The 113,057-nt window shown below is 60.3% G+C and carries 114 protein-coding genes and 2 pseudogenes (2 of these 116 only partly in view); 57 read left to right on the top strand and 59 right to left on the bottom strand.

Translation table 11 applies throughout. From position 1 onward, the window contains the following. A protein-coding gene (hrpB, locus tag MJP36_RS06075; RefSeq protein ID WP_244385037.1) for an ATP-dependent helicase HrpB crosses the window boundary here: on the bottom strand, positions 1-1,843 show its 5' portion. 665 nt of this gene lie to the left of the window's left edge; the window shows 1,843 of its 2,508 coding nt (coding positions 1-1,843); it begins with the start codon at positions 1,841-1,843; its stop codon lies beyond the left edge, outside the window. Positions 1,844-2,096: 253 nt separating this feature from the next. Between hrpB and MJP36_RS06070 the strand changes: the two genes are divergently transcribed. Both MJP36_RS06070 and MJP36_RS06065 read left to right on the top strand, forming a co-directional pair. After that, the gene (locus MJP36_RS06070; protein ID WP_060754700.1) at positions 2,097-2,516 is read left to right on the top strand and encodes a hypothetical protein; all 420 of its coding nucleotides are present in this window, start codon (positions 2,097-2,099) and stop codon (positions 2,514-2,516) included. A 9-nt stretch (positions 2,517-2,525) separates the two neighbouring features. After that, positions 2,526-3,419 (top strand): cation diffusion facilitator family transporter, encoded by an 894-nt coding sequence (locus MJP36_RS06065; RefSeq protein ID WP_244385036.1) that lies wholly within the window; start codon positions 2,526-2,528, stop codon positions 3,417-3,419. On the opposite strand, the gene MJP36_RS06060 is transcribed toward MJP36_RS06065, so the two are convergent. Next, complete coding sequence (locus MJP36_RS06060) at positions 3,416-4,465, bottom strand: DUF6515 family protein (RefSeq protein WP_244385035.1); 1,050 nt, start codon at positions 4,463-4,465, stop codon at positions 3,416-3,418. The two genes, MJP36_RS06065 and MJP36_RS06060, sit on opposite strands and share 4 nt — an antisense overlap. Before the next feature lie 431 nt (positions 4,466-4,896). Here MJP36_RS06060 and MJP36_RS06055 point away from each other — a divergent pair, with 431 nt between their 5' ends. Both MJP36_RS06055 and MJP36_RS06050 read left to right on the top strand, forming a co-directional pair. Further along, the gene (locus MJP36_RS06055) at positions 4,897-5,376 is read left to right on the top strand and encodes an Lrp/AsnC family transcriptional regulator (RefSeq protein ID WP_003194418.1); all 480 of its coding nucleotides are present in this window, start codon (positions 4,897-4,899) and stop codon (positions 5,374-5,376) included. Between the two features lie 205 nt (positions 5,377-5,581). Next, positions 5,582-5,791 carry a DUF2788 domain-containing protein gene (locus MJP36_RS06050; protein WP_032884769.1) on the top strand — a complete coding sequence of 70 codons (210 nt, stop codon included), beginning with the start codon at positions 5,582-5,584 and terminating at the stop codon, positions 5,789-5,791. Here the strand turns inward: MJP36_RS06050 and MJP36_RS06045 are convergent. The 4 genes from MJP36_RS06045 to MJP36_RS06030 all read right to left on the bottom strand — a co-directional run bounded on the left by MJP36_RS06045 (position 5,786) and on the right by MJP36_RS06030 (position 12,244). Next, on the bottom strand, positions 5,786-6,421 hold the full coding sequence (locus tag MJP36_RS06045) for a pseudouridine synthase (protein WP_090365671.1): 636 nt from the start codon (positions 6,419-6,421) through the stop codon (positions 5,786-5,788). The genes MJP36_RS06050 and MJP36_RS06045 overlap by 6 nt on opposite strands. Positions 6,422-6,493: 72 nt before the next feature. Beyond that, complete coding sequence (gene amn, locus MJP36_RS06040) at positions 6,494-7,966, bottom strand: AMP nucleosidase (RefSeq protein WP_161548420.1); 1,473 nt, start codon at positions 7,964-7,966, stop codon at positions 6,494-6,496. A gap of 100 nt (positions 7,967-8,066) precedes the next feature. Continuing rightward, positions 8,067-9,716: an acyl-CoA dehydrogenase family protein gene (locus tag MJP36_RS06035; RefSeq protein WP_104996055.1), complete on the bottom strand. Its 1,650-nt coding sequence runs from the start codon at positions 9,714-9,716 to the stop codon at positions 8,067-8,069. Between the two features lie 110 nt (positions 9,717-9,826). Next, positions 9,827-12,244 (bottom strand): hybrid sensor histidine kinase/response regulator, encoded by a 2,418-nt coding sequence (locus MJP36_RS06030; RefSeq protein ID WP_244385034.1) that lies wholly within the window; start codon positions 12,242-12,244, stop codon positions 9,827-9,829. Positions 12,245-12,531: 287 nt separating this feature from the next. On the opposite strand from MJP36_RS06030, the gene MJP36_RS06025 reads away from it, so the two are divergent. From MJP36_RS06025 to MJP36_RS06010, 4 genes are all read left to right on the top strand, one after another. Next, positions 12,532-13,329 carry a hydroxymethylpyrimidine/phosphomethylpyrimidine kinase gene (locus tag MJP36_RS06025; protein WP_198762408.1) on the top strand — a complete coding sequence of 266 codons (798 nt, stop codon included), beginning with the start codon at positions 12,532-12,534 and terminating at the stop codon, positions 13,327-13,329. Between the two features lie 32 nt (positions 13,330-13,361). Further along, on the top strand, positions 13,362-13,988 hold the full coding sequence (thiE, locus tag MJP36_RS06020; RefSeq protein ID WP_060754708.1) for a thiamine phosphate synthase: 627 nt from the start codon (positions 13,362-13,364) through the stop codon (positions 13,986-13,988). Between the two features lie 30 nt (positions 13,989-14,018). Then, the gene (gene hemL / locus MJP36_RS06015) at positions 14,019-15,302 is read left to right on the top strand and encodes a glutamate-1-semialdehyde 2,1-aminomutase (protein ID WP_161548422.1); all 1,284 of its coding nucleotides are present in this window, start codon (positions 14,019-14,021) and stop codon (positions 15,300-15,302) included. Positions 15,303-15,528: 226 nt separating this feature from the next. After that, a complete protein-coding gene (locus MJP36_RS06010; RefSeq protein WP_244385033.1) occupies positions 15,529-16,083 on the top strand; it encodes a tetratricopeptide repeat protein in 555 nt (184 codons plus the stop codon). Positions 16,084-16,227: 144 nt separating this feature from the next. Here the strand turns inward: MJP36_RS06010 and MJP36_RS06005 are convergent, their stop codons facing one another. Further along, positions 16,228-16,554 (bottom strand): DUF1820 family protein, encoded by a 327-nt coding sequence (locus MJP36_RS06005; RefSeq protein WP_040071161.1) that lies wholly within the window; start codon positions 16,552-16,554, stop codon positions 16,228-16,230. 133 nt (positions 16,555-16,687) lie between these two features. Here MJP36_RS06005 and miaB point away from each other — a divergent pair, with 133 nt between their 5' ends. The 5 genes from miaB (at position 16,688) to lnt (ending at position 22,095) form a co-directional block, all read left to right on the top strand. Next, complete coding sequence (gene miaB / locus MJP36_RS06000) at positions 16,688-18,016, top strand: tRNA (N6-isopentenyl adenosine(37)-C2)-methylthiotransferase MiaB (protein WP_104996058.1); 1,329 nt, start codon at positions 16,688-16,690, stop codon at positions 18,014-18,016. A 215-nt stretch (positions 18,017-18,231) separates the two neighbouring features. After that, positions 18,232-19,230, top strand: coding sequence for a PhoH family protein (locus tag MJP36_RS05995; RefSeq protein WP_060754711.1), 999 nt, complete (start codon positions 18,232-18,234; stop codon positions 19,228-19,230). Beyond that, complete coding sequence (ybeY, locus tag MJP36_RS05990; protein WP_060754712.1) at positions 19,223-19,681, top strand: rRNA maturation RNase YbeY; 459 nt, start codon at positions 19,223-19,225, stop codon at positions 19,679-19,681. The genes MJP36_RS05995 and ybeY overlap by 8 nt, the downstream gene beginning before the upstream one ends. Positions 19,682-19,723: 42 nt before the next feature. Beyond that, positions 19,724-20,563: an HlyC/CorC family transporter gene (locus tag MJP36_RS05985; protein ID WP_017735641.1), complete on the top strand. Its 840-nt coding sequence runs from the start codon at positions 19,724-19,726 to the stop codon at positions 20,561-20,563. An 8-nt stretch (positions 20,564-20,571) separates the two neighbouring features. Continuing rightward, positions 20,572-22,095 carry an apolipoprotein N-acyltransferase gene (lnt, locus tag MJP36_RS05980; protein ID WP_244385032.1) on the top strand — a complete coding sequence of 508 codons (1,524 nt, stop codon included), beginning with the start codon at positions 20,572-20,574 and terminating at the stop codon, positions 22,093-22,095. Positions 22,096-22,143: 48 nt separating this feature from the next. Here the strand turns inward: lnt and MJP36_RS05975 are convergent, their stop codons facing one another. Continuing rightward, positions 22,144-22,905, bottom strand: a complete 762-nt coding sequence (locus MJP36_RS05975) for a YdcF family protein (RefSeq protein WP_244385031.1) — start codon at positions 22,903-22,905, stop codon at positions 22,144-22,146. A 102-nt stretch (positions 22,906-23,007) separates the two neighbouring features. Beyond that, entirely contained in the window at positions 23,008-23,331 is a 324-nt protein-coding gene (locus MJP36_RS05970) for a hypothetical protein (RefSeq protein WP_244385030.1), read from the bottom strand. A 260-nt stretch (positions 23,332-23,591) separates the two neighbouring features. Here MJP36_RS05970 and leuS point away from each other — a divergent pair, with 260 nt between their 5' ends. The 5 genes from leuS to MJP36_RS05945 all read left to right on the top strand — a co-directional run bounded on the left by leuS (position 23,592) and on the right by MJP36_RS05945 (position 29,636). Continuing rightward, complete coding sequence (gene leuS, locus MJP36_RS05965) at positions 23,592-26,198, top strand: leucine--tRNA ligase (RefSeq protein ID WP_244385029.1); 2,607 nt, start codon at positions 23,592-23,594, stop codon at positions 26,196-26,198. An 88-nt stretch (positions 26,199-26,286) separates the two neighbouring features. Continuing rightward, a complete protein-coding gene (locus tag MJP36_RS05960) occupies positions 26,287-26,892 on the top strand; it encodes an LPS-assembly lipoprotein LptE (RefSeq protein ID WP_060754718.1) in 606 nt (201 codons plus the stop codon). A gap of 39 nt (positions 26,893-26,931) precedes the next feature. Then, positions 26,932-27,969 (top strand): DNA polymerase III subunit delta, encoded by a 1,038-nt coding sequence (holA, locus tag MJP36_RS05955; RefSeq protein WP_090365653.1) that lies wholly within the window; start codon positions 26,932-26,934, stop codon positions 27,967-27,969. Positions 27,970-28,084: 115 nt separating this feature from the next. After that, on the top strand, positions 28,085-28,249 hold the full coding sequence (gene arfA, locus MJP36_RS05950) for an alternative ribosome rescue factor ArfA (protein WP_003176285.1): 165 nt from the start codon (positions 28,085-28,087) through the stop codon (positions 28,247-28,249). Between the two features lie 61 nt (positions 28,250-28,310). After that, positions 28,311-29,636, top strand: a complete 1,326-nt coding sequence (locus tag MJP36_RS05945) for a lytic murein transglycosylase (RefSeq protein ID WP_244385028.1) — start codon at positions 28,311-28,313, stop codon at positions 29,634-29,636. Between the two features lie 118 nt (positions 29,637-29,754). On the opposite strand, the gene MJP36_RS05940 is transcribed toward MJP36_RS05945, so the two are convergent. The 13 genes from MJP36_RS05940 to MJP36_RS05880 form a co-directional block, all read right to left on the bottom strand. Beyond that, positions 29,755-30,675: a S66 peptidase family protein gene (locus tag MJP36_RS05940; RefSeq protein ID WP_198762228.1), complete on the bottom strand. Its 921-nt coding sequence runs from the start codon at positions 30,673-30,675 to the stop codon at positions 29,755-29,757. 138 nt (positions 30,676-30,813) lie between these two features. Beyond that, positions 30,814-31,815, bottom strand: a complete 1,002-nt coding sequence (gene lipA / locus MJP36_RS05935; protein WP_161548486.1) for a lipoyl synthase — start codon at positions 31,813-31,815, stop codon at positions 30,814-30,816. 26 nt (positions 31,816-31,841) lie between these two features. After that, a complete protein-coding gene (gene lipB, locus MJP36_RS05930) occupies positions 31,842-32,489 on the bottom strand; it encodes a lipoyl(octanoyl) transferase LipB (protein WP_104996062.1) in 648 nt (215 codons plus the stop codon). Next, positions 32,489-32,764, bottom strand: coding sequence for a DUF493 domain-containing protein (locus MJP36_RS05925; RefSeq protein ID WP_090365645.1), 276 nt, complete (start codon positions 32,762-32,764; stop codon positions 32,489-32,491). Before MJP36_RS05925 ends, lipB begins: the two co-directional genes overlap by 1 nt. A gap of 84 nt (positions 32,765-32,848) precedes the next feature. After that, on the bottom strand, positions 32,849-34,006 hold the full coding sequence (locus MJP36_RS05920) for a D-alanyl-D-alanine carboxypeptidase family protein (protein WP_060754725.1): 1,158 nt from the start codon (positions 34,004-34,006) through the stop codon (positions 32,849-32,851). Between the two features lie 182 nt (positions 34,007-34,188). Next, positions 34,189-35,190 (bottom strand): septal ring lytic transglycosylase RlpA family protein, encoded by a 1,002-nt coding sequence (locus MJP36_RS05915; protein ID WP_244385027.1) that lies wholly within the window; start codon positions 35,188-35,190, stop codon positions 34,189-34,191. Then, entirely contained in the window at positions 35,190-36,200 is a 1,011-nt protein-coding gene (gene mltB, locus MJP36_RS05910) for a lytic murein transglycosylase B (protein ID WP_198762230.1), read from the bottom strand. Before mltB ends, MJP36_RS05915 begins: the two co-directional genes overlap by 1 nt. Before the next feature lie 17 nt (positions 36,201-36,217). Beyond that, complete coding sequence (gene rodA, locus MJP36_RS05905) at positions 36,218-37,321, bottom strand: rod shape-determining protein RodA (RefSeq protein ID WP_057703348.1); 1,104 nt, start codon at positions 37,319-37,321, stop codon at positions 36,218-36,220. A 31-nt stretch (positions 37,322-37,352) separates the two neighbouring features. Then, positions 37,353-39,251 (bottom strand): penicillin-binding protein 2, encoded by a 1,899-nt coding sequence (gene mrdA, locus MJP36_RS05900; protein WP_060754728.1) that lies wholly within the window; start codon positions 39,249-39,251, stop codon positions 37,353-37,355. A gap of 15 nt (positions 39,252-39,266) precedes the next feature. Next, on the bottom strand, positions 39,267-39,734 hold the full coding sequence (gene rlmH, locus MJP36_RS05895) for a 23S rRNA (pseudouridine(1915)-N(3))-methyltransferase RlmH (RefSeq protein ID WP_003176297.1): 468 nt from the start codon (positions 39,732-39,734) through the stop codon (positions 39,267-39,269). A 9-nt stretch (positions 39,735-39,743) separates the two neighbouring features. After that, positions 39,744-40,238, bottom strand: coding sequence for a ribosome silencing factor (rsfS, locus tag MJP36_RS05890; protein WP_003176298.1), 495 nt, complete (start codon positions 40,236-40,238; stop codon positions 39,744-39,746). Between the two features lie 69 nt (positions 40,239-40,307). Then, on the bottom strand, positions 40,308-40,952 hold the full coding sequence (gene nadD / locus MJP36_RS05885; protein WP_060754729.1) for a nicotinate-nucleotide adenylyltransferase: 645 nt from the start codon (positions 40,950-40,952) through the stop codon (positions 40,308-40,310). Next, positions 40,952-42,217 (bottom strand): glutamate-5-semialdehyde dehydrogenase, encoded by a 1,266-nt coding sequence (locus MJP36_RS05880; protein ID WP_104996065.1) that lies wholly within the window; start codon positions 42,215-42,217, stop codon positions 40,952-40,954. Before MJP36_RS05880 ends, nadD begins: the two co-directional genes overlap by 1 nt. A gap of 174 nt (positions 42,218-42,391) precedes the next feature. On the opposite strand from MJP36_RS05880, the gene MJP36_RS05875 reads away from it, so the two are divergent. Both MJP36_RS05875 and MJP36_RS05870 read left to right on the top strand, forming a co-directional pair. Next, positions 42,392-43,075, top strand: a complete 684-nt coding sequence (locus MJP36_RS05875) for a DNA-3-methyladenine glycosylase (protein WP_244385606.1) — start codon at positions 42,392-42,394, stop codon at positions 43,073-43,075. Positions 43,076-43,100: 25 nt separating this feature from the next. Continuing rightward, positions 43,101-44,417, top strand: a complete 1,317-nt coding sequence (locus tag MJP36_RS05870; RefSeq protein ID WP_244385026.1) for a bifunctional DedA family/phosphatase PAP2 family protein — start codon at positions 43,101-43,103, stop codon at positions 44,415-44,417. Here MJP36_RS05870 and MJP36_RS05865 read toward each other — a convergent pair. From MJP36_RS05865 to MJP36_RS05855, 3 genes are read right to left on the bottom strand one after another with little or no spacing between them, the layout of a single operon-like run. Continuing rightward, positions 44,411-45,004 (bottom strand): LON peptidase substrate-binding domain-containing protein, encoded by a 594-nt coding sequence (locus tag MJP36_RS05865; RefSeq protein ID WP_060754733.1) that lies wholly within the window; start codon positions 45,002-45,004, stop codon positions 44,411-44,413. The genes MJP36_RS05870 and MJP36_RS05865 overlap by 7 nt on opposite strands. A gap of 21 nt (positions 45,005-45,025) precedes the next feature. Beyond that, complete coding sequence (locus MJP36_RS05860; RefSeq protein ID WP_244385025.1) at positions 45,026-45,742, bottom strand: LrgB family protein; 717 nt, start codon at positions 45,740-45,742, stop codon at positions 45,026-45,028. Continuing rightward, a complete protein-coding gene (locus tag MJP36_RS05855) occupies positions 45,739-46,092 on the bottom strand; it encodes a CidA/LrgA family protein (protein WP_060754735.1) in 354 nt (117 codons plus the stop codon). Before MJP36_RS05855 ends, MJP36_RS05860 begins: the two co-directional genes overlap by 4 nt. A gap of 160 nt (positions 46,093-46,252) precedes the next feature. Here MJP36_RS05855 and MJP36_RS05850 point away from each other — a divergent pair, with 160 nt between their 5' ends. The 3 genes from MJP36_RS05850 to MJP36_RS05840 all read left to right on the top strand — a co-directional run bounded on the left by MJP36_RS05850 (position 46,253) and on the right by MJP36_RS05840 (position 49,204). Beyond that, entirely contained in the window at positions 46,253-46,708 is a 456-nt protein-coding gene (locus MJP36_RS05850) for a MaoC family dehydratase (protein WP_003194496.1), read from the top strand. A gap of 105 nt (positions 46,709-46,813) precedes the next feature. Beyond that, complete coding sequence (locus MJP36_RS05845; RefSeq protein ID WP_060754737.1) at positions 46,814-48,532, top strand: C13 family peptidase; 1,719 nt, start codon at positions 46,814-46,816, stop codon at positions 48,530-48,532. A gap of 30 nt (positions 48,533-48,562) precedes the next feature. Continuing rightward, on the top strand, positions 48,563-49,204 hold the full coding sequence (locus MJP36_RS05840) for an oxidoreductase (RefSeq protein WP_060754738.1): 642 nt from the start codon (positions 48,563-48,565) through the stop codon (positions 49,202-49,204). A 67-nt stretch (positions 49,205-49,271) separates the two neighbouring features. Here the strand turns inward: MJP36_RS05840 and MJP36_RS28040 are convergent, their stop codons facing one another. The 9 genes from MJP36_RS28040 to MJP36_RS05815 all read right to left on the bottom strand — a co-directional run bounded on the left by MJP36_RS28040 (position 49,272) and on the right by MJP36_RS05815 (position 55,715). After that, positions 49,272-49,400 (bottom strand): YceK/YidQ family lipoprotein, encoded by a 129-nt coding sequence (locus MJP36_RS28040; protein WP_145977743.1) that lies wholly within the window; start codon positions 49,398-49,400, stop codon positions 49,272-49,274. 120 nt (positions 49,401-49,520) lie between these two features. Continuing rightward, positions 49,521-49,649: a YceK/YidQ family lipoprotein gene (locus tag MJP36_RS28035; RefSeq protein WP_372241666.1), complete on the bottom strand. Its 129-nt coding sequence runs from the start codon at positions 49,647-49,649 to the stop codon at positions 49,521-49,523. Between the two features lie 124 nt (positions 49,650-49,773). After that, positions 49,774-49,902, bottom strand: coding sequence for a YceK/YidQ family lipoprotein (locus tag MJP36_RS28030; RefSeq protein ID WP_161548434.1), 129 nt, complete (start codon positions 49,900-49,902; stop codon positions 49,774-49,776). 120 nt (positions 49,903-50,022) lie between these two features. Next, on the bottom strand, positions 50,023-50,127 hold the full coding sequence (locus MJP36_RS28025; protein WP_425226331.1) for a hypothetical protein: 105 nt from the start codon (positions 50,125-50,127) through the stop codon (positions 50,023-50,025). Positions 50,128-50,355: 228 nt separating this feature from the next. Next, positions 50,356-50,640: a YceK/YidQ family lipoprotein gene (locus MJP36_RS05835; protein ID WP_060754739.1), complete on the bottom strand. Its 285-nt coding sequence runs from the start codon at positions 50,638-50,640 to the stop codon at positions 50,356-50,358. Next, positions 50,633-51,262 carry a flavin prenyltransferase UbiX gene (gene ubiX / locus MJP36_RS05830; protein WP_060754740.1) on the bottom strand — a complete coding sequence of 210 codons (630 nt, stop codon included), beginning with the start codon at positions 51,260-51,262 and terminating at the stop codon, positions 50,633-50,635. The genes MJP36_RS05835 and ubiX overlap by 8 nt, the downstream gene beginning before the upstream one ends. After that, positions 51,259-52,608 carry a UDP-N-acetylmuramate:L-alanyl-gamma-D-glutamyl-meso-diaminopimelate ligase gene (mpl, locus tag MJP36_RS05825; RefSeq protein WP_090365629.1) on the bottom strand — a complete coding sequence of 450 codons (1,350 nt, stop codon included), beginning with the start codon at positions 52,606-52,608 and terminating at the stop codon, positions 51,259-51,261. Before mpl ends, ubiX begins: the two co-directional genes overlap by 4 nt. 153 nt (positions 52,609-52,761) lie before the next feature. Next, entirely contained in the window at positions 52,762-53,685 is a 924-nt protein-coding gene (locus MJP36_RS05820) for a hypothetical protein (protein WP_060754742.1), read from the bottom strand. A gap of 98 nt (positions 53,686-53,783) precedes the next feature. After that, entirely contained in the window at positions 53,784-55,715 is a 1,932-nt protein-coding gene (locus MJP36_RS05815; protein ID WP_244385024.1) for a sigma-54-dependent Fis family transcriptional regulator, read from the bottom strand. A gap of 271 nt (positions 55,716-55,986) precedes the next feature. Here MJP36_RS05815 and exaC point away from each other — a divergent pair, with 271 nt between their 5' ends. The 12 genes and pseudogenes from exaC to MJP36_RS05755 all read left to right on the top strand — a co-directional run. Beyond that, positions 55,987-57,507, top strand: coding sequence for an acetaldehyde dehydrogenase ExaC (gene exaC / locus MJP36_RS05810; protein WP_104996070.1), 1,521 nt, complete (start codon positions 55,987-55,989; stop codon positions 57,505-57,507). Between the two features lie 31 nt (positions 57,508-57,538). After that, positions 57,539-57,628 (top strand): annotated as a pseudogene (locus MJP36_RS05805) (outer membrane lipoprotein carrier protein LolA); the annotation flags it as partial. Positions 57,629-57,680: 52 nt separating this feature from the next. Continuing rightward, entirely contained in the window at positions 57,681-59,114 is a 1,434-nt protein-coding gene (eat, locus tag MJP36_RS05800; protein WP_244385023.1) for an ethanolamine permease, read from the top strand. Between the two features lie 53 nt (positions 59,115-59,167). Beyond that, positions 59,168-60,562: an ethanolamine ammonia-lyase subunit EutB gene (locus MJP36_RS05795; RefSeq protein ID WP_161548436.1), complete on the top strand. Its 1,395-nt coding sequence runs from the start codon at positions 59,168-59,170 to the stop codon at positions 60,560-60,562. After that, the gene (eutC, locus tag MJP36_RS05790) at positions 60,559-61,398 is read left to right on the top strand and encodes an ethanolamine ammonia-lyase subunit EutC (RefSeq protein WP_104996073.1); all 840 of its coding nucleotides are present in this window, start codon (positions 60,559-60,561) and stop codon (positions 61,396-61,398) included. The genes MJP36_RS05795 and eutC overlap by 4 nt, the downstream gene beginning before the upstream one ends. Before the next feature lie 89 nt (positions 61,399-61,487). Next, positions 61,488-61,946 carry a GNAT family N-acetyltransferase gene (locus tag MJP36_RS05785; RefSeq protein WP_060754748.1) on the top strand — a complete coding sequence of 153 codons (459 nt, stop codon included), beginning with the start codon at positions 61,488-61,490 and terminating at the stop codon, positions 61,944-61,946. A 325-nt stretch (positions 61,947-62,271) separates the two neighbouring features. Beyond that, on the top strand, positions 62,272-62,925 hold the full coding sequence (locus MJP36_RS05780) for a DedA family protein (RefSeq protein ID WP_060754749.1): 654 nt from the start codon (positions 62,272-62,274) through the stop codon (positions 62,923-62,925). 6 nt (positions 62,926-62,931) lie between these two features. After that, a complete protein-coding gene (locus MJP36_RS05775; protein WP_060754750.1) occupies positions 62,932-63,747 on the top strand; it encodes a M90 family metallopeptidase in 816 nt (271 codons plus the stop codon). 109 nt (positions 63,748-63,856) lie between these two features. After that, positions 63,857-64,384: an inorganic diphosphatase gene (gene ppa / locus MJP36_RS05770; protein ID WP_003176323.1), complete on the top strand. Its 528-nt coding sequence runs from the start codon at positions 63,857-63,859 to the stop codon at positions 64,382-64,384. 213 nt (positions 64,385-64,597) lie between these two features. Then, on the top strand, positions 64,598-65,368 hold the full coding sequence (locus MJP36_RS05765; protein WP_244385022.1) for a LexA family transcriptional regulator: 771 nt from the start codon (positions 64,598-64,600) through the stop codon (positions 65,366-65,368). Between the two features lie 358 nt (positions 65,369-65,726). After that, on the top strand, positions 65,727-66,968 hold the full coding sequence (locus MJP36_RS05760) for a tyrosine-type recombinase/integrase (protein ID WP_110969120.1): 1,242 nt from the start codon (positions 65,727-65,729) through the stop codon (positions 66,966-66,968). A 995-nt stretch (positions 66,969-67,963) separates the two neighbouring features. Continuing rightward, positions 67,964-68,811: pseudogene (locus MJP36_RS05755) on the top strand (integrase domain-containing protein); the annotation flags it as partial. A gap of 31 nt (positions 68,812-68,842) precedes the next feature. Here the strand turns inward: MJP36_RS05755 and MJP36_RS05750 are convergent. Both MJP36_RS05750 and MJP36_RS05745 read right to left on the bottom strand, forming a co-directional pair. After that, the gene (locus tag MJP36_RS05750) at positions 68,843-69,688 is read right to left on the bottom strand and encodes a DUF4062 domain-containing protein (RefSeq protein WP_244385021.1); all 846 of its coding nucleotides are present in this window, start codon (positions 69,686-69,688) and stop codon (positions 68,843-68,845) included. 99 nt (positions 69,689-69,787) lie between these two features. Then, complete coding sequence (locus tag MJP36_RS05745) at positions 69,788-72,871, bottom strand: DEAD/DEAH box helicase (RefSeq protein WP_244385020.1); 3,084 nt, start codon at positions 72,869-72,871, stop codon at positions 69,788-69,790. A gap of 524 nt (positions 72,872-73,395) precedes the next feature. On the opposite strand from MJP36_RS05745, the gene MJP36_RS05740 reads away from it, so the two are divergent. Continuing rightward, positions 73,396-73,779: a nucleotide pyrophosphohydrolase gene (locus tag MJP36_RS05740; RefSeq protein ID WP_110969066.1), complete on the top strand. Its 384-nt coding sequence runs from the start codon at positions 73,396-73,398 to the stop codon at positions 73,777-73,779. A gap of 24 nt (positions 73,780-73,803) precedes the next feature. After that, positions 73,804-75,675 (top strand): DUF2075 domain-containing protein, encoded by a 1,872-nt coding sequence (locus MJP36_RS05735; protein ID WP_244385019.1) that lies wholly within the window; start codon positions 73,804-73,806, stop codon positions 75,673-75,675. Between the two features lie 307 nt (positions 75,676-75,982). On the opposite strand, the gene MJP36_RS05730 is transcribed toward MJP36_RS05735, so the two are convergent. Further along, positions 75,983-76,219: a DUF6124 family protein gene (locus MJP36_RS05730; protein WP_244385018.1), complete on the bottom strand. Its 237-nt coding sequence runs from the start codon at positions 76,217-76,219 to the stop codon at positions 75,983-75,985. A 580-nt stretch (positions 76,220-76,799) separates the two neighbouring features. Here MJP36_RS05730 and MJP36_RS05725 point away from each other — a divergent pair. The 3 genes from MJP36_RS05725 to MJP36_RS05715 all read left to right on the top strand — a co-directional run bounded on the left by MJP36_RS05725 (position 76,800) and on the right by MJP36_RS05715 (position 80,260). Next, a complete protein-coding gene (locus MJP36_RS05725; protein WP_244385017.1) occupies positions 76,800-78,200 on the top strand; it encodes an amino acid permease in 1,401 nt (466 codons plus the stop codon). Further along, complete coding sequence (locus tag MJP36_RS05720) at positions 78,184-79,455, top strand: aspartate aminotransferase family protein (RefSeq protein ID WP_244385016.1); 1,272 nt, start codon at positions 78,184-78,186, stop codon at positions 79,453-79,455. Before MJP36_RS05725 ends, MJP36_RS05720 begins: the two co-directional genes overlap by 17 nt. Before the next feature lie 76 nt (positions 79,456-79,531). Next, positions 79,532-80,260 (top strand): TetR/AcrR family transcriptional regulator C-terminal domain-containing protein, encoded by a 729-nt coding sequence (locus tag MJP36_RS05715; RefSeq protein WP_244385015.1) that lies wholly within the window; start codon positions 79,532-79,534, stop codon positions 80,258-80,260. A 24-nt stretch (positions 80,261-80,284) separates the two neighbouring features. Here the strand turns inward: MJP36_RS05715 and MJP36_RS05710 are convergent, their stop codons facing one another. The 8 genes from MJP36_RS05710 to MJP36_RS05675 form a co-directional block, all read right to left on the bottom strand. Further along, positions 80,285-81,442 (bottom strand): glutathionylspermidine synthase family protein, encoded by a 1,158-nt coding sequence (locus MJP36_RS05710; RefSeq protein ID WP_244385014.1) that lies wholly within the window; start codon positions 81,440-81,442, stop codon positions 80,285-80,287. Positions 81,443-81,454: 12 nt separating this feature from the next. Beyond that, positions 81,455-82,168: a DUF1190 domain-containing protein gene (locus tag MJP36_RS05705; protein WP_060755234.1), complete on the bottom strand. Its 714-nt coding sequence runs from the start codon at positions 82,166-82,168 to the stop codon at positions 81,455-81,457. Between the two features lie 18 nt (positions 82,169-82,186). Continuing rightward, positions 82,187-82,615: a DUF350 domain-containing protein gene (locus MJP36_RS05700; RefSeq protein ID WP_090365620.1), complete on the bottom strand. Its 429-nt coding sequence runs from the start codon at positions 82,613-82,615 to the stop codon at positions 82,187-82,189. Between the two features lie 15 nt (positions 82,616-82,630). Continuing rightward, on the bottom strand, positions 82,631-83,305 hold the full coding sequence (locus MJP36_RS05695) for a DUF2491 family protein (RefSeq protein WP_090365618.1): 675 nt from the start codon (positions 83,303-83,305) through the stop codon (positions 82,631-82,633). Then, the gene (locus MJP36_RS05690) at positions 83,292-84,326 is read right to left on the bottom strand and encodes an ion channel (RefSeq protein WP_090365617.1); all 1,035 of its coding nucleotides are present in this window, start codon (positions 84,324-84,326) and stop codon (positions 83,292-83,294) included. Before MJP36_RS05690 ends, MJP36_RS05695 begins: the two co-directional genes overlap by 14 nt. 69 nt (positions 84,327-84,395) lie before the next feature. Continuing rightward, entirely contained in the window at positions 84,396-84,956 is a 561-nt protein-coding gene (locus MJP36_RS05685) for a rhomboid family intramembrane serine protease (protein WP_161548458.1), read from the bottom strand. A gap of 54 nt (positions 84,957-85,010) precedes the next feature. Continuing rightward, positions 85,011-85,709 carry a PspA/IM30 family protein gene (locus tag MJP36_RS05680; protein WP_060755239.1) on the bottom strand — a complete coding sequence of 233 codons (699 nt, stop codon included), beginning with the start codon at positions 85,707-85,709 and terminating at the stop codon, positions 85,011-85,013. A 17-nt stretch (positions 85,710-85,726) separates the two neighbouring features. After that, positions 85,727-86,308 (bottom strand): YjfI family protein, encoded by a 582-nt coding sequence (locus tag MJP36_RS05675; protein ID WP_244385013.1) that lies wholly within the window; start codon positions 86,306-86,308, stop codon positions 85,727-85,729. Between the two features lie 328 nt (positions 86,309-86,636). Between MJP36_RS05675 and ycaC the strand changes: the two genes are divergently transcribed. Then, on the top strand, positions 86,637-87,269 hold the full coding sequence (gene ycaC, locus MJP36_RS05670; protein ID WP_060755241.1) for an isochorismate family cysteine hydrolase YcaC: 633 nt from the start codon (positions 86,637-86,639) through the stop codon (positions 87,267-87,269). A gap of 69 nt (positions 87,270-87,338) precedes the next feature. Here the strand turns inward: ycaC and MJP36_RS05665 are convergent, their stop codons facing one another. After that, entirely contained in the window at positions 87,339-88,370 is a 1,032-nt protein-coding gene (locus MJP36_RS05665; RefSeq protein ID WP_104996078.1) for a PDDEXK nuclease domain-containing protein, read from the bottom strand. 204 nt (positions 88,371-88,574) lie between these two features. Between MJP36_RS05665 and MJP36_RS05660 the strand changes: the two genes are divergently transcribed. From MJP36_RS05660 to MJP36_RS05630, 7 genes are all read left to right on the top strand, one after another. Further along, positions 88,575-89,219 (top strand): NAD(P)H-dependent oxidoreductase, encoded by a 645-nt coding sequence (locus tag MJP36_RS05660; RefSeq protein WP_244385012.1) that lies wholly within the window; start codon positions 88,575-88,577, stop codon positions 89,217-89,219. Then, a complete protein-coding gene (locus tag MJP36_RS05655) occupies positions 89,158-89,538 on the top strand; it encodes a MerR family transcriptional regulator (protein ID WP_244385011.1) in 381 nt (126 codons plus the stop codon). Before MJP36_RS05660 ends, MJP36_RS05655 begins: the two co-directional genes overlap by 62 nt. A 90-nt stretch (positions 89,539-89,628) precedes the next feature. Continuing rightward, complete coding sequence (locus MJP36_RS05650; RefSeq protein WP_244385010.1) at positions 89,629-90,768, top strand: Fic family protein; 1,140 nt, start codon at positions 89,629-89,631, stop codon at positions 90,766-90,768. 78 nt (positions 90,769-90,846) lie between these two features. Further along, the gene (locus MJP36_RS05645) at positions 90,847-91,089 is read left to right on the top strand and encodes an exodeoxyribonuclease VII small subunit (RefSeq protein ID WP_003194556.1); all 243 of its coding nucleotides are present in this window, start codon (positions 90,847-90,849) and stop codon (positions 91,087-91,089) included. Next, complete coding sequence (gene ispA, locus MJP36_RS05640) at positions 91,086-91,973, top strand: (2E,6E)-farnesyl diphosphate synthase (protein WP_060755246.1); 888 nt, start codon at positions 91,086-91,088, stop codon at positions 91,971-91,973. Before MJP36_RS05645 ends, ispA begins: the two co-directional genes overlap by 4 nt. Before the next feature lie 123 nt (positions 91,974-92,096). Beyond that, positions 92,097-93,995, top strand: a complete 1,899-nt coding sequence (gene dxs, locus MJP36_RS05635; RefSeq protein WP_060755247.1) for a 1-deoxy-D-xylulose-5-phosphate synthase — start codon at positions 92,097-92,099, stop codon at positions 93,993-93,995. Between the two features lie 137 nt (positions 93,996-94,132). Then, positions 94,133-96,016, top strand: a complete 1,884-nt coding sequence (locus MJP36_RS05630) for a TonB-dependent receptor domain-containing protein (RefSeq protein WP_104996082.1) — start codon at positions 94,133-94,135, stop codon at positions 96,014-96,016. Here the strand turns inward: MJP36_RS05630 and MJP36_RS05625 are convergent. The 11 genes from MJP36_RS05625 to nrdR all read right to left on the bottom strand — a co-directional run bounded on the left by MJP36_RS05625 (position 96,013) and on the right by nrdR (position 104,210). Then, positions 96,013-96,807, bottom strand: coding sequence for a cobalamin-binding protein (locus MJP36_RS05625; RefSeq protein ID WP_104996083.1), 795 nt, complete (start codon positions 96,805-96,807; stop codon positions 96,013-96,015). The two genes, MJP36_RS05630 and MJP36_RS05625, sit on opposite strands and share 4 nt — an antisense overlap. Then, a complete protein-coding gene (locus tag MJP36_RS05620) occupies positions 96,804-97,223 on the bottom strand; it encodes a hypothetical protein (RefSeq protein WP_060755250.1) in 420 nt (139 codons plus the stop codon). Before MJP36_RS05620 ends, MJP36_RS05625 begins: the two co-directional genes overlap by 4 nt. Continuing rightward, positions 97,220-97,837 carry a GTP cyclohydrolase II gene (gene ribA / locus MJP36_RS05615; RefSeq protein ID WP_060755251.1) on the bottom strand — a complete coding sequence of 206 codons (618 nt, stop codon included), beginning with the start codon at positions 97,835-97,837 and terminating at the stop codon, positions 97,220-97,222. Before ribA ends, MJP36_RS05620 begins: the two co-directional genes overlap by 4 nt. A gap of 130 nt (positions 97,838-97,967) precedes the next feature. Then, positions 97,968-98,693, bottom strand: coding sequence for a substrate-binding periplasmic protein (locus MJP36_RS05610; protein ID WP_244385009.1), 726 nt, complete (start codon positions 98,691-98,693; stop codon positions 97,968-97,970). 55 nt (positions 98,694-98,748) lie between these two features. Then, positions 98,749-99,714 (bottom strand): thiamine-phosphate kinase, encoded by a 966-nt coding sequence (gene thiL / locus MJP36_RS05605; RefSeq protein ID WP_244385008.1) that lies wholly within the window; start codon positions 99,712-99,714, stop codon positions 98,749-98,751. Positions 99,715-99,732: 18 nt separating this feature from the next. After that, positions 99,733-100,233 (bottom strand): transcription antitermination factor NusB, encoded by a 501-nt coding sequence (nusB, locus tag MJP36_RS05600; protein ID WP_090365597.1) that lies wholly within the window; start codon positions 100,231-100,233, stop codon positions 99,733-99,735. Next, a complete protein-coding gene (ribH, locus tag MJP36_RS05595; protein ID WP_003194576.1) occupies positions 100,230-100,706 on the bottom strand; it encodes a 6,7-dimethyl-8-ribityllumazine synthase in 477 nt (158 codons plus the stop codon). Before ribH ends, nusB begins: the two co-directional genes overlap by 4 nt. 88 nt (positions 100,707-100,794) lie before the next feature. Beyond that, complete coding sequence (gene ribBA / locus MJP36_RS05590) at positions 100,795-101,886, bottom strand: bifunctional 3,4-dihydroxy-2-butanone-4-phosphate synthase/GTP cyclohydrolase II (protein WP_060755255.1); 1,092 nt, start codon at positions 101,884-101,886, stop codon at positions 100,795-100,797. Positions 101,887-101,901: 15 nt separating this feature from the next. Continuing rightward, entirely contained in the window at positions 101,902-102,564 is a 663-nt protein-coding gene (locus MJP36_RS05585; RefSeq protein ID WP_104996087.1) for a riboflavin synthase, read from the bottom strand. Between the two features lie 45 nt (positions 102,565-102,609). Next, positions 102,610-103,749 carry a bifunctional diaminohydroxyphosphoribosylaminopyrimidine deaminase/5-amino-6-(5-phosphoribosylamino)uracil reductase RibD gene (gene ribD / locus MJP36_RS05580; protein WP_060755257.1) on the bottom strand — a complete coding sequence of 380 codons (1,140 nt, stop codon included), beginning with the start codon at positions 103,747-103,749 and terminating at the stop codon, positions 102,610-102,612. Next, entirely contained in the window at positions 103,746-104,210 is a 465-nt protein-coding gene (gene nrdR / locus MJP36_RS05575; protein ID WP_029299433.1) for a transcriptional regulator NrdR, read from the bottom strand. Before nrdR ends, ribD begins: the two co-directional genes overlap by 4 nt. A 139-nt stretch (positions 104,211-104,349) precedes the next feature. Here nrdR and MJP36_RS05570 point away from each other — a divergent pair, with 139 nt between their 5' ends. Genes MJP36_RS05570 through trxA form a run of 3 tightly spaced genes read left to right on the top strand, consistent with a single transcriptional unit; the run spans position 104,350 to position 106,369 of the window. Beyond that, positions 104,350-104,805 carry a YbaY family lipoprotein gene (locus MJP36_RS05570; protein WP_060755258.1) on the top strand — a complete coding sequence of 152 codons (456 nt, stop codon included), beginning with the start codon at positions 104,350-104,352 and terminating at the stop codon, positions 104,803-104,805. Further along, positions 104,802-105,464, top strand: a complete 663-nt coding sequence (locus MJP36_RS05565; RefSeq protein ID WP_244385007.1) for a class I SAM-dependent methyltransferase — start codon at positions 104,802-104,804, stop codon at positions 105,462-105,464. Before MJP36_RS05570 ends, MJP36_RS05565 begins: the two co-directional genes overlap by 4 nt. Before the next feature lie 32 nt (positions 105,465-105,496). Beyond that, complete coding sequence (gene trxA / locus MJP36_RS05560; protein WP_060755262.1) at positions 105,497-106,369, top strand: thioredoxin; 873 nt, start codon at positions 105,497-105,499, stop codon at positions 106,367-106,369. Here trxA and MJP36_RS05555 read toward each other — a convergent pair. Further along, positions 106,366-106,707, bottom strand: coding sequence for a hypothetical protein (locus MJP36_RS05555; protein ID WP_244385006.1), 342 nt, complete (start codon positions 106,705-106,707; stop codon positions 106,366-106,368). The genes trxA and MJP36_RS05555 overlap by 4 nt on opposite strands. A 130-nt stretch (positions 106,708-106,837) precedes the next feature. On the opposite strand from MJP36_RS05555, the gene MJP36_RS05550 reads away from it, so the two are divergent. The 5 genes from MJP36_RS05550 (at position 106,838) to MJP36_RS05530 (ending at position 110,752) form a co-directional block, all read left to right on the top strand. Continuing rightward, positions 106,838-107,443: a DUF2796 domain-containing protein gene (locus tag MJP36_RS05550; RefSeq protein WP_104996091.1), complete on the top strand. Its 606-nt coding sequence runs from the start codon at positions 106,838-106,840 to the stop codon at positions 107,441-107,443. Positions 107,444-107,447: 4 nt separating this feature from the next. Continuing rightward, complete coding sequence (locus MJP36_RS05545) at positions 107,448-108,158, top strand: ABC transporter ATP-binding protein (RefSeq protein ID WP_060755265.1); 711 nt, start codon at positions 107,448-107,450, stop codon at positions 108,156-108,158. Position 108,159: 1 nt separating this feature from the next. Further along, positions 108,160-109,425 carry an ABC transporter permease gene (locus tag MJP36_RS05540; protein ID WP_090365588.1) on the top strand — a complete coding sequence of 422 codons (1,266 nt, stop codon included), beginning with the start codon at positions 108,160-108,162 and terminating at the stop codon, positions 109,423-109,425. Positions 109,426-109,436: 11 nt separating this feature from the next. Beyond that, positions 109,437-109,958, top strand: a complete 522-nt coding sequence (locus MJP36_RS05535) for a DUF3299 domain-containing protein (RefSeq protein WP_060755267.1) — start codon at positions 109,437-109,439, stop codon at positions 109,956-109,958. Between the two features lie 95 nt (positions 109,959-110,053). Continuing rightward, on the top strand, positions 110,054-110,752 hold the full coding sequence (locus tag MJP36_RS05530; RefSeq protein ID WP_060755268.1) for an OmpW/AlkL family protein: 699 nt from the start codon (positions 110,054-110,056) through the stop codon (positions 110,750-110,752). Positions 110,753-110,905: 153 nt separating this feature from the next. On the opposite strand, the gene MJP36_RS05525 is transcribed toward MJP36_RS05530, so the two are convergent. Next, positions 110,906-111,790: a sugar nucleotide-binding protein gene (locus MJP36_RS05525; protein ID WP_090365586.1), complete on the bottom strand. Its 885-nt coding sequence runs from the start codon at positions 111,788-111,790 to the stop codon at positions 110,906-110,908. Positions 111,791-111,932: 142 nt separating this feature from the next. Here MJP36_RS05525 and MJP36_RS05520 point away from each other — a divergent pair, with 142 nt between their 5' ends. After that, on the top strand, positions 111,933-113,057 hold the 5' portion of the coding sequence (locus tag MJP36_RS05520) for an Lhr family helicase (RefSeq protein ID WP_244385005.1). It continues 3,123 nt past the right edge of the window; only the first 1,125 of its 4,248 coding nucleotides appear in the window; its start codon is at positions 111,933-111,935; its stop codon lies beyond the right edge, outside the window.

Below are 113,057 nucleotides of genomic sequence, written 5' to 3'. Positions count from 1 at the left end.
CTTTGCGTTGGCGCTCGGCGCGCAGCACGCCTTCGCGCTCGTCCCAATCCAACTGGTCGACGTTGCGCACCTGTTCGGCCAATACCGTATCGAATAGCGCCGGGTCGAAATCCGCCGCGAGGTAGATGCGTTCTTCCCGCTGGCCCTGGCGGCTGCCGAGGTCGGCGATCACCAGCCAAGGTTGTTTCATCAGGCTGTCAGCCTCGGCGAACAGCGCGGCGCGCCCATTGGCCAGGCGGTATTCGGCGCCACCCGGGCGACGTTGTTGCGCGACGCGGTCCGGGTAGGCCAGGGCCAGCAAGGCGCCGAGCCAGCGCGGGTGGTCGGGATCAGCCACCGCCTGAGTCGCCTTGCCGCGCAGATAACCACGGTACTGCCGGGCCAATTGCCTGGCTCTTTGCACACCACCCTGGGTGCCACGTGCGCGCTCTTCGCCGGACAGCAAGGCCAACCGACTGTGCAAATCGGCACCGCCACCGCGCAGGATATCGCGCTCGCCCAACAGGGCGGCCACCTCACAGGCCGTGGCCGCCAAACCCAGGTCCTGCCCACGCAGCAATAAATGAGCGATACGCGGATGCGCCGGCAACTCGGCCATTTTCTGACCGTGCGGGGTCAGCTTGTCGTCCTCCAGCGCGCCCAGGCGTACCAGCAAATCCTGAGCCTGGGCATAGGCGGCGGTCGGCGGCACATCCAGCCACACCAGTTGCGTCGGGGCCACGCCCCAACGCGCCAGCTGCAAGGCCAGGCCTGCGAGGTCCGCCGCGAGGATTTCCGCGCTGCCATACGCCGCCAGACCTTCATGCTGATCCTCGGACCACAACCGATAACACACCCCCGGCTCCAGACGCCCCGCCCGGCCGGCGCGCTGCGTGGCACTGGCGCGGGAGATGCGCTGGGTATCGAGACGGGTCATGCCGCTGCCGGGGTCGAAACGCGGCACCCGCGCCAACCCGGCGTCGATCACTACGCGCACGCCGTCAATCGTCAAGCTGGTCTCAGCGATGTTGGTAGCCAGTACCACTTTGCGTTTACCGGCAGGCGCCGGGTCGATGGCGGCACGTTGGGCGTTGAGGTCCAGTTCGCCATGCAGCGGGCAGAGCAGCACATCATTGCGCTCGCCCAGGGCGTCCGCCAGTTGCTGGTTGACCCGACGAATTTCCGCCTGCCCCGGCAGGAACACCAGCACACTGCCGGCTTCGTCCTGCAAGGCCTCAAGGATGGTCTGCAGCACACGCGGCTCGATAAATTCACCGGCCTGATACGGCCGCCCCCAACGCACCTGCACCGGGAACATGCGCCCTTCGCTGCGCAGGATCGGCGCATCCTCCAGCAGGCTCGCCAGGCGTTCACCTTCGAGGGTGGCCGACATCAACAGGATCTTCAGCGGCTGTTCATCACGAAACAGCTCGCGGCCGTTGAGGCTCAGGGCCAGCGCCAGGTCGGCATCGAGGCTGCGCTCGTGGAATTCGTCGAAGATCAGCAAGCCCACGCCCTCCAGTGCCGGATCGTCCTGCAGGCGACGGGTGAGAATGCCTTCGGTGACGACCTCGATACGGGTGTTCGGGCCGACCTTGCTGTCCAGGCGAATGCGATAACCGACGGTTTCACCGACTTTTTCCCCCAACTCGCTGGCCAGGCGTTCGGCCGCGGCGCGGGCCGCCAGGCGCCGGGGTTCGAGCATCAGGATGGTTTGCCCGGCCAGCCACGGCTCGTTCAACAAGGCCAAGGGCACGCGGGTGGTTTTACCGGCGCCGGGCGGCGCTTCCAGCACGGCTTCATGGCGAATCGCCAAGGCGTCACGCAGGGCGGGTAAAACTTCATCAATCGGCAACGAATTCATACTGGCTCCAGAACAGAGCGGCGAGTATAACGGCGAACTGCCGGATGCCGATGATGGTCTCAACAACACCACGGTTCTGGGCTGTCGACGCGGTCAACTGTGGGAGGGGGCTTGCTCCCGATAGCGGTGGGTCAGTAGCCAAGCAGTTGCCTGACACATTGCCATCGGGAGCAAGCCCCCTCCCACACTTGATCATCGTCGCCTGACAAAACTGGCTTATATTCACCCTTAAAACGTGTTCAGGAGAGTTTCCATGCGTATCGCTTCCCGCATCATCGGCGGTGTCCTCGCCGTCACCCTGTTGAGCCAGCTGACCGCCTGCGGTTCGATCTTCTACCCGGACCGCCGTGGCCAGATCGACGGCAAGATCGACCCGGCGATTGCCGTGCTCGACGCCGTGGGCCTGCTGTTCTATGTGATCCCCGGCCTGATCGCGTTCGGCGTGGACTTCGCCACCGGCGCCATCTACTTCGAACCGGGCAAGACCGCCCAGGTTGACCCGGCAAAACTCCACGAAGCCATTGGCGCAGACGGCAAAGTCGACAACGCCAAGCTGCAAACCATCATCCAGAAAGAAACCGGGCGCAGCCTGCCACTCGATGACCCGCGCCTGATCCAGTTCAAGGGCAGCGTGCAACAACTGGCCGCCCTGGGCCTGCAACCCGCTGCCTAAGGATCGTCCATGACCAGCAGTCCTGAACACGCCAGGCTCCTGCGCCTGGCCACCCGCGCTTCAGTGGGCGTGGCCTCTGCGCTGATTATCACCAAGGCCATCGCCTGGTGGTTCAGCGGCTCGGTGAGCATGCTCGCCGGGTTGACCGACTCGCTGCTCGATGGCGTGACCTCGCTGCTGAATTTGCTCGCCGTGCATTACGCACTGCGCCCGGCCGATGACGACCACCGTTATGGGCACGGCAAGGCGGAATCGCTGTCGGGCATGGCCCAGGCGCTGTTTATCGCCGGCAGCGCGGTGTTGATCGCGTTCCAGGCGTACCAGCGCTTGCAGCATCCGGAACCCGTCGGCGCGCCGTGGTTGAGTATCGGGGTGATCGTCTTTTCGCTGTTGATGACGGTGGCGCTGCTGATGCTGCAACACCGGGTCATCCGTGAAACCGGCTCCAACGCGGTGCGCGCCGACTCACTGCACTACCGCTCGGACTTGATGCTCAACGGCAGCATCCTGGTGGCGCTGGTGTTGGCGGGTTTTGGTTACCATCAGGTCGACGCCTGGTTCGGCCTCGGCATTGCCGCCTACATCTTGTGGAGCGCCATCCAGATCGCCCGGGAGAGCTTTGCTGTATTGATGGACGAGGAACTGCCAGCGGACGTGAGCCAGCACATGCTGGAACTGGCCCGTGGCGTCCCCGGTGTATTGGGCGCCCATGATTTACGCACGCGAATCTCCGGCAGCCACTGGTTCGTGCAGTTGCATCTGGAATTGCCAGGGGAATTGACGCTGTCAGTCGCCCATGGCATCAGCGATCGAGCCGCCGACGCCATTCACCAAGCCTACCCGCGTGCCGAAGTGCTGGTGCACGCCGACCCGCGGGAAGTGGTCACGGGCAATAAAACCTAATACTGCACCTGATAACCGCGACTGCTCAGGCAGTTGCCCTGGGCCTGACGGTAGGTTTGCACCACCGCAGGCGCCGGGGCGTAGGTCACCGCCTGCGGATCAAAACCACTTTGCTGCACCGCCCAGCGATAGCAGTCATAGCCGTCCTGTTGCACCTGGGCTGGTGACTGGCCGTTGGCCGGGTAGGCCACCACGTCGTAACCATTGCCCTGTGGCGCCGGCGGCGGCGTCGGCACTTGGGTCGGCGGTTGCACCACCACGTACTGCTGGGTGCTGCTTTCGTAGGTGTAATAGGCGCCGGCCGCGAGGAAGAACAGCGCACTGCCCACCCACACTTCCCGTGCGTAATCCGGCAGGTATTGCACGCGGATACCGTACGGCGGCGTTACCACCACATAACGCGGGCCTTGCGGGCGATACCAGTAGCCACCGGAGAAGAAATAGTCCTGGCCACGGTAGGGCACGCGGTAATTACGCTCGGGGAAACGGTCGACGACATATCCCGGTCGATATTGCGGGCCTGGGCCCCAGCCATTGCCGTGCCCATCGGGGCGGCCGGGCCAACGGTGATCATCGGGCCGGCCATTGTTGAAACCGCCGCCGGGACGCGGCCCGGGGCCATTACCGGGCTGCCAATGCGGATTGCCGTCATTACGCCGCGGGATGTCCTGGTAGTAACCCTGACGCGGCTCCTGGGTTTGCCGAACGGTGTCCGGGCGCCCCTGGATCGGCAGGTTATTCGCAGGCTGCGGCGCCGGCCGAGGTGGTTCGGCGCCTTGCGGCCGACCTTGCCACTGCCCGTGCCCCTGCTGCTCGCCCCGCTCGAAATGTTCGTTTTGCGGGCGCGGCGCATTGTTCTCGAAATGTTGATTCTGTGGACGGGGCTGGTTGTTTTGCGGGCGGGGCGGTTCGTTGCCCTGCCGCCCACCCTCCGGCCCTCTTTCATGTTGGCCGCCGCCTTCAGAACGGGGGTCATCAGCCATCACTTGCGCGCTGACGGTGACCATCAGCAAACCTACACCTGCCAAACGCCAGATGCGTTTCATGCTATTCCTCACTGCGGATTAGGGCCTGGATACCCGGCCTCATACATGAGACTGGAAAAGCCTCACCCGGTTCTGAGACAGGTTATCAGTCACGAGAACAATTTTCTCAAGGCAAAGAAAAAGGGGCGACCCGTCGGCCACCCCTTGAGAATTTTGTCCTGGCTCAACGCTTTTGACGTTGGCTCACCTCACGCCGTCTGGTAGACAGTGTGCAGCCTGGAGGCCGGCTCAACCCTGCTGGGGCGGCGGCCGCAACGTGCCTGATTGGGCTCGCTGGAAGTGGACTGTTGTCCAGGCGGTGATTCTGTTGATAACGATACCCGCGTGTGCCCGACAGATGATTGCGAAGATTGCGTCAATAAACAGTGCTTGCGCAATTTTTAACCCTTCATAGATAATTCACCGCAATAGTTACGACAAAGGCCAACCCAATGAGCAAGCTTGACCGATACGACCTGAGTATTTTGGCGGAATTGCAGCGCGACGCGAGGATCTCCAATCAGGAGTTGGCCGAGCGCATCGGCCTGTCACCGTCGCCCTGCTCTCGCCGGGTCAAGCAATTGGAAGACGACGGCTACATTGCGCGCCAGGTCGCCTTGCTCGACCGCAAGATGCTGGGCCTGAGCCTCACAGCCTATGTATTGATCGGCATGGACCGTCACACGCCAGAGCGTTTCGAGAACTTCGAAGCGGCCATCCGCACCCTGCCCCAGGTGCTGGAATGCAGCCTGGTGACCGGGATGGATGCGGACTATCAGTTGAAAGTCGTGGTGCCGGATATGGACCACTATCAAAAATTGCTGCTGGGCCACCTGACCCGCATCGAAGGCGTGACCAGCGTGCGGTCGAGCTTTGTGCTGAACCAGGTGTTGAACAGCACCGAACTGCCCCTGACCCACCTGCGCACCTGACCCCAGGACCAATCGCGATCCAATGTGGGAGGGGGCTTGCTCCCGATGGCAGTGTGTCAGTTGATGCATCCAGTGAATGACACTCCGCTATCGGGAGCAAGCCCCCTCCCACAGTTGGAACGGACTTCGATCCAGGTCAATATTGCGTCAGTAGCGCTGCCGTATACTCGCCGCCTTCACTGTCGGAAAAATCCCCATGAACAACATCGACCCCGCCCTGTTTGAAGAATGGATGATGACCGGCCTGGTCACTGTCCTGATTATTTTCATGGGCTTTATCGTCTGGGACCTCGCGAAGAAGTCCAAAGCCGGTCGCTTTGGCTCGTTCATCCTGTTTTTCGTACTGGGGCTGGGCGTGGCAGCGTTCATCATCAAAAGCGTGGTGATCGGCCTGATCGAATCCGGCGCCCTATAAACGCGCCGGCACTTCCTTCCACTGGCCTTGATCCAGGCCATCGATCGACCAGCCGCCAATGCGTACCCGCACCAGGCGCAAGGTCGGCAACCCAACCGCCGCCGTCATGCGCCGCACCTGGCGATTGCGGCCTTCGCGAATCACCAACTCCAGCCATGACGTCGGCACACTTTTGCGAAAGCGTACCGGTGGGTTGCGTGGCCACAACTGGGGCTCATCCAATTGGCGCGCTTCGGCGGGCAGGGTCATGCCGTCGTTAAGCTCCACGCCGTCACGCAGGCGTTGCAGCTGCTCTGGCGTCGGCTCACCTTCGACTTGCACCCAGTAGGTTTTCGCCAGCTTATGCTTGGGGTCGGCAATCCGCGCCTGCAGTTGCCCATCATTGGTCAGCAGCAACAACCCCTCGCTGTCACGGTCCAGGCGACCGGCCGGGTAGATACCGGGGATGTCGATAAAGTCCTTGAGGGTCGCACGCCCACCTTCGTCGCTGAACTGGGTCAGTACATCGAACGGCTTGTTGAACAGGATCAGCTTCGGCTCGGCCGGGGGCGCCTTGGCGACACGCCGCGCAGCGGAATACGGAGGTTTCACGCCTGGGCGGCGCGAGTCGGGGCGAGTGGGACGGGACATGGCAAAAAGAACATCTAACGGTCAGGACCGACAATGCTAGTGGCCTGACCGCTAAATGACCATCCCAACCGCTTAGCGGAACGGTGGTTCGTCGAAGCTGCGCAGCTTGCGCGAGTGCAGCGAGTTGAGCTCGGTGCGCAACAGGTCGACCGCCTCGATGCCGATCTTCAAGTGCTGGCTGACCGCACGCTCGTAGAACGCGTTGGCCGAACCTGGCAGCTTGATCTCACTGTGCAACGGTTTGTCCGACACACACAGCAAGGTGCCGTAAGGCACACGCAAGCGGTAGCCCTGGGCGGCAATGGTGCCGCTTTCCATGTCCACCGCCACGGCGCGGGACAGGTTGATCAGCGGCCGTTCCTGGGCCCAACGCAGTTCCCAGTTGCGGTCGTCGTAGGTCAGCACGGTGCCGGTGCGCAGGCGCTTTTTCAGCTCTTCGCCCTTCTCGCCGGTGACATTCGCCGCGGCCTGCTGCAGCGCCAGTTGCACTTCGGCCAAGGCCGGGATCGGAATGTTCGGCGGTACGACGCGGTCGAGAATCCCGTCGCGGCGCATATAGGCGTGGGCCAGTACGTAGTCGCCGATGGTCTGGGATTGGCGCAGGCCGCCGCAGTGGCCGATCATCAGCCAGCAATGGGGGCGCAGCACAGCCAGGTGGTCGGTGATGTTCTTGGCGTTGGACGGGCCGACGCCAATGTTCACCAGGGTCACGCCGTGGCCGTCAGCGGCCTGCAAGTGGTAGGCCGGCATCTGATAGCGGTGCCAGACCACACCGGCGGCAATCGCCGAGGCTTCGCCGTGATCCATGCTCTTGTCGATCACCACGTTGCCCGGCAGCACCATGCGGATAAAGCGCGGATCGCTGCGCAGTTGCTCCAGGCCATGCACGATGAACTGGTCAACATAGCGATGGTAGTTGGTCAGCAGAATCCACGGCTGCACATGGCGCCAGTCGCTACCGGTGTAGTGCACCAGGCGACGCAGGGAAAAGTCCACGCGGGCCGCATCGAACAGTGCCAGAGGCAGCGGGTCGGTGTTTTCCCAATCGTAGAGGCCATCGGCAATGCCGTCGGTGGCGGCGGACAGGTCGGTGCTGGGGAATACGCGAGCCAGGGTCGCGGCGGTAACGCCGGAGCCGGCCAGTTCGTCGCCCTGCTCCACCACGTACGGGTAAGGGATGTTCTGCTGGCTGACGCCCACTTCTACCGTCACGGTGAAGTCGTGCATCAGCGGCACCAGTTGCTCCAGCAGATACTTACGGAACGCCGCAGGATGGGTGACGGTAACGCTGTAGGTTCCCGGCAGTTGAACCTTGGCATATGCCCGGGTGGTCTGTGGGACTTCACCGTGGCAGTGATAGGTCAGGCGCAGTTCCGGGTAGCGAAACAGTGCGCGCTGTTCGGCGTCGGGTTCGACGCGGTTCTTGAGGTATTGCTTGAGAGCCTGATTGAGCGCGCCGGTAGCACGCTCATGCAGAGCCGCCAGCCGGTCCACGGCTTCTTCAGCGGTTTGAACGACAACAAAAGCTTCGGTCACGGTAAGCATCCTGTGTTCTGACTTGCAGGCCTTTATCTTGCCTGTATCCCTGCTGGACGGAAACCAAGGATTGAAATGCGTGCAAAATGGGTGGGCTTGACCGAGCGCATCAAAGGGCTGGCGTGGAACGCGCAACAATCGCCTCGACCTCCACCCCTCGCGGCAAGGTGCCATACACGCGGCCGGACGATGCCCCCAGCCGGCTGGCGATAAACCCGTCACTGACCGCCGCATTCCCCGCTTCCAGCAACAGCTTTGCCTGTAAGGCCAGGGCGATATCCTCGGTCAGTTGCCGTGCGCGGTACTGGATATCCTGGGTGTCCATGAACGCCGTCTTCAACTGTTCGATATGCCGCGCCAGTTGTTTATCGCCGTGACCGCTGCCCAGTTCGACGAACAGTGCCTCCAGCACGCCCGGCTCTTTGGACAACGCCCGCAGCACGTCCAGGCACTGCACATTACCCGAACCTTCCCACGTCGAGTTCACCGGTGCCTCACGGTACAGGCGCGGCAGGATGCTGTCCTCCACATAACCGGCGCCGCCCATGCACTCGGCCGCTTCGTTGATCATCGCCGGCGCACGCTTGCAGATCCAATATTTGCCCACCGCCGTGACCAGCCGGGCGAACTTGGCTTCCTGCTCGTCAGCGAGATGGTCCAATGCCCGCCCCATGCGCAGGCTCAATGCCAGGGAGGCTTCGCTCTCCAGGGCCAGGTCGGCCAGTACGTTTTGCATCAGCGGTTGCTCGCTGAGCACGCGGCCGCCGACCGAGCGATGGGCGCAATGATGGCTGGCCTGGGTCAGCGCCTGGCGCATCAGGGCACTGGAGCCGACCATGCAATCGAAGCGAGTCATGGCGACCATCTCGATGATGGTCGGCACGCCACGCCCCTCCTCGCCGATCATCCAGGCCAGGGCGCCGCGAAACTCCACTTCGCTGGACGCATTGGAGCAGTTGCCGAGCTTGTTTTTCAGGCGCTGGATGTAGAACTCGTTGCGCGTGTCATCCGGGCGGTGCCTGGGCAGCAGGAAACAGGTGAGCCCCTTGTCGGTCTGGGCCAGGGTCAGGAACGCGTCGCACATCGGTGCCGAGCAGAACCACTTGTGCCCCACCAGTTCATAGGCTTGCCCGGGGCCGCCCGCGCCCACCGGGTAGGCACGGGTGGTGTTGGCGCGCACATCGGTGCCACCCTGTTTCTCGGTCATGGCCATGCCGATGGTGGCACCGCCCTTGTGCGCGATGCCGACGTTGCGCGGGTCGTATTGGGTATTGAGGACCTTGGGCAGCCAGGTCTGCGCCAGGTCCGGTTGCAGGCGCAGCGCCGGCACGCAGGCGAAGGTCATGGTCAGCGGGCAACCGGTACCGGCTTCGGCCTGGCTGTGCAGGTAGGTCATCGCAGCGCGGGCCACATGGGCACCGGGCTGCGGATGGGCCCAGGGCAGCGACGGCAGGCCATGTTCGACGGCGGTGCGCATCAGTTCATGATAAGCCGGGTGAAATTCAACCAGGTCGATGCGATGACCATAACGGTCATGGCTGTTGAACACCGGCTTGTTCTGGTTCGCCAGGAACCCGGCTTCCATCAACGGGCCACCGGCCAGCGCACCGTAAGCATCGATACGTGTCTGCGCCCAGCCGGCGCCGAAACGCCGCGACCATTCTTGCAGGGGCAAGTCGACGCGGTAGAGGTTGGTACCGTCGAGGGAGGGCGGTTGGTTGGTGACGTCGTGGGTTTCGGCGAACGAGTGCAGGTTCATGGCGGGCCTCCTGAAATAAAGGCCACGTCGATCAAGGCGGTTTACAGGAGCGAGCTTGCTCGCTGCTGCACGCTGCCTACCGGTAGGGCCGAAGTTTCAGTTAAGCACCGTCATCGGCCTTTAAAAAGTGGCATAAACGCCGAATGTCCGGCGCTTTCGCCCTCTACCGAGCACAGCACACGCCGCTCCAGCACCGCCTGCAAAGCGTCGAAGCGCACGGGTTTTGACAGGCGGTCGCTGACGCCGACACCGTGGCAACGCTCACGCTCCGGCACCTGCAAAGAGGTACTCAAGGCAATCACCGGCAACTCACCGCACCCCGGCAAGGCACGGATCTGACAGCACAATGAGAAACCACCTTCGGGCACATCCAGCAACACGGCATCGAAGGTTTCGTCTTGCAGGAGCGCCAGGGCTGACGCGCCACTGTCTACGGTTTTCACCCGGTAACCGAGCTTGAGCAACATCCCGCGTACCGCCAGTTGGCCCACGCTGTTGTCGTCCACCAACAGCACCGCGCAATCCTGAGGAGCACGCTGCCTGTCGAGGGCGACTTTCGGTTCAGACGGCACTTTCAGTTCAGACGGCGCCGCGCCGACTTCCATCTCCAACTGGAACCGGCTGCCTTTACGCGGCTCGGAATGATGGGTCAGACGCCCGCCCAGCAACTCGATCAACTGCCGGCAAATCGCCAAGCCAATACCCAGGCCGCCGTATTCGCGAGTGGTCGAACCATCGAGTTGGAAGAAGCGTTGGTACAGCGTGGCCTCGTCCAGAAAGGCGAAGCCCACGCCGGTGTCGGTTACGATAAAGCTCAAACGCAACCCGCCATCCGCATGTGGCACGCCCACCACGCGCAAGCGCACACTGCCCTCGTGGGTGAACTTGAAGGCATTGTCCAGCAGGCAATCCAGGCACTGAGTGAGTTTGCCCGCGTCACCGATCATGCGGTCCGGCAGTTCATCGGCGATATCGATGGAAAACGCCAGCCCCTTGCTCTGGGCGCTGGCGCTGAACTGCTGGCGCAAGGTATCCAGGGTGCCACGCAGGCTGAATACCTGGGGCTGAGCGGTGAGGCGCCCGGCTTGCAGTTCGGTCAAGGTGAGGATGCCGTTGACCATGCGCATCATGTCCCGCGCCGAGCCGGCAGCCGTTTGCTGGTACTGCGCCAAGTCATCGTCCAGCGGCACGGTGTGCATCAGCTCCAGGGAACCGATCACGCCATTCATCGGCGTGCGCAACTCGTGAGTCAGCGTGGCGAGGAATTCGTCCTTGAGACGGTTGCTGCGGGCCAATTGCTGGTTGAGCACTTCGAGCTTCTGGCTGGCGTCGAAGAGGATTTGCGCCTGTTGCTCACGCATGCCGTTGATGCGATCGGCCAGGGCCAGGGACAGCAACGCCACCTCAATGGCCGAGCCGAGTTGGCTGGCATACATGGTCAGGAACACATTAGGCAGGTAGCCCAGCACCATCATCGTGTTGACCACCCCGCCCAGCAGGAACGCCGACCAGGCAATGATGAAATAACGCGCCATGCGCTGGCCACAGAACCAGGCCTTGATGGCCGTGAAAAAGATGGTCACGGTAAACACCAGCGCCAGGCCGGTCGCCAGGCGTAAGGCCAGTGCATAGCTGGTCAGCAGCGCCAGCACCATCACCACCGCGCCGCAGGCCGCTAACGCCAGCAACAGACGATCAAGCCAGCGGCTGTGCTGCGCCGTGTGCAGGAAGCTGCGTGCGAACAGGCTGCCAAACAGCGCCGCCGAGCCGATCAGGAACGGCACCGCCGCATTCGCCCACCACGGGCTGTTCGGCCAGAAATACTCCATGGCCACGCCATTGACCGCCAGTTGATAGAGGCCGAACGAGGCAATGTAGAGGATGTAATAGAGGTAGCTGGTGTCGCGCACGCTCAAGTAGATGAACAGGTTGTAGACCAGCATCCCCAGCAATACGCCATAGATGGCCCCGAGCACGTAGAGGCGCAGTGGTTGCTGTTCCAGGTAGGCGGTACCGGACCACAGTGTCAGCGGCACCTGGATCGAACCTTCACTTTGCAGGCGCAGATAGACGGTTTCCTGCTGGTCGGGCACGAAGTTGAGCTTGAACAGGTAGTTGCTCTGGCGAACCTCACGGCTGGAAAACGGCAGGGCGCTGCCCGTGCGCGTCGTCAGGCGGTAGTGACCGGTGCCGTCCTTCTGGTACAGGTCCACATGGTTGAGCGGCGGATAGGCCAGTTCCAGAAACCAGCCACGCGGGGCGCGAGGGTCTTGGGCGAGGTAATGCAGGTCGACCTTGAGCCAGAACACCGAGCGCGAATAGCCGGCATTGAGGGTGGCTTTGTCATGGGTCTTGAACTGGGCAGCGTAAGCCGGGGAACTGACTTCGGCGATGGTGAGGGCATCCGTGGGGTCTTCGAGCACTTGCATGACCCGGCCCAGCGGCAGGCTTCGAGTCTGCTGATCGAAGTCGACGGCGTTGGCGAGCAGCGGCAACCCGCACAACAATAAGATCAGCAAATAGCGCATAGAGCCCCAGCGTGGACTGTCCGGTTATGTCAAAAGCCCCCCATTCCTTTTGAGTAGACGTACACCGGCGATACCGTGAGTTGTTTGAATCCACTCTAGCATAGCCAGTAAAGGCCATTAGACACTATTGAAATAATTTTTTGAAAGCCTCTATCACGAGGCTTTCAGCGCTTTTTCATGGGCTCAGCCAGATCATTGGCGGGGAATATCCAGGTGGTTTTCAAGCCATTAATTCCCCCCACGCCCGACAGCCACGCCAAAAGCGTTTGGTGGTAAGCTCGCGCACCATGAATATCTACAGCTCTCGTCCCGTTGTCCTCTGTCTCTCCGGCCACGACCCCAGTGGTGGTGCCGGCTTGCAGGCAGATATCGAAGCCCTGCTCGCCCAGGGCTGCCATGCGGCCCCGGCCGTCACCGCGTTGACCGTGCAGAACACGGTCAACGTCAGTGATTTCCGCGTGCTCGACCGCGAATGGGTGCTGGCCCAGGCCAATGCCGTGCTCAGCGACTCCGAAGTGGCGGCGGTCAAACTGGGCATGCTGGGTTCCATCGCAATGGTCGACACCGTGGTCGAACTGCTACAGGCGCATCCGCACCTGCCAGTGGTGTGCGACCCGGTGCTGCGCGCCGGCGGTGGTGGCAGCCTGGGCAAGGACGAAGTGGGCTATGCGATGCGTGAGCGCTTGTTGCCGCTGTCGCTGATCGCCACGCCGAACCTGCCTGAAGCGCGCATCCTCGCCGAGCTGCCTGAGGGGACGGCGGATGAATGCGCCGAGAAGCTGTTGCCCTATATCAAGCACCTGCTGATCACCGGCGGCCATGGCGACGAGCACGAAGTGCACAACCGCCTGTACAGCCGTGACGGCAGCCGCCAGACCTTTACCTGCCAGCGCTTGCCCGGCAGTTACCACGGCTCGGGTTGCACGCTGGCCAGTGCGCTGGCCGGCCGCATCGCCCAGGGCGAAGGCTTGGCCAGCGCCGTGCAATCGGCGCTCAACTACACTTGGCGGACCCTGCGCGACGCCGAACAACTTGGCCAGGGCCAGTTCGTGCCGCGCCGGCTGCCGCTGGATTTCTGCTCGTAACTTTTCGTCCTTAAAAGCAAGAGGCCTGCCCGATGAAACTACGTGGCCTGTATGCCATAACCGACAGCCAACTGTTGGCCGGCAAATTCCTCGCCTACGTCGAAGCGGCGTTGGAAGGCGGTGTGAGCCTGTTGCAATACCGCGACAAAAGCAGCGACGAAGCACGGCGCCTGCGCGAAGCCGAGAAGTTGCGAGAGCTGTGCTCGCGCTACAAGACCCAGCTGATTATCAATGATGACGCCGAATTGGCCGCACGCCTGGGCGTCGGCGTGCATCTGGGCCAGACCGACGGCCCACTGACCCCTGCCCGCGCCCTGCTGGGCTCCAAGGCGATTATCGGCGCCACCTGCCACAGCCAGATCGAACTGGCGGAGCAGGCCGCCAGGGAAGGCGCAAGCTACGTCGCTTTCGGCCGTTTCTTCAATTCCAATACCAAGCCTGGCGCCCCCGCTGCCACCGTCGAAATGCTCGCCCAGGCCCGCACCCGGTTGCAGTTGCCGATCTGCGTGATCGGCGGCATCACCCTGGAAAACGCCGAACCACTGGTGGCCCACGGTGCCGACCTGCTGGCCGTGGTGCATGGCCTGTTCGGTGCCGACAGCACCCAGGAAGTCACGCGCCGCGCCCGCGCATTCAACGACCTTCTGCGCCTTAAATAGACAACACACCTGAATTCAGAGAGCCCCGACATGTCCCGTTCCGAAACGCTGTTTGCCAATGCCCAGAAACACATCCCCGGCGGTGTGAACTCCCCCGTGCGTGCGTTCAAGAGCGTGGGCGGCACGCCACTGTTCTTCAAGCATGCCGAAGGCGCCTACGTCACCGACGAAGATGACAAACGCTATGTGGATTACGTGGGTTCCTGGGGCCCGATGATCCTCGGCCACAGCCACCCGGACGTACTCGACGCCGTGCGCAAGCAACTGGAACATGGCCTGTCCTATGGCGCGCCGACCGCCATGGAAACCGAGATGGCCGACCTGGTGTGTGCCATCGTGCCATCCATGGAGATGGTGCGCATGGTCAGCTCGGGCACCGAAGCCACCATGAGCGCGATCCGCCTGGCCCGTGGCTTTACCGGCCGCGACAGCATCATCAAGTTCGAAGGCTGCTACCACGGCCACTCCGACAGCCTGCTGGTGAAAGCCGGTTCCGGCCTGCTGACCCAAGGTGTGCCAAGCTCGGCCGGCGTACCGGCGGCGTTCGCCAAACACACCCTGACCCTGCCGTTCAACGACATCGCCGCCGTCGAGCAGATGCTCAATGAAGTCGGCCAAGACGTGGCGTGCATCATCGTCGAACCAGTGGCCGGCAACATGAACTGCGTACCACCGGCGCCAGGCTTCCTCGAAGGCTTGCGCGAACAGTGCGACAAACATGGTGTGGTGCTGATCTTTGATGAAGTGATGACCGGTTTCCGAGTCGCGCTCGGCGGCGCCCAGGCCTACTACGGCGTTACGCCGGACTTGAGCACCTTCGGCAAGATCATTGGTGGCGGCATGCCAGTAGGCTGCTTCGGCGGCAAACGCGAAATCATGCAACACATCGCACCGTTGGGCCCGGTGTACCAGGCCGGCACCTTGTCGGGTAACCCGTTGGCGATGGCGGCCGGCCTGACCACCCTGCGCCTGATCAGCCGCCCAGGCTTCCACGCCGAGCTGACCGACTACACCACGCGCCTGCTGGACGGCCTGCAACTGCGCGCCGATGCCGCGGGCATCCCGTTTGTCACCACCCAGGCGGGCGGCATGTTCGGCCTGTACTTCAGCGGTGCCGACGACATCGTCACCTTCGATGACGTCATGGGCAGCGATGCCGACCTGTTCAAACGCTTCTTCCACCTGATGCTGGAAGGCGGTGTGTATCTGGCACCAAGCGCCTTTGAAGCCGGCTTCACTTCGATCGCCCATGGCGAAGCCGAGCTGAAACTGACCCTGGATGCTGCCGAGCGTGCCTTCGCCGCGTTGAAATAACAGTGACAACACGTCAGGCGTTGCCTTGGGCGACGCCTGATTTACTACTTTGCCTACAGACTTTTCCTAGTTTTTTCGAGAATCTCCCTGCAATCCGGCAGATAACTTGCCCTCGCAGCAGAAAATCGAGTAAAGACTTTGTAAGCAGGGGCCTGCTTATTTCATAATGCGCGCTCATTGGACTCCCCGAGGGTCCGCGCGCCCCGTCAGAGGTAAGTCGATTCCCATGAAACGCACCGGCCGCACCCTGGTACTGGGCTGCCTGTTGCTCCTTCAGCCGCTGCTGGCATATGCACAAGCAGGCGGCAACTCGTTGTTAATCCCAGCGATGGGTCGTTGCACCCTCAATACACAGCCAGACAGCCAGGCCGAAGCCTTGAGCGCGTGCCAGAAACAGGCCGACGGCGGTGATGCGCAGGCGCAATACGAGTTGGGTGAGTATTACCACGACAGTAAAAACCCGGCCCGCGACCTCAACAAAGCCTTGAGTTACTTCGAGAAAGCCTCGTTGCAGGGCCACGCCCAGGCGCAGTTCCAGCTGGGCACCATGTTCTTCAAGGGCGAAGGCGTACCGGCCAATAACGTCCAGGCGTATATCGTGCTGAAAATGGCCGCGGTCAACGGCGCCGAAGACGCGCTGGACACCGCCGACGAAGTCGCCGAACACATGCAGCGTGATGAGTTGGAAGTAGCCACCCAAGTACTGGGCCAGATCTTCCGCAATTACCTGCAGGAATTGCAGAGTGCCGATGGGCGCTCGCCCTTCTCCCCCCTCCCCTGATCAGAACCTGTAGTGAGCGGGCTTGCCCCGCGCTGGGTGGCAAAGCCGCCCCAACAAGTACGCCACGGTGCTTCAGAAAAACCGAGGTGGCCGGTTTTGGGGCGGCTTCGCCACCCAGCGCGGGGCAAGCCCGCTCACTACGCTTTATTTTTCGGGCATCGGCATCGGAAACGGCATGACATTGCCCACGCCCCGGGCCTCGCTGATCTTCGGCGTGCCCAGGCGCTCCACCTCGTCGATGCGCACAATCGAATGCATCGGCACAAAGCTGCGCACCACGCCTTCAAACTGCGCCTTGAGCTTTTCCTCGCCCGGGTCGACGACCAACTGGGTGCGCTCGCCAAAGACGAACTCTTCCACTTCCAGGAAGCCCCACAGATCACTTTGATAGATCTGCTTGGCGTACATTTCAAACACCTGGCCCTGGTTGAGGAAAATCACCTTGTAGATTGGAGCTTCACGTTTGGTCATGGCGGGCAAACAACACATCGGGGGATATAAAAGGGGGCGCGAACTATAGCATGCCACCCGATGCACAACGCTAGGAACCCATGGGCATGCCCCCTATAATGCGCGGTTCTTTACCACCAGTTGACGATCCCCCATGGCCAAGAAGCTTTACATCGAAACCCACGGTTGCCAGATGAACGAGTACGACAGCTCGCGCATGGTCGATCTGCTGGGCGAACACCAGGCCCTGGAAGTCACCGCCCGCGCCGAAGATGCCGACGTGATCCTGCTCAACACCTGCTCGATCCGCGAACGAGCCCAGGACCGTGTGTACTCCCAGTTGGGCCGTTGGCGCGAATTGAAGCTGGCGAACCCGGAGATGGTAATCGCCGTCGGCGGCTGCGTGGCCAGCCAGGAAGGTGCTGCGATCCGCGACCGCGCGCCCTATGTCGATGTGGTCTTCGGCCCACAGACCCTGCACCGCCTGCCGGAAATGATCGACGCCGCCCGCGTGACCAAGTTGCCGCAGGTCGATGTCTCGTTCCCGGAAATCGAAAAATTCGACCACTTGCCCGAGCCGCGCATCGACGGGCCGAGCGCCTACGTGTCGGTGATGGAAGGCTGCAGCAAGTACTGCACCTTCTGCGTAGTGCCTTACACACGCGGTGAAGAAGTCAGCCGGCCGTTTGACGATGTGCTGTCGGAAATCATCCACCTGGCCGAAAACGGCGTGCGCGAAGTGACCCTGCTGGGCCAGAACGTCAATGGCTACCGCGGCCAGACCCATGATGGACGAATGGCCGACCTGGCGGAACTGATCCGCGTGGTGGCCGCGGTCGACGGCATCGAACGCATTCGCTACACCACCTCCCATCCGCTGGAGTTCTCCGACAGCCTGATCCAGGCCCACGCCGAAGTACCGGAACTGGTCAAGCACCTGCACTTGCCGGTGCAGTCGGGCTCGGACCGCATTCTGGCGGCCATGAAGCGCAACCATACCGCCCTGGAATACAAATCCAAACTGCGCAAACTGCGGGCGGCGGTGCCGGGCATCTGCATCAGCTCGGACTTCATCGTCGGCTTCCCGGGCGAGACCGAAAAAGACTTCGAGCAGACCATGAAGCTGATCGAAGATGTTGGTTTCGACTTTTCCTACTCGTTCGTCTACAGCCCGCGCCCGGGCACCCCGGCCGCCGATCTGGCGGACGACACCCCCGAAGCGCTGAAAAAAGAACGCCTGAACGCACTGCAGCATCGCCTGAACCAGCAAGGTTTCGAGATCAGCCGACAAATGGTCGGCTCGATCCAACGCATCCTGGTCACCGACTATTCGAAAAAAGACCCGGGCGAACTGCAAGGCCGCACCGAGAACAACCGAATCGTCAACTTCCGCTGCGACAATCCGACCCTGATCGGCCAATTCGCCGACGTGCACATCGACGCGGCACAACCGCACTCGTTGCGTGGGTCTTTATTGCCGTGACCTTGTGAACGACACAGATCAAATGTGGGAGGGGGCTTGCTCCCGATGAGGGAGTGTCAGCCCCAGATGCTTTATCTGGACCACTGCTATCGGGAGCAAGCCCCCTCCCACACTGGGATTACGCCGAATTCGGGTTATATAAGTGCTTTCGCACACCGGCGGCTGGCGTTATCCTCTCTTTCACCTCAACAGCCAAAGGGCGGCTAAAAGCGACCTTGAACGCACCCATAGAACCTCATCGTTTTCTCCTCGAGCCCTTTGAGGCTCGCCGTTTCGCCAACCTGTGCGGACAGTTCGACGAGCACCTGCGCCTGATCGAACAACGTCTGAGCATCGAGATCCGCAACCGCGGCAATCAGTTCGAGCTGATTGGCGAACCCCAGCACACCACGTCGGCAGAAAACCTGCTGCGTCGCCTCTACCGCGAAACCAAAGGTAGTGAGCTGTCGCCGGAGACCGTGCACCTGTACCTGCAGGAATCCGCCGTGCAAGACCTGGCCAACAACCCGGTGGCCGAAGCCAGCGTGGCCCTGCGCACCAAGAAAGGCATGATTCGCCCACGCGGCTTGAATCAGCAGCGCTACGTCAAGGAAATCCTCGGCAACGACATCAACTTCGGCATCGGCCCCGCCGGTACCGGCAAGACCTACCTGGCCGTAGCCTGCGCGGTGGATGCCCTGGAGCGCGAGCAAGTACGCCGCATCCTGCTGGTGCGCCCAGCGGTCGAAGCCGGCGAGAAACTCGGCTTCCTGCCCGGCGACTTGGCGCAGAAGATCGACCCGTACCTGCGCCCGCTCTACGACGCACTTTACGAGATGCTCGGCTTTGAATACGTGGCCAAACTGATCGAGCGCCAGGTGATCGAGATCGCCCCGCTCGCCTATATGCGCGGTCGCACCTTGAACAACAGCTTCATCATCCTCGACGAGAGCCAGAACACCACCGTCGAGCAGATGAAAATGTTCCTGACCCGTATCGGTTTCGGCTCCACCGCCGTGATTACCGGTGACATCACCCAGGTCGACCTGCCCAAGGGCACCAAATCGGGTCTGGGCCAGGTGATCGAGGTACTCAAGGATGTGCCGGGCATCAGCTTCACGCATTTCATGCCCAAGGACGTCGTGCGCCACCCGCTGGTGCAGCGCATCGTCGAAGCCTACGAGCGCTTCGAACACCAGGGCGACGCCCCGAAGGACGCACGCCACGATGCTTGAGCTAGACCTGCAACTGGCGACCGACGCGCCCGCGCCCAGTGAAGAACAGTTTCGCCGCTGGTGCGCCCTGGCCCTGCGCCAGCGCACCGCCGACTCTGAGCTGACCATCCGCCTGGTGGACGAGCCTGAGGGCCGTGAGCTGAATCACACCTGGCGGCAAAAGGATTACGCCACCAACGTGCTGTCCTTCCCCGCCGACGTACCGGATGAGTTACTGGATATTCCCCTGCTGGGCGATCTGGTCATCTGCGTGCCGGTGGTGGAGCGCGAGGCGCGTGAACAAGGCAAGGAACTTGAAGCCCACTGGGCCCATCTAGTCATCCACGGCTGCTTGCATCTCTTGGGTTACGACCATATAGACGATGACGAAGCCGAGGAAATGGAAACACTGGAACAAACGTTGCTTGCAGAACTGGGTCACCCTGACCCTTATGCAGATGACGAAAACTGATCAACACTTAACCTATACAACAAAGGATTCAGAGTAATCGCTATGAGCGAAGACCGATCGAGCAACGGGCAGAAGTCATGGCTGGGCAAATTGACCCAGGCTTTTGCCCACGAGCCGAAAAACCGCCAGGAGCTGCTGGAGCTGCTGCGCGAAGCCCATCAGAACAAGTTGCTGGACAGCGAAGCGCTGGCCATCGTCGAGGGCGCCATCCAGGTCGCTGACCTGCAAGTACGGGACATCATGGTCCCGCGCTCGCAGATGATCAGCATCAAGGCGACCCAGACCCCACGGGAATTCCTCCCGGCCGTGATCGACTCGGCGCACTCGCGCTACCCGGTGATCGGTGAAAGCCATGACGACGTCATGGGTGTCCTGCTGGCCAAGGACCTGTTGCCGCTGATCCTCAAGGAGAACGGTGACAACTTCAACATCAAGGACCTGCTGCGTCCGGCCACCTTCGTGCCTGAATCCAAGCGCCTGAATGTGTTGCTGCGCGAGTTCCGCGCCAACCACAATCACATGGCCATTGTGATCGACGAATACGGTGGCGTGGCTGGCCTGGTAACGATCGAAGACGTACTGGAGCAGATCGTCGGCGACATCGAAGACGAACACGACGTCGAAGAAGACAGCTACATCAAGCCCCTGCCCAGCGGTGACTTCCTGATCAAGGCGCTGACGCCGATCGAGAACTTCAACGAGTTCTTCGACAGCGAATTCTCCGACGATGAGTTCGACACAGTAGGCGGCCTGGTAATGAATGCGTTCGGGCACCTGCCAAAGCGTAACGAAACCACCGAAATCGGTGCGTATCGCTTTCGCATCCTGAATGCGGACAGCCGTCGCATCCACTTGATCCGCCTGACACCTATTGCCCGCTAAGGACTGATATGCGCCGCTTTATAGCCCCCGGCTGGCCCGGTAACTTGCTGGCCGTGGTGGCTGGCGCCATCACCACCCTGGCCCTGGCACCGTTCGACCTGTGGCCGTTTGCCCTGGTGGCCGTCGGATTGTTCTATGTCGGGCTCCGGGAACTGACGCCACGCCAGGCCCTGGGCCGTGGCTGGTGTTTCGGTTTCGGCCTGTTTGGCGCCGGCACCAGCTGGATCTACTACAGCATCCACCACTTTGGCGGCGCTTCGGCGCTGCTGGCCGGCTTCCTGATGCTGCTGTTCACCGCCGCCATCGCCTGGTTCTTCGCCCTGCCCGCGTGGCTATGGGCACGCTGGCTGCGCCGTAATGAGGCGCCGCTGGCGGACGCGCTGGCCTTTGCTGCGTTGTGGGTCGGCCAGGAAGCGTTCCGCGGTTGGTTCCTCACTGGCTTCCCGTGGCTGTACTCCGGCTACAGCCAGCTCGACGGCCCGCTCAGCGGACTCGCGCCGCTGGGCGGCATGTGGCTGATTTCCTTTGCCCTGGCACTCACGGCGGCCCTGCTGTGCAACCTGCCCCGCCTGTTGGCGGGCAAGCGCAACGCTTTTATCGGTGCGGGCCTGGTGCTGCTGGTTGGGCCATGGGCCGTCGGCTTTGCACTTAAACACCATGCCTGGACCAGCCCTGCCGGCGCGCCACTGAGCGTGGCCGCGATCCAGGGCAACGTCGAACAAAGCATGAAGTGGGACCCTGAGCAACTCAATGCGCAGCTGGCGCTGTACCGCGACATGAGCTTCAGCGCCAAGCGCACCGACCTGCTGATATGGCCGGAAACCGCTGTACCGGTGCTCAAGGAGTCCGTCGAGGGTTACCTGGGCATGATGGGCAAGTTCGCCGCCGAGCGGAACTCCGCGCTGATCACCGGCGTACCGATTCGCCAGGAAGTCCATCACGAGAAGCGCTACTTCAACGGCATCACGGTTGTGGGCGAAGGCGACGGCACCTACCTCAAGCAAAAGCTGGTGCCTTTCGGTGAGTACGTGCCGCTGCAAGACCTGTTGCGCGGGCTGATCGCCTTCTTCGACCTGCCCATGTCGGACTTCGCCCGAGGCCCTTCTGACCAGGCCATGCTCCAGGCCAAGGGCTATCACGTTGCGCCGTTCATTTGCTACGAAGTGGTGTACCCGGAGTTTGCCGCAGGCCTGGCGGCCCAGAGCGACCTGCTGCTGACCATCAGCAACGACACGTGGTTCGGCCGCTCCATCGGCCCATTGCAACACCTGCAAATGGCGCAGATGCGGGCTTTGGAAGCCGGTCGCTGGATGATCCGCGCCACCAACAACGGCGTGACCGGCCTGATCAACCCATTCGGGCAGATCACTGCGCAGATCCCACAGTTCGAACGCGGGATTCTCTACGGAGAGGTCGTGCCGATGCACAACCTGACGCCGTACCTGCAATGGCGTTCGTGGCCGCTGATCATCGTGTGCGTGCTGCTGTTTGGCTGGGCGCTGCTGGCCGGCCGGATGTCCAAGGCGCTCTAACCGAATGTGGGAGGGGACTTGCTCCCTCCCACATTTTGATCTGCGGTGTTATCGGTAGAACAACCGATACCCAACCTGCCCCACGGCCTCGTTGAGCAACTGCCCGCTCTGCCACACCGACTTGAACTCGGGCATCCAGCCTCCTAGCGGTCGCGCATTGTCTATGCCAAGGAACCCCACCGGCCCCGGCACCACCGTGAAACCGGCCTTCTCGAAGCTCCACACCGAACGCGGCATATGCCAGGCCTGGGTCACCACGACGACGCGCTTGATTCCCTGGGGCAACAGGATTTCGGCACTCATCTGTGCGTTTTCCCAGGTGGTACGGCTACGCTCTTCCTTCCAGCGTACGGTGACGCCAAAGTCATCCTGCATCGACACAGCCATCAGCTCGGCCTCACTGGGCGGCGTGCCGTAATGCAAGCCGCCGCTGGTCAACACCGGCAAGCCGGATGCCTTGGCCAGACGTGCGGCATAACGCTCGCGCTCCAACCCGATCCCGGTCGGCTGGTCAGTTCCCCATGCGGAGTCACCGCGCTCGCGTCCCGACCCCAGTACCACAATCGCATCGGCCCGTTGCGCCAGGCTCGCCCACTCTTCACGGGCCAGGGGTGGTTCGGTCTCCAGCGCATGCGCTCCCCATTGCACCATCACCGGCAGGCTCATCAGCCACATGCCCCCCAAACCCAGGGCAAAGCAAAACCCTGCCAGGCGCGGGCGGCTGCGACGAACCCACCAGGCGAACGCCAGCAACAGCAAGAAGATGCCGGGCGGCAGCAATAGTTGTTTGATGAAATAACGAAAAGGCATCGGGCATCTCCTAAGATGCCCGAAGCCTAGATGCAACGGGGTTCAGCGACAATCCTTACCAGCACATTCCGAGAAAAACCAACGACAGACACGCGGTTTATTTCACTTGCACCTCACCGCCTTGAGTTTGTCGCCTGCCCGCCCGGCGGACAGGTCCTTCAGCCAGATCACCTTGGCTGAACGCGTCGGCTCTTGAAACTGGGACGGCGGGGAAGCCTGCCCAGAAGAGGCGCGATGTTGATTCAATTCCAGGTAGCGCTTGATCAGCTCAAGTTCAGCCTGGCTCAAGCCTCGCAACTCCAGTTCCAGAGGCCGCTCATCACGCAATCGGCCTGCGGTTTTTGCAGCATCCAATGCCCGACCCAAACGGTCGATCAGCCCTTCATACAATTGCGGTTTCGTTAAGGTTCGCTGCGATTCACCCATCCCCTCACCTCATTGAAGAAATACTTGCTCCCCAATAAACAGCGTAGTCTGCGTGACTGTGCCTGCCCGGCGCCGCGACAGACGGCCTCGACCGCGCAATCAGGGTTTCCCTCGATAGAGTGGGGTCATGTATGCTACGGCGCTTCCTGTAACTCCACTTCCCGCAGGGTTTGGGCACAGACGCGCCGCTTTTTGGCGTCGATCACCTGAATGTTGTACCGAAGAGGATTAGGCCACCCCTATTCAGTTCAAAAGTAGCCATGCACGAACAATATCAGCCCCGTGAAATAGAAAATGCCGCCCAAACCTTCTGGGACGAGCAAAAGTCCTTTGAAGTCAGTGAACAGCCAGGCAAGGAGACTTACTACTGCCTATCGATGTTCCCTTACCCCAGCGGCAAGCTACACATGGGGCACGTGCGCAACTACACCATCGGCGACGTCATTTCCCGCTACCAGCGCATGCTCGGCAAGAACGTCCTGCAACCCATGGGTTGGGACGCCTTCGGCATGCCGGCGGAAAACGCCGCGATGAAAAACAACGTGGCGCCCGCCAAGTGGACCTACGAAAACATCGCCTACATGAAGACCCAGCTGCGCAGCCTGGGCCTGGCGGTGGACTGGTCCCGCGAAGTGACCACCTGCAAGCCGGACTACTACCGCTGGGAACAATGGCTGTTCACGCGCCTGTTCGAAAAAGGCGTGATCTACCGCAAGAACGGCACCGTGAACTGGGACCCGATCGACCAGACCGTACTGGCCAACGAGCAGGTCATCGACGGTCGCGGCTGGCGTTCCGGCGCGCTGATCGAAAAGCGCGAAATCCCGATGTACTACTTCAAGATCACCGCCTACGCGGATGAACTGCTGTCGAGCCTCGACGACCTGCCGGGCTGGCCGGAACAGGTCAAGACCATGCAGCGCAACTGGATCGGCAAATCCAAGGGCATGGAAGTGCAGTTCCCGTACAACGTCGATTCGATCGGCGAAGCGGGCGCACTGAAAGTCTTCACCACCCGTCCGGACACCCTGATGGGCGCAACCTACGTTGCCGTCGCCGCCGAACACCCGCTGGCCACCCAGGCCGCGCAGAACAACCCTGAGCTGCAGGCATTCATCGCCGAATGCAAAGGCGGCAGCGTGGCCGAAGCCGACGTCGCCACCCAGGAAAAGAAAGGCCTGCCAACCGGCCTGTTCGTCGAACACCCGCTGACCGGCGAGAAGCTGCCGGTGTGGGTCGCCAACTACGTATTGATGCACTACGGTGACGGCGCGGTAATGGCTGTGCCGGCGCACGATGAACGCGATTTCGAGTTCGCCACCAAGTACAGCCTGCCGATCAAATCCGTGGTGCGCACCAGTTCCGGCGACACCAACCCGGCCCCGTGGCAAGACGCCTACGGCGAGCACGGTACGCTGATCAACTCCGGTGAGTTCGATGGCCTGGATTTCCAGGGCGCTTTCGACGCCATCGAAGTCGCCCTGATCAAGAAAAACCTCGGCGCCTCGCGCACCCAGTTCCGCCTGCGCGACTGGGGTATCAGCCGCCAGCGCTACTGGGGCTGCCCGATCCCGATCATCCACTGCGAAAGCTGCGGTGACGTGCCGGTGCCGCAAGACCAATTGCCGGTGGTACTGCCAGAAGACGTGGTGCCGGATGGCGCCGGTTCGCCGCTGGCGCGCATGCCCGAGTTCTACGAGTGCAACTGCCCGAAATGCGGACAGCCGGCCAAGCGTGAAACCGACACCATGGACACCTTCGTCGAGTCCTCGTGGTACTACGCCCGCTACGCCTCGCCGCACTATGAGGGCGGCCTGGTGGAAAAAGCCGCGGCCGACCACTGGCTGCCGGTGGATCAGTACATCGGCGGTATCGAACACGCCATTCTTCACCTGCTGTACGCGCGTTTCTTCCACAAGCTGATGCGCGATGAAGGCCTGGTAAGCTCCGATGAACCGTTCAAGAACCTGCTGACCCAGGGCATGGTGATCGCCGAGACTTACTATCGCCGCGAAGCCAATGGCGCCTACACCTGGTTCAACCCGGCGGACGTGGAGCTTGAGCGCGACAGCAAAGCCAAGGTGATCAGCGCCAAGCTGAAAGCCGACGGCCTGCCGGTGGAAATCGGCGGCACCGAGAAGATGGCCAAGTCGAAGAACAATGGCGTCGACCCACAGTCGATGATCGACCAGTTCGGCGCCGACACCTGCCGCCTGTTCATGATGTTCGCCTCGCCGCCCGACATGAGCGCCGAATGGTCCGACTCGGGCGTCGAAGGTTCACACCGCTTCCTCAAGCGCGTCTGGCGCCTGGCGCACGCCCATGTCAGCCAGGGCCTGCCGGGCAAGCTGGACGTTGCAGCCTTGAACGATGAGCAGAAAGCCGTTCGCCGCAGCACTCACCTGGCTATCCGCCAAGCCAGCCAGGACGTGGGCCAGAACCACAAATTCAACACCGCCATCGCCCAGGTGATGACGCTGATGAACGTGCTGGAAAAAGCACCGCAAGCCACCGAACAGGACCGTGCGTTGATCCAGGAAGGCCTGGAAACCGTCACCCTGTTGCTGGCACCGATCACGCCGCACATCAGCCACGAACTGTGGAGCCGCCTGGGCCACAGCGACGCGGTCATCGATGCGCGCTGGCCAGTGCAGGACGACAGCGCCCTGGTACAGGACACGCTGCAACTGGTGATCCAGGTCAACGGTAAATTGCGCGGCCAGATCGACATGCCGGCCAGCGCCTCTCGCGAGGAAGTTGAAGCGGCGGCGCGTTGCAACGAAAACGTGCTGCGCTTTACCGAAGGCCTGACGATCCGCAAAGTGATCGTGGTGCCGGGCAAACTGGTCAATATCGTCGCTAGCTAATCGGATCGGGCGCAGGGCTTGGGCCCTGCGCCGAACAAAGCCTTCAGGGCCTCGATAGGGCCCACATGGTTTCAAGGGGAGCAACAAAATGATCAAACGCAACCTGCTGGTAATGGGCCTTGCCGTGCTGCTGAGCGCTTGCGGCTTCCAGCTGCGCGGTACCGGCACCAACGAGCTGTCACTCAAGGAACTCGACGTCAGCGCCCGCAACGCCTACGGTGAGACCGTCAAGCAACTGCGCCAGACCCTGGAAAACAGCGGCGTGCACGTCTACGAAGGTGCGACTTACAAGCTGAACCTGATCGACGAGCAGGAAACCCAGCGTAACCTCAGCTACGCCAGCGCCGGCCGTGCGTCTGACATCGAACTGAATACCAAAGTCGTGTATGAACTGCGTGGCCGTGATCAACTGCCATTGATGGGCGACAAGGTGGAAGTGCAGAAGGTCGTCAGCCACGACGGCAACAACCTGGTGGGCTCGGACTCGGAAATTATCCAGGTGCGCAAGGAAATGCGTCGTGAGCTGATCCAGCGTCTGATGGTCCGCCTGCAACAGCTGACCCCGGAAAAACTGGCAGCCCTGCAACAGACGGCTGACAACAAGGCCAAGGCTGACGCCGATGCCCTGAAAGCCGCGCAGGAGTATGAAGACAACACGCCGAAACAATCGCCTGTTGAAGTCCCTGCCGAGTAAGCCATACGGGGCGCCCCAAGCGCCCCGTTCGCCCTGCCTATGAAACTCGCTCCCGCTCAACTCGCCAAACACCTGCAAAGTGGCCTCGCGCCTGTCTACATCGTCAGTGGGGATGACCCGCTGCTGTGCCAGGAAGCCGCCGACGCTATCCGCGTGGCTGCGCGCCAGCAGGGCTTCGATGAACGCCAGGTGTTCAGCGCCGATGCCAGTTTCGACTGGGGGACGTTGCTGCAAGCCGGCGCGAGCATGTCGCTGTTCGCCGAAAAACGCCTGCTGGAACTGCGCCTGCCTTCGGGCAAACCCGGTGACAAGGGCGCAGCCGCCTTGATGGAATACTGCTCACGCCCCGCCGAAGACACGGTCTTGCTGATCAGCTTGCCCAAGCTCGATGGCAGTGCGCAGAAGACCAAGTGGGGCAAGGCGCTGGTTGAGGGTGCGCAGACTCAGTTCATCCAGATCTGGCCGGTGGACAGCAACCAGTTACCCCAGTGGATTCGTCAACGGCTGTCCCAATCGGGGCTGTCGGCGACGCAAGACGCGGTCGAGCTGATCGCGGCGCGGGTCGAAGGCAACCTGCTTGCCGCCGCCCAGGAAATCGAAAAGCTCAAGCTGATGGCCGAGGACGGGCAGATCACCGTCGAAACCGTGCAAGGCGCAGTGGCTGACAGCGCGCGCTTCGACGTATTCGGGCTGGTGGATGCGATCCTCAACGGTGAGCCCGCCCACGCCCTGCGCATGCTCGAAGGGTTGCGCGGTGAAGGCGTCGAACCGCCGGTGATTCTCTGGGCCCTGGCCCGGGAGCTACGGGTGCTGGCCAATATTGCCCTGCAATACAGCCAGGGCACGCCCCTGGACAGAGCCTTCAGCCAGGCCAAGCCACCCGTCTGGGACAAACGCAAACCCCTGATGAGCAAAGCGCTGCAACGGCACTCGGCGCAACGCTGGGCGCAGTTATTGCTGGAGGCACAACGCATTGACGCGCAGATCAAGGGCCAGGCGGCAGGTTCGCCGTGGATGAGCCTGAGTCGCTTGTCGCTGTTGATGGCGGGTCAGCGGCTCAGCCTTCCCGCCGAATAACCTTCCTTCGCAGATTTTGACTGCGCTTACATTCCAAGAAACTTGTCAGGCTTTACAGCCGCACAACTTCGGCAGATTATTTGCACCGCTGCTTCCCCCAACGAGAGTACCCACCATGAGCAAAAAGCCATCCAAGCATGGCCCCAACAAGGCCAAATCCATCATCGCCCAGCCACTGTTCCGCAGCCGTCAGGAACGCGCCGGCAAGGGCAAAGGCAGTTACCGCCGCGAAGCCTTCCAGTCTAATAGCTGGGAGGCTTCTTACTTTCTGGCTGCCTGAAGGCAAGCGCCCCTCCGGCATGATAAGGTCTGCACCTGATCTGTAATTCCTGGACCTGTGCATGCCCTCTAGTCTTTCCCGTCGTTGGCACCTTCGCCAATTGATCGCTGCCTCCAGCCTCATTCTGCTTGTCGCCTGCGCGGAAAAACCCACCGCCGCAGATGCCCAGCCCCTGCCTAAACTCCAGACCGCGCCGGCCGTAGCGCCCGCAGTGGTGGCCCCGTTGGCGGTGGACAATCTCGATATCCAGCCGACCCAAACCTTTGCCGAGTGGATGGCCGGGTTTCGCGCCGAAGCCCTGAAGGCCGGCATCACGCCGGCGGTGTTCGATAACGCCTTTGCCGGGGTCACGCCCGATATGGCGGTTATCCGCGCCGACCGCAGCCAACCGGAATTTTCCCGCCCGGTATGGGAATACCTCGACGGCGCACTGTCGCCGCTGCGTGTGCGTAATGGCCAGGCCTTGCTGATCAAATACGCCGACATCCTGCAACGCATCGAGGAGCGTTACGGCGTTGATCGCCAAGCACTGGTCTCCGTCTGGGGCATGGAAAGCAACTTCGGCCAGTTCCAGGGCAACAATTCGGTGATTCGCTCCCTGGCGACCCTGGCCTATGAAGGCCGTCGCCCGGCGTTTGCCCAGGCCCAACTGCTGGCGGCGCTGCAAATCATCCAGCATGGCGATATCGCTGCCGACCAGATGAAAGGCTCCTGGGCCGGCGCCATGGGCCAGACCCAGTTCATCCCGACCACCTATAACACCCACGCGGTCGACTTCGACGGCGACGGTCGCCGCGACATCTGGAACAGCCCGGCCGACGCCCTCGCCTCCACCGCCCATTACCTGCAGAGCTCCGGCTGGCAGCGCGGCCAGCCGTGGGGCTTTGAAGTACGGCAATTGCCAGCCAACTTCGACTACAGCCTGGCCGACGGCGGCATCCGCAAGACCGTCACCGAATGGATGCGGCTGGGAATCCAGCTGCCGGCCGGCAGCAGTATGCCGCCGAATGTCGAGCAACTCTCCGCCGCCCTGCTGCTGCCGGCCGGTTATCGAGGCCCGGCATTCCTGGTGCTGGATAACTTCCGGGCGATCCTCAAGTACAACAACTCTTCATCCTATGCGCTGGCGGTGGGCTTGTTGTCGCAGCGGTTCAGCGGAGCAGGTGTGATCCTTGGCAGTTGGCCGAAGGACGAACTGCCGCTGAGCCGCTCCCAGCGTATAGATTTGCAGACAGTGCTCAGCGCCAAGGGTTATGACGCGGGCAACGCAGACGGGATCATCGGCGCGAATACGCGCAAGGCCATTCGCGCGGCGCAGCAGTCATTGGGCTGGCCGGCGGATGGGTATCCGACAGTGAAGCTGCTGGAGTCGTTGCAGAGCCGGTAGATCAGCTTATGGCGACTGACGCCATCGGGAGCAAGCCCCCTCCCACACTGGCTGTATTCACATATCTGAATTTGTGAACACCGTCATTGTGGGAGGGGGCTTGCTCCCGATGGCGGTTTCAGGGTTTAAACACCACATCCTGTTCCAACACCACCCGCTGCTCCCCCGCATCCAACCGCACCAACGCGCCCATCGGCAGTGTCAGGTTCGGATCGCAATGCCCACTGCGCCAGCCGGACAGCACCGGAATGCACAGCGGCTCGAAGGTCTGCTTCAGCAGACGCTCCAACGCGGCTGGATCCACCCCGGCGACATCCCCCACCAGCACACCGGCGACCTGGGCCAACTTGCCTGCCAGGCGCAAATGGGTCAGCAACCGGTCAATCCGGTAAAGGGGTTCGTTGACGTCTTCGATCAGCAGGATGATGCCCTCAGCCTCGATCTCGTACGGCGTGCCCATCACTGCCGCGATCATCGACAGGTTGCCGCCCAGCAAGCGCCCGCAGGCAATGCCCGGCGAGACGGTGCTCAACGGGTAGGCCACCGGGTGCGCCAGCACGCTGCCGGTGCCCAGTTGGCCGCGCAGCATGGCGAACAATGAAGACTCGGTAGGTGGCAGCTTGTCGCCCAACAGGTCGGCATTGAGCATGGGGCCATGGAAGGTCACGAAACCCGCATAACGGCTGATGGCCAGGTGCAGCGCGGTAATGTCGCTATAGCCCACGAAAGGCTTGGGGTGGGTGCGTAGCAGGTCGAAATCGATGCTATCGAGCAGCCGGGGCGTGCCGTAGCCGCCGCGCAGGCAGAAGATCGCGTCGATGTCAGGGTCGGCAAACGCCTTGTGAAGATCGTTGAGGCGGGTTTTATCGCTGCCGGCAAGGTAGCCGTCGCGCTCATAGACCCCAGGGAAGATTCGCAGTTGGTAGCCGCGGGCACGCATCCATTGGCCGGCTTTTTCGACATCCAGCGCGGCGGGGCCGGCGGGTGCGATCAGGGCAATAGTGCCTTCGGAACGCAGGGCTGGAACGGCTACGGTCATACACAACTCTCCCTAACTGACACGCAACGAAATGTGGGAGGGGGCTTGCTCCCGATAGCGGTACATCTGCAGCACATAAGCTGCCTGATACTCCGTTATCGGGAGCAAGCCCCCTCCCACATTGGGTCTGAATCCCTATCAGGAAACCAGGCTTGCCTTGACCAGCTTGGCCTGCTCATCGGCATGGTACGAGGAGCGTACCAACGGGCCGGAAGCCACGTTCTTGAAGCCCATCTTGTAACCTTCTTCGGCGAACCAGGCGAAGGTGTCCGGATGCACGAAACGCTGCACCGGCAGGTGGCTGCGCGACGGTTGCAAGTACTGGCCCAGGGTCAGCATGTCGATGTCGTGCTCGCGCATGCGCTTCATGACTTCGATCACTTCTTCGTCCGTCTCGCCCAGGCCGAGCATCAGGCCGGACTTGGTCGGAATGTGCGGCATCATCTGCTTGAATTTCTGCAGCAGGGTCAGCGACCACTGGTAGTCCGAACCAGGACGTGCAGCCTTGTACAAGCGTGGCACGGTTTCCAGGTTGTGGTTGAACACATCCGGCGGCTCGGCAGCGGTGATTTCAAGCGCTACGTCCATACGGCCGCGGTAGTCCGGCACCAGGGTTTCCAGCATCACGTTCGGCGACAGCTTGCGGATTTCACGAATGCAGTCGGCAAAGTGCTGGGCACCGCCGTCGCGCAGGTCGTCACGGTCTACCGAAGTGATCACTACGTACTTGAGACGCAGGTCGGCGATGGCGATGGCCAGGCTTTCCGGCTCGTTGACGTCCAATGGCTTCGGACGGCCGTGGCCAACGTCGCAGAACGGGCAACGACGGGTGCAGATATCACCCATGATCATGAAGGTGGCGGTGCCGCCGGAGAAGCATTCGCCCAGGTTCGGGCAGGAGGCCTCTTCGCACACGCTATGCAGCTTGTGCTTGCGCAGCAGGGACTTGATACGGTCGACTTCCGGCGAAACCGGGATGCGCACGCGGATCCAGTCAGGTTTCTTCGGCAGTTCGGTGGTCGGGATGATCTTCACCGGGATGCGTGCAACCTTCTCGGCGCCGCGCAGCTTGACGCCGGCTTCCACCTTGGCACGCGGGGCCGGGGCCGGACGTTCGGTAACGTCCACCGTCGGGATCATGGTTTGCACTGCATCAGTAGTCATAATCAGTCGATTCCGCCCGTCAGGGTCGTCTGCTCAGCATAGTCGAGGTGTTTGACGAGCTGCGCACGCAGCCGGGCACTTACCTCGGCAAATTTAATCGGTGTGGCATGCTCGCTCAATTGGGTCATGGCCAGCCCGGCGTAACCGCACGGGTTGATCCGGCGAAACGGCGCCAGGTCCATGTCCACGTTCAGGGCCAGGCCATGAAATGAACACCCATGACGAATACGCAGCCCCAGCGAAGCGATTTTCGCGCCTTGCACGTAGACACCCGGCGCATCGGGCTTGGCCGCGGCCGTCACGCCGTAACTGGCCAACAGCTCGATCAGGCAAGCCTCCATGCGGCTGACCAGATCGCGTACGCCGAAACCCAGCTTGCGTACGTCCAGCAGCAGATAAGCCACCAGTTGACCAGGCCCATGGTAAGTCACCTGGCCACCTCGGTCGACCTGCACCACCGGAATATCACCCGGCAGCAGCAGATGCTCGGCCTTGCCGGCCTGGCCCTGGGTGAACACCGGCGGGTGTTCCACCAGCCAGACTTCGTCGGGAGCCGAAGTACCGCGTTCGTTGGTGAAGCGCTGCATGGCATGCCAGACGGGCTCGTAGTCCATCCGGCCGAGCTCGCGAAAGCCCAGGACCTGCGACATCACAGCACCATGTGTACGAAGCCGGTGGCCCGCAGTTCGCTGTTGATGTTGTAGAGCTGGTCCTGATCCGTCGCAACGATGTGCAATTGGATCGTGGTGTACTTACCGTTGGTGCTCGAACGCTCGTCCACCCGGTTGTCGTTGATCGTGGCGTGTTTACGCACGATCTCGAGAATCTTGTCCTTGTTGCCTACACCGGTATCGCTGATCACTTTGACTGGATAATCAGTCACTGGGAATTCGATCTTTGGCGCCTTTACTTCTTTATCGGTCATGGCGTAACGGCCTCGTAAGCGTAAGCCGTGGCGACGGGCAAAGCCCCGTGTCGGGTCGACACGGGGCTTTGCAGGTGCACACTATCAGTTGAACAAGCTGTAGAAGAATAGACGGATGCTATCCCACACGCGGCGGAAGATACCACCTTCATCAACGGCGTCCAGAGCGATCAGGTCGGCGCTGTGCACCACTTTGTCGTCCAGCTTCACTTCGACCTTACCGATCACGTCGCCCTTGGCGATTGGCGCAACCAGATGCGGGTTCATGGTCATGCTGGCAGCGAGCTTTTTCAGCTGGCCTTTCGGCATGGTCAGGGTCAGGTCTTCAGCCAGGCCGGCCTTGACTTGGGAAGTGGCGCCTTTCCATACCGGCGCGGTCGCAAGCTCGGCACCCTTCTTGTAGAAGGTCTGGGTTTCGAAGAAACGGAAGCCGTAAGTCAGCAGTTTTTGCGTCTCGGCCGCACGAGCCTGCTCGCTGTTGGTACCGAAGACTACGGCGATCAGACGCTGGCCATCACGTACAGCGGACGACACCATGCAGTAGCCGGCTTCGTCGGTGTGGCCGGTTTTCAGACCGTCGACGGTCTTGTCACGCCACAGCAACAGGTTGCGGTTAGGCTGCTTGATGTTGTTCCAGAAGAATTCTTTCTGGGAGTAGATCGCGTAGTGAACCGGGTCGACACGGATGATGGCGCGAGCCAGTACCGCCATGTCATGCGCCGAGGAGTAATGCTCAGGGTTCGGCAGGCCGGTCGGGTTCATGAAGTGGCTATTGGTCATGCCCAGGTCGCCGGCGGTCTTGTTCATCAGGTCGGCGAATGCATCTTCGCTGCCGGCGATGTGCTCGGACAGGGCGACGCTGGCGTCGTTACCGGACTGGATAATGATGCCGTGCAGCAGGTCACTGACAGTCACCTGCGAACCCACCTTGATGAACATCCGCGAACCGCCGGTACGCCAGGCGTTTTCGCTGACGGTCACCGGGTCGTTCTCGCCGATCTGGCCGCGACGGATTTCCAGGGTCGCGATGTAAGCCGTCATCAGCTTGGTCAGGCTGGCCGGTGGCAGGCGTTCGTCACCGTTGCTCTCGACCAGCACGTTGCCGCTGGCGGCATCCATGAGGACCCAGGCCTTGGCGGCCAGTTGCGGGGAAGCCGGCACCATCTCAGCCGCCCAGGCGGCCGGGGTGATGATCAGCGAAAGAAGCAGGCACGTGCGTTTGGCTAAGGTGGTGATGTTCATCCGTCTCTCGAAATTGCTTATAAAAACTTGCCCTCGCGGGCAAAACTATTCAGACAGCCCGCTTCCAGACTGTCGCGTGTTCGGTTGCCCGCTCACCCCTTGCCCCTGGGTTTTTATTGTTCAACGAGCCAACAACCAAGGCTCGAACCCGCGTGCGGGCCCAAGCCATCAATCCCTTACTTTTACTCTGCGGTGACCACGCTGGGTTGCCCCAGGTTGGCCAGACGCACGCTGTTCTGTACTTGCGCAACCTCGCTCGGCGAGCCGATCGGGCCCATGCGCACACGGTGCAGGGTCTGCTGGTTACGCACGATGGAGCTGATGAATACCGGCGCCCTGACCATACCGCTGAGTTTCGACCTTAGCAGTTCCGCCGCGTCCGGGTTGGCGAAAGCGCCCACTTGCAGGTATTGCCCGCCGGCCATCGAGGCGCCGGGTGCGGCACGCGGTACAACCACGGTATCCGGTGCGTGCTGCGCCGGCGGCGGCGTCCACTGTTCGATCTTGCCGGCCGAAGCGGTGACCTGTGGCTGTGGCGTCTGCGGTTCGTTGAGCATCAACGGCGCCGGCTTGCCACGCTGGGCCCAGTACTGTGCCGGGTCGATACCTTCGACCTTCACCCGCGCCGTACCGGTCTCGGCATAACCGAGCTTCTTGGCGGCCGCGTAGGACAGGTCGATGATCCGGTCGGAATAGAACGGCCCACGGTCATTGACCCGCAGGATCACCGTGCGGTTGTTGTCCAGGTTGGTCACCCGCACATAGCTGGGCAGCGGCAAGGTCTTGTGGGCCGCGCTCATGCCGTACAGGTCATACACTTCGCCATTGGCGGTGTTCTGGCCGTGGAACTTGGTGCCGTACCAGGACGCCGTACCCGTTTGCGAGTAGCTCTTGGAGTCCTGCAACGGGAAGTAGTTTTTACCCAGCACGGTATAGGGGTTGGCCTTGTACGGGCCGGTGTGCAGGGTTGGGGTGGCGTCCGGGATCTTCGAAACATCGACATCCCACCACGGTGCGCCATCTTTATGCGCGCGGTTGATGTCCAGGCCCGGCTGGGCGCGGACGATAGCCCCGCCCTTCGACGCGGGTGCGCGACTGGTCGTGGAGGAGCAACTGACAACCAGCAAGGACAACGCGGCAAACGCCACCAGCTTGAGCGGTTTATTGAACGGCGATACCCGCATTACTTGTTGCCCCGTGCTTGGACCAGCATGTCTGACAGCTGATGCACGGCCATGGCGTACATCACGCTGCGGTTATAACGCGTGATTGCGTAGAAATTCTTCAGGCCCATCCAGTATTCCGGGCCATTTTCACCTTCCAGGCGGAACGCCGTCACCGGCATATCATCGCGTGGCGCATTCTGACTCGACCAGCCCAGCGCCCGCAACTCCCCGACCGTCTTGGCAGGCTCGATGCCCTGGGTCAGGCCTTCATCGGCGCGATCGCCGGTCACATCGGCACGAATCACCACGGGTTCGCCGGCCACCCAGCCGTGGCGCTTGAAGTAGCTGGCCACGCTGCCAATCGCGTCGTCGGGGTTGCTCCAGATATTGATATGGCCATCACCGTCGAAATCCACCGCATAAGCCCGAAAGCTGCTCGGCATGAATTGCGGCAGGCCCATCGCGCCTGCGTAGGAACCCTTGAGGGTCAACGGGTCAACCTGCTCTTCGCGAGCCAGCAAGAGGAATTCGCGCAGCTCCTTACGGAAGAATTCGGCGCGTGGCGGGTAATCGAAGCCCAGGGTCGACAAGGCGTCGATCACCCGGTAACTGCCCGTATTGCGCCCGTAGAAGGTTTCAATGCCGATGATCGCAACGATGACCTGGGCCGGCACACCGTATTCCTGCTCGGCGCGGGCCAGTGCAGCCTCGTGCTGACGCCAGAAGTCCACACCACGCGCCACGCGGGCATCGGTGAGGAACATGGGACGATATTCCTTCCACTGCTTCACGCGTTCGGCGGGGCGCGAGATCGCGTCGAGGATCGCCTGCTTGCGCTGGGCTTCGCGAAACACGCCCATCAGCTGTTCGCCCGCGAACCCGTAGTCGCGGGTCATTTCACCGACAAATTCGGCAACCTGGGGTGAACCATCGTAGTCACCGGCCAGCGCCTCCTGCGTCGCGCCCAGCAGCCCGATCAGGCCCATCCAGGACGCGTGCCGAGTCGCCCAGCCGCGCATTACTTGCATTGACATCTTCACCTTATTCAAACCTGTGCGATCCACTTGCGATGCGTATGAATCGACATCAAAACCCCAAACGCTGACAGCAATGTCACCAGCGAAGTTCCGCCGTAGCTAATGAACGGCAACGGCACCCCAACCACCGGCAGCAGGCCACTGACCATACCGATGTTGACGAAAACGTAAACAAAAAAAGTCATGGTCAGGCTGCCGGCCAGCAATTTACCGAACAGCGTCTGCGCCTGGGCGGTAATCACCAACCCGCGACCGATCAGCAGCAGATAGATCAGCAACAGCGCGCAGATGCCCACCAGGCCGAACTCTTCACCCATCACCGCAATAATGAAGTCGGTGTGGCTTTCCGGCAAAAAGTCCAGGTGCGACTGGGTGCCCAGCAACCAACCCTTGCCAAATACGCCACCTGAGCCAATGGCCGCCTTGGACTGGATGATGTTCCAGCCGGTGCCCAACGGGTCGCTTTCCGGATCGAGGAAGGTCAAGATCCGTTGCTTCTGGTAATCGTGCATAAAGAAGAACCACATGGCCACGGCCACGGGGATGGCGGCAGCCAATACGCTGAGAATCCAGCGCCAGCGCAGCCCGCCCATGAACAGCACGAACGCACCACCCGCGAGAATCAACAGCGAGGTGCCAAGGTCGGGTTGGCGCACGATCAGGATAAACGGTACGCCGATCAGGATCAGGCTGATGCCCACATGCTTGAGCTGCGGCGGCAAGGTGCGCTTGGACAGGTACCAGGCGATGGTCGCCGGCATCAGGATCTTCATGAATTCCGACGGCTGGAAGCGAATCACCCCTGGAATGTTGATCCAGCGGGTCGCGCCCATGGCGTTGTGCCCCATCACATCCACCACCACCAGCAGCAACACACCGGCCACGTAACCCAGTGGCACCCAGCGCGCCATGAACCGTGGCTCCAGCTGGGCGATCACCACCATCGACAACAGACCCAGGCCGAACGAGGACGCTTGTTTGATCAGCAAATCCCAGTTCTTGCCGCTGGCCGAATACAGCACGAACAGGCTTCCGGCCGCCAGGGTCAGCAGCAGGATCAACAACGGGCCATCAATGTGCATGCGCTGCAGCAGCGTCGCACGGCGACGCATCACATCGTCGCTGGAGAGGATGCGGTCAAAATTACTCTTCACGGGCCGTAACCTCGGGGCTTGAAGGGGGGCCACCATATTCGGGCTTGAGCCTGCCGTCGTCGGCCAACAACCAGGCGTCCATCACTTGGCGCACCACGGGCGCGGCAACGCCGGAACCGGACTCACCGTTTTCGACCATCACGGCCACCACGATCTTCGGGTCGTCCGCCGGGGCAAAACCGACAAACAAGGCGTGGTCACGGTGGCGTTCCTGAACCTTGGAGCGGTCGTATTTCTCGCCCTGCTTGATCGCGACCACCTGGGCCGTACCGCTCTTGCCGGCGATGCGGTATTGCGCGCCGATTGCCGCCTTGCGCGCCGTACCGCGGGCGCCGTGCATCACCTGCTGCATGCCGTGATTGACCTTGGTCCAATCGGACGAGTCGCGCAGCACGATGTCCGGGATCGGGTTTTCATCCACGGGTTTCTCACCTTCGATGGTCTTGGCCAGATGCGGGCGGTTCCAGATCCCTTTGTTGGCCACCAGCGCCGTCGCCTGGGCCAGTTGCAAAGGCGTGGCCTGCATATAACCCTGGCCGATACCGAGGATCAGGGTTTCACCTGGGAACCAGGCCTGGCGACGGGTCGCACGCTTCCACTCCCGCGACGGCATCAGGCCGGGGGATTCTTCGAACATGTCCAGGGAGACTTTCTGACCGAGGCCGAACTTGCTCATATAGGCGGACAGGCGATCGATCCCCAGCTTGTGGGCCAAGTCGTAGAAATAAGTGTCGTTGGAACGCATGATCGCAGTGTCCAGGTCGACATAGCCGTCGCCGGTACGGTTCCAGTTACGGTATTTGTGATCGTAGTTGGGCAGCATGTAATAGCCGGGGTCGTACACACGGCTGGAGGCTGTCACCACACCAGCATCCAGGCCGGCAATTGCCACGGCGGGCTTGATCGTCGAACCCGGCGGGTACAGGCCGCGCAGCACGCGGTTGAACAGCGGCCGGTCGATGGAGTCGCGCAGCTCGGCGTAGGCCTTGAAGCTGATCCCGGTGACAAACAGGTTCGGGTCGAAGCTCGGCTGGCTGACCATCGCGAGCACTTCGCCTGTCTTCGGGTCCAGCGCTACCACGGCGCCACGACGTCCACCCAGCGCCATCTCAGCCGCTTCCTGCAGCTTGATGTCCAGGCTCAACACAATGTCTTTGCCCGGCACCGGGTCGGTACGCTTGAGCACCCGCAGCACCCGGCCGCGAGCGTTGGTCTCGACTTCTTCGTAACCGACCTGGCCGTGCAGCTCGGGCTCGTAGAAGCGCTCGATACCGGTTTTGCCGATATGGTGAGTACCGCTGTAATTGACCGGATCGAGGGTTTTCAGCTCTTTCTCGTTGATCCGCCCCATATAGCCTACGGAGTGGGCAAAGTGCGGCCCTTGCGGGTAATGCCGCACCAACTGCGCCACCACTTCCACACCCGGCAGGCGGAACTGGTTCACCGCGATCCGTGCGATCTGTTCTTCGGTCAGCTCAAACAGGATCGGCACCGGCTCGAATGGCCGACGCCCCTGTTTCATGCGCTTCTCGAAGATCGCCCGGTCTTCCGGCGTCAGTTGCAGCACCTCGACGATCACATCGAGGACCTGCTGCCAGTCGCCGGAACGCTCGCGGGTCATGCTCAGGCTGAAGCTGGGTCGGTTGTCCGCCACCACCACGCCATTGCGGTCGAAAATCAGGCCACGGGTCGGCGGAATCGGCTGCACATGCACCCGGTTGTTCTCCGACAACGTGGAGTGATAGTCGTACTGGATCACCTGCAGGAAATACAGGCGCGCAATCAGCACACCCAGCAGGGCGACCACCAGAATCGCACCAAACACCACCCGCGAACGTACCAGACGTGCGTCTTTCTCGTGGTCCTTGATGCGGATCGGCTGGGTCATCGGGAGGGGCGCAGACTATTTGTGGTAAGGGTGCCCGGACAGCACTGTCCAGGCGCGATACAGCTGTTCACCGATCAGGATCCTTACCAACGGGTGCGGCAACGTCAGCGCCGACAGCGACCAGCGCTGGTCGGCCCGCGCACAGACTTCCGGGGCCAGCCCTTCGGGGCCGCCGACCATGAAGTTGACGGTGCGCGAGTCCAGGCGCCAGCGATCCAGCTCCACCGCCAACTGCTCGGTGCTCCAGGGTTTGCCGTGCACTTCGAGGGTGACGATGCGCTCGTTGGGGCCGACCTTGGCCAGCATGGCTTCGCCTTCCTGACGGATAAAGCGAGCCACGTCGGCATTCTTGCCCCGGGTATTGAGCGGTATTTCCACCAGTTCCAGCGACAGCTCAGCGGGCAGACGCTTGGCATACTCGTGCCAGCCTTCTTCCACCCACTTGGGCATGCGTGAACCGACAGCGATCAGACGCAGGCGCACAGCCGTTCCTTATTCCTGGTCTTTGTTGAGCTTGTCGAAGTGTGCGTGGCCCACTTCCGGGCTGTGGTGCTTGCCGTCAGCCGCGCGGCTCTGCTCGGCGCCTTTCCACAGACGCTCCAGGTCGTAGAACTGGCGGGCGTTGGACGTCATCATGTGAACGATCACGTCGTCCATGTCCAGCAGCACCCAGTCGCTGTCGCCCTTGCCTTCTTCACCCAGCGGCTTCACGCCCTGGGCTTTGACGGCTTCGCGGACCTTGTCCAGCATCGCGCCGATCTGGCGGTTCGAAGTACCGGTGGCGATGATCATGAAGTCGGTGATGCTTTGCTTGTCGCGTACGTCCAGCACCTGGATGTCCTGGGCCTTGACGTCTTCCAGGGCAGCCACGGCAACCTTCACCAGCTCTTCGCCGGCCAGCTCCGGGCCAACATGGGCTTCAACCGGCAACGGCGCGCTTTTGAAGGTGCCTTTGCGCTTAACTTTGCTTACGTCTTTGTTCGTCATATAAAACTCGTTTTGCTCGTATGTTCGGGCGCTCGCTGCACGACTGTTCGTGCGTTCAAGCGCGCCTTTTCAGTTCGACGCACGGTAAAGCCCGTGCGCATCGATGTAGGCCAGGACCGCGTCAGGCACCAGGAAACGTACCGACTTCCCGCTGGCCAGCAGTTGACGGATCTGGGTGGCGGACACCGCAAGCGGGGTCTGCCAGACGAATGCAATATTCCCGTTCGGCCCGGTCAGGGCCAAGGGGTCACTTACCGACCGCGCGGCCAGCAGGTTGCGCAAGGCATCCGGCGGTTCGCTGTCGGCATCCGGGCGTTGCAAAACCAGGATGTGGCAATGCTGGAGGAGTTCCTCCCAGCGATGCCAAGAGGGCAGGCCGCAAAATGCGTCCCAGCCCAAAAGCAGAAACAACTGGTCATCCGCGGCCAACTCGGCGCGCATCAGCTCCAGGGTGTCAACAGTGTAGGACGGTTTATCGCGCTTGAGCTCACGGTCGTCCATCACCAGCGGCGCAATGCCCTCCACCGCCAGGCGCACCATTTCCAGGCGCTGCTGCGGTGACACCTGCGGCGTATCGCGATGCGGCGGCCGTGCGTTGGGCATCATGCGCAGCTCATCCAGCGCGAGGGCATCCGCGACTTCCAGCGCGCTGCGCAAATGGCCGATGTGCACGGGGTCGAAGGTACCGCCGAGCAGCCCGATGCGTTTAGTCATCAAGTGCGCACATGACCGTCGCCGAACACCACGTATTTCTCGCTGGTCAGGCCCTCCAGGCCCACCGGACCACGAGCGTGCAGCTTGTCGGTGGAGATACCGATTTCCGCCCCCAGGCCATACTCGAAGCCGTCGGCAAAACGCGTCGAGGCGTTGATCATCACCGAAGCGGAGTCCACTTCGTTGAGGAAACGCCGGGCATCGCTGAAATGCTCGGAAACGATGGCGTCGGTGTGCTTGGAACCGTAGGTGTTGATGTGTTCGATAGCCTCGTCCAGATCGTCGACAATCTTGATCGACAGGATCGGCGCGGTGTATTCGGTGTACCAGTCCAGCTCGGTCGCTTCGATCACGTCCGCGCCCAGCAACGCACGGGTACGCACACAACCGCGCAGTTCCACGCCCTTGTCCCGGTAAATGGCAGCCAGCGGCGGCAGCACGCGCTCGGCAATGCCGGCGTGCACCAACAGGGTTTCCATGGTGTTGCACGGGGCGTAGCGGTGGGTCTTGGCGTTGTCGGCAATGCGGATGGCCTTGTCGATATCGGCGGCGACGTCGATGAACACGTGGCACACGCCGTCCAGGTGCTTGATCACTGGCACCTTGGCATCACGGCTGACACGCTCGATCAGGCTCTTGCCACCCCGTGGCACGATGACATCGACAAACTCCGGCATGGTGATCAGCGCACCTACGGCAGCGCGGTCGGTGGTTTCCACCACCTGCACCACTTCGGCCGGCAACTCGGCCACTGCCAGGCCCTGCTGAATGCACGCGGCAATGGCGCGGTTGGAATTGATCGCCTCGGAACCGCCGCGCAGGATGGTGGCATTCCCGGACTTGAGGCACAGGCTCGCGGCGTCGATGGTCACGTTCGGGCGCGACTCATAGATGATGCCGATCACGCCCAGGGGCACGCGCATCTTGCCGACCTGGATGCCGGACGGCAGGTAGCGCATATCGCGGATTTCACCGATGGGGTCAGGCAGCTTGGCCACCTGACGCAGGCCTTCGATCATGTCGTCGATACGCGCCGGGGTCAGCGCCAGGCGGTCCAGCAGGGCTGGCTCAAGGCCATTGGCGCGGCCGTTGGCCAGGTCCAGCTCGTTGGCGGCGGTCAGCTCGGAGCGCGAGGCGTCCAGAGCATCGGCGGCGGCCAACAGGGCGCGATTCTTCTGCGCGGTGCTCGCACGGGCGATCAATCGCGAGGCCTGACGGGCAGCGCGACCCAGGCGGGTCATGTAGTCAAGAACGGACTCAGTCATAGTCAGGGAGTCTTGGCAGGGAGGAAAGCGGCAGATTATAGCTGTGACGCCGCTCGACTGACAGCGGTGAGGGGCGGATGGTCGAAATGAACTGTAAAAATCCGAGGTTCAGCGGTAATTAAGGTGGGAGTTGTTATGATTCCGTCACATTTAGCCGTATTCCCCCCTACCGCCATGTCGATTTTTTTGCCCGAACACCCTGCCAGCGCGCTGCCCGACAGCTTTTTCGACCGCGACGCGCAAATGCTTGCGCGCGATTTACTCGGAAAAGTCATACGTCATCGCGTCGGCGATCTCTGGCTTTCAGCGCGAATTATTGAAACCGAAGCCTACTACGTGGCCGAAAAAGGCAGCCACGCCTCACTGGGCTACACAGAAAAGCGTAAGGCTTTGTTTCTGGATGGTGGTCATATCTATATGTATTACGCCCGCGGTGGCGATTCGCTGAACTTCAGCGCCAAGGGCCCCGGCAATGCCGTGCTGATCAAATCGGCCTGTCCCTGGGTCGACGAAGTGTCCGGCCCGGCCAGCCTGGCGCAGATGCTGCTGAACAACCCGGACGCCAACGGCCACCCGCGCCCCTCGCACAAGCTGTGCGCCGGCCAGACCCTGCTGTGCAAAGCGCTGGGCCTGAAAGTGCCGATGTGGGACGCAAAACGTTTTGACCCGCAATCGCTCTACGTGGAAGACGTCGGCCAGGCGCCGACGCATATCCTCCAGACCACTCGCCTGGGCATACCCAGCGGGCGCGACGAACACCTGATGTACCGCTTTGTCGATGCCGGCTATGCCGCTTATTGCACGCGGAACCCGCTGCGCCGGGGCCAGGTCGAAGGCCGCGATTATTTTTTATTGTGAACAAGGCATGTGGGAGTGAGGATTTATGAGCCAATGGCTCGATAGCATTACCGGCTGGCTGACGCTGAACCCCGAATGGCTGGCGGTGGCGGTGTTTGTCGTCGCGTGCGTGGAGTGCCTGGCCATTGCCGGGCTGATCGTACCCGGCACGGTGTTGCTGTTTGCGATTGCCGCGCTGGCGGGCAGCGGCGCGCTGTCCTTGAGTGAAACCCTGTTGCTGGGTTTCCTCGGCGGCTTGCTGGGGGATGGGGTTTCCTACTACCTGGGCCGACACTTCCATCAGAATATCCGGCGCCTGCCCGGCCTGCGCCACCATCCAGAATGGATGAACGGTGCCGAAACCTATTTCCACAAGTACGGCATTGCCAGTCTGTTGGTAGGACGGTTCATAGGCCCGTTGCGCCCCATGCTGCCGATGGTGGCCGGCATGTGCGACATGCCCTTCCCACGCTTCGCCGCCGTGAGCCTTGTGGCGGCGGCAGGTTGGTCGGTGGCCTACCTGTTGCCGGGCTGGGCGACGGGCGCAGCGTTCCGCTTGCCGCTGCCCGAAGGCTTCTGGCCCCAAGCCGGGGTGGTCGCCGCCTGTCTCGCGGTGCTGCTGGGGCTGAGCTTGAACGCCAGCTTGCGCGACCATCGTCGTGCCACTTTGTGGATAGGCTGCGCCAGCCTGACGCTATTGGTTGCACTGTTTATCGGCTACCCGCACCTCGACGCGTTCGATCAGGGCTTGAGCGCACTGGTGCAGGAACACCGCAGCCCGTGGCTGGACGAGGCCATGGTAATGGTCACCCAGTTGGGCGAGTTCAAGAAGATGTTTGTCGCCAGCGCCGTGTTCACCGGCCTGCTGTTTTTGGCGCGGCAATGGCGCCATGCCCTGTTCGTCGGCGCGACCTTGGCCGGGGCGGCGGTGATCAACACGGGCACCAAGTTGTTTTTCGCTCGTGGCCGCCCTGAAATCCTCACCGACCCCTTGACCAGTTTCAGCATGCCCAGCGGGCACGCCTCAGGTTCATTTGCGTTCTTCCTCGCCCTGGCCGTGCTGGCCGGTCGCGGCCAACCCACACGCCTGCGCCTGACCTGGCTGCTGCTGGGCTGCATTCCCGCCGCATTCATCGCGCTGTCACGGGTTTACCTGGGCGCGCATTGGCCAACGGATATTCTGGCCGGCACGCTGCTGGCGATGAGTGTGTGTGCCTTGAGCCTGACCGCCAGCCAATACCGCAGCCCGCTGCCCGCCATGCCGCAAAAAACCTGGTGGTTGCTGTCGCCGGTGATCGTGGCGGTGCTGGGTGTCATCGCCTTCACCGGCACCTCCAGCGCCCTGCTGCGCTACGCCTACTGAGCGAAAAGTTCGCCCTGCAACTCGTCGAGCAACATCTGGATGGCATCCAACCGTTGTTGTGGATCGTCGAGTTGCAGCAGGTCGACCTTGTCCGCCTCGGTGAACGGCAGCAGATAAGCCAGTTGATTGCCCAGGGCCTGCTGGCCTTCGGCCTGGGTGCCCATGTCCAGCGAGGCAACCATCGGGTGTTCGGCCAGGGCCTGCAGCAGCGCCAGCAGGTCTGCATCCTCCTCTTCCAGCGGCTGGTCCGGCAGCTCTTCGAGCCATTGCACCTCGGCCACCAGCAACTGGTCTTTCTGCACACCGGCCTCCCGCACGCGAAAACGCCGCCCGCCTTCGACACGAATGCCCAACAGGCCGTTGTCCTGCTGCTTGAAGTCGCGGATCAACGCTTCACAGCCGATCAGCGCATAACCGTCGGGCGCCTGGCCGACCTCCTTGCCATCGAGGATGCACACCACGCCGAAGCTTTCGCCCCGTTTCATGCAACGGCTGATCATGTCCAGGTAACGCGCCTCGAACAGCTGCAAATCGAGGGTGCAGCCTGGGAACAGCACGGTATTGAGCGGGAACAGCGCCAGACTCATAAAGGTTTCCTTAACCCCGGTTTAAACGATCACCGACACGGCCAACGGCAGGAACACTGCCGTGGCCACGCCCATCAGACTCATGGCCAGCGCCGCAAAGGCGCCGCACTCTTCGCTTTCCTGCAAGGCCACCGACGTGCCCACCGCGTGGGCGGTCATGCCCAGGGCCATGCCCCGCGCTTCAGGGCTGCGCACGCCCAGTGCCGAGAGGTACGCCGGCCCGATCATCGCGCCGATCACTCCGGTGATCAGCACAAACACCGCCGCCAACGCCGCCACGCCGCCGATCTGCTCAGCCACCAGCATGGCGATCGGTGAAGTCACCGACTTGGGTGCCATGGTCATCAGCATCATATGCTCGGCACCAAACCACCAGCCCAGCCACACGCACAGGCCTGTGGCCAATACCCCGCCTAACACCAGCGTAGTAAAAATCGGCCAGAACAATTGGCGAATCCGCCGCAAATTCAGATAAAGCGGTACAGCCAGGGCGACGGTCGCAGGGCCGAGCAGGATGCCCATGATCTCGGTGCTCTTGCGGTATTCGGTGTAACTCAGGCCACAGGTGAGCAGCACCGCGACCACCAGCAACATGGAGACCAGCACGGGTTGCAAGAAGATCCAACGGGTTTTCTCGAAACCGGCCAACACCAGTTGATAGGCGCCCAAGGTGATACCGATACCGAATAACGGATGATGAATCACCGCCGCCCACGCGCCCGACCAGTCGAAGGTCATTGGTCCTTCTCCTTACGCTTGACCAGCTGTTGCATCAGCAGGCCGACAAAGCCCATGGCGATCACCAACGACACCACCAGCGCCCCGACGATGGCCCAGAAGTCGGCAGCAATGTCCTTGGCGTACACCATCACCCCCACCGCCGGCGGCACCAGCAGCAGCGGCAAGTAACGCAACAGGCTGCCGGCCGCCAGGCTCAGGGGCTCGCCGACTTCACCGCGCCAGATCAGGAACCCCAGCATCAGCAGCAAGCCAATGATCGGCCCCGGCAGCACCGGCAACAGCAAGTGGTTGATCGCCGTACCGATCAATTGAAACAGCACTAGCCAGGTCAGGCCACGTAACAGCATCCGCTCTCTCCCCCCTCAAGACTCGCCCGCATTATAAGCATGCCCGCCCTATGCTCCGGCATTCGCCAAAGGCATGGTGGGTTGACCGAGCTGATTGCCCATGATGATCTACCATGGATCTGGCCCCCTATAAAAAACCGATGAACCAAGGAGAGTCGCAATGCCCTATGTACCTGTAGCGCAGCTCAAAGATTATGTCGGCAAGGAACTGGGACGTTCCGAATGGCTCACCATCGACCAGGCGCGTATCAACCTGTTCGCCGAAGCCACGGGCGATCATCAGTTCATCCACGTCGATCCGGTCAAGGCCGCCCAGACACCGTTCGGCAGCACCATCGCCCACGGCTTCCTGTCGCTGTCGCTGATGCCCAAGCTGATGGAAGACATCCTGATCATGCCCGAGGGCCTGAAGATGGCGGTCAACTATGGCCTGGACAGCGTGCGTTTCATCCAGCCGGTGAAAGTGAACTCCAAGGTCCGCCTGAACGTCACCCTCACCGACGTCACTGAGAAGAAACCTGGCCAATGGCTATTTAAAGCCACCGCCACCCTGGAAATCGAAGGCCAGGAAAAACCCGCTTACATCGCCGAGTCGCTGTCACTCTGCTTCGTGTAACGGCGTGCCTGTGGTGAGGTGATAAACCTTGCCACAGTGTATGTAAATTTATGTATGAACCTCGCAGCTGCGGCATACTCGGCGCTCAATTATCCGGATCCCGCTATGCGCCCACTTGCTCCCCTTGCCCTTGCCCTGTTGCTCACCGCTTGCGGAGACGGCGAATCGCTGTTGCCGCCCGATGCGCGCCTGCCCGATGGCGGCCGCTATCGTGGCGATGTGGTCGACGGTTTGTTGCAAGGCCAGGGCCGTGTGGACTACCCCAACGGCAGTTGGTACGCCGGCCATTTCGACAAGGGCCAGTGGCACGGCCAGGGCGAATGGCATGGCAGCAACGGCGAGGTCTATAAAGGCCAGTTCAAGCAAGGCTTGTTCGACGGTCAGGGCAGCCTGACCACCCCGGGCAGCAGCTACGTCGGCGGGTTCAAAAACGGTCGACGCAACGGCGAAGGCACCCTCAAAGAAGGGCAGATGACCTATCGCGGCGAGTTCCTCGACGACCAGTATTCCGGCCTCGGTCGCCTCGAGCTGGCTGATGGCAGCCAGTACCAGGGGCAGTTCGCCCACGGCAAACCCAATGGCGAAGGCCAGCGCAACGACGACAGCGGCAACCAGTTCAGCGGCCACTTCGTCGATGGCCAGCTCGAAGGCAATGGCACCTTCAACAGCGCCGACGGTGATATCTATGTCGGCCAGTTCAAGCAGAACCAGCTCAACGGCAAAGGCCGCTATGAAAACGCCGACGGCGACGTGTGGATCGGCCAGTTCAAGGAAGGCGCACTGAGCGGCAAGGGCGAGCTGATCGGCATCGATGGCAGCCACTATGTGGGCCAGTTCAGCGAATGGCGCTTTACCGGCGAGGGTCGCCTGAACCTCACCGATGGCAGCTTCTATATCGGTGGTTTCGACAGCGACAACTATCAAGGCAAAGGCACCCTCGTCCTCACCGACGGCACGGTACAGGCCGGCACCTGGGTCAACGGCATGCGCGTGCGTGATGCCGACGGCAAGCTGCTGCCCGACCCGCTGGAAATCGGCGTGCTGGCCCAAGGCCGCTTGCTCGAGGCGGCCCTCGCGGCGGTGCCGCCCTCCACGCCCGCCGTCGAGCTCTACACCTTGGCCATCGCCGGCGATGGCAAGCAAAGCGTGTTCCTGCGCGAAGCCGACTACGTCAGCAATATGCTCGCCAGCCGCTTCGGTGCGCGAGGGCAGATTCGCCTGGTCAACCACCGCGACCATATCACCGACCGCCCGCTGGCCACTCGCGAGAGCCTGCGCCGCGCCGTGCAGACCCTGGCCGAACGCACCGGGCCGGAAGACCTGGTGTTCATTTACATGACCAGCCACGGCACCCACGAACACGAGTTCGTGCTGGACCAGCCGCGCATGGAACTGGCCGACCTGCCCGCCGACGAATTGGCCGCCGTGCTCGAGCCGCTGAAAAACCGTGACAAGATCATCGTGATCTCCGCCTGCTATTCCGGCGGCTTCATTCCGGCACTCAAGGATGAACGCACCTTGATCATGACCGCTTCGCGCGCCGATCGCGTGTCCTTCGGCTGCTCAGAAGAAGCAGACTTTACCTACTTTGGCGATGCCCTTTTCGTACAGGCTTTCAACCAGACCGACGATTTACAACACGCGTTCAAGCTGGCACAACTACACGTGGCCGAGCGCGAACAAGCTGACAACTTCGAAGCCTCGGAACCGCAGATGTGGGCCCCCAAAGGCGTGATTGCCCATTGGCAACTCTTACGTAAACAGCAGGCCCGAAAGGCGCTCGAAAGCGTCTCAATGAATAGCAAGGAAGCCAAAGGCAACTAAGCTGTAACGTGTAACAAGGGGGGAAACACCATGTACCTGACACCTCAACATATCCTGTTGGCCGGAGCTTCCGGGCTGACCGGCGAGCACTTGCTCGACCGCTTGCTCAACGAGCCTACGGTGACCCGCGTACTGGCGCCGAGCCGCAAACCCCTGGCCGAACACCCGCGCCTGGAGAACCCTGTAGGCGACCCCGCCGTGTTCCTGCCGCAACTGGGCGGCCAGGTGGATATCGCCTTCTGCTGCCTGGGCACCACCATCAAGCAAGCGGGCTCGGAAGCCGCCTTTCGCGCCGTTGACCTGGACATGGTGGTGGCCTTTGCCAAGCGCGCACGGGAATTGGGCGCGCGCCACTTGATCGTGATCAGCGCCATTGGCGCCGACCCGAAATCCTCGATTTTCTACAACCGGGTCAAAGGCGAAATGGAACTGGCGTTGAAGGCACAGGATTGGCCGCAACTGACCATCGTGCGGCCTTCGCTATTGCTGGGGGAGCGCCTGGAGCCGCGATTGGCCGAACAATTGGCCGGGCCATTGTCGCGATTGATCCCGGGCAAATACCGCGGCATCGAAGTCTGTGAACTGGCCCGCGCCATGTGGCGTCTGGCGCTGGAAGAGCAGGATGGCGTGCGGGTGGTGGAGTCGGACGAGCTGCGCAAGCTCGGCAAATAACCCTTTTAAAGACCTGGCAACACAAAACCCTGTGGGAGGGGGCTTGCTCCCGATAGCGGCAGGTCAGTTACAGATAAGCTGACTGACACACTGCTATCGGGAGCAAGCCCCCTCCCACAATGGTTTTGTGGGGTTTTGAAGATCCCGACAGTGGCAACAACAGCGTATCCAAGACTGCGCTTGCCGGTAGATCCATGCCAGGGAGAGTGCGGGTTGAAGTCGGATGAGCTGCGCAAGCTCGGCAAATAACCCATTTAAAGACCTGGCAACACAAAACCCTGTGGGAGGGGGCTTGCTCCCGATAGCGGCAGGTCAGTTACAGATAAGCTGACTGGCACACTGCTATCGGGAGCAAGCCCCCTCCCACAATGGTTTTGTGGTGTTTTGAAGATCCCGACAGTGGCAACAACAGCGTATCCAAGACTGCGCTTGCCGGTAGATCCATGCCAGGGATGGAGTGCGAGTGCTGAAGTCGGATGAGCTGCGCAAGCTCGGCAAATAACCCACTTAAAGACCTGAACACACAAAACCCTGTGGGAGGGGGCTTGCTCCCGATGGCGGTATGTCAGTTACAGATAAGCTGACTGGCACACTGCTATCGGGAGCAAGCCCCCTCCCACAATGATTTTGTGGTGTTTTGAAGTCCCCGACAGTGGCAACAACAGCGTATCCAAAACTGCGCTTGCCGGTAGATCCATGCCAGGGAGAGTGCGGGTTGAAGTCGGATGAGCTGCGCAAGCTCGGCAAATAACCCATTTAAAGACCTGGCAACACAAAACCCTGTGGGAGGGGGCTTGCTCCCGATAGCGGCAGGTCAGTTACAGATAAGCTGACCGGCACACTGCTATCGGGAGCAAGCCCCCTCCCACAATGGTTTTGTGGGGTTTTGAAGCCCCCGACAGTGGCAACAACAGCGTATCCAAGACTGCGCTTGCCGGTAGATCATGCCAGGGATGGAGTGCGAGTGCTGAAGTCGGATGAGCTGCGCAAGCTCGGCAAATAACCCATTTAAAGACCTGAAAACACAAAACCCTGTGGGAGGGGGCTTGCTCCCGATAGCGGCAGGTCAGTTACAGATAAGCTGACTGGCACACTGCTATTGAGAGCAAGCCCCCTCCCACAATGGTTTTGTGGGGTTTTGAAGACTCAGGTCAGAGGCCACCCGTTGCGTTGAATCCCACGCCCAGTACCGTCAACACCGACAGTGGCAACAGCAGCGTATCCAGGACTGCGCTTGCCGGTAGGTCCACGCCAGGATAAGCCGGGGCCTCAGCGCCAAACCGGTCCTTGGCGCAGCAACCGCCGTTCATTGCATACAGGTCCAAGCGCGTGCCGGCATACACTACCGGCGCGCCAGGTTGCGCCGCATCCAGCGTGCGTGCGGTCGCGCAGCCCGTCAGTTGCAACGCAAGCAACAGCAACAGCGCCTTATTCATCACTGCTCAGATGATGTTCACCCCAACGTGGCAGCATGTCCTGGGGAATATTCAGCAGGTTCAGAATGCGCGCCACCACGAAATCCACCAGGTCATCGATGGTCTGCGGCTGGTGATAGAAGCCTGGCGAGGCCGGCAAGATGGTCACGCCCATGTTCGACAACTTCAGCATGTGTTCCAGGTGAATGCTCGAATACGGCGCTTCGCGTGGTACCAGGATCAACTGGCGACGCTCCTTCAGCGTCACATCCGCCGCCCGCTCGATCAGGTTGTTACAAGCACCCGTCGCAATCGCCGACAAGGTACCGGTGGAACACGGCACCACCACCATCGCGGCCGGCGCGCCGGAGCCGGAGGCGACCGGCGACATCCAGTCTTCTTTGCCGTAGACCTTGATCTGCCCCGCCGCCGCACCGGTGTATTCGGTGAGGAACGCCTGCATCGTCTGGACCTTGGCCGGCAGCGCGACATCGGTCTCGGTCGCCATCACCAACTGCGCCGCCTTGGAGATCAGGAAGTGCACTTCACGGTCTTCGCGTACCAGGCAATCGAGCAGGCGCAGCCCATAGGGCGCGCCGGAGGCGCCGGTCATCGCCAGGGTGACGCGCTCGGGGCCGCTCATTTCAGCGCCTCGGCCAATTTACCGTGCAGGCCGCCAAAACCGCCGTTGCTCATCACCACGACGTGAGTGCCAGGCGTGACCCGTTGCTTGACGTGTTCGATGATGCCTTCGATCGAGTCGCAGACCTTCGACGGCACCGTGCACAGCGCCGCAATGGCCGGCAGATCCCACCCCAGGTTGGCCGGCGCGTACCAGACCACCTGATCGGCGTCGTTGACGCTTTCCGGCAAGCCATCACGGTGCGCACCGAGCTTCATCGAGTTGGAGCGCGGCTCGACAATGGCAATGATCGGCGCGTCGCCAACACGTTTGCGCAGGCCGTCCAGGGTGGTGGCAATCGCCGTCGGATGGTGGGCGAAGTCGTCGTAGATCGTCACCCCATTCACCTCGGCGACCTTTTCCATACGGCGCTTGACGCTCTTGAAAGCGCTCAACGCGGCAATCCCCATGGAGGGCACCACGCCCACATGGCGTGCCGCCGCCAGGGTGACCAACGCGTTGGCGACGTTGTGCTGGCCGGTCATGCCCCAATCGACAATGCCCTGGGACTCACCTTCAAACAGCACTTCAAACCTTGAACCGTCGTCGCTCAGCAGTTTGACCTGCCACTGCCCGTGCGCGCCGGTGGTTTGCACCGGGGTCCAGCAGCCCATCTCGATCACGCGCTGCAACGCAGGCTCAGTGGTCGGGTGGATAACCAGGCCTTCACTCGGGATGGTACGCACCAGATGATGGAACTGCCGCTCGATCGCCGCCAGGTCAGGGAAGATATCCGCGTGATCGAACTCAAGGTTATTCAATATCGCCGTGCGCGGGCGGTAATGGACAAATTTGGAACGCTTGTCGAAGAACGCGCTGTCGTACTCATCCGCCTCAATCACGAAGAACGGCGTATCGCCGAGGCGCGCCGACACCGAGAAGTTCTGCGGTACACCGCCGATCAGGAAACCCGGGCTCATGCCCGCGTGCTCCAGCACCCAGGCCAGCATGCTGCTGGTGGTGGTCTTGCCGTGCGTGCCGGCCACCGCCAACACCCAGCGGCCTTGCAACACATGGTCCGCCAGCCACTGCGGGCCGGAGACATAAGGCAAACCTTTATTGAGCACGTACTCGACCGCCGGGTTGCCACGGGACATGGCATTGCCGATCACTACCAGGTCGGGCACCGGGTCGAATTGCGACGGGTCATAGCCTTGGGTCAGCTCGATGCCCTGTGCCTCGAGTTGCGTGCTCATGGGGGGGTAGACGTTGGCATCGGAGCCGGTGACATGATGGCCCAGCTCTTTGGCCAGAACCGCCATCGAACCCATGAATGTGCCGCAGATACCAAGAATATGAATGTGCATAGTCGACCTCGTAAAACATCGAGGCAGGTTAGCGCAGGGAGGGGCAAATGGCACTCTTTTACCTACACACGGCGCTTGCCCTGGCAGGCTGCCGCCCCCTCCCCCGGAGTCCAATGCCCGGACACTGCGCCAGTACCCGACCAAACGCTATTATTAAACGACTTGCGCAGATTCCTGAGGCGCCTCTTCCTGCAAGACATTAAGCATACGAACAATCATTTTCTGGATAACTTCGTTTCTCTTATCCAGCACATCAAGGCGCGATGTCATGGAAGTTTCAGGCGTCAGCAATGGATTTTTATAAGGTTTGAAGATGAACTCGTTATGTTCGGCGAGCGCTTTCAAGGAAGTTTCGGCGGCGTCATATAACTTTTCCAGATGATCAAGACGTGCACTCGACTCCGTTGGCCAGCCTGCCGACTTATCCAACGCAAGCCCCTTACCTCCCTCGGCAAATGACTGGATGGTATTAACCGTCAACAGCAGCTTTAATTCCGCGTTTTCCAGGCGTAACTGCAGATCTTGCGCCGATGGCTTGGGCAGCTCATTGCCCAAGCCTGCCACCCCTTTGGACTGTTGGCTGGGTGCCGGCTGGTGCGCCGCAGGCAACAAGGGCGTATTGGCGGAGAACGCGCCCTTGATCTGCTCACCACTCCAGACGGAGCCTGCATAGGTCGCAATGCTCAGGGGCGTGCTGACCAGCCCATTGACCGCCGCATTGACAAAAGCGTCGCGGGTCACCGTTTTCAAGTCTGGCCCGGTCTTGAAAACACCCGCCTTGACCAAGCGGTCCGCCGTGATCATGTTCTGTACAACGTCACCCATCGTCTTTGGAGCAGGGTGCGAATGTGAAGGAAGCTTGGCACCCGCGGCACCAGGACTCTTCATATCCAACAAGAGTTTTTTGAAGTTCTGATTAGCTAGCACTCGATGGGGATCAGACGGAACGTTGGGCAAGTTCGTACGGGGAACAGGTAGGTACTTACCTGCAGTACCCGCAGCAGGTACCTCGACTTTTGGCGGGCTGATTTTATGGAGAGCACTTTTAAACGGGTTAAAAATAGCGGGAATTCTCATAGCAATCACCTTATTGAGCCAATCATTCAGTGGCACTCAATAAGTGGATAAAAAAATTCCCCAGTTCCACATATCCACACACAGTAGAAACTACATAATTACCCCTGTTCACGTTTAATACGCAACTCGACGCCATACTTACGCAACTTTCGATAGAGGGTATTACGGCTGACCCCCAACTGCTCGGCGGCACGGGTCATCTGCCAGCGCTGTTGTTCCAGGACGCTGACCAACGCCAGGCGCTCGGCATCCTCCAGCATCGAGCGGGACGGCACATCCGCCACGCCTTGGCGCGTTGACGCCTGGCGAATCATGGCGGGCAAGTCATCCAGGCCGATCCATTCGTCATCGCACAACGCGACCAACGTGCGTAACACCGTACGCAACTGCCGCACATTGCCCGGCCAGGCGTACGCCAACAGTGCCTGGCGCGCTGCGGCGTGCAGCGAAACCGGCTGCCCGCTGGCTTCCTGCTCCAGCACAAACGCCAGCAACTGCTCTTTATCACTGCGCTCACGCACTGCGGGCAAAGAAACTTCCAGGCCGTTCAGTCGATAGTACAAGTCCTCTCGAAAGCTGCCTTCCTGCACGCGCTCAATCAGATTGCGGTGCGTGGCGCTGACAATTCTGACATTCACCGCCTGGGGCTCGCCGCCCAGGGGCACCACCATGCGATCTTCCAGCACCCTCAAGAGCCGCGATTGCAACGCGAGCGGCATGTCACCGATTTCATCGAGGAACAGCGTGCCCCCGTCGGCCTGTTGCAACTTGCCCTGCATGCCTTCCTTACGGGCACCAGTGAAGCTGCCGGCACGATAACCAAACAGTTCACTTTCAATCAGGCTTTCCGGGATGGCCGCACAGTTGAGGGCGATAAAGGCTTTATCGGCGCGCTGACTGGCCTGGTGCACGGCCTTGGCGAACGCTTCCTTGCCGGACCCGGTTTCACCGCTGACCAGCAACGGTACGTCGCGCTCGAAAACCCGCAGCGCCTTGCGAAAATCGTTTTGCAGGGCCGGATCGCCCAGGCAGATCCCCGGTTGGCGAGGCGGCTCGGTCTTCACCGCAGGAACCGGCATGGCGACCGGTACGCTGCGCGACTGCCCCCTCACAGCGGCGAACAACTGCCGGCCATCACGGGTGCGCAACGGCCAACTGGCCGTGGCATTGGCGCTGGCCCGCCCAAGCATCTGGTCCAGGGAACAGTCGAAATAGGCTTCCACCGGCTGCCCTAACAAGCCGCTGCGCCCCTGCCCCAGCAGGTTCAATGCGCTCTGATTGACCGCACAGATACGCCCGTCGCCATCGAACGCCACCAGCCCTTCGCTGAACAGCCCCACCGACTCGGCTTGCAGGTGAAAACGCAACAGCCAGTGATGTTCAAAATGCCGCAGGAAATAGCAGCTCTCGATCATCTTCGCCGACAGGTTCACCAGTGCCATGGTGTGGAACTGGCTCTGGCGCGACACCGCCTCCCGCGCAGATGACACATCCAGCACCGCGAGCAATTCACCTTGCGGGTCGAACACCGGGCTCGCCGAGCAGGTCAGCCCGGTATGACGGCCGCGAAAATGCTCGTCGCGGTGAATGGTCAGGGACTGGCGCTCCACCAGGCAGGTGCCGATGCCATTGGTGCCCTCACAGGCCTCGCTCCAATCCGCGCCGAGCCACAACCCGGCGCGCTCGAAAATCTTGCGCTCGGACGGCGCGGTCACACAGTTGAGGATCACCCCGCGTGCATCGGTGAGCAGCACGGCATGGCCGGCGCCCGATAATTGCTGGTGCAGGCTGTTCATCTCGCTGCCCGCAATGTGCAGCACTTGTTGCAGGCGCTCGCGGCTTTCCAGCAGGCGGCCGTGTTCAAGCACGGTGGGGGCGAGGGTCTGGGCGGGGTCGAGGTGATAGTCCTCCAGGCAGCGCAGCCAGGAGCGGGCGATGGACGGGTCGCTGCCCGGGCCCTGGGAAAGGTCTTGCCCACGGGTGACGGTCAAGACTTGCTGGGCATGGCGACTGAAATGATCATTGTGCATGTTCTTATTATTCTCCCTGCGTGAGAACAGCCAGCATCCCCCAGCCATCCGACCATTGCAATCCCGGGCAGACTCACCGGTCACAGGCTGTATCGCGTGTGGCACAAACTGTCACACCACCTGTACCAGGTACGCCACAGCAACGCCTTGCAACAAACCCTAACCCCTTGATTTGCCTGGCTCGCGCAGCAGTGGCCCAACCTTTGCTCTACGCTTTATCAAGCGCTTTGCGCTGCACTCCAATAAACATAAAAGCCAGGAGATACCCACCATGCGTTACGCACACCCCGGTACTGAAGGCGCGATCGTTTCGTTCAAGGCCAAGTACGGCAACTACATTGGTGGCGAATTCGTTGCGCCTGTCGAGGGCAACTATTTCACCAACACCTCGCCGGTCAACGGCAAGCCTATCGCCGAATTCCCCCGTTCCACTGCCAAAGACATCGACAAGGCGCTGGACGCCGCCCATGCCGCCGCCGACGCCTGGGGCAAGACCTCGGCCCAGGACCGCTCGCTGGTGCTGCTGAAAATCGCCGACCGCATCGAGCAGAACCTCGAACTGCTGGCCATCACCGAAACCTGGGACAACGGCAAGGCCGTGCGTGAAACCCTCAACGCCGACATCCCGCTGGCGGCCGACCACTTTCGCTACTTCGCCGGTTGCATCCGAGCCCAGGAAGGCACCAGCGCCGAAATCAACGAACACACCGCCGCTTACCACTTCCACGAACCCCTGGGCGTGGTCGGCCAGATCATCCCGTGGAACTTCCCGCTGCTGATGGCCGCGTGGAAACTCGCCCCGGCCCTGGCCGCCGGCAACTGCGTGGTGCTCAAGCCTGCCGAGCAAACCCCGCTGGGGATCAACGTGCTGCTGGAAGTGATCGGCGACCTGCTGCCGCCGGGCGTGCTGAACGTGGTGCACGGCTTCGGCAAAGAAGCCGGCGAAGCCCTGGCCACCAGCAAGCGCATCGCCAAGATCGCCTTTACCGGTTCCACGCCGGTGGGCTCGCACATCATGCATGCGGCGGCCACCAACATTATTCCGTCCACCGTTGAGCTGGGCGGCAAGTCGCCGAACATCTTCTTCGAAGACATCATGAAGGCCGAGCCTTCGTTTATCGAAAAAGCCGCCGAAGGCCTGGTGCTGGCGTTCTTCAACCAAGGTGAAGTGTGCACCTGCCCGTCGCGGGCGCTGGTGCAAGAGTCGATCTACGACGACTTCATGAAGGTGGTGATGAAGAAGATCGAACAGATCAAACGGGGCGACCCGCTGGACACCGACACCATGGTCGGCGCCCAGGCGTCCGAGCAGCAGTTCGACAAGATCCTGTCCTATCTGGATATCGCCAAGGGCGAAGGTGCGCAACTGCTGACCGGCGGTAAGGTCGAGCAGCTCAGCGGCGACATGGCCGGCGGCTATTACATCCAGCCGACCCTGCTCAAGGGCAATAACCAGATGCGCGTGTTCCAGGAAGAAATCTTCGGCCCAGTGGTGAGCATCACCACCTTCAAGGACGAAGCCGAAGCCCTGGCCATTGCCAACGACACCGAGTTCGGCCTGGGGGCCGGTGTATGGACCCGCGACATCAACCGCGCCTACCGCATGGGCCGGGCGATCAAGGCCGGTCGCGTGTGGACCAACTGCTACCACCTGTACCCGGCGCATGCCGCGTTTGGCGGTTACAAGAAATCCGGCGTGGGCCGGGAAACGCACAAGATGATGTTGGATCACTACCAGCAGACTAAAAACCTGCTGGTCAGTTACGACATTAATCCGTTGGGCTTTTTCTAACCCCGACAACCCGCCCTCTGTAGGAGCGAGCTTGCTCGCGAAGAACGTTAACGATTACGCGGGCAGCCTGGCTACCCGCGGCGCACTCAGGTTTTTCGCGAGCAAGCTCGCTCCTACATTACCCGGCGGCAACCTGTCGGGATCAAAACAATAAGAATGAAGGGTACTATCCCATGCCTAGCGAACCTACTGGATCTTCCGTCGACTTCGAAAAAGTCGACTCCGAATACTTCCAACAACGCGAACTGAAAAAAGGCGCCGCCGGCTGGGTGCTGCTGGTCGGCCTTGGCGTTGCCTATGTCATCTCCGGCGACTACGCCGGCTGGAACTTCGGCCTGGCCCAAGGTGGCTGGGGCGGCATGTTCCTGGCGACATTGCTGATGGCCACCATGTACCTGTGCATGTGTTTTTCCCTAGCCGAACTGTCCTCGATGATCCCCACCGCCGGCGGCGGCTACGGGTTTGCCCGCAGTGCCTTCGGCCCTTGGGGCGGGTTCCTCACGGGCACCGCCATCCTGATTGAATACGCCATTGCGCCCGCCGCCATCGCGGTGTTTATCGGGGCTTATTGCGAGTCGCTGTTCGGCATTGGCGGCTGGATGATTTACCTCGCGTTCTACATCATTTTTATCGGCATCCACATCTTCGGCGTGGGCGAAGCGCTGAAGCTGATGTTTGTGATCACCGCCATTGCGGCCATTGCCCTGGGGGTGTTCCTGGTGTCGATGGCGCCGCACTTCAACATCGCCAACCTGCTGGATATCCCAGTGACGCAAGCCAAGGGCGCCAGCACCTTCCTGCCCTTCGGCTACGTCGGGGTGTGGGCGGCTATCCCCTATGCGATCTGGTTTTTCCTCGCCGTAGAGGGCGTGCCCCTGGCCGCCGAAGAAACCAAGAACCCCAAGCGCGACCTGCCTCGGGGCCTGATCGGCGCCATTGTGGTGCTGACCAGTTTCGCCTTGCTGATTCTGGTCATTGCACCCGGCGGCGCGGGCACTTATGCGCTAATCAAGTCGGGTAACCCGCTGGTTGAAGCGCTGGCGCTGTCCTACGGCGGTTCGACCTGGATGGGCGGCTTCGTCAACCTGGTCGGCCTGGCCGGGCTGATCGCCAGCTTTTTCTCGATCATCTACGCGTATTCGCGGCAGATCTTCGCCCTGTCCCGCGCCGGTTACCTGCCGCGCAAACTGTCCCAGACCACCAAAAGCAAAGCACCGGTCTTTGCCTTGGTGATCCCCGGCATCATCGGCTTCGGCCTGTCGCTGACCGGCCAGGGTGATTTGCTGATTCTGGTGGCGGTGTTTGGCGCGACCATTTCCTACGTACTGATGATGGCCGCGCACATCACCTTGCGCATCCGCCGCCCCAAAATGGACCGTCCGTACCGCACACCGGGCGGGATCTTTACCTCGGGTGTCGCCCTGGTGCTGGCCTGCGTGGCCGTGGTGGCGGGCTTTCTGGTCGACCCTCGCGTCGTCATTGGCGCCGCGATCATCTATGGAGTATTAATTGCTTACTTTGCTTTCTACAGCCGGCATCACTTGGTAGCAGGCACGCCGGAAGAGGAATTCGCGGCGATCCAGGCCGCGGAAGCCGCCTTGCACTGAATGCCGTAAACCTCGGCGCGGGCGCCTTGCCCGTGCCGCCAAGGAGACACTGTATGGCAAGTTTTTCTCACGCGGTGGGTACACAAACCTACCGCTTTGACAGCCTCAAGGACGTGATGGCCAAGGCCAGCCCTGCACGCTCCGGGGACTTTCTTGCCGGCGTGGCCGCGCAGAACGACGGTGAACGGGTGGCCGCGCAGATGGCGTTGGCGAATATCCCGCTGAAGCACTTTCTGCAGGAAGCGCTGATCCCGTATGAAAGCGATGAAGTCACCCGGTTGATCATCGACACCCATGATCAACAGGCGTTTGCCGCCGTCAGCCACCTGACCGTCGGTGGCCTGCGCGATTGGCTGCTCAGCGAGGCCGCCGATGAACAATCCCTACGCGCCCTGGCGCCAGGGCTGACACCCGAAATGGCCGCCGCCGTATCGAAGATCATGCGCGTGCAGGACCTGGTGCTGGTGGCGCAGAAGATCCGCGTGGTCACAAAGTTTCGCGGCACCCTGGGCCTGCGCGGGCGCTTATCCACCCGCCTGCAACCCAACCACCCGACGGATGAACCGGCGGGCATCGCCGCGAGCATTCTCGATGGCCTGCTCTATGGCAATGGCGACGCCATGATCGGCATCAACCCGGCCACCGACAGCATCGCCTCGATCTGCGCCATGCTGGAAATGCTCGACGCGATCATCCAACGCTACGAAATCCCCACCCAAGCCTGCGTGCTCACCCATGTCACCACCTCCATCGAGGCGATCAACCGTGGCGTGCCGCTGGACCTGGTGTTTCAGTCGATTGCCGGTACCGAGGCGGCCAACGCCAGTTTCGGCATCAGCCTGAGCGTGCTGCAGGAAGGTTACGACGCCGGCCTGAGCCTGAACCGCGGCACGTTGGGCCAGAACCTGATGTATTTCGAAACCGGCCAGGGCAGTGCCTTGTCGGCCAACGCACACTTTGGCGTGGACCAGCAAACCTGCGAAACCCGTGCCTACGCCGTGGCGCGGCATTTCAAGCCATTTTTGGTCAACACAGTCGTAGGATTTATCGGCCCGGAGTACCTGTACAACGGCAAACAGATCATCCGCGCCGGCCTTGAAGATCACTTCTGCGGCAAATTGCTGGGCGTGCCGATGGGCTGCGACATCTGCTACACCAACCACGCCGAAGCCGACCAGGATGACATGGACACCCTGCTGACCCTGCTGGGTGTGGCCGGGATCAACTTCATCATGGGCATCCCGGGCTCCGACGACATCATGCTCAACTACCAGACCACCTCGTTCCACGATGCCTTGTACGCCCGCCAGACCCTGGGGCTGAAACCGGCACCGGAGTTTGAACAGTGGCTGGCGAAAATGGGCATCTTCACGCAAGCCGACGGCAAGGTGCACTTCGGCAACAGCCTGCCACCAGCGTTTCGCCACGCCTTGGCGCAATTGGGATGAAGGAGCCGCCTGTGCAACCCGTAGAACTCCCCGACAACCCCTGGTTGGAACTGCGCCGCCTGACGCCGGCGCGCATTGCGCTGGGCCGCACCGGCACCAGCATTCCCACCCAGGCGCAGCTGGATTTTCAATTCGCCCACGCCCAGGCGCGTGACGCGGTGCACTTGCCCTTCGACCACGCCGGCCTGAGCCGCCAACTGGCCGAACGTGGCCGTGACAGCCTGTTGCTGCACAGCGCCGCCGTCGACCGGCATATGTACCTGCAACGCCCGGACCTGGGGCGACGCCTGAGCGATGACTCGGCGCAACAGTTGCGCGACTACGCGAGCGCCCACCCTGGCGGGGTCGACCTGGCCGTGGTGGTCGCGGATGGTTTGTCGGCGCTGGCGGTGCATAAACACACGCTGCCATTTCTGACGCGCATGGAAGAACAGACCCACGCCGAAGGCTGGTCTTTATCTCCCGTCATTCTGGTGGAACAGGGCCGTGTGGCGGTGGCCGACGAAATCGGCCAATTGCTCGGCGCCAAGATGGTGGTGATCCTGATCGGCGAACGTCCAGGGCTAAGCTCGCCAGACAGCCTGGGGCTGTATTTCACCTACAACCCCAAGGTAGGCCTCACCGACGCTTACCGTAATTGCATCTCGAATGTGCGCCTGGAGGGGCTCAGTTACGGCATGGCGGCTCATCGCCTGCTTTACTTGATGAAAGAGGCGTGCCGCCGGCAACTGTCGGGCGTCAACCTCAAGGACGAGGCGCAGGTTCAGACCATCGAGTCGGATGATCCGGACCTGATGAAAGGGAATTTCCTGCTTAGCCCAGCGGATGACCGATAGCCGCATGATTGCGCTTTTTAGCGCCATTAGGCAGCATCGAGTCACGGCCGCTTGCGTGGTCATCCCCCCATTTGACGTCGAGGCCTGACATGCGGATTACTCAAGCGACCCTGGAACACCTGGACCTGCTGACGCCCCTGTTCGTCAAATACCGCGAATTCTACGGCGCATTGCCGTTCCCGGACTCCTCGCGAAACTTCCTGGAAAAGCGCCTGCGCCGGAAGGAGTCGGTGATCTATCTGGCCCTGGCGGATGACGACGACAAGAAACTGCTCGGGTTCTGCCAGCTGTACCCAAGCTTTTCGTCGTTGTCGCTCAAGCGCGTGTGGATTCTCAACGACATCTACGTCGCCGAAGACGCCCGCCGCCAACTGGTGGCGGACAACCTGATGCGCACGGCGAAGAAGATGGCCAAGGAAACCCAGGCGGTGCGGCTGCGAGTATCCACCAGCAGTGACAATAAGGTGGCGCAGAAGACCTACGAGTCGATCGGGTTTCGTGAAGACACCGAGTTCAAGAACTATGTATTGCCGATCAGTGAAGACTGACCGCAGAACACCCTCAATCACCTGTGGAAGGTGACCTGTGGGAGGGGGCTTGCTCCCGATAGCGCAGTGTCTATCGACACATTGATTGGCTGATCTACCGCTATCGGGAGCAAGCCCCCTCCCACATCTCCCGCACCTGAATTGATGTATAGCTTTGATAATCGCGACATCCCCCGCTACAAAACCAACACGCTTTTCACTTGCCGATCCGTATAATGCGGGCCTCTTTCGGTTGTAAGAATCACGACATAAGCTTGTAGCCCAACTTAACCGTAGCCCCCCCGCACTGGCCTGCTGAGCCGGGCCATTCACACAGGTGCCTTTCATGGATTTCAACCCGCTCGACCTTATCCTGCATCTCGACGTGTACCTCGACATGCTGGTGAAAAACTACGGTGTGTGGATCTACGCCATTTTGTTCCTGGTTATTTTTTGTGAAACCGGCCTGGTGGTCATGCCATTCCTGCCAGGGGATTCGCTGCTGTTCATCGCCGGCGCCGTCGCCGCAGGTGGCGGCATGGACCCGGTGTTGCTGGCCGGCCTGTTGATGTTGGCGGCGATCCTGGGGGACAGCACCAACTATGTGATCGGACGAACGGCGGGAGAACGCTTGTTCAGTAACCCGAACTCGAAGATCTTCCGCCGCGACTACCTGCAAAAGACTCACGATTTCTACGACAAGCACGGCGGCAAAACCGTGACCCTGGCGCGTTTCCTGCCGATCCTGCGCACCTTTGCACCGTTCGTCGCCGGTATCGCCAAGATGCCTTACCCACGCTTCTTCGGGTTCAGCGTGTTCGGCACCGTGATCTGGGTCGGAGGCCTGGTAACCTTGGGTTACTTCTTCGGCAACGTGCCCTTTATCAAGAAAAACCTGTCGTTGCTGGTGGTGTTCATCATTCTGTTGTCCCTGGTGCCGATGATCATCGGCGTGATCCGCAGCCGCTTCGGCAACGCTTCCTCCGAAGCCAAGCCCTGATCACCGATGTGGTCCCTCAGCGCCTGGCGTCGCCGGCGCCTGCTGGCCAAGCACCCGATTGCCGATGACACCTGGCAACGGGTGCGCCACCACCTGACCTTCCTCGACGGCATCAGCGCCGAGCAAGACCAGTGGCTGCGCGAAGCCTGCGTGGTGTTCCTCGCCGAAAAGCACCTCACCGCCCTGCCCGGCGTCGAACTGCATCAGGAACAACGCCTGCTGCTCGCCGCCCAGGCGCAACTGCCCTTGATGAACCTGGGAGACCTGGACTGGTACCAGGGCTTCCATGAAATCGTGCTGTACCCCGACGACTTCCTGAGCCCGCAGCGCCATCGCGATGCCAGCGGCGTCGAGCATGAATGGGACGGCGAACACAGCGGCGAGGCCTGGCAACAAGGCCCGGTGATCCTCGCCTGGCCCGGCGTCCTCGCCAGCGGCAACTGGGAAGGTTACAACCTGGTGATCCACGAACTGGCGCACAAACTCGACATGCTCAACGGCGACGCCAACGGCCTGCCGCCGCTGCATCACGATATGCGCGTGCAGGAATGGGCCAGCGTGATGCAAAGCGCGTTTGATGACCTCAATCGCCAGCTGGACGCCAACCCGGACGCCGAAACCGAGATCGACCCCTACGCCGCCGAAAACCCGGCGGAGTTCTTCGCCGTCACCAGCGAATATTTCTTCAGTGCCCCGGATTTACTGGTCAGCCATTATCCGCAGGTATACGCGCAACTCAGCCGTTTTTACCGCCAGGACCCGCTGGAACGCCTGGTCCGGCTGCAAGCCCATGACCCGCGCTACTCGCCGCACGGCGAATGAGCTTACGACGTCTGGCGCATGGCATCAGCGTCAGAATATGCCTATAATCGCCGCCACTTTTAGGTCAATCCGGCCAAGTTTCTTGGCCAATTAACGGGGGCAACGCCCAATGAGCTACAGCAAGATTCCGGCTGGCAAAGACCTGCCGAACGACATCTACGTCGCCATCGAGATTCCGGCCAACCACGCGCCGATCAAATACGAAATCGACAAAGACAGCGACTGCCTGTTCGTTGACCGTTTCATGGCCACCCCAATGTTCTACCCGGCCAACTACGGTTTCATCCCTAACACTCTGGCTGACGACGGTGACCCCCTCGACGTGCTGGTGGTAACCCCTTACCCGGTGACCCCAGGCTCGGTTATCCGTGCACGCCCGGTCGGCATCCTGAACATGACCGACGACGGCGGCGGCGATGCCAAAGTTATCGCAGTCCCCCACGACAAGCTGTCCCAGCTGTACGTGGACGTGAAGGAATACACCGACCTGCCACCACTGTTGCTGGAACAGATCAAGCACTTCTTCGAGAACTACAAAGACCTCGAAAAAGGCAAATGGGTGAAGATCGACGGTTGGGGCAACGCAGACGCCGCCCGCGCCGAGATCATGAAGTCGGTTGCCGCCTACAAAGGCTGATACCGGCTCTTCATTGCTTCGGCAATACAAAAAGCCCCGACTATTCGGGGCTTTTTTATGCATAAAATTAAACACCAAGTTCAACTAACAACTAACCCTGTTTAATACCTTGGAACTATAGAAAAATCCGGCTACAACCCAGTAAAAGCCTACAGGCGCAATTCAACGCATAGTTTATTTGATTAGTTTTTCCGGCCAGTAAACTCTGCGTTTATGAATACATCAGGTGATCGTTTAAAAGCGCTATTACGGGAAGTTCATCTTTCCGCCTCCGACTTCGCCAAGAACCGCGGCGTCACGCCTCAACACGTGAACAACTGGTTCAAGCGCGGCGTCCCCATGGGCCGACTCAACGAGATCGCAGAGCTGTTATGCGTCTCCAGCCGGTGGCTGAACACCGGCCTGGGCCCCAAACATCCACCGGCCAACTTCCTGTTGGACGGCCCCACTGCAAGGACTGCACTCACCCGCGAAGACAGCGGCAAATACCTCACAGGCCCGGCCTGCCCTGCGGAAAAACTCGACGTGGAGATCCCCCTCCACCCCACATTTACCTCAACCGAGCGCATCCGCGTCTCCCGGCACACCCTCGACCTCCTCACAGTGAACCCCGACCGCGCCTGTGGCGCCTACATGGTCGACAACAGCATGATCGAGATCATCCAACAAGGCGCCACCCTCGCCGTCGACCGTGGCCGCACCCAAATCATCGACGGCGAAATCTACGCCGTCTTGCACGACGGCATGCTACGCATCAAATACCTCTACAACCGCCCCGGCGGCGGCCTGCGCATGCGCAGCCACAACGCTGCCGAACACCCCGACGAATACCTCACCTACGAACAACGCTTCGAACAGAACTTTGAGATCGTGGGCTGGGTATTCTGGTGGTCCACCCTCAACAATCGCCGCCCACCCGTGCCGCTGGATGACCAGCTTTTGGGCTGGGAAGGCTCTAAATCGGAACCGGAGGTGGGCAATTGAGGTGAATGTGGGTATCATGCGCGGCACATTGGGCAGGGGAGGCTTTCAGCCACACACCCTGCCAGGCGAAGCGGAGGAGTTCCCGCGGACGCCCCTACTATTCAGCCAGACGCGATGTTGGCTGAGCGATTTGAAGGCTGCTGAGGTTTGTCAAAAACAAGCTGAGGCAGTCCCCGAGAAGCCGGCCACAAGCCGGCTTTTTAATGTCTTTTTGAAAGCCACCCTCATCTACTGAAAATCGCGAGAGCCTTGCTAGATCAAGGGTTTAAGCCTACTTTTATTCCCGTGACTTCCGTTTTCATCCATCGTCTTCCACAACCAAGTGGGGGATCAAGTGGGGGACCAGAGGGCCGAAAAGATGGGCAAGCTGACCGCAAAGTATGTCGAAAACGTGACCGAGCCAGGCACCTACGAAGACGGTGAAGGGCTGCGCCTTATCGTCAAAGCTACAGGGCGAAAAAACTGGGTGCTGCGGTTTCAGCTACACGGCAAACGACGGGAGATGGGATTGGGTGGCTACCCCCAGCTCGATCTAAAAATGGCCCGCGCGGCCGCCTATGAAAACAAAGCCCAGATCTTCAAAGGCACTGACCCACTCGCAAAACGACAGGCTGAACAAGCCGCTCAACGGGAAGCTGAACGCCGAGAACAGGCGCAGCTGATTACCTTTGAGAAATTGGCCACCGACTATCGAGATGTCCATGGTTCGAGCTGGTCGGAGAAATGGCGTAAGGGCTGGCTGCGGAAACTAGAGCTCTATGCCTTCCCTACAATAGGGAAGCTGTCAGCTGACCAGATCGAGACCAAACATCTGATCAAGGCCCTGCAGCCACTATGGTCAACCAAAACGCGGACGGCCGACGAAGTACGTGGGCAAATCGAACAAATCCTAGACGCCGCCGGAGCCCGAGGTCTCAGAACCGGAGAGAATCCTGCTCGTTGGCGCGGCCATCTGGAAAACCTGCTCAGCCGGCAAGAGAAGAAGAAAGCTCGCAAACGCCAGCATCATCCAGCGCTGAAATGGCAGGACCTGCCGAAGCTCATGGAAGCCTTACGCAAGGACTCCAACCACGTGTCTGTCGCGGCCCAGTTACTGATTCTAACCGGCGCTCGCTCGCATATGGTCCGATTCGCACGCTGGGATGAGTTTGACTTGAAGTCGGGTCGATGGTCCTTGCCTGATGAGCGCATGAAAACCCGGCAAGCGTTCGCGATCCCCTTGGCCCCAGAGGTGGTCTCACTTCTGAAGGGCCTTCCGAAAATCAACGCGAGAAGTCCCTACGTTTTCCCTGGCCACGGCCGAAGCGGCGTGATGCACGCTAATGGAATTCGCAATCTGCTACATGCACTGGGTTATGAGCACATCACTCGTCATGGTTTCCGCTCAACCTTTCGAGATTGGGCAGGTGAAAAGACTCATTTCCCGAGAGATATCTGCGAGCTCGCGCTGGCCCACGACGAGCGCGGGGAAACCGAAAGCGCATACTCTCGATCAGACTTTTTTGATAAGCGACGGGAGCTGATGCACGCGTGGGCCATCTACGCTACATCCACACCTGAACACGCGGATGAGGCCCTACGCGATACATCGGGGGAATGATGAGGCTGCGACCGCTGAATGCATCGGACTTTGGGGCGCATCTATCAAGGAGACAATCCCGCAACTGCGGCGAAATCAACATCGGTGTAGGACCACGAGATCTATGGTTATCGACTTTAAAAAGCCAGGTCCCTTTAAGCAGGGATGCGTAGCCTCCCTGCTTAAAGGGACCTCACTTAAAAAATCTAAAGCCCACGCAACTGTCTGTGGAAAATCACTGATTTCCACCGGTGGATAATTTCATCCACCGCCGCAGAACTCCCGAAAATTCGAGCCTTGACCCGAATTATCCACAGGCGTAGAAAAGATCTGGCAAAGTGCTGTCGTTGACAGCAACCCAGGTAGCCAGAACCTTTAAGGCTACGCCACACCGTGGTGGCTCTCCCAAAGTGCGATTAGCGTCCGGCGGCTCGCACGCTCACAGCGATGTGATGGATGCCGACTTTTATCAGTGTGCCCACTGCGGCAACTCATCCCCTTTCATAGCTGCCCTGCAGCAACCTATCCGCTTGACCATTTCATGCGCCAACCTGCGCCCGTCTCTTTCTTCCGGAAAGAGACGGGCGCTCGTTCCGCTGCTGCAGCCCAACTCGTACAAGGCTTTGCGACATTCCCCCTCGTGACAATCGGCGTGACAAACACCGAAGTCACCAGCAACAGCGATGCAGATGATGGTGCCGCAGCCCACGGGATGGACTGCACCTGACTGACAGTCGGGCATGCCCCGGTCAATGCTTCATTGCCTTCACCCGACTCAGGATCTCGCGGCGTTGGTCTCGTCAGCCAATGCAGCCTTCACCCGCCCACTTCCTCGGAAGTGCTCAGGAGGCCAGATCATGAGATGCCCAAGCTCCCGGTAGTAAAGAGCCGTCAGTCCCGCGTTAGTGGACAACCCTCACAGGCCGCAGGGGCCTTGATCCCTGATAACACTCAACATTCTGGGCGGGATGACGTGAGGAAAGCTTCAAGGGTTTGGTTTCGAGTGCAGTTCGATCATGGCACTGGTAGGTAAACGGGATGGGCGGAACTTTGGCTACGGCAGGCAACTTGGTTATTCCCACCACAAGCGTTGCGGGACATGTTTGGCGGCGGCCATTACGGCACGGTCAAAGCGCACAGTGATCGCCAGCAGGCGTTTGTGCGCTGGTGTCGGTCGGAGGATGGAGCAGGGTTTAACGATGCGCGACAAATTGATCAGCAGACCTTGTTGGACTACGCCGGACATCTGCGCCAACAAATTGAACAAGGTGAGCTGGCCATCGCCTCTGCGCAGAACGCCTGAGCAGCGTCAACCGCACCCTTGCTGTGCTGCGTGATGATCAGTACGTCAGGATCGCTAGTCCGAGGCAGGCGTTAGGACTGCAGCACTCGACGGTACGCACCCGCGCGCTGGATGGCCAAGACCGCCAACTGGTGCGGCGAGTGGTGGAGGGACTTGTCAAACAACAAACGACTGGGTGACCGCGATTGTCCTGTTGACCCGAGCAACCAGAATTCGCCTGCGCGTAGCGATCCTGGCTGACCTGCCACGATTACTACGCGAAGCCGAACACTTAGGCATCATCAACATACAAGACGGCACCAAAGGCGGCCGCTCAGGGGCTTCAGCGCCGCGATGGGTCGTGGCAAATGAAGAGGTGAAGGGGCACTGATGTTTGTTCGTAATGCGTCGCCGACCGCCGGCCGCTACTTGCTGGGCCGAGACGAAAGCTACGCTGCGGTCCTGCACCAGACCGTGCTCCCCGCCCGAGGAATACTGCATGACCAAGGACTGAAGGGCTTTCATGAACTGTGGGCGGCCTACGCCTGCGAGCGTTACGAGCAGCTGACTGGTCACACCGCCACAGCACAAATACTTAACATTACACTAAAAATTATTTAGTCATCCCAAGGACAGCCTTGACACTATCTATTCGCTTCTTTGGAAATATCCAGCCCTTTAACGAACCATTCCATTTACCACCAAGCTCGACAAACTTGTCCTTATAAGAGGTTGTATTTCCTTTTACCAAAATTGCTTTTTCACTGTAATCGATAATTACTGGAGCAACGGTGAAATCGCCGACCGAAGTCGGTGTTACCTTAGGTAGCTCGACAACATTTGAACCTGCATTAGTACGCGGCGGTGGAATATCGCTCTCCTCAAATTGCCCAATAATGAGAGACAAGTGATCTTTAATTTTCGCATTAAGTTCATCAACGGATGCATAATCACCAATCAGTCCGTTTCTCATACACTCCTCTTTGAACTCGCAAAGCTCCTCGAACTGCTTTGCATTTTTTTTGTATTCATTCGGAGTCATAGGCTTGTTTGAAAAATAAACAATGACAGGTTTGCCCATTTGCATAAAAGTCTGAATTTCTTCGACCGTACCACTCTTGGCCTCTCCAGTCGGGCTACCTAGCCTTAAGCCAAATATCGCGATAAGGATATCTGACCCTATGACTATTTGTTTATTTATAAGCTCCTGAGGACGCCCTCCCATAATTGGGACAGTATCCGTCTCCCACTTGGTAGGTAAAAACACTGTTTTCTTATCAAATGAGTTTTTAACATTCCACTCATTTAGTGCCAATGGAATGGCTTTACGCTCTTCAGCAACATCGGATGGAGAACCAATCAACACTCTGTAAACTTTTGCGGGAAATGACATTTCTGACTCCAAAGACAAGTTTAAAACTTTATTTTCTAAGAAAATTTTCATCAGCAAAAAAAACACTCACTGAAGTCCCTCTTACTGCGTAACTCTCTCACCCACTGATCAGGCTCTAAAACACCCACAACACTTAATTAACTCAATATCGCTTTTCGCAAATAACTATACAGAAACAAAAACCTTTAAATCAACATCATTACTATTTGCTGTGGATATCCAACTCTGGATTAGCTGATAGGCTTGGAGCGATTCCTGACTACCATTGTGACCTTTATTCAACTGGTTCTCAAAATGGGTAGCCGAAAAGCTATTTGCGGAAACTATCCAAACTTCTTTTTGCACACGACTTGATCTGCGCCGTTGAGCCACAATTTCCCAAGCCTGCTCAACTGCTCGCTCACGAGCTTCTTGATTAGGAGCTGAAAAGCGCACACCACGTAGAAGCCTGATCCGTTCCGTCATTTGTTGTGGAGCATTTCGCGTCGGCCAACTTGATGCCAAAATATTCCAGTTAGCAGCTTTGAGGTTTTTGTTACGAGTTATCAGCATTTCAATGTTCTTGATAGCCTGCCCTCCCACCTCTGCTAATGCACCGGCTGAGGAGTGAGGCTTTACTTTGGCGCTGCCGCACTTAACGTGAACGTAAATAAGTTTACTTACCGATGAAAGTATAAAATCTGCTGGCTCGGTATCCATATCCGTACAAAAAACAAGATCGACATCCGGAATATACTTATGAAAAGGGCCAAGCTGGGATCGAGTTGGATTGGGTTGTGAATTGTCTTTTAGCTTATCAAGCAAATGAAACAAAGAACCCTCATTAAACTCTTCATTGACTACTTGAATAACTTTTTTCTCATCCTTATTGAGCTCCACATAACCTTTCTCATCAAGCAATGGACTGAGTAACTCCGGCAACCCAATGACTATATTTTCAAGACTTGAGCTCGCAATTCGAAAATCACCTTCAACTGGAAGTTTTAGCTCGTAGAACTTCCCTTGGGAATAACTAACCCCATCCTCTAGAAGAATTTTATGTAAGTGCTCAAAGAGAAATGGGAAAAGGTCTACATATTGCTCGCCGTCTCCGTATACATCGCACAAAAAATTGCTTTCTGATTCAAAGATCACGAATGGACTTTGATCACAAAGTGAAATATTTATTTTTAGCTTTGGAGAATTTGGATCTAAAATCACTCCACCGCCATTCTCTAGGTACACAAAACTATTATCTATAGCAGCTTTGTGCCCATCAATGAGGATTTGTACGGGCTGAGGCAAATCGCTAAAATCAAATATTACACTTTCAATTTTCAGGTTAAGATCAACGGGAATAGGCTTCGCAAATGAATGCAAGAGATTACTACTTATAATCTTATCGACAGAAATGGTCGCTTCCATATTTTGCAGCCATTGATCTAGCTCATCCAACATATATTGACCATCTTTTTGATCGGATATTCTTCCAGAATCGATACCTATATAGTAGCTGCTCTGTTTTGCGCCTAAATGATCAAGATTGTCACACTTCAAAGTCGCGACACGATAGGAGGAATTCCGCTGAAGATCAACTATATTTTCAAGATTGCGGCCTTTCATCGAAACACTTTCTGGCCGTTTAGTGGTCGTTCCAACTGACCTACTACTTGCTTCCTTAGTTACGGCCGAAGCCCCTAGAGCCATTACATTTAATAGTTTATCTTGTCCGATGGGGCTTCCTATGCACATTTCCGCATCATAGTTAAATCTGCGTCCTCTACTGTCATAGATAGCAACGACGTTTGGTTGAAGTTTCTTCAGGAAAGTAACCTCTAATGACGGCTCAAAGAAAAACTCATCTTTTAAAAACCTAGATCTATTAAAGGCTATTGAAACAACTATATTTATACCACCTGCAACCTCAAAGTGCTTAGCTAACTCCCCCGCTTGGTTGCTTCGCCAGTACAGAAGATCGGTCGCAGCTTGAATATCAAAATTATCGAGAGTATTAAGAAAGCAGATAGATGCGGTTGGTATTATCAATGAGCTTTCAGGATTGAAAGAATTTATATCAAATTTTTTTAGAAACCTATTACCGTAATAACTAGCATCAGGAAACGAATTAAGATATATCTCGATCAGCTTATTTACATCTAAAGATGATATAAATTTACGTGCCGCTGCGGGTGTGCTTAGTGACTTATCAAAGTACCTATAGTTACCCCACATCCTTTCGTTAGCGTTTACATTACATTCAATCACTATCGGATTAATACCCTGATAAAGTCTTACGATTCGCCCAACTGTTTGTACTAGTTCACGTCCTGAATTTACTGCATAGGTGAGAATCAGCAGCTTTGCCTGAGGAATATCAACCCCTTCATCGAGTTTACGCTGATGTATTATTACTTGATATTCAGAGTCGCGAAGATTTGCAGGCACATCAACCTTTACATTCTGCCTTGGGTCGCGAACATACTGCTCATGCACCGCTAGAATGGAGAACTTTTCATTCAAAAGTTTATAATAGTACTCGATATCTCCGAATTCTTTACACTTCACTATACATTTCGCGCTAGGATAGTCTTGTAAGAACATCGTTATGCTTTTAATTAACTCGTCACCTTCTGCCAAGCAGAAGACGGGCTCCATCAATATTTTTTTTTCCAGCGCCTCTTCAAATGTATAGATGTAACTGGAGCTATCATCAACGTCAAACTGGAACAAGTCATTCCGATACGGAGTAGCTGTAATTACAATCTTATGTGCTCCAGCGTCACGAACTAGACCTTTCCAGATTGGAGAGGGTTCGGAGTGACCTTCATCCACTATAATCAAGTCAATTTCTTTCTTAATCCTGGCAAGCTGCTCGGGCGTAAAACTTACGAGCTTTTGAAAAGTTGATACATAAACTCCAGGAGCGCTTGTATCATTGACATCTTCGTAAACCTCTTTCTTAGCCCCTTCATAACCCGGAACTAGCGCCTCAAAAAAACCCCCACTAATTTCTTTTATCAACTGGTCGCATACAGCTCTGCGATGACATAAAACCAATACTCTAGGTTGCGGTGATGTATGTGCCACTACAGCTATTACACCAGACTTTCCGGCTCCGGTTGGCAAGCTGATTAGGCAAGATTTTGAGCCTAGCGTCTCCACCGGTCTCTTAATATAGGTGAGAGCTGTCTCTACACTTCGCTTTTGACATTCCCTCAATTCGCTCCACAATTCCGCATTCAGTGGAAAGCCACAAATTTTAATGCTCACATATACCTCCCTGTACGTTAAAACTTATATTTTACAAAGGCAGATTTCTGCTTTTATGAAATTAATTTTCTAAGCATGCCAAGGATAGCATAATGCCACCTTCGATGAGAGCGGCCACTTGTAAACTGCGCATCTTATTCGTGCTCTGCTCTGAGTGGCGTGAGCTCTTTTGAAAACAGTCGTTGATAATTTCGGCGGCAAAAAAATACCCGTCTGAATTTTAAATTTTCACTTGATCTTGACGTAGAGAAAAACGGGCTCAAATTTCACTTAGCAGTGTTGAACACGGGCGCTCTTCAAACTCACTGTGGCGAGAGCCAGACTGCTCGGGTCTTACCAACCGCACCGGTCGATTGCGGCCTGTCGCCGTTAGTCATTTCAAGCAAAATCCTCGTAGCAAACGAACGAGTCGAGGAAAATCAGCGAAAAATCTGCCACAAAAAAGGAAAGCTCTTACAATCTCGATCTGGATTTCTGAACCAGCTGTTCGGCCACCTTAACTGCTGGCACCAAGAGGCGAGTCTGTGAGCAAGGTAGATGGAACACCCGAGCAGTTGGTCGACGTGAAAAATCTTGAAACATCGCTGCAACGCTTTGCGGATGATCGCGACTGGCAGCAGTTTCACTCACCCAAGAACCTCCTCATGGCACTCACAGGTGAGGTAGGCGAACTCTGCGAAATTTTCCAATGGATGAGCGAGGCCGATTCAACGGGTGCAGCCAAGCGTCCCGAAACCGCTCAAGCCGTGAAGGACGAACTGGCTGACGTGCTCATGTACTTGGTCCGCTTGGCAAGTGTGCTGGGCGTCGATCTCAACGAAGCGGTGACAAGCAAACTCGCCCTGAATGGGCAGAAATACCCTGTCGACAAAGCTAAAAGCACCAGCAAAAAGTACGACCAACTCTGACCCATTGGGCTCTAAGGACCACTCGTGATCGTTTACGCTGCGACCAAACAGCAATTCCTCAAAGACAGCGATAACGACGATATTGAAGATGTGATCCTCAGGCACTTCAAAGAAGCCACCGGTAAGAAGGTAGGCGCATCGGAGATCAGATCCTGGCAGGGTTCACTGACTTATATGGCCAAGGTACTTCGAGACGACGGCCTGCCCAACGATGCCGGCCTGGCCATCGAGTTGCACATCCCACAATCATCGAAACGAATCGACTTTTTGCTGACAGGTCGCGATGAGAATCAGGCCAAAAACGCGGTACTGATCGAGCTGAAGCAATGGAGCAAGGCAAGCGCAACCACCAAGGATGCTATTGTCGAAACGGCGCTGGGTGGTGGCCTTGTCGAGACCATTCATCCGTCCTACCAAGTCTGGTCGTATGCCGCGCTGCTGGAGGGCTTCAACGAAGCCGTCTACGACAAAAGCATAGAAGTACGCCCCTGTGCCTACCTCCATAACTATGTCAGCGACGGCATCATCAACTCAGCACACTACGAAGCCTATACCAGCAAAGCCCCCTTGTTCCTCAAAGGCCCCGAAGAGCTTGCAAAGCTGCGAAGTTTCCTCAAGAAGCACATCATTCATGGCGATAACAAGGAGGTGCTTTACGAACTCGCCAACGGGAAGATTCGCCCGTCCAAAGCGCTGGCTGATGCGCTGAGCGGACTAATGAAAGGCAAGCCTGAGTTCGTATTGATTGATGATCAAAAGGCAATCTTCGAGTCGGCGCTCGCAGCGGCAAGTGAGGCCTCTATCGAAGTGCCAAAGGTGCTAATCATCGAGGGCGGTCCGGGAACCGGAAAAACCGTATTGGCAATCAACTTACTGGTAAGACTCACCGCCTTGAAGCTGTTGAGCAAATACGTCTCGAAAAATGCTGCGCCACGCAAGGTATACGAGAGCAAATTGGTTGGTACTGTCAAACGTAGCCACTTCTCCAATTTCTTTTCCGGATCGGGGGCGTTTATCGAAACCGAGTCCAATACGTATGACGCACTTATCGTTGACGAAGCCCACAGGCTCAATGAGAAAAGCGGGCTTTATGGAAACCTGGGAGAAAACCAAATCAAGGAGCTGATCGAGTCAGCAAAATGCTCGATTTTCTTCATCGACGAAGACCAGCGCGTGACCTTGAACGACATTGGTAGCAAGCAGGCTATCCGCGCCTTTGCCAAAGCCAAAGGCGCAACCGTGGAGGAATACATACTTTCTTCCCAGTTCCGTTGCAGTGGTTCTGATGGTTACCTGGCGTGGTTGGATGACGTATTGGGGATTCACGCGACAGCCAACCCGCTGCTCGATACCAGCGAGTATGAGTTCAAGGTGTTCGACTCCCCCCAGGTGATGCACGCGGCTATTGAGCAGAAAAACCACGGAAACAAGGCTCGCGTTGTCGCGGGTTACTGCTGGCCTTGGCTCAGCAAGAAAGACTCCAAGGCCGCTGACATCGTTATCGGCGATGACTACGCACGCCAATGGAACCTGGATCAGGATGGCAGTTTGTGGATCATCGCGGAAAACTCCATTGAGCAGGTCGGCTGTATCCACACCTGCCAAGGGCTGGAAGTGGATTATATTGGTGTGATAATCGGACCGGATTTGATCGTGCGTGACGGGCAGGTGATGACGTCGCCGCTTAAGCGAGACAAACACGACAAATCGATTCGTGGCTGGAAAAAGTTGATGAAGGAGCAACCTGCTCTGGCACAGCAGGAGACAGACCTGATCATCAAAAACACGTATCGAACACTGATGACCCGTGGGATGAAAGGCTGCTACCTGTACTGTACCGATCAGGAGACCGCGCAATACTTTGAGAGCCGACTTGCCGGGTACAGCAAGGACTGATGCCCCCCGCGGGTTGGATGTCACTATTCGGAGTTCAGTCCCACAAAAAACCGTAGGCTGAACCACAAAAAAAGCCGGTAAAATGCCGTGCAAAAATCACAAAAAAGTGGGGGAACAAATGGGGGACCAGAGCGCTTTTTAGAACACCTAAATCATTGTTTTTCAAAAACATAGATCAATTAAAAGCTAACCACAAGCCGGCTTTTTAATGTCTGTAAAATCCCCAAACAGTTGTCCAACGACTGTTGGACAACTAAATGATCAATAGTGGATGGCTTGCATACTGCACATCCGCCTCCGAAGGGTGTTAGCCAGGCTGCAAACACTCCACCGCCCGATCCGCCACCATCTTCGCCATCTCCACCAAATGCATCACCGCCCTCTGCGGCGCACCCAGCGGCTCGCCAAGCACCTGCGATGTCGCCATCGCACATTGCAGCAACTCCGCCACCCGCACCCAGGCGTCCTCAAAGCTAAGTTCTTCATTAACAGTAAATGGGTAAGTGGCAGCCGACGGCGGCAAATTCGAATCAACGTTATCCATAGCAAAACCTCTAGCGGTAAGTGAATACCACCGTCCTTTCGCGACTAAACGAGCAGAGGTGGCGGCTGTACGCAGGTTAGTCGACCGGCCGCTAGGCACCGGCGCACCCGGAGGTGCCCTGCGCACAGCCACCATAAAGTGCAGGTGGAAAGACACCTGTCTTTGGGATGGCGCGTGCGCCTAGCGGAGTTCGGGCGACTAAACCCGATCACTGAATAAGCAGTGACAAACCGCAGCCTAGTCACCCATCCCCGCTGGCGCAATGCGCTTGGGATTCTCTCGGAAACGTCCCGCAAATGAAAGCGACCCGCCCTGCTGGCCCTTGGAAATCAGCGCATTCTCGCCCCTGTGTTCCGCCCACCCACCTGTGTTCCCTGGTGACACTTGCTCGCCTTGCCCTTACCCGATAAACGCCAGATGAAACGTCCTACACGCATATCTAAACAAACCGTTTAACGCCAATACCCCCGCCTTCCTTCTGCGCTGGCCCAAAACCTGCTTATTGCACACCGTACAATAAAACCGGCCTGAGCCGGATTCATGTCAACCACTGCTGCGCAATGCAGCTCGGGGAATGCTGATGTCTACAACACCGCTTCACTCTTCCAACCATGGCCTGGCGCGGTCGCTCAAGGAGCGTCATGTAATGCTGATTGCGATTGGCGGGATTATCGGGGCCGGTTTGTTTTTGGGCTCGGGCAAGGCGATTGCCACAGCGGGGCCAGCGTTGTTGCTGGCGTATGCGTTGTGTGGGGGGATGGTTTATCTGATTGCGCGGGCACTGGGGGAGTTGTCGTTGTATCGGCCCAGCAGTGGGTCGTTTGCGACCTACGCGGAGGAGTTTCTGGGGCCGCGGGTAGCGTTTATCACGGGGTGGTCGTATTGGATGATCTGGATTCTGGTGGGGGTGCTGGAGGTCACCGGGATTGGTTTGTTGATGAAGTATTGGTACCCGGATTTGCCGCAGTGGATTCCCGCGTTGGTCACCGTGGGCGTGTTGATGGTGATCAATCTGTTTGCGGTTAAGACGTTTGGCGAGGTGGAGTTCTGGCTGGCGTTGATCAAGGTGTTGACGATTGTCGGGCTGATTGTAGCGGGGTTGGTAATTCTGTTGTTTGGGTTGGAAACCTCGGCGCAGACGGCACCTTCGGTGGCCAATCTCTGGCGGCATGCTGGCTTTTTTCCGAATGGCTGGAGTGGCTTTTGGTTCGCGGTACCTGTCGCCGCGTTTACCTTTGCGGGGGTTGAGGTGGTGGGTTTGGTGGCGGCGGAAACGGCGCAGCCGCAGCGTACGTTGCCGCGTGCAATCAACAGCATCCTGTGGCGCATGGCGATTTTTTATCTCGGGTCGACGGCGGTGATCATGGCGCTGTATCCGTGGAATCAGATCGATACGGCGCAAAGCCCGTTTGTGATGGTGTTCGACAGTATCGGGCTGGGGATGGCCGCCGGGCTTATCAATTTTGTGGTGATCAGTGCATTGGCGTCTTCGTGTAATACCGGGCTGTTTGCCACCAGCCGGATGTTGTTTGCGCTGTCGCATCTTCAGCAAGCGCCCCGCCAGCTGCAGGTGTTGAGCCCACGCCAGGTGCCGGCCCGCTGCTTGATGGTATCGACCGCGATTTTGCTGGTCGGCGTGCTGCTCAACTACTGGATCCCGGAGAGCATTTTCAGCCTGTTGATGACCGGAATCCTGGGCCTGCTGATTTGGGTGTGGGTGGTGATTATCACGGCGCATATGGCCTATCGCCGCAAGGTGCGGCGCAACGAATTGAAGGAGGTGCACTATCGCCTGCCCTGGCCCCAGGTCAGCAGTGTGCTGGTGCTAGGTTACCTAGGCGTGCTGACGGTGCTGGTGATCCGCGACCCGGAGACGCGCGCGGCGTTTTATGTGGCGGCGGCGTGGTTTGCGCTGTTGATGCTGGTGTATCCGAAACGCGCCGCGTCGAAGAAGGGGGTGAGTGATGCCTGGAATGCTTGAGCTTGAGCGCTGCATCCAACGCTACATTCGCGCCAACCCCAACAGCGCCCGCCAGTTGGATTGGGCGGCGCGGGTGATGCCTGGCGGGAATACGCGGTCGGTGTTGTTTTATGAACCCTTCCCACTGGTGATGAAGGGAGGCAGCGGGTGTTTTCTTGATGACCTGGACGGGCATCGCTACGTCGACTTCCTGGCCGAATACACCGCAGCGCTGTATGGGCACTCCCACCCGATCATCACCCATGCCCTGGCGACCGCCATGGCAAACGGTTTGAACCTGAGTGCCCACACAGAGTGGGAGGCGCGCCTGGCGACGTTGATTGTGGAGCGCTTCGCTTGTATCGAGCAGGTGCGCTTTACCAACTCCGGCACCGAGGCGAATTTACTCGCGCTGGCGGCAGCAAAAGCCTACACCGGGCGCAGTGGTGTCATCGCCTTCAACGGCGGCTATCACGGTGGCGTGTTGAGTTTTGCCGGGGCGAACACGCCGATGAATGTGCCGCACCGGGTGTACCTGGCCGACTTTAACGATCTGGGCAGCGTGGAGCGGCTGCTGCATGAGCAGGTCGACATTGCGGCGATCCTGGTGGAGCCCATGTTGGGTGCGGGTGGATGTATCTGCGCCGAGCCGGGTTTTCTCCAAGGGTTGCGGGAGCGGAGCCAGGTCCATGGCACGCTACTGATCTTCGACGAAGTGATGACCTCACGCCTGGGCCCCGGTGGCCTGCAGGAAAAACTTGCGATCACGCCCGACCTGATCACCCTGGGCAAGTACCTCGGCGGTGGCATGCCGTGCGGCGTACTCGGCGGCCGAGAGGAGATCATGGCGCAGTTTGACCCTCGGCGTGGCAGCCTCTCCCATGCCGGCACATTCAACAACAATGTGCTGACCATGGCGGCGGGGATCGCGGGATTGGAGCAGGTGTATACCCGCGACGCAGCCTTGAAACTCAACGCCCGTGGCGACCGCCTGCGCGAGCAACTCAATGCGGTGCTGGCACCTGTATCGATGCAATTTACCGGACAAGGTTCGGTGATGAACCTGCATCCCACCGACTTGCCGATCAGGCGCCCCGCGGATATTCCGACGGGCCAGAACCACCTGCGTGATCTGTTCTTCTTTCACCTGCTCGAATCTGGGATCTACAGTGCGCGACGCGGGTTGTTTGCGCTGAGCCTGCCCCTGACCGAGCACGAACTGAACCGACTGGTGACGGCCACGCAGTTGTTCGTCGAGCGCTACGCAGGCCACTGACGCCGCCCCCCCGGAAGAGCGACAGCGAATCGGTGAACCGCTATCCTTTCGCCGTCGCTTAACCGGAGCCCTGACCATGACCAGCAAAACCGCAAACCCACGGGGCAGGCGTAAAAAAGCCGCTGGCGAAGAGGCCAAAAACCCACTCAACAAAGACACCATCATCAGCGCCGCACTGGCGCTGATCGACCGCGAGGGCCTGGAGAAATGCAGCCTGCGCAACCTGGCTGGCAGCCTGGGCGTATACCCGACGGCCATCTATTGGTATGTCTCGTCGCGGGAGTTGTTGTTAAGCGAAGTGCTGGCCAAAGTCCTGGAAAATGTAGCGCCCGGGCCTCAGGAACGCTGGCAGGATTATCTGCGTGCGGCGATGGTCAACTGCCATGACGCGGTGCGCCGGCATCCGAATATCGCACCACTGCTGGGTTCGCAATTGGTGTCCAACGCCAGCACGGATTTCAAGTTGGTCGAAGGCGTGTTGGCCGCGTTGCAACAGGCCGGTTTCAGCGGCCCTTCCCTGGCTGGGGCCTATAATTCCTTTATCGCCGCCCTCGCCGGGTTCACTACATTGGAGTTCGCCCCCCTGCCGGAGAACACCGCTGCCTGGCAGCGCCAGGTGCAGGAAAACCTGCGGGCCGTCGACGCGGAGCAACACCCCACGCTCGCGCAGAATATGGACCAATTGAGCAATCGCGGCTTCAGCCTGCGTTGGCAAAATGGTGTCGACGCGGCGCTGAATGACAGCTTCACGTTCTACGTCGACACCCTCCTCTGCGGCCTGGAAACCCTGGCTGCCCGCCGCTGATCATTCGTACCCCAGCGGATGTGCTCAGTCCAGTATCAAGTGCGGCAAAAACCGGCTCGAATCCTTGGTAATCAGACTATTGTCCTCCCGCACGCCGATGCCTGCGGCCTGATCGCCAATCACCCAAGAGCCAATCAGCGTGTAGCTGTCGCCAAACCGTGGCAGCGGCGCAAACTCTTGAAGGATAAACGGCGCATCCGTGTAAGGCCCGTCCTCCTTCACGATCAGGCCGTCAGCCGTTTGCAGCTCAATATTCGCGCCTTCCCGCGAGAAGAACGGCTTGCGCACCCAGCCCTTCGGCACGGCCTTGCCGGGGTCGGTATCCAGGTGGGATACGAGCAGATTCGGGTGGCCTTTGTTGAACTCCCACAACAGCGGCAGGATGCCTTTGTTGGAGAGGATGGATTTCCAGGCGGGCTCGAAAAACTGCGTGTCACTCTGGGCGATCGCCGCGCCAAAAGGCTCGTGGAAGATGAATTCCCAGGCGTGCAGTTTGAACAGGTGGGGAATCCAGCGATCTTCGAGATCGACGAAACGGCCTTCACTGGTCAGGCCGATGTCTTCAATGTCGATGTGGCGCGATTCGATGCCGACTGTTTCCGCGACCAGGCGCAGGTAATCGGTGGTGCCCTTGTCTTCGACCGAGTCTTTCATCGAGGCGAAGTAAAACGGCTGCTTGACCTGCAACTGGGCGAAAGCCTGGTGCAGTTTGGTGTCGATGCTGTTGAACTGGTCGGCATGCTTGGGCAGCAAGCCGCGCTCGATGCATTGTTCCAACCAGCCCCACTGGAACGCCGCCGCTTCATACAAGCTGGTCGGTGTGTCGTAGTTGAGCTCCAGCAACTTGGCCGGCCCGGCGCCGTTGTAGGAGAAATCCATGCGCCCATACAAGTGCGGGTGCCCTTCGAGCCATGAGGTTCGGATCATGTCGAAGAAGGCTGCGGGAATGCTCAGGCGCCCGAGCAGCTCTTCGCTGTGGACCACGCGGGCCACGAGGTCCATGCACATGTCATGGATCTCGGTGGTCGGGTCTTCGAGGTCTTGCTCGATTTGCTTGAGCGTGAACTGGTAATACGCGCGCTCGTCCCAGTAGGGTTCGTCGTCAATGGTATGGAACAGAAAGCCGAGGCTTTCGGCCGTCTGTTTCCAGTCATGACGCTCTGCGCAATGGATCTTCTTCATGGCCAGATTTCCTTAACTGCTCGACCCGCCGCCGCCCCAGCCGCTGCGTGCGCTGGCCTTGCTGCCAAAACCGCCACGGGAGGTGGACGATGCAACGGACACCGGCTTGCTCGAAGAGCGCAGCGTGTTCGAGTAGTTGCTGCTGCCGTACCGGGCCTGGTTCGAGCGGCCGAATGTAGCCCCATTGGACACGCGCTGGTTGAGCGTCGAGGAGGCGTAGTTGCCGCGATCATCGCGATAGCGATACACCGGCTCGGAGCTGTAGCTGTTGCGGTTGTTGCTCAGCATGTTGCCGATCAGCAGCCCGGTCAGCAGGCTGCTGGTGGAGAAGCCGGAGCCGCCACCGCTCGCTTGCGCGCCAGCCACTTGGGCGTTGGCAGCGTCGACCTGGGACTGTGTCACCTGGCCTGCGGCGGTCAGTTCGAAACCGCCCAGCCTGGGAATGAACTTGCCGGTGGAGTCCTGCTGGCACCAGTCGGCGACAAAGTCGGCATCGCAATCGGCCTGGCTGTCGTACACCGGCGCAATGCGGCGGTGCTCAGCCATGGCCGTCATGTAGGCGTCCGAGCAGACGTCCACCGGAAGCTTTTCATCGGCGCATTGCTGAACCGACTGGAAGTTGTACTTCTTCTGCAAATCGTAGGTTTTTTCCGTCGGCCCACAACCGGATATCGCCATGGCGACCGACGCAGCCAGCGACAGCTGGACATACTTGCTTCGTTTCATCAAAGGCTCCGTGCGTAATCAGTTCTGGGTAGGCGTCATGCACGCGGCATTCAACATGCCGACGCTGATGGCGACGGCGGCCACGTAGATACCGGCCGCGAGCTCGCCGTTCTTGATGCGCTCGGACGTGCCTTTGAGCACCAGGCTGGTCAGCAGAAACGCCAACAGCTGGACGACGGCTGCGATCACCGCCCAGACGGCGAAGTCGAGGAGGTTGATCGAGTACGCAATCACATTGCTGGCCGGAATCGCGAAACCGATAATCGCACCGCCCAGCGCGACCGCCGCCGCCACGTTGTTCGCACGGATCAGCTCGAACTCCTTGTGCGGAGTGACGCGGGTGTAGATGAACTGGAACAGGCCGAACAGCACGGCAGCCCCCAGGATGTAGATGACAAACCCGAACACGGCCGCTTTGTTCAGGGAAATAGAGAGAGCTTCGAGCATGGACTTCTTCCTTTTTTAGAGCACATTCAAATCGGTTGTGTACAGCGAGATGCCCAGCGACGTGCTCAGGCTGACGGTGCCTTCAGCGTCTTCCTCGACGGAGAACAGCAGGAACTCCCGGCGATCGGTCAGGCCGGTATCACGGGCATATAGCATCGAGCGGTGCTCGACGCTGTAGGAGGTCTCGGGGTTTATCACCTGCTCGCTCATCGCCACCAGTTCTGTCTGGCCATTTTCGCTGCCCCACACGCGCGCGTATTCGACGCCGTCGTGGGTGTAGGTCGGCAACCCGATCAGGCTTTGCGGGCCGGCCAGCCGACGCAGTTCCGCTTCGCTGCTGAGGGTGACGTAACTCAGGTAGTTGAACAGGATCACTGACTCCACCTGGCCGGCGATGTCGCCTGTGGTGTGCACCTGCAACCAGTAGTCTTCATCGTTCATGTAATAGCGCGACAGCCAGGTCGACTGCCCGAGGTCAATGGTGCCGTTGCTCCAGATTTCCTGGGAGCCGGGGATGACCACCGTGGTTTGCCCATCGAGCAGCAACTTCAGGCTACTGTCGAACATCACGCCTTTGCCCGGCGCCAGGCCCAGCGGCCCGGTCGTCGGCAGCGGTTCGGCGGCGGCCCGGTTCGCTGGGGTATTCGCGTTCGGGGCCTCAAGCCCCATCAACTGTTTAAACCATCCCATTGGAGATTTCCTTGAGGCGGGTGGAGGCGATGTAGAAGAGTTCGCCGCCTTCAACGCGGGTGGCGCTGGGCGGGTTGATCGACGGTTGCTGGGCATCTTTGGCGCGATAGCCGATGAGCGTGGCGTTGTGCTGTTCTTTCATCCGGGTGTACAGGTCGCCGAAGGTGGCTTCAAAGGCTTCGGGCAACTTCATCAGGTATTGGGTGGCACCCTGCCCCACGCACAGCAGCTCATTAATGACCACCGACGAGCCCGGATCCTGAGAGGCGCGTACCAGCATCTCGATGGCCATGCTTGAGGTGCACTCCAGGCGGGGTGCATAGGAGCTGGCCAGTGCGGCGATTTCACTGTCATTGAAGTGGGCGACCACATGCCCGACAGGATTGAGTTGGTTCACCGCCAGCACGGTGGCCAGGGTCAGATCGTCAGAGGGGGTTCGCACCAGCACGCGCTCTGCACCGGGCACCCCCGCACGCAGCAATAACGCGATGGAAGACAGGCTTTCGCCGCGGATGAATGCCGCCTTGCCCGGCATCGGGTTTTCGTCGAGGGTGCAATCGCAGATGACGATCAGGTTGTCGTTCGAGGTCTCGTCTTGCAGCAACAACTCAATGACCCGCTCACTGGATGCGCCTTCCCAGCCGATGAGCACGGTATGGCCGACCTTGCCGGTGAAATCGCCTTTTCCCTTCATGCCTTTTCTCCATGCATCGATGACACTGCTGGTGGTTTTACCGATGGCTGCGGTCAGCAGCGCGATGCCTCCGAGCATGACCCAAGCCGCCACGAACACTCGGCCTGCCGAAGTCTGCGGCGCAAGATCGCCATAGCCGACGGTCAGCGTGGTGGTGAGATAGAAATAAACAAATGTGGCGAGAGCGGTCAGGTGTTGCTCGCCCAGATATACCAGGCCCAGATAAGCCGTGCTCAGGTGGACGCCCAAGGCAATGACCAGACCTGCCCAGCCGAAACGGTGAAAAAGGGAGGAAGCGTACATGCGCAACAGAAGAAAAATCGACATTTCGTCCCTGGTTCCCTGGGTTCTTGCTTCCTGATGTCGTCGCCTCGGCATCTGGATGCTCGAGTGCGCTCAGCCGGCATTAAACCTGCTACCTGGTTTGGAGAGAAGTACCTTGGCTGCAATAAATCCGGCGAATGCACCAAACAGATGCCCTTCGAAGGAAACCCCTTGGCGAGGAAGAAAGCCCAGGACCAGGCCGCCGTACAGCGCCGCCACTACACCCGCTGTTATGAGGTTGCTCCAGCTCCTGTGAAACCAGGCGCGAGACAACAGGTAGGCCCATAAGCCGAATACCCAACCGCTGGCCCCCACGTGTATGCCCGCAAAACCGAATAACCAGACCAGCGAACCGCCCAGCAGAATAATGATCGCGCTGACGGTCACGAATCGATTGAGCCCTTCGATAATCACCAGCGTGCCCAGTACCAGGAAGGCAATCAGGTTCGCACTCAGGTGGGCGAAAGACGCGTGCAAAAACGGTGACGTGAGGATGCCGGCCAACCCCTGCAGTGTTCTTGGGATCAGACCAAACGCCATGAGGCTGTAGCCGGTCGCTACATTCAGCAGTTGCAGCGCGACCATGAACAGAGCCAGGCCTGCGATTGTCTTGAAACCTTTCAGGGCGTCCATCCTGACCTCGACCTAAAAGAAGGGCAGACAGCGCCCTTCTTGTTGCGGCTGTATTTACTCGGCCGACTTTTGCTTCAGACGCTCCAGAATCGCATTGGCACTGCCTTCGTTCGGCGTGATGCCAGCTTCGCGAAGCTTGCGCTCGAGGTCGGTACCGGTCGATGCATCGGCCAGTTCGTCCTGGGCTTGCAGCTCAGCGGCGCGTTGCTGCTGTTTGGCCTGCAGGCGATTGAGCGTACCGACAGCGGTTTCCAGCTTGCCGTTGGCACCGCCGCTGGCGATGGAAGCGCTGACCTGGGCCTTCTGCACGCTTTCACGCGCCTTGGCCATATCCACTTGCTGGCGCAGGCTTTTGATCCGGCCTTCGGCCTTGGTGATGTCCTTGCGCATGCCGTCGGCATAGCCACCGAACTCGGCCGCCTGCTTTTGCTCGACGTCGCGGTCGTTGGTCAGGGTCGAAATGGCTTCGGCCACTTCAAGGGCCAGGTCTTCACGATTGGCCTGGATCGCGGCCATCGCCTTGGACTCCAGGTCAGAGATCTTGGCGTTGTACTCATTGACGCGATCAGTCGCCAGTTTGTGCTTGGCCATGATGCTGACCAGTTCACGCTTGGCGTTGGCCAGCGCGCTGTCGGCATCGCGGATTTCCTGGTCGAGGATGCGCAAGGCTTGCTGGTCGACGATCGATTCGCCGACTTCGTTGGCACCGCCACGCAGCGCGGTGAACAGTTTGCTCCAGATGGATTGAGTCATTGGATACTCCCGAATACTTAATTGAAGAAACGTTCAAAGGCTTCGCTGGCGCGTTGCACGTTGTCGACGAGGGTTTTCACCTCGGTCACGATGTTGGTCAGGCTGGAGTCGGAGCTCAACGCGCCGAACATGTTGTAGACGACCTGCCCGTTAGGCATGGACTCGATACCGATGGAAGACAGCGGGAACATTTCCCGGCTGCGCAGCACCGCGTCATTGAACCGGGGTACATCGTTGATGGACTCGACGTCGACCAGCACGGTGTCGACGATGATCTGATCGCCCACCACCGCGATGTAAATCGGCAAGCCACCGAAGTCGTTCATTTCCAGCTTGATGCTGGACTCGGAGCCTTGAAGCAGAGAAAGCGTGATGTCCTTGTTGACCACCTCGTCCAGGGCCTGAAGCGCGCTGAAGAGGCGATCGATGTTCCAGTTAGTACCTGCGCTCATATAAGTCTCCGACAAGAATGAGCCAGCTAGAATCGGCTGGCGAAGCTGTTTCTCCATTTGCTTGAGCAGGCTTCGATTTTCGGGAAGCACCCAAGTCTCGTGTTTCACATAACCGGCGGCCGCCAGGCCCGCGCGCATCTGCTTCATGTAGAAACTCGATGGTTTTTTCGCGGACGGTTTCAAGCGCTCTCCCTGAAGGCTTGCTGAATCGGTCTCGGGCCCTGCTGACGGGCTCGATGGAGAGCTGCTGTTCATACCACTGACCTCGCTCTGAAAAACTCACGCGTGAGGAAATCTACAGGTAATGCTTGTCGGGCTCAATAGCTCACGCGTGAGATTTTTAGCCATCCAAGATTGTCCCTTTTGAGTTGACGGTATGACCTGTTTCAGCCGATTTATCGCCCAGCACTCCCCCAGTAATCTGTGCCCATGTTGAACGCAACGCCAAACCCACTTAAACAAAAAGGATTCAACCATGAGCACTCCAACCTACAACCGCCTCAACAAAGACGACGCCATCGTTCTGCTGGTTGACCACCAGACCGGCCTGATCTCCCTGGTGCAGGACTTCTCCCCCAACGAATTCAAGAACAACGTGCTCGCCCTGGCCGACCTGGCCAAGTTCTTCAACCTGCCGACCATCCTGACCACCAGCTTCGAGCAAGGCCCTAACGGCCCACTGGTGCCGGAGCTGAAGGAAATGTTCCCGGACGCGCCGTACATCGCTCGCCCCGGTCAGATCAATGCGTGGGACAACGAAGATTTCGTCAAGGCGATCAAGGCCACCGGCCGCAAGCAGATCATCATTGCCGGTGTGGTGACGGATGTGTGCGTAGCGTTCCCGACGTTGTCGGCATTGGCCGAAGGGTTTGAGGTGTTTGTGGTCACCGATGCGTCCGGTACGTTCAACACCACGGTGCAGCAAGCGGCGTGGAGCCGGATGACCCAAGCCGGGGCGCAGTTGATGAACTGGTTCTCGGTGGCGTGTGAGCTGCACCGCGACTGGCGCAACGACATTGAAGGGCTGGGGAACCTGTTGTCCCAGCGCATCCCTAACTATCGCAACTTGATGAATAGTTATTCGGCGCTGACGGCGCGCAAGGACTGAGTCAACCGCTGCACCACTAAGCCTGCCTTGAACAGCAGGCTTTTTTCGTGAGTAACTCGCCATTCGCAATCAGCCCGCCAGCTCCCGTTCAATCTGCTCGATACTCGGCAGATTGGTTTGCAACTCTGCGGGCAACGACTCAACCAACTGGTATTGCGCCACGCCAATCGGTCGATTGTTGTCGCGCAGCGCATATTCGGCGACGACTTCGTTCTTGCTCTTGCACAACAGCAGGCCGATGGTGGGTCCGTCTTGTGGATGCTTAAGCTGGGCATCGACAGCCGCGAGATAAAAGCTCAACTTCCCCAGGTGCTCGGGTTTGAACTTGCCCGCTTTCAGTTCTATCACCACGTAGCAGCGCAGCTTCAAGTGATAGAACAACAGGTCGACGAAGAACTCATCGCCGCCGACGTCCAGCAATACCTGCTGGCCAACGAAGGCGAAACCCGCACCGAGCTCCAACAAGAAATCGGTGACGTGCTTGATCAAGGCGTTTTCGATATCACGCTCCTGCGCGTCCAGGCCCAGGCTGAGGAAATCGAAACGATAGGGATCTTTTAGCGACTCCCGCGCCAGGTCGGATTGCGGCTTGGGCAGGTGATATTCGAAGTTGCTGACAGCCTTGCCACTGCGCTCCAGCAATCGGTTTTCGATCTGCATGACCAGGGTATTACGCGACCAGTTGTGCTCGATTGCCTGGGCGATATACCAGCGCCGGGTTTCGGGGCTGGGGAGTTTGTCCAGTAGCGCCAGTTGGTGATACCAAGGCAATTGTGCAAGCACCTCTTGCACAAATTCCGAGTCTGGCCACGCCTCGGCAAAAGCGCGCATGTACTTGAGATTTCGCGGTGAGAACCCCTTCATGCGGGGAAAAGCCGTGCGCAAATCCTGGGCCAGGCGATCAATGACTTTGCTCCCCCACCCCTGCTCGGCTTGGCGGGTCAAGATGTCGTGGCCAATCTGCCAATAGAGCAACACCAGCTCCCGATTGACCGCCAGTGTGGCTCGCTGTTGCGCCGCGTGAATACGCCCTTTCAGGTCCGTCAGCCAGTCGCTGTAGCCCGCTGGAGGCGTGGTCAAGCCGATACAGGTTTCGCTCATGCCGTTTCACTCGTTGAGTTTTGAGGCAGGCTAGTCAGGGGTATTGGCTGTCACAAGGGGCCAAGGGCGGTTCAGGAACAGCCTTCCAAGGATTACCGAAACGTCCTGCTGGCAATGACAAATCGGCGCATTGCGGACCCCACGCTTGACTCTCCCCTATACGGCAACCCTTACCCTGAAACACCTTGTTCAGGACCCCACCTCATGCCGCCGCGCACTCTGGTTATTCTCGGCCACCCCTCTAACGCCAGCTTCTGTTCGGCCCTGGCCGACGCCTACATCCATGCCGCAAAAGCCGCCGGCCATGAAGTACGCGTGCTGCGCCTGGGGGAGCTGGCTTTCGACCCCGTCCTGCACCACGGCTACAGCCAGGCCCAACCACTGGAGCTCGACCTGCTCAGCGCACAATGCGACATCCTTTGGGCCAACCATCTGACGTTTGTTTTCCCGGTCTGGTGGGGCGGCATCCCCGCCTTGATGAAGGGCTTCATCGATCGCGTGTTCCTGTCCGGCTTCGCCTTCAAATACCGAGCCGGCAAGGCGTTCCCTGACAAGCTGCTGCAGGGCCGGACCGCACACTTGTTGGTGACCCTGGATACACCCCCCTGGTATTACCGCTGGTTCTATCGCATGCCGGGCATCCATCAGATGCGCAAGACCACACTGGCGTTTTGCGGCATCAAGCCGCTCAAGACGTTGCAGTTCGGGCCGGTGCTGGGCTCTACTGCGGCGCAGCGGGACAAGTGGCTGAAACAGGCCGGCGCTTTAATAGGAAAAGGGAGTTTTCATGTACATCGGCAAAGCCTCGCAGTTGTCAGGCACGACCATCAAGGCGATCCGTCACTATGAGGCGATTGGGCTGCTGCCAGAACCGCAGCGCCAAGGCCAATACCGGGTCTATTCGGAGCAGAGCGTTGAGTTGCTGATGTTTATCAAGTGCGCGCAACAGCTGGGGTTCAAACTCAAGGAATTGCAGGAAATCCTTCAGGGCCACCAGGGTGACGCATTGCCTTGGGAACGGGCGGAACAGGCCATCAACAATAAGAAACGCGAGTTGGCCGTACAGATGGCTGCACTGCAAAAGATGCAGACGGGGCTGCTCGAGTTCGAAGCCCAATTAAAAAACGCACACGGCCGTTGCTCTCAATCGGCCATAGCCCCTGCCTGAGTGGACGATGAGCCGAATAGAATGCACAATCGGCTCACATAATGAGCCGAATAGCGTTTTTATTCGGCTCACACGCTCAGGTATCTCTCCATGGATCACCCGCTCTGGATCTGGCAACACCACGATTGGCCGCATTTCCACTGGCAACCGGGACGCCTGGCCGCCTTGTTGCGCGAGTGCGGGCAAGCGCAAGGCAAGCTGCTGGGTATGCTCGGTACAGTCAGCCAAACGGTCAGTGCGCAGAATGCGCTGGATGCGTTGCTGCAAAACATCCTGACCTCTTCGGCCATCGAGGGGGAACAGTTGAATGTGGGTTCGGTGCGTTCGTCCCTGGCACGACGGATGGGCCTGGAGGCAATGACAGACGGGCAGGTCAGCCGTCGCAGCGAGGGCCTTGCTGAACTGATGATGGATGCCACTCAACCATTCGCGCAGCCATTCACCCTCTCGCGTCTATTGAATTGGCACCACTTATTGTTTCCGGCACCCGAGGCAGGCTTTGCCGCCCGCGCATTGAATATAGGTGCACTGCGCGGGGATGAGCCCATGCAGGTGGTATCGGGCCGGCTTGACCGACCGACCGTGCATTTCGAGGCGCCGCCACGCCTGGGCCTTGAGCAAGCGCTGGAGGAGTTCCTGGAATGGTTTGAAAGCAGTCGTAATCAACCGGAACTGGACCCACTGGTCCGCGCCGGCGTGGCGCATTTCTGGTTTGTCACGCTGCACCCATTCGATGACGGCAACGGTCGCCTGACCCGTGCCATCACGGATTTGGCGTTGGCCCAGGGCGAGCACCAAGCCATCCGTTTTTACGCAATGTCGGCCAGCATTCTCGAGGACCGCGCCGGTTATTACCACGCACTGGAGTCCAGTCAGAAGGCCACGCTGGATATCACCGACTGGCTGGAATGGTTCCTCAAAACCCTGTTGAACAGCCTGCAGCAGGCGATGGCTCGGATTGATCGGGTATTGGACAAAAGCCGTTTCTGGCAGCTGCACCGCGACCTCGCGTTGTCCGCCGAACAGATCAAGGTGCTCAACCGCCTGCTCGACGGCGGTGAAAAGGGCTTTGAGCACGGGATCAGCGCCGCTCAGTACCAAGCCGTCGCCAAGGTGTCAAAAGCCACGGCGACGCGTCACCTGGCTGATCTGCTGGAAACCGGCTGCCTGGTGCGATTGCCCGGTGGAGGCCGCAGCACACGCTATCAAATCAACAATGGGAAAGATTGAACAGCGCCCCGCTCATTTGCCCAGAATCCCCATGTCTGCTAGTGTCGCGCCGGTTTACCGTCTACCGGAATAGCCGCCATGGCCCGCAAAAAAGTTGCACTCGATTTCGAACAATCCCTCGCCGACCTGCAAGCCCTGGTCGAGCGTCTGGAGAACGGCGAGTTGTCGCTGGAAGACTCGTTGACGGCGTTTGAGCAAGGCATCGGCCTGACTCGCGACTGCCAGAGCGCGTTGGCGCAGGCGGAGCAGAAGGTGCAAGTGCTGCTGGAACGTGACGGAGAGTTGGCCGAGGAACCTTTCGATGCGGAACAGCCGGAATGATCGACGCGTATCAGGCCAGTAGCCAAGCCCGGGTCAACGCGGCGCTGGAACCCTTGTTTGTGGCGCCCAGCCCGGAAATGAACCGCCTGTATGCCGCCATGCGCTACAGCGTGATGAATGGCGGCAAGCGCGTGCGCCCATTGCTGGCGTATGCCGCCTGTGAAGCCCTGGGTGCGCCGGCCGAAGAGGCCAATGGCGCGGCGTGTGCGGTGGAGCTGATTCACGCCTACTCCCTGGTGCATGACGATTTGCCGGCCATGGACGACGACGATCTGCGTCGCGGCCAACCGACGACTCACAAAGCCTTTGATGAGGCCTATGCGATTCTGGCCGGTGATGGCCTGCAGAGCCTGGCGTTCAGCGCCTTGCTGGACCCACGCTTGAGCAGCGTGAATGCCGAGATCCGCCTGCGCATGGTGACCACACTCGCCCACGCCGCCGGCCCGGCCGGCATGGTCGGCGGGCAAGCCATCGACATGGGCTCCGTCAGCCTCAAGCTGGACCAGCACGCCCTGGAACACATGCATCGCCACAAGACCGGCGCGCTGATCGAAGCCGCCGTGCACCTGGGCGCCCTGGCCAGTGGCCGCGCGCAAGCTGCGCAATTGGCGGCCCTGCAGACCTACTCCCGGGCCATCGGCCTGGCGTTCCAGGTGCAGGACGACATTCTGGATGTGGAAAGTGACACCGCCACCCTGGGCAAACGCCAAGGTGCCGATATCGCGCGGGACAAACCGACTTATCCGTCCCTGCTCGGCCTTGAAGCCGCCAAGGTCTATGCCCTGGAACTGCGCGACCAGGCCCTGGATGCCCTGCGACCTTTCGACGCGGCAGCCGAGCCGCTGCGCGACCTGGCACGGTATATCGTCGAACGCCGCCACTGAGCCGCCACTGAGCAAGTGCGGCCATTCGCGCCGCCTAATCAGCCAAGTTCGGCGCTTCGCGTGGGCAGTTTGCGATGCTTGAGGTAAACTGCCGCCTCTTTTATACCTATAACGATTCGCCTGATGCCCACGACGTTTCAAGAGATTCCCCGCAAGCGCCCGTCCACGCCCCTGCTCGACCGTGCTGCCACGCCGGACGGCCTGCGTCGACTGGGTGAAGCCGAGCTGGAAACCCTGGCCGATGAGTTGCGCCTGGAATTGCTCTACACGGTCGGCCAGACCGGTGGGCATTTCGGTGCCGGGCTGGGCGTTATCGAGCTGACCATCGCCCTGCATTACGTGTTCGACACCCCGGACGACCGGCTGGTGTGGGACGTGGGCCACCAGGCGTACCCGCATAAAATCCTGACCGGTCGTCGCGAGCGCATGAGCACGCTGCGCCAGAAGGACGGCGTGGCCGCCTTCCCGCGTCGCTCCGAGAGCGAGTACGACACCTTTGGCGTCGGCCACTCCAGCACCTCCATCAGTGCAGCGCTGGGCATGGCGATTGCCGCCCGCCTGCAAGGCAGCGAGCGCAAGGCGATTGCGGTGATTGGTGACGGCGCATTGACCGCCGGCATGGCCTTCGAGGCGCTGAACCATGCGCCGGAAGTGGACGCCAATATGCTGGTGATCCTCAACGACAACGACATGTCGATCTCGCGCAATGTCGGTGGCCTGTCCAACTACCTGGCCAAAATCCTCTCCAGCCGTACTTACGCGAGCATGCGTGAAGGCAGCAAAAAGGTGCTCTCGCGTCTGCCCGGCGCGTGGGAAATTGCCCGGCGCACCGAAGAGTACGCCAAGGGCATGCTGGTGCCTGGCACCCTGTTCGAAGAGCTGGGCTGGAATTACATCGGCCCCATCGACGGCCACGACCTGCCGACCCTGATCGCCACACTGCGCAATATGCGCGACCTCAAGGGCCCGCAGTTCCTGCATATCGTCACCAAGAAGGGCAAAGGCTTCGCGCCGGCGGAAGTCGACCCGATCGGTTACCACGCGATCACCAAGCTGGAGCCACTGGACGCCCCCGCCGCTGCACCGAAAAAGGCCAGCGGGCCTAAGTATTCCGGGGTATTTGGCGAATGGCTGTGCGACATGGCCGCCGCCGACCCGCGCCTGGTGGGCATTACCCCGGCCATGAAGGAAGGCTCCGACCTGGTGGCGTTCAGCGAGCGTTTCCCGCTGCGTTACTTCGACGTGGCGATTGCCGAGCAGCACGCGGTCACCTTCGCCGCCGGCATGGCCTGTGAAGGCGCCAAGCCCGTGGTGGCGATCTACTCGACGTTCCTGCAGCGCGGTTACGACCAACTCGTCCACGATGTGGCCGTGCAGAATCTCGACGTCTTGTTCGCCATCGACCGCGCCGGCCTGGTGGGCGAAGACGGCCCGACCCACGCCGGCAGTTTCGATCTGTCGTACCTGCGTTGCATCCCCGGCATGCTGGTGATGACGCCAAGCGACGAGAACGAACTGCGCAAAATGCTCAGCACCGGCCACCTGTACAACGGCCCGGCTGCAGTGCGTTACCCACGCGGCACGGGCCCGAATGCGGTGATCGAGAAGGACCTGGAACCGATCGAGATCGGCAAGGGCATCGTGCGCCGCCAAGGCCGCCAGACGGCATTCCTGGTGTTTGGCGTGCAATTGGCCGAAGCCTTGAAAGTGGCCGAAAAGATCGACGCCACCGTGGTCGACATGCGTTTCGTCAAGCCGCTGGATGAAGCACTCGTGCGCGAGATCGCCGGTAGCCATGAGCTGCTGGTGACCCTCGAAGAGAACGCCATCATGGGCGGTGCGGGCGCGGCGGTCAGCGAGTTCCTGGCGCGGGAGAATGTGCTCAAGTCGGTACTGCACCTGGGCTTGCCGGATGTGTACGTCGAACATGCCAAGCCGGCGCAGATGCTGGCTGAATGCGGGCTGGATGAAGCCGGTATCGAGGCGGCGGTGCGTGAGCGCATGACGCTGCTGGGCCTGTAACAAGCATCAAACTGTGGGAGGGGGCTTGCTCCCGATTGCCGTGTGTCAGTCTCGATATCTATGACTGATGCACCGCTATCGGGAGCAAGCCCCCTCCCACATTTGATGGGTGTTCACTTCAAAACTACGGAAAGACCATGAAACGCCTGTGCCTCGCCCTGCTGCTTCTGCCTTCCTGCGAACTGCTCGCCGACACCCGCGACGACGCCCTGAAACTCCCCGACGTGGTCATCAGCGCCAACCGCCAGGTCCAGGCACGTAGTGACAGCAGCACCGCCAACACGGTCTTCACCCGCGACGATATCGACCGCTTGCAGCCCAGCAGCGTGAGCGACTTGCTGAGCCGCGTGCCAGGTGTGCAGGTGGCCCCCAGTGGCGGCCGTGGCAGCACGACCAACGTTTACATTCGGGGGACCTCCACCGCCCAGAGCCTGGTGCTGGTGGATGGCCAACGCATCAGCAGTTCCACCACCGGCACCAGCAACCTGCAATACCTCAATATCGAGCAGATCGAGCGCGTCGAGGTGCTGCGAGGCTCACGCTCGGCGATCTACGGCAGTGATGCCATTGGCGGGGTGATTCAGATCTTCACCCGGCGCAATACGACGTCCGGTCTGCAACCGCGCCTTCACCTGGGCTTCGGCAGCCGCCAGACGTGGGAACGCAGCCTGGGAGTGTCCGGGGGCGATTCGCAGACCCGCTTCAACCTCGGCGCCAGCCTGGATGACACCGCCGGGATCAACCGTACCTACACCTCCTACCCCAGCGATGGCGATCATGATGCCTATCGCAACCAGGCCCTCAGTTTCAGCCTGAGCCACGCCTTCAGCGACCAGGTCGACGCCGGCATCAACGTGTTGGATAACCGTGGCAAAAGCGCGTACGACAACCCGTTTGGTCGCTATGACTCGACCACCTTCCAGAGTTTCCAACAGAAACCCTACACCGACTTCAGCGTCAGTAACGTCAGCAGCTTTATCGACGCGCGGATCAACGACACCTGGAAGTCCCGCGTCGAACTGGGCCACAGCGAAAACCGCGAAGAGTCGCTGGATAAACTCAGCGATGAACGCAGTGTGTTCAACACCTACCGCAATTCGCTGAACTGGCAGAACGACCTGACCCTCAATGATCAGAACAGCCTGATCCTGGGCGCCGATGGCTACGAAGATCGGGTCAACAGCAGCACCGCGCTCGCCGAAGACAGCCGTTGGAACCGTGCGGTGTTTATCCAGCATCGCTTTGCAGCGCGGTACTTTTCCACCGAGCTGGGCCTGCGTCGCGACCAGAACCAGCAGTTCGGCGGCCACAACAGCTGGAGCGGCAGCTTGACCCTGCCCGTCAACCCGGACAACGACCTGCTGTTCAGTTACAGCGAGGGGTTTCGCGCCCCGACGTTCAATGACCTGTACTACCCGGACGAATACGGCTTTAAAAACAGCAACCCGAACCTGCGCCCCGAAACCTCGAAAAGTTACGAAGTGCAGTGGCGCAGCCAACTCAGCGACACCGCCCGCCTGGAAGCTTCGCTGTACCGCACCGATATCCAGGACGCGATCGTGTTCGGCAGCGACGGCCCGCAAAACGTCAGTTCGGCACGCATCAATGGCTTCGAAGCCACACTCAGGCAGGATCTGTTCGGCTGGCAAGGCAGCCTGGGCCTGGCCATGATTGACCCACGCGACCGCGATACCGGGCGCACCTTGGCACGTCGCGCCCGGCGTACCCTGAGCCTGGACCTGGATCGGCAATTCGAGCGTTTCGGCGTAGGCGCCAGCTGGCAAGCCGTCAGCAGCAGCTATGACGACCCGAAGAACCAACACCCGTTGGGCGGCTATGGACTGCTCGGGTTACGCGCCAGTTGGGCCATGAGCCGTGAAATCGCGCTGAACATGAAGCTCGATAACCTGCTGGATAAACGCTACAGCCGGGCGTTGTATCAGTATCAAGGCCAGCAATATGGCTACCGCGAAGAAGGTCGGACGCTGATGTTTGGCGTCACCTGGACTCCGGAACTCTAACGGGCAAGCACCTCACACAAGCGCGCCACCGCCTCCAGCATCTGCCCGCTGGGCCGCTCAAGGCCCTTGTCCGGCACCACCAGCAACCGCTCCTGCGCCACTGCGGCGACTTGAGGCCATGCTTTCCATGCTTCCAACTGAAGTTGATCGCCGACCAGGATCACCTCGGGATTGCGCTGCAACACCGATTCGATGCTGACTTGCGGCGCGGGCAGCTTGAGGTCACCGAACACATTGCGTGCACCGCACACACTCAACGCATCGCTGATGATCTGCCCGCCACCGACGGTATACAGCGGCTGGTTCCACACCTGATAAAACACCCGCAGCGGCTCGGCCCGTTGGTAGCGCTGGCGCAGGTCGGCCAGGCGCTGATGCAACTGCCCCGCCAACTGCCGGCCCGCCTCGGCCCGCCCCAACTGCTCGGCGATGGCTTGGATTTGGCCGGTCAGTTGCTCAAGGCTGTGGGGTTCGGCGACATACACGGGGATATTCAGGCGTTGCAGTTGCTCACGCTGGGCCGGGCCGATGCTGCCGGGCCACAGCAGGATCAGGTCCGGCTTGAGGCTGAGCAGGCGCTCCATATCCAGTTGGCCGTAATGCCCGACCGAGGGCACCTTGGCCAATGCAGCAGGACGTTCGCCGCCGTCGAGCACGCCCACCAGCAGGTCGGCCGCCCCCAGTTCCACGACGATTTCAGAGAGAGATGGCGCCAGGCTGACCACCCGTTCAACGGCCAGCCCCGGCACACTGAATGCCAGCAGCAGCACCGCCAGCCAATGACGCCTCATCCCAGCTGACGCGGGATGCGATAAAGGTAGAACAACACCAGGGTCGACAGTGCCAGCAAACACAACGGCACGGCTTCCAGGCCCACGAATACCGCCAGCGTACCGATCCAGGCCGGCAGGGCAGCCACCATCAACGCCGTGCGTCGACGCGCCGCGAGGGTAATCCAGGCGGCCGGTTCATCGGGGGTGTCGAGGGCTTTAGAGGTGGCGATCAGCGCGTGTTTATAGCCGTTGAAGTAGCGCAGGCTCAGAAACATCGAGGCCACGCCGGCGATAAAAAACGGCATGGCCAGCACCGACAGCATGGGTTCGGCCTGGCTGAACAGCAGGTTGATCACGAACAAGGGCAGCAACGCCAGGGCCAGGTACTGCCACCAATTGAAGGACAGTCGCCGCTTTACCTGGCCACGGGTCACGCGCGGTCGACCTCGCCCTGATGTTCGTTGCCCATCATATGGTCGAGTTTGCTGGCCTTGGTCGCCAGGTAGAGCTTGTTGTGCGGGTTGTGCCCCGTGTGCAGCGGCACACGCTCGGCCACAGTGATGCCCATCTCGGTCAAGGCTTTGACCTTGCGCGGGTTGTTGGTCATCAGGCGCAGGGATTTCACGCCCAGATGCTCCAGCATCGGCAGGCAGATGGCGTAGTCACGCTGGTCGGCGGCAAAGCCCAGGCGCTCGTTGGCTTCCACCGTATCGGCGCCGCCGTCCTGCAATTCATAGGCGCGGATCTTGTTCATCAGGCCAATACCGCGGCCTTCCTGACGCAGGTACAACAACACGCCACGGCCTTCACGGGCGATGGCGCGCAAAGCGGCTTCCAATTGCGAACCGCAGTCACAACGCTGGCTGAACAGTGCGTCACCGGTCAGGCACTCAGAATGCACACGGCCCAGCACCGGCGCGCCGTCGGCGATGTCACCCAGGCTGAGCACAACGTGCTCGCGACCGGTGGCCTCTTCAAGGAAGCCGTTCATGGTGAACGTGGCAAAAGGGGTAGGCAGCTTGGAAGCGGCGACGAAAACGACGGGCACCGTGTGCTCCTGATTTCTAGATTTCACAGAGGCGGTCATTGTAACAGCAGGTTCCTACAGACGCTTAAGCTGAATTATCGCTGATAAAGATCAATCGGTTCGATTGGCCTTCGTCCTGGTTCTATGCAGGTCAGAACGGATAGGGCTGTTTCCAGCGCGCAAAAATCGGCTTCAGCTCACCACTTTTGACCAGGACAGCGATGCGCTGGTCATACACCGCCATCAGGGCACGCCCCCGCTCGTTATCGGCAAAGCCCACGTACACCGGCAGTTCGGCGATATGGGTGAGTTTGAATTGTGTGGGGTCGTCTGCCTGAGCCAGGATGTATTGGGCTTCGGGGAGCGCATCGATATAAAAGTCGGCACGGCCGTATTGCAGCATCGGCAGAATGCCGCTGCGCCGCTCAATCGGGTGGAAGCGCTTCACATTGGGCAGGTACGCCTCATATTTGTAGCCACGCACCCAGGCCAGACGATAGTTGCCCAGCGTGGCGATACTCGGTATCGGCGCGGTGGCCAGCCCAAGGGCGTAGATGTGATCCGAGTCAAAGTGCCAGTGGGGGTACAGCACGCCATCGGCTTCGTTGCGGTACGACCCCACCCAGCCATCCACTTCGCCGCGCTGGGCCAGGCCGACCGAGCGCGTATAAGGCACGCTGCGGTGTTGCAAGGTGATGCCTGCCGGCTCGAAGATCTGACGTAACACGTCCCAGGCCAGCCCCGTACCATCCGCGTTGGTGTAGTCGTTCCATTCCTCGCTGGCCAGCATGATCTTGCCTGGGGGCGACGCTTCATCCGCCTGCACCAGCGGGGCGACGGCACACAACGCAATCAGCAGCCAGTGACGCATAGGCATGGTGACGGTCTCCAACACAGTGTGGACCGTATAAAGGGTAGCGCAGCTCGCCGGTTCATGGCGTTTCGCAAAAATGCTGATAGCCCCGCACGGCCGGGGTGATGTCCTGCCCGTTTACATCGAGCAGCTTCACGCCCTGCCCCGCCTCGACCCGACCGATCACATGGATCGGCCAGCCGTCGGCCTGCAGCGGCGCCAACTGGGCCGGTGGCAAGGTAAATACCAGCACATAATCGTCGCCGCCACTCAAGGCGGCCACACGCGCCTCGTCATCGCCGACAAACGCCAGCAAGGCCGTGGACAGTGGCAGTTTCTGACGTTCGACCAACAGGCCGACAGATGACGCCTTGGCAATATGCCCGCAATCGGCCAGCAGCCCGTCGGAGATATCCATCGCAGACGTGGCCTTGCCCCGCAACGCCAGCCCCAAGGCCAGCTGCGGTTGTGGCGACCAGTAATGCGCCAGCAACGGATCGGCGATGGCCGCCTGTGCACTGCGTTGGCCCAGCACCAGCGGCAAGGCACCAGCAGCGTTGCCCAACTCACCGCCCACACACAGCAGGTCGCCCGGCCGTGCCCCGCCGCGCGTCAACGCCTGCCCAGCCGGGACACGCCCCAATACCGTGAGGGTCAGGCTCAGCGGCCCACGGGTGGTGTCGCCACCCACCAGGCTCACGCCGCAGCGTTGGGCCATGGCGTTCAAACCCTGGGCATAGCGTTGCAGCCAATCGGCATCGACCGTCGGCGTCGTCAGGGCAAGGGTAAACGCGAGAGGGTTGGCGCCCATGGCAGCCAGGTCGCTCACCGCCACAGCCAACGAGCGCTGGCCGAGCAGGAACGGATCGCAAGGGTCGGCAAAATGCACGCCGGCCACCAACGTATCCGTGGAAACTGCCAGCTGCTCCCCAGGCGGGAGCGCCAGCAAGGCGCAGTCGTCGCCGATCCCCAGGGCAATGCCTTCGCCGCCTTGCGCACACGGCGCGGCGGCGAAGTAGTTGCGGATCAGCTCGAACTCACCCATCAGGGACTCAAGCGCAAATCAGCGCTTATGTTCCTTCACTTCGGCTTCACGCAGGCGCGGGGCCAGCTTGTCGAGCACGCCGTTGACGAACTTGTGGCCGTCGGTCGAACCGTAGACTTTCGCCAGCTCGATGCCTTCGTTGATCACCACGCGGTACGGTACGTCGACGCGATAGAGCAGTTCCCAGGCCGACAAGCGCATCACGCACAGTTCAACCGGGTCCAGCTCTTCGATGGTCAGGTCCAGGCACGGTGCCAGGGCCGCATCGATCTCGCTCAGGTGGGCATGCACACCGTGCAGGATGTCGTGGAAGTACGGCAGGTCGGCAAAGGTAAAATCGTTGTCGACGCGAAACTGCGCTTCGATTTCGTTCAACGAAGCACCCGCCAGGTGGCGCTGGTACAGCGCCTGGGTCGCCAGCTGACGAGCAGCACGACGCTTCTCGTTCTTCGATGGCTTGCCGGCGTCCGCTGGGCGTGGGTCGCGTGGGTTGAAACGATCGCTCTCGTCGGAAATCACTTGGCCTCCAACTGCGACAGCAGGCTGACCATTTCCAGGGCGGACAGGGCAGCTTCGGCGCCTTTGTTACCGGCCTTGGTGCCGGAGCGCTCGATAGCTTGCTCGATGGAGTCAACGGTCAGCACGCCGAAGGCAACCGGTACGCCGAACTCCATGGATACCTGGGCCAGGCCCTTGGTGCATTCGCCAGCCACGTATTCGAAATGCGGAGTACCGCCACGAATGACCGCGCCCAGGGCGATGATCGCCGCGTATTCACCCTGCTGTGCGACTTTTTGCGCAACCAGCGGAATTTCGAAGGCGCCAGGGGCACGGATGAGGGTGATGTCGCTTTCGCTCACACCATGGCGAACCAGGGCGTCCACGGCACCGCTTACCAGGCTTTCAACCACGAAGCTGTTGAAGCGGCCAACCACCAGGGCATAGCGGCCTTTGGGGGCGATGAAGGTACCTTCGATGGTCTTCAGGGTCATTCGACAAATCTCTTAAAGAGCCGGGACGCGAAAAAGGCGCCCCTTAGTGATGATTTAACCGCGAACAAGGGGCAAAAATCGCCGGCCTTTATTCGGAGGGCACGTATTCTACAACTTCCAGGTCGAAACCGGATATCGCATTAAATTTCATCGGTGCACTCATCAGGCGCATTTTGCGCACACCGAGGTCACGCAGGATCTGCGAACCGGCACCGACGATGCTGTAGGTGGTCGGTTTTTTCACCGGCGCGTGGTCGGCGGTTTCGCGGATATGCGCCAGCAGCACATCGCCATCGAGCGGGTGACCGAGCAGCAGCACCACACCGCTGCCGGCCTCGGAAACCGCAGCCATGGCGGCCCGCAGGCTCCAGCGCCCCGGTTGCTTGACCATCAGCAGGTCACGCAGCGGGTCCATGTTGTGCACCCGCACCAGGGTCGGTTCTTCGGCGCAGATGTTGCCCAGGGTCAGGGCCATGTGCACGTCGCCTTCCACTGAATCACGGTAGGTCACCAAATTGAATTGGCCCAGTTCGCTGTCCAGAGGCTGCTCGGCAATCCGCTGAACGGTACGTTCGTGGATCATGCGGTAGTGAATCAGGTCGGCAATGGTGCCGATCTTGAGGTTGTGTTCAGCGGCAAAAGCTTCCAGCTCAGGACGACGGGCCATGGTGCCGTCGTCGTTCATCACCTCGCAGATCACCCCGCTCGGCTCAAAACCGGCCATGCGCGCCAGGTCGCAGGCCGCCTCGGTGTGGCCGGCACGTGCCAGGGTGCCGCCCGGCTGGGCCATCAACGGGAAAATGTGACCCGGGCTGACGATGTCTTCCGCCTTGGCATCTTTGGCGGCGGCGGCTTGCACAGTGCGTGCGCGATCAGCGGCGGAGATACCGGTGGTGACGCCGGTGGTCGCCTCAATGGAAACCGTGAACTTGGTGCCGAAACCCGAGCCGTTGCGCGGCGCCATCAACGGCAGCTTGAGCAACTCGCAGCGCTCGCGGCTCATGGGCATGCAGATCAGCCCGCGGGCGTGCTTGGCCATGAAGTTGATGTGCTCAGGCTGGCAGGCCTCGGCGGCCATGATGATGTCGCCTTCGTTTTCACGGTCTTCGTCATCCATCAGGATGACCATCTTGCCTTGGCGGATGTCTTCAACCAGTTCTTCGATGCTATTGAGCGCCACGCGGCACCCCCTTGGTCAGGATTTCAGGTAGCCGTTAGCGGCCAGAAAACTTTCAGTGATGTTACTACCGGTTGGCTCTGCGGCCTTTTCGCCCAACAGCAGGCGCTCCAGGTAACGGGCCAGCAAGTCCACTTCCAGGTTCACCCGGCGACCCGGCTGGTACGAGGCCATGATCGTTTCGCTGAGCGTGTGGGGAATGATGGTCAATTCAAACTCGGCGCCATTGACCGCGTTAACGGTCAGGCTGGTGCCATCGACGGTGATCGAGCCTTTATGGGCGATGTACTTGGCCAGCTCTTTGGGAGCCCGGATGCGAAATTCCACGGCACGTGCGTTTTCGCTGCGCGCCACCACTTCGCCGACGCCGTCGACATGGCCGCTGACCAGGTGACCGCCCAGGCGGGTGGTGGGCGTCAGGGCTTTTTCCAGGTTGACCGGGCTGCCCGCCTTGAGGTCATTCATCGCCGTGCAGTCCAGGGTTTCCCGGCTGACGTCGGCGGCAAAGCCGTTGCCCGGCAATTCGATGACCGTCAGGCATACGCCGTTGACGGCGATGCTGTCGCCCAGCTTGACGTCGTCGAGGTCGAGCTTGCCGGTTTCAACCAGCAGGCGTACATCGCCGCCTTTTGGGGTCATGGCGCGGATGCTGCCGATGGATTCGATAATGCCGGTGAACATGGCCTTCTCCTGGAAAACGGGGCTGCGCCGGGCGCAGGCCGGAAATTATACGCTCGCTACTGGCAAAGGAATGGCAGTGACTCGCCAGTCGTCGCCCACAGCGCGCATTTCAGTGATCTTGAGTTGGGGGGCATCCGCCAGTTTCTCAAGCGGCCAGTCCAACAAAGGCCGGGCGGCGGAGCCAAGGAACTTGCCGGCGACGAAAATCACGTACTCGTCCACCAGCCCCTGCTGGGCGAAGGCACCTGCCAGGCTCGGACCGGCCTCCACCAGCACCTCGTTGACGCCACGCGCGGCCAGGGCAACCAAGGCCGAACGCAGGTCGACCTGGCCATCAACCCCCGGCACCACCAGGCATTCAGGGCCGCGTGGGAACTGATTCTCCGGAGTGACGCAGGTGATGACCAGGGCCGGGCCGGCCTTGAAGAACGGCGCGTTAAGCGGCACGCGCAGGCGGCCGTCGATCAGCACGCGCAAGGGCGGACGCGACATGGCCAAAGCGGTGGTCGCCTCATCCAGGCCCAGTTCGGCTGCACGCACGGTCAGGCGTGCGCCGTCGGCCAACACGGTGTCGGCGCCGGTCAGCACCACACTGGCTTCGGCACGCAGGCGTTGCACGGCGGCGCGGGCAGCCGGGCCGGTGATCCATTGGCTTTCGCCGCTGGCCATGGCGGTGCGGCCGTCCAGGCTCATTGCCAGCTTGACCCGCACAAACGGCAGGCCGTGCTCCATGCGTTTGAGGAAGCCCGGGTTCAGTGCACGCGCCTGTGCTTCCAGCACACCGCTCTGCACCTCGATACCGGCCTGAGCCAGGCGCTGCATGCCACGCCCGGCCACTTCCGGGTTCGGGTCCTGCATCCCGGCGACGACACGCGCCACACCGGCACTCACCAATGCATCCGCACACGGCGGGGTACGCCCATGATGGCTGCAGGGTTCAAGGGTCACGTACACCGTGGCGCCACGCGCCTTGTCGCCGGCGGCGCGCAGGGCGTTGGGCTCGGCGTGGGGTTCGCCGGTGCGCTCATGCCAGCCTTCGCCGACCACCTGCCCATCGCGCACGATCACGCAGCCTACACGCGGGTTGGGGTGGGTGGTGTACAGGCCCTTGCGCGCCAGTTCCAGGGCGCGGGCCATGTAATGAGCGTCGAGGACAGCCTGCTCGGCAGTGGAAGACGGGTTCATTCTTTGACCGGCTCACGGGCCAGGCGGTCGATCTCTTCGCGGAACTCATTGAGGTCCTGGAAGCGTCGATACACCGAGGCGAAACGGATATAGGCGACTTCGTCGAGCTTTTGCAGCTCGCCCATCACCAGTTCTCCAACCACCAGGCTCTTGACCTCGCGCTCGCCGGTGGCGCGCAGCTTGTGCTTGATGTGCACCAGCGCCGCCTCCAGCCGCTCGACACTCACCGGGCGTTTTTCCAGGGCGCGCTGCATACCGGCGCGCAGTTTGTCTTCGTCGAAAGGCTGGCGGCTGCCGTCGGACTTGATCAGACGCGGCAATACCAGTTCGGCGGTTTCGAAGGTGGTGAAACGTTCACCGCAGGCCAGGCATTCGCGCCGGCGACGCACTTGATCGCCCTCGGCGACCAGACGCGAATCAATGACCTTGGTGTCGTTGGCACCGCAGAAGGGACAGTGCATGGTGGCAGGCAACAAAAAAAGGGAGGGCCATGGTAGCGCATCCCCGTGGCAAGACAAGCCATAGCCTTTACGGTATATAGGCGGGCTATTATGTTTCTTGATTTTCAAACCACGGATTTTGTCACTTCTGGAGCCGTACATGCAGTTACGACCACTGGTTTTACTCGGCCTGTTCAGTTTTCTGGTCGCCTGCAGCAGCGAAGCCCCCAAGCCGACCGCGCCTCAACCGACACCAGCCCAAGAGAAAAAAGTCCCGGGTATTGAAGACCTTGGCCCCTTGCCGGCGTATCAGCGGGAAATCAGCGGCATCCTCAACGGCGTGCCGGCCAATGCCGAAGTCGAATTGGCACTGCTGGTGATCGATGAGCGCAACCGCCCGCAACAATTGCTCGCCAGCAGCGTGTTGTCCGCCAACGGCAAGCCCCTGGCCTTCCGCCTGCGCTTCAACCCCGAGGCGTTCCCGGCCGGTGCGCGGGTTGAATTACGCGGCCGCGCCAGCCAGTCCGGTCAATTGATCCTGCACCTGCCTGCCGTGCGTATCACCCAGGCGATTACCCAGACCACCGGTCCCTTGCAACTCGTCAAGGCACCATGACGCCACCGCTGCCTCTGCAGCGCGCCCTCAGCGAGCTGATCGGCGACGCCCAACTGGTGCCCTGCCCGCTGCCGGGCACCGAGTTGTCATTGTGGCTGCTGGATGCGGACAACATGGACCGCGAATTCAGCCAGGAAGAAACCCGGCGTATCCTGCATGAGCCGCCCTACTGGAGTTTCTGCTGGGCCAGCGGCCTGGCACTGGCGCGATATCTGGCGGCCAACCCCGAGTGGGTTGCCGACAAACGCGTACTGGACTTCGGCGCCGGCTCCGGCGTGGCCGGGATTGCCGCCGTCAAGGCGGGCGCACGCGAAGTGGTGGCCTGTGACCTTGACCCACTGGCGCTGGCCGCCTGCCGGGCCAATGCCGAACTCAACGGTGTGACGCTGGGTTATTCGGCAGACTTCTTCGCCGAAGCCGACCGCTTCGACCTGATCCTGGTGGCCGACGTGCTCTACGACCGGGCCAACCTGCCGCTGCTGGATCAATTCCTCACCCGTGGCCGCGAAGCACTGGTGGCCGACTCGCGGGTCAGGGACTTCCAGCACCCGGATTATCGGCGGTTGCAGATCCTTGATGCACTGACACTGCCCGACCTGGCCGAGCCTTGGGAGTTTCGCAAGGTGAGCCTGTACCATTCGCGGCGCCAGCCCTTATAGTTGCGCCATTCCCGCTTTATTCGAGACGCCCCATGAGTGAGCCCACGCCGTACATCTTCGATGCCACCACTGCCACCTTTGATCAGGCAGTCATCGAAAACTCGTTCCACAAGCCTGTGTTGGTGGATTTCTGGGCCGAGTGGTGTGCCCCGTGCAAGGCGTTGATGCCGCTGTTAGCGCAGATTGCCGAGAGTTATCAGGGCGAGTTGCTGTTGGCCAAGGTCGACTGCGAGGCCGAGCAGGATATCGTTGCGCGTTTTGGCATTCGCAGCCTGCCGACGGTGGTGTTGTTCAAGGATGGCCAGCCGGTGGACGGGTTTGCCGGAGCGCAGCCGGAGTCGGCGGTGCGGGCGATGCTGGAGCCACATGTGCAGATGCCGCCACCGGCTGCGGCCGATCCGCTGGAACAGGCTCAGGCGCTGTTTGCCGAAGGGCGTATCAGCGAGGCCGAAGCGGTGCTGGTCGCACTGCTGGGCGAGGACAACACCCACGCCGCCGCGCTGATCCTGTACGCACGCTGCCTGGCCGAACGCGGTGAATTGGGCGAAGCCCAGGCGGTGCTGGATGCCGTGAAAAGCGACGATCACAAAGCCGCACTCGCCGGGGCGAAGGCACAGATCACCTTCCTGCGCCAGGCGGCCGACCTGCCGGACGCCGCCGACCTGAAAAGCCGCCTGGCGCAAAACCCGCAGGACGATGAAGCCGCCTATCAGCTGGCGATTCAACAACTGGCACGCCAGCAGTACGACGCGGCGCTGGAAGGCTTGCTGAAACTGTTTATCCGTAATCGCAGCTACAGCGAAGGCTTGCCGCACAAAACCCTGCTACAGGTGTTCGAATTGCTCGGCAACGACCACCCATTGGTCACGGCATACCGCCGCAAGTTGTTCGCCGCGCTGTATTAAGCCTCGACCCAACGGTACAGCGGTGTGTCCCCGCCGCTGGCGACTTTGACATGGGCACTGTGTCGCAAGCGCACCAACAGGCGCTTGCCGGACGCGGCATCGCCGGCCAGCCCTTCCAGTTGATCGAGCAATTCCAGCCCGCTGAGTTGCCCGGCCTGGCGCAACAGGTCTTGGGCCTTCTGCCATAGATCATCGGTCTGCTTGACTGGCGCAGCAGTCGGCGCGAGGGGCGCCGGGGCGGCCTGCAACTGCGCGCCCAGCCGGGCCCAGTCGGCGTCGTCCAGCTCCAGGGTCAAATCCACCGGCAGATCGCCAACGGTTCCACGAATTCGCAACATCGTCCTTCCTCCTGCATTTTTCTGACAGGCATGCTCCCACGCGGCTTGCGCAACGCCAAGCGGGCGGTCAAACTCTGCACACATTGTTATAAGATCACATAACAAAACTTTCATGTTCTGGAGCCTTCTCATGCGCCGTCTGCTGCTCGCTTTGCCGTTTGCCCTGCTGCCATTGGCTGTCGCCCACGCTCATGATGATCACGAACATGAACATGGCAGCCTCGGCGCCCATGAGCACGGGGTCGGCCGCCTTAACGCCGTGCTCGACGGCCAGGCGCTGGAAGTGGAGTTCGACAGCCCGGCCATGAACCTCGTGGGTTTCGAACACCAGGCCAGCACCGCCGCCGACAAGGCCAAGGTCGCCGCCGCACGCAAACAGCTGGAAAACCCGCTGGCGCTGTTCAACCTGCCCAAGGCCGCCGGCTGCGTGATCAGCACCCAGGAACTCAACAGCCCGCTGTTCGGCGACAAGCCGGAAGCCGAGCATGACGACGACGATGACGACCATGCCACCGACGGCAAAGGCGCCGCCGCTCACGAGCATCATCACGATCACAGCGAGATCCACGCCCACTATCAATTCACCTGCGCCACGCCGACGGCATTGAGCAACCTTGATCTGACGCAAGTGTTCAAGACCTTCCCCGCGACCCAGAAAATCCAGGTACAACTGATCGGTCCGAGCGGCCAGCAAGGTGTTGAAGCGACGGCCGCCGCAGCCACCCTGAAGTTCTGAACACATGACCCAAGCATTGATCGAACTGTCTGACCTGGGCTTCAACTGGCCGGGTCACCCCCAGTTGCTGGACATTCCCGCGTTCCGCCTGGAAGCGGGTGAAACCCTGTTCCTCAAAGGCCCGAGCGGCAGCGGCAAAACCACCCTGCTCGGGTTGCTGGGCGGCGTGCAGAAACCCAGCCGCGGCAGCATCCGCCTGCTCGGCCAGGAACTCACCGAACTGTCGGCGGGTGCCCGCGACCGTTTCCGCGTCGACCACACCGGCTATATCTTCCAGCAGTTCAACCTGCTGCCGTTTCTGTCGGTACGCGAGAACGTCGAGCTGCCCTGCCACTTCTCCAGGCTGCGCGCGCAACGGGCGGTTCAGCGTCACGGCAGTGTCGATCAGGCGGCTGCCACCTTGCTCGCGCATCTGGGGCTCAACGCCCCGGACCTGCTGGAGCGCCGCGCCGACTCGCTGTCCATCGGCCAGCAGCAACGGGTGGCCGCCGCCCGTGCGCTGATCGGCCAGCCGGAACTGGTGATCGCCGACGAGCCCACCTCGGCCCTGGACCATGACGCCCGCGAAGCGTTCATCCAGTTGCTGTTCGCCGAATGCCGCGAAGCGGGCGCCAGTCTGTTGTTTGTCAGCCACGACCAGAGCCTGGCACCGCTGTTCGACCGCAACCTGTCGCTGGCCGAACTCAATCGCGCCGCCACGCCCGCAGAGGTTTGAGATGTATCTGTTCCGTCTAGCCATGGCCAGCCTGGCTAACCGCCGCTTTACCGCGATCCTCACCGCCTTCGCCATCGCGCTTTCAGTGTGCTTGTTGCTCGCCGTGGAGCGGGTACGCACCGAAGCGCGCAACAGCTTCGCCAGCACCATCAGCGGCACCGATTTGATCGTCGGCGCCCGCTCAGGCTCGGTCAACCTGTTGCTGTATTCGGTGTTCCGCATCGGCAACGCGACCAACAACATCCGCTGGGACAGCTTCGAGCACTTCGCCGCCAGCCCGCAAGTGAAGTGGGCGATCCCGATTTCCCTCGGTGACTCCCATCGCGGTTACCGCGTGATGGGCACCAACCAGTCCTATTTCGAGCATTACCAGTACGGCCGCAAACAGAACCTCGAACTGGCCAGCGGCCGCGCTTTCGCCACCGACCCGTTCGAAGTGGTACTGGGCGCCGAAGTGGCCGACGCGCTGCATTACAAACTCGGTGACAAGCTGGTACTGGCCCACGGCGTGGCGGTCGTCAGCCTGGTGAAACACGATGACAAGCCGTTCACCGTGGTCGGCATTCTCAAGCGCACCGGCACTCCGGTAGACCGCACGCTGCACATCAGCCTCGGCGGCATGGAAGCGATCCATATCGACTGGCACAACGGCGTACCGGCCCAGGGCAAAGGCCGCATCAGTGCCGATCAGGCGCGCAATATGGACCTCACCCCGCAGGCCATCACGGCGTTCATGCTCGGGCTGAACAACAAGATTTCCACCTTCGCCCTGCAACGGGAAATCAACGATTTCCGTGGCGAGCCCATGCTGGCGATCTTGCCGGGCGTGGCCTTGCAAGAGCTGTGGAGCATGATGGGCACCGCCGAAAAGGCGCTGTTCGTGATTTCGTTGTTTGTGGTGCTGACCGGTTTGATCGGCATGCTCACGGCGATCCTCACCAGCCTCAACGAACGTCGCCGCGAAATGGCGATATTGCGCTCGGTGGGCGCGCGGCCTTGGCATATCGCCACGCTGCTGATCTTTGAAGCCTTCGCCCTGGCGTTGTCCGGCGTGGTGGCGGGCGTGGGCTTGTTGTACCTGTGCATCGCCGCATCGCGTGGGTATTTGCAGGCCAACTACGGGCTGGACTTGCCGATGTCGTGGCCGAGCGAATATGAATGGACATTGCTCGCCGGTATCCTGTGCGCAGCGTTGTTGATGGGCAGCGTGCCCGCGTGGCGCGCCTATCGGCAATCCCTGGCCGATGGCCTGTCGATCCGTTTATGAGGAAGGCTTCGATGCGTCGTGCCCTGTTTGCGCTGTTGCTGCTGGTGAGCGTGCCCGCCTGGTCCGCCGACCAGCCCAAGGACCTGTCCTGGCAGGAGATGATCCCGCCGGATGCGCCACCGGAAATCCCCAACATGAAACCGTTGCACGACCTGTCGAACATGGCCGATGCCTTGTCGGTCGAGGCCGCGCCCGCGGCCAAGCAGGAACTGCCCAACGCGCCGGTAGTGCAAAGCCTGGACGGCCAGCATATCCGCTTGCCGGGCTATATCGTGCCGCTGGAAGTCAGCGAAGAAGGCCGCACCACCGAGTTTCTGCTGGTGCCGTATTTCGGCGCGTGCATTCACGTACCGCCGCCGCCGTCGAACCAGATCGTGCATGTGAAAAGCGAAATCGGCGTGAAGCTCGATGAGCTCTACCAACCGTATTGGATCGAGGGTTCAATGCAGGTCAAACCCTCCACCAGCGAGTTGGCGGATGCCGGTTACCAAATGGATGCCGAGAAGATTTACGTCTACGAACTGCCGGACTAGCGCTGATTGCCCATTCATTGAGCTGAGTCAAAAGATCGAACGGAACGATCTTTACCATTGGACGTACAACTTTTAAACGTCCTTTTGGAGCTCCCATGAACAAGTCCCTGCTCGGCGCGTCCCTCTTCGCGCTCGCCCTCGCCGCCCCTGCCGTCCACGCTCACGAAGCGGGCGACATTCTGGTTCGCGCCGGTGCTATCACCGTGAACCCGAAGGCTGACAGCGGCCACGTGAAAGTTGACCAGGGCCCATTGGCGGGCACCAACCTGGGCGGCAAGGCGACCATGAGCAGCGACACCCAGCTGGGCTTGAACTTCGCCTACATGCTGACCAACCACGTCGGTATCGAACTGCTGGCCGCCACTCCGTTCGAGCATGACGTGAAGATCAAGAACACCGCCCTGGGCGCCGCCAACGGCAAGCTCGGCACCTTGAAACACCTGCCGCCGACCCTCAGCGTCGTGTACTACCCGCTGGACAGCAAGTCGGCGTTCCAACCCTACGTGGGCGCTGGTATCAACTACACCTGGATCTACGACGAACATGTCGGCAGCCGTGCGCAGCAAGCCGGTTTCAGCAACTTCAAGGCCGAGAACTCCTGGGGCTGGGCCGCGCAGATCGGCGCCGACTACATGATCAACGACAAGTGGATGATCAACGCCCAGGCGCGCTACATCGACATCAGCACCAAGGCGACCGTGGACAACAACGCGCTGGGCCAAGGCACTCGCGCCAAGGTAAATGTCGACGTGGACCCGATGGTCTACATGGTGGGTATCGGCTACAAGTTCTAAGCAACACCGTATCACCCTGTGGGAGGGGATTGTGGGAGGGGGCTTGCTCCCGATTGCAGTGCATCAGTCAAATGTATATTGGCTGAAACACTGCAATCGGGGGCAAGCCCCCTCCCACATTTGGAGCTTTCCCACATTGGGTTTTGTAGCGGGTCAGGTGTGGCGGTAATAGCGGTCCAGCAATGCCGGCAGCCCCGCCCGCCACGCCCGTGGCTTGATGCCGAAGGTGTGCAGGATTTTCTTGCAGGCCAGCACCGCATGTTGCGGCTCATCGCTCGCATCCGGCCGTGCCGCGTGGGCCTGGGCGGTGGGTGATTCGATGGCCAGCGCGTGATAATTGCGCGCTTCGGTGAGGATCGCCTGGCCCAGGGCCAACGGCGTGGTCGCCTCTTGGCCGGCGTAGTGATAGGTGCCCCACAGCGGTGCCGCGCAATCGAGTTGCTTGAGCACTGAAATGATCACCCGCGCAGCGTCATCCACCGGCGTCGGGTTGCCGCGACGGTCGTCCGCCATCAACAACTCATCGGTTTTTTCGGCACGGGCCAGAAAGCGCCCCAGGGTGCCCTCCACACTGTCATCCAGCAGCCAGCCAAACCGCAGCAACACATGCTGCGGGCAGGTCGCGCGCACGCTCTGTTCAATACGCCATAACGCCTGGCCGCGCAGGCCCAAAGGCACCGGCTCGTCTTTTTCGCTGTAGGCGGTGGCGCGGGAACCGTCGAACACGCGGTAGCTGGACGGTTGCAGCAAGGTGATGCCGTGGTGCTGGCACAGTTCAGCCAGGCGTTCGATGGCGAACTCCTGGGCGGCCAGACGGCTTTCGCTGACGGCCTCGGCCTGGAACCAGTCGAAATAGTAGGCGAGGTTGATCAACGCATCGGGACGGGTGTCGTCGAGCAGTTGGGTGAGGCTCGCGGCATCCCAGCCATCTTGGGGCGGTTTGGGTGCGAGGAAACCGATGTCTTCCTCTGCACCGAGGCGAATCAGCGCCTGCCCGAGGGCATTCCCGCCGCCCAGTAACATAAGGCGCATTCGCATAGATTGAGCAGGCCCGGTCTGTGTGGAACGAAGGTTTTTGGATATTTGTAAGAATCGTTGCATTTTGCGGGTTTATCGCGCAACCGTCACGGATAAAAGTGTGGGGTTGCAACTTGTCGGGGCCGGCGCCATAACTGACTGCATGAACCTTCCTGAATCCACGGACACGGCCCTGGACGGCTTCCACCCCGCCGTCAGCGCCTGGTTCCGCAATACCTTCCCCTCGGCGACCGGTGCACAGGCCCAGGCCTGGCCGCTGATCCGCCAGCGCCGCTCGACCCTGATTGCCGCCCCCACCGGCTCCGGCAAGACGCTGACCGCGTTCCTGGCGGTACTCGATGACCTCGTCCATCAGGGCCTGGCCCATGGCGGGCAACTGCCGGATGAAACGCTGGTGGTGTATGTGTCGCCGCTCAAGGCGCTGTCCAACGACATCCAGATCAACCTGCAAAACCCCTTGGCGGGCATCACCGCACAGTTACAGCGCCAGGGCCTGCCGCCATTGGTGATCCGCACCGCCGTGCGCACCGGCGACACCCCGCAGAAAGACCGCGCCCTGATGCGCAAGCGCCCACCGCATATCCTGGTGACCACTCCAGAATCGCTGTATGTGCTGCTGGGCTCGGACTCCAGCCGGCAGATGCTGGGCAGCACCCGCACGGTGATCGTCGATGAGATACACGCCATTGCCGCCAGCAAGCGCGGCAGTCACTTGGCGTTAAGCCTGGAGCGCCTGCAAGGGCTGTGCACCGAACCGCTGACGCGGATCGGCCTGTCGGCCACGCAAAAACCTATCGAGGCGGTCTCGCGCTTTCTGGTGGGCACGGGCCGCGCGTGCGCCATCGTCGATATCGGCCATGCACGGGCTCGCGACCTGGATATCGAAGTGCCGCCAGTGCCGCTCTCGGCAGTGATGGCCAACGATGTGTGGGAATTGGTCTACGACCGCCTCGCCACACTGGCCCGCGAACACCGCACCACCCTGATATTCGTCAATACCCGGCGCCTGGCCGAACGCCTGGCGCGGCATTTGAGCGAGCGCCTGGGCAAGGCTGCAGTGGCCGCGCACCATGGCAGCCTGGCCAAGGAGCTGCGCCTGGACGCCGAGCAGCGGCTCAAGGCCGGCGAGTTGCAAGTACTGATTGCCACGGCGTCGCTGGAACTGGGCATTGATATCGGCGACGTGGACCTGGTGTGCCAGATCGGCTCACCCGGTTCGATCAACGGCTTTCTGCAACGGGTTGGCCGTTCCGGGCATCAGGTCGGC

The sequence above is a fragment of the Pseudomonas palleroniana genome (assembly GCF_022836895.1).
Taxonomy (GTDB): domain Bacteria; phylum Pseudomonadota; class Gammaproteobacteria; order Pseudomonadales; family Pseudomonadaceae; genus Aquipseudomonas; species Aquipseudomonas palleroniana.
Note: the sequence above shows the minus strand (reverse complement) of the source record. Positions and strands in the feature narration are given on the sequence as shown.

Bases quoted from the DNA above. Each gene is read 5' to 3' on its own strand.
- MJP36_RS06070 (WP_060754700.1), top strand. From the start codon at position 2,097: ATGCGTATCGCTTCCCGCATCATCGGCGGTGTCCTCGCCGTCACCCTG.
- MJP36_RS06065 (WP_244385036.1), top strand. From the start codon at position 2,526: ATGACCAGCAGTCCTGAACACGCCAGGCTCCTGCGCCTGGCCACCCGC.
- MJP36_RS06060 (WP_244385035.1), bottom strand. From the start codon at position 4,465: ATGAAACGCATCTGGCGTTTGGCAGGTGTAGGTTTGCTGATGGTCACC.
- MJP36_RS06055 (WP_003194418.1), top strand. From the start codon at position 4,897: ATGAGCAAGCTTGACCGATACGACCTGAGTATTTTGGCGGAATTGCAG.
- MJP36_RS06045 (WP_090365671.1), bottom strand. From the start codon at position 6,421: ATGTCCCGTCCCACTCGCCCCGACTCGCGCCGCCCAGGCGTGAAACCT.
- amn (WP_161548420.1), bottom strand. From the start codon at position 7,966: ATGCTTACCGTGACCGAAGCTTTTGTTGTCGTTCAAACCGCTGAAGAA.
- MJP36_RS06035 (WP_104996055.1), bottom strand. From the start codon at position 9,716: ATGAACCTGCACTCGTTCGCCGAAACCCACGACGTCACCAACCAACCG.
- MJP36_RS06030 (WP_244385034.1), bottom strand. From the start codon at position 12,244: ATGCGCTATTTGCTGATCTTATTGTTGTGCGGGTTGCCGCTGCTCGCC.
- MJP36_RS06025 (WP_198762408.1), top strand. From the start codon at position 12,532: ATGAATATCTACAGCTCTCGTCCCGTTGTCCTCTGTCTCTCCGGCCAC.
- thiE (WP_060754708.1), top strand. From the start codon at position 13,362: ATGAAACTACGTGGCCTGTATGCCATAACCGACAGCCAACTGTTGGCC.
- hemL (WP_161548422.1), top strand. From the start codon at position 14,019: ATGTCCCGTTCCGAAACGCTGTTTGCCAATGCCCAGAAACACATCCCC.
- MJP36_RS06010 (WP_244385033.1), top strand. From the start codon at position 15,529: ATGAAACGCACCGGCCGCACCCTGGTACTGGGCTGCCTGTTGCTCCTT.
- MJP36_RS06005 (WP_040071161.1), bottom strand. From the start codon at position 16,554: ATGACCAAACGTGAAGCTCCAATCTACAAGGTGATTTTCCTCAACCAG.
- miaB (WP_104996058.1), top strand. From the start codon at position 16,688: ATGGCCAAGAAGCTTTACATCGAAACCCACGGTTGCCAGATGAACGAG.
- ybeY (WP_060754712.1), top strand. From the start codon at position 19,223: ATGCTTGAGCTAGACCTGCAACTGGCGACCGACGCGCCCGCGCCCAGT.
- MJP36_RS05985 (WP_017735641.1), top strand. From the start codon at position 19,724: ATGAGCGAAGACCGATCGAGCAACGGGCAGAAGTCATGGCTGGGCAAA.
- lnt (WP_244385032.1), top strand. From the start codon at position 20,572: ATGCGCCGCTTTATAGCCCCCGGCTGGCCCGGTAACTTGCTGGCCGTG.
- MJP36_RS05975 (WP_244385031.1), bottom strand. From the start codon at position 22,905: ATGCCTTTTCGTTATTTCATCAAACAACTATTGCTGCCGCCCGGCATC.
- MJP36_RS05970 (WP_244385030.1), bottom strand. From the start codon at position 23,331: ATGGGTGAATCGCAGCGAACCTTAACGAAACCGCAATTGTATGAAGGG.
- leuS (WP_244385029.1), top strand. From the start codon at position 23,592: ATGCACGAACAATATCAGCCCCGTGAAATAGAAAATGCCGCCCAAACC.
- MJP36_RS05960 (WP_060754718.1), top strand. From the start codon at position 26,287: ATGATCAAACGCAACCTGCTGGTAATGGGCCTTGCCGTGCTGCTGAGC.
- holA (WP_090365653.1), top strand. From the start codon at position 26,932: ATGAAACTCGCTCCCGCTCAACTCGCCAAACACCTGCAAAGTGGCCTC.
- arfA (WP_003176285.1), top strand. From the start codon at position 28,085: ATGAGCAAAAAGCCATCCAAGCATGGCCCCAACAAGGCCAAATCCATC.
- MJP36_RS05945 (WP_244385028.1), top strand. From the start codon at position 28,311: ATGCCCTCTAGTCTTTCCCGTCGTTGGCACCTTCGCCAATTGATCGCT.
- MJP36_RS05940 (WP_198762228.1), bottom strand. From the start codon at position 30,675: ATGACCGTAGCCGTTCCAGCCCTGCGTTCCGAAGGCACTATTGCCCTG.
- lipA (WP_161548486.1), bottom strand. From the start codon at position 31,815: ATGATCCCGACGGTGGACGTTACCGAACGTCCGGCCCCGGCCCCGCGT.
- lipB (WP_104996062.1), bottom strand. From the start codon at position 32,489: ATGTCGCAGGTCCTGGGCTTTCGCGAGCTCGGCCGGATGGACTACGAG.
- MJP36_RS05925 (WP_090365645.1), bottom strand. From the start codon at position 32,764: ATGACCGATAAAGAAGTAAAGGCGCCAAAGATCGAATTCCCAGTGACT.
- MJP36_RS05920 (WP_060754725.1), bottom strand. From the start codon at position 34,006: ATGAACATCACCACCTTAGCCAAACGCACGTGCCTGCTTCTTTCGCTG.
- MJP36_RS05915 (WP_244385027.1), bottom strand. From the start codon at position 35,190: ATGCGGGTATCGCCGTTCAATAAACCGCTCAAGCTGGTGGCGTTTGCC.
- mltB (WP_198762230.1), bottom strand. From the start codon at position 36,200: ATGCAAGTAATGCGCGGCTGGGCGACTCGGCACGCGTCCTGGATGGGC.
- rodA (WP_057703348.1), bottom strand. From the start codon at position 37,321: ATGCGTCGCCGTGCGACGCTGCTGCAGCGCATGCACATTGATGGCCCG.
- mrdA (WP_060754728.1), bottom strand. From the start codon at position 39,251: ATGACCCAGCCGATCCGCATCAAGGACCACGAGAAAGACGCACGTCTG.
- rsfS (WP_003176298.1), bottom strand. From the start codon at position 40,238: ATGACGAACAAAGACGTAAGCAAAGTTAAGCGCAAAGGCACCTTCAAA.
- nadD (WP_060754729.1), bottom strand. From the start codon at position 40,952: ATGACTAAACGCATCGGGCTGCTCGGCGGTACCTTCGACCCCGTGCAC.
- MJP36_RS05880 (WP_104996065.1), bottom strand. From the start codon at position 42,217: ATGACTGAGTCCGTTCTTGACTACATGACCCGCCTGGGTCGCGCTGCC.
- MJP36_RS05875 (WP_244385606.1), top strand. From the start codon at position 42,392: ATGTCGATTTTTTTGCCCGAACACCCTGCCAGCGCGCTGCCCGACAGC.
- MJP36_RS05870 (WP_244385026.1), top strand. From the start codon at position 43,101: ATGAGCCAATGGCTCGATAGCATTACCGGCTGGCTGACGCTGAACCCC.
- MJP36_RS05865 (WP_060754733.1), bottom strand. From the start codon at position 45,004: ATGAGTCTGGCGCTGTTCCCGCTCAATACCGTGCTGTTCCCAGGCTGC.
- MJP36_RS05860 (WP_244385025.1), bottom strand. From the start codon at position 45,742: ATGACCTTCGACTGGTCGGGCGCGTGGGCGGCGGTGATTCATCATCCG.
- MJP36_RS05855 (WP_060754735.1), bottom strand. From the start codon at position 46,092: ATGCTGTTACGTGGCCTGACCTGGCTAGTGCTGTTTCAATTGATCGGT.
- MJP36_RS05850 (WP_003194496.1), top strand. From the start codon at position 46,253: ATGCCCTATGTACCTGTAGCGCAGCTCAAAGATTATGTCGGCAAGGAA.
- MJP36_RS05845 (WP_060754737.1), top strand. From the start codon at position 46,814: ATGCGCCCACTTGCTCCCCTTGCCCTTGCCCTGTTGCTCACCGCTTGC.
- MJP36_RS05840 (WP_060754738.1), top strand. From the start codon at position 48,563: ATGTACCTGACACCTCAACATATCCTGTTGGCCGGAGCTTCCGGGCTG.
- MJP36_RS28040 (WP_145977743.1), bottom strand. From the start codon at position 49,400: ATGGATCTACCGGCAAGCGCAGTCTTGGATACGCTGTTGTTGCCACTG.
- MJP36_RS28035 (WP_372241666.1), bottom strand. From the start codon at position 49,649: ATGGATCTACCGGCAAGCGCAGTCTTGGATACGCTGTTGTTGCCACTG.
- MJP36_RS28030 (WP_161548434.1), bottom strand. From the start codon at position 49,902: ATGGATCTACCGGCAAGCGCAGTTTTGGATACGCTGTTGTTGCCACTG.
- MJP36_RS05835 (WP_060754739.1), bottom strand. From the start codon at position 50,640: ATGAATAAGGCGCTGTTGCTGTTGCTTGCGTTGCAACTGACGGGCTGC.
- ubiX (WP_060754740.1), bottom strand. From the start codon at position 51,262: ATGAGCGGCCCCGAGCGCGTCACCCTGGCGATGACCGGCGCCTCCGGC.
- mpl (WP_090365629.1), bottom strand. From the start codon at position 52,608: ATGCACATTCATATTCTTGGTATCTGCGGCACATTCATGGGTTCGATG.
- MJP36_RS05820 (WP_060754742.1), bottom strand. From the start codon at position 53,685: ATGAGAATTCCCGCTATTTTTAACCCGTTTAAAAGTGCTCTCCATAAA.
- MJP36_RS05815 (WP_244385024.1), bottom strand. From the start codon at position 55,715: ATGCACAATGATCATTTCAGTCGCCATGCCCAGCAAGTCTTGACCGTC.
- exaC (WP_104996070.1), top strand. From the start codon at position 55,987: ATGCGTTACGCACACCCCGGTACTGAAGGCGCGATCGTTTCGTTCAAG.
- eat (WP_244385023.1), top strand. From the start codon at position 57,681: ATGCCTAGCGAACCTACTGGATCTTCCGTCGACTTCGAAAAAGTCGAC.
- MJP36_RS05795 (WP_161548436.1), top strand. From the start codon at position 59,168: ATGGCAAGTTTTTCTCACGCGGTGGGTACACAAACCTACCGCTTTGAC.
- eutC (WP_104996073.1), top strand. From the start codon at position 60,559: ATGAAGGAGCCGCCTGTGCAACCCGTAGAACTCCCCGACAACCCCTGG.
- MJP36_RS05785 (WP_060754748.1), top strand. From the start codon at position 61,488: ATGCGGATTACTCAAGCGACCCTGGAACACCTGGACCTGCTGACGCCC.
- MJP36_RS05780 (WP_060754749.1), top strand. From the start codon at position 62,272: ATGGATTTCAACCCGCTCGACCTTATCCTGCATCTCGACGTGTACCTC.
- MJP36_RS05775 (WP_060754750.1), top strand. From the start codon at position 62,932: ATGTGGTCCCTCAGCGCCTGGCGTCGCCGGCGCCTGCTGGCCAAGCAC.
- ppa (WP_003176323.1), top strand. From the start codon at position 63,857: ATGAGCTACAGCAAGATTCCGGCTGGCAAAGACCTGCCGAACGACATC.
- MJP36_RS05765 (WP_244385022.1), top strand. From the start codon at position 64,598: ATGAATACATCAGGTGATCGTTTAAAAGCGCTATTACGGGAAGTTCAT.
- MJP36_RS05760 (WP_110969120.1), top strand. From the start codon at position 65,727: ATGGGCAAGCTGACCGCAAAGTATGTCGAAAACGTGACCGAGCCAGGC.
- MJP36_RS05730 (WP_244385018.1), bottom strand. From the start codon at position 76,219: ATGGATAACGTTGATTCGAATTTGCCGCCGTCGGCTGCCACTTACCCA.
- MJP36_RS05725 (WP_244385017.1), top strand. From the start codon at position 76,800: ATGTCTACAACACCGCTTCACTCTTCCAACCATGGCCTGGCGCGGTCG.
- MJP36_RS05720 (WP_244385016.1), top strand. From the start codon at position 78,184: ATGCCTGGAATGCTTGAGCTTGAGCGCTGCATCCAACGCTACATTCGC.
- MJP36_RS05715 (WP_244385015.1), top strand. From the start codon at position 79,532: ATGACCAGCAAAACCGCAAACCCACGGGGCAGGCGTAAAAAAGCCGCT.
- MJP36_RS05710 (WP_244385014.1), bottom strand. From the start codon at position 81,442: ATGAAGAAGATCCATTGCGCAGAGCGTCATGACTGGAAACAGACGGCC.
- MJP36_RS05705 (WP_060755234.1), bottom strand. From the start codon at position 82,168: ATGAAACGAAGCAAGTATGTCCAGCTGTCGCTGGCTGCGTCGGTCGCC.
- MJP36_RS05700 (WP_090365620.1), bottom strand. From the start codon at position 82,615: ATGCTCGAAGCTCTCTCTATTTCCCTGAACAAAGCGGCCGTGTTCGGG.
- MJP36_RS05695 (WP_090365618.1), bottom strand. From the start codon at position 83,305: ATGGGATGGTTTAAACAGTTGATGGGGCTTGAGGCCCCGAACGCGAAT.
- MJP36_RS05690 (WP_090365617.1), bottom strand. From the start codon at position 84,326: ATGTCGATTTTTCTTCTGTTGCGCATGTACGCTTCCTCCCTTTTTCAC.
- MJP36_RS05685 (WP_161548458.1), bottom strand. From the start codon at position 84,956: ATGGACGCCCTGAAAGGTTTCAAGACAATCGCAGGCCTGGCTCTGTTC.
- MJP36_RS05680 (WP_060755239.1), bottom strand. From the start codon at position 85,709: ATGACTCAATCCATCTGGAGCAAACTGTTCACCGCGCTGCGTGGCGGT.
- MJP36_RS05675 (WP_244385013.1), bottom strand. From the start codon at position 86,308: ATGAAGCAGATGCGCGCGGGCCTGGCGGCCGCCGGTTATGTGAAACAC.
- ycaC (WP_060755241.1), top strand. From the start codon at position 86,637: ATGAGCACTCCAACCTACAACCGCCTCAACAAAGACGACGCCATCGTT.
- MJP36_RS05665 (WP_104996078.1), bottom strand. From the start codon at position 88,370: ATGAGCGAAACCTGTATCGGCTTGACCACGCCTCCAGCGGGCTACAGC.
- MJP36_RS05660 (WP_244385012.1), top strand. From the start codon at position 88,575: ATGCCGCCGCGCACTCTGGTTATTCTCGGCCACCCCTCTAACGCCAGC.
- MJP36_RS05655 (WP_244385011.1), top strand. From the start codon at position 89,158: ATGTACATCGGCAAAGCCTCGCAGTTGTCAGGCACGACCATCAAGGCG.
- MJP36_RS05650 (WP_244385010.1), top strand. From the start codon at position 89,629: ATGGATCACCCGCTCTGGATCTGGCAACACCACGATTGGCCGCATTTC.
- MJP36_RS05645 (WP_003194556.1), top strand. From the start codon at position 90,847: ATGGCCCGCAAAAAAGTTGCACTCGATTTCGAACAATCCCTCGCCGAC.
- ispA (WP_060755246.1), top strand. From the start codon at position 91,086: ATGATCGACGCGTATCAGGCCAGTAGCCAAGCCCGGGTCAACGCGGCG.
- dxs (WP_060755247.1), top strand. From the start codon at position 92,097: ATGCCCACGACGTTTCAAGAGATTCCCCGCAAGCGCCCGTCCACGCCC.
- MJP36_RS05630 (WP_104996082.1), top strand. From the start codon at position 94,133: ATGAAACGCCTGTGCCTCGCCCTGCTGCTTCTGCCTTCCTGCGAACTG.
- MJP36_RS05625 (WP_104996083.1), bottom strand. From the start codon at position 96,807: ATGAGGCGTCATTGGCTGGCGGTGCTGCTGCTGGCATTCAGTGTGCCG.
- MJP36_RS05610 (WP_244385009.1), bottom strand. From the start codon at position 98,693: ATGCCTATGCGTCACTGGCTGCTGATTGCGTTGTGTGCCGTCGCCCCG.
- thiL (WP_244385008.1), bottom strand. From the start codon at position 99,714: ATGGGTGAGTTCGAGCTGATCCGCAACTACTTCGCCGCCGCGCCGTGT.
- ribH (WP_003194576.1), bottom strand. From the start codon at position 100,706: ATGACCCTGAAGACCATCGAAGGTACCTTCATCGCCCCCAAAGGCCGC.
- MJP36_RS05585 (WP_104996087.1), bottom strand. From the start codon at position 102,564: ATGTTCACCGGCATTATCGAATCCATCGGCAGCATCCGCGCCATGACC.
- ribD (WP_060755257.1), bottom strand. From the start codon at position 103,749: ATGAACCCGTCTTCCACTGCCGAGCAGGCTGTCCTCGACGCTCATTAC.
- nrdR (WP_029299433.1), bottom strand. From the start codon at position 104,210: ATGCACTGTCCCTTCTGCGGTGCCAACGACACCAAGGTCATTGATTCG.
- MJP36_RS05570 (WP_060755258.1), top strand. From the start codon at position 104,350: ATGCAGTTACGACCACTGGTTTTACTCGGCCTGTTCAGTTTTCTGGTC.
- MJP36_RS05565 (WP_244385007.1), top strand. From the start codon at position 104,802: ATGACGCCACCGCTGCCTCTGCAGCGCGCCCTCAGCGAGCTGATCGGC.
- trxA (WP_060755262.1), top strand. From the start codon at position 105,497: ATGAGTGAGCCCACGCCGTACATCTTCGATGCCACCACTGCCACCTTT.
- MJP36_RS05555 (WP_244385006.1), bottom strand. From the start codon at position 106,707: ATGTTGCGAATTCGTGGAACCGTTGGCGATCTGCCGGTGGATTTGACC.
- MJP36_RS05550 (WP_104996091.1), top strand. From the start codon at position 106,838: ATGCGCCGTCTGCTGCTCGCTTTGCCGTTTGCCCTGCTGCCATTGGCT.
- MJP36_RS05545 (WP_060755265.1), top strand. From the start codon at position 107,448: ATGACCCAAGCATTGATCGAACTGTCTGACCTGGGCTTCAACTGGCCG.
- MJP36_RS05540 (WP_090365588.1), top strand. From the start codon at position 108,160: ATGTATCTGTTCCGTCTAGCCATGGCCAGCCTGGCTAACCGCCGCTTT.
- MJP36_RS05535 (WP_060755267.1), top strand. From the start codon at position 109,437: ATGCGTCGTGCCCTGTTTGCGCTGTTGCTGCTGGTGAGCGTGCCCGCC.
- MJP36_RS05530 (WP_060755268.1), top strand. From the start codon at position 110,054: ATGAACAAGTCCCTGCTCGGCGCGTCCCTCTTCGCGCTCGCCCTCGCC.
- MJP36_RS05525 (WP_090365586.1), bottom strand. From the start codon at position 111,790: ATGCGAATGCGCCTTATGTTACTGGGCGGCGGGAATGCCCTCGGGCAG.